This window comes from Clostridium sp. FP1 (genome assembly GCF_011065975.2).
In the GTDB taxonomy this organism is placed as follows: domain Bacteria; phylum Bacillota; class Clostridia; order Clostridiales; family Clostridiaceae; genus Clostridium_AD; species Clostridium_AD tagluense.
In genome coordinates, this window is record NZ_JAAMNJ020000001.1 from 4,752,572 (window position 1) to 4,867,914 (window position 115,343).

Genomic DNA, 115,343 nt, shown 5'->3' on the forward strand with positions numbered 1-115,343 from the left:
TCCTTAGCACATATTCTAAGTACGGAGCAAACTGTTACAACAAAAGAAAGTAAAGAAAAAAATTCTATATCTTTATTAGGTAACAACAATAAAGAGCCTTTAAATAAGGACAATGTAGAAAAGTTTGCAGATGGTCTTTTCAATGAACAGATTAAAAAATTTAATGTGCCTGGAGCAGTTTTTGCTGTTGTTAAAGACAATACTGTTCTTTTTGAAAAAGGATATGGATATTCAGATATAGATAAAAAAATACCTGTTGATCCTAAGACAACTGTTTTTAGAGTAGCTTCAATTTCAAAACTTTTTACTGCTACAGCTGTTATGCAGCTAAAAGAAAAAGGTAAGGTAAATTTAAAGGAAGATGTAAATAAATATTTAAAGGATTTTAAAATAGAAAACAAATACTCAAAACCTGTAACACTTGAAAATCTCTTGACTCACACCGCTGGTTTTGATGAAAGAATTATCGGAGAATCTGTAACAAAAAGTTATCTACAAGAAAAACCACTAAAAGATAACTTAATATCTCGCCTTCGTCCTATAATTCGTGAACCTGGTGAAGCTCCCCAGTACAGTAACTATGGTATGTCTGTAGCTGGTTATGTTGTTGAAAGTATGACTGGTACTCCTTTTAATAAGTATATGGAAGATAATATATTGAAGCCTCTGCATATGAATAACAGTAGTTTTTCTTTCAACAAAAAAATACGTGGCAACTTATCTAAGGGATATGATTACAAAAATGGCATCTATAAAAAAGTTCCTGTATATGGATCCACCTTTGCGCCAGTTGGTGGATTAAAAACCACAGCAGATGATATGACTAAATTTATGATGGCACATTTAAATCATGGTACCTATGATAATACAACCATCTTGAATAAAGATACTACAGAGGATATGCATAAAAAGCACTTTCCATTGGATATAAATATTCCCGGTTTATGCTATGGATTTGAAGAAAACAATATAAATGGGGTGAGAGTACTTGCCCATGGAGGTAACGATTATGGTTTTAATAGTCTCTTATATTTAATACCAGGCAGTAATTTGGGATTTTTTATTTCAACCAATGGTGATAACGGAGCCAATATATGTGGAAGTATGGCCAATGAATTCATGACTAAATATTATCCACAATCTAAAGCACAAACCAGTATGGATAATGAAGTTAAATTTACAAAAAGTAATTTAAAAGAACTTAAAGGTGTTTACCAAGCTAGTAGATATCCAAGAAATGAAATAGGGAAATTAGTGAAATTAGCACCGCTACTAGTTCCGACCTTAAATATAAAAAGCAAGTCAGATGCATTAATCGTAAAATACCCAGGTGGGCAAGATATCTATAAAGAAATAGAACCTTTACTTTTTAAGAATGTGGAAAGAGGTGATACTATTGCCTTTAAATCAAATAAACAAGGAAATATATCTTATATGTTTTATCCTGGTTCACCAATTGCCTATGAGAAAATTCATTGGTATGAAAACCCTATGTTGCATAAAATCATTTTTGTGCTTTTCTCAATATTATTTTTAGGTCTGTTCATTACAATGATATTGATCAATCTAAGAAAAAAAGCTACTGAAGAACCTTTACTTTTTAAATACCATAGATGGATTATACCCTCTATCTGCATTTTAAATTTAGTATTTTTACTAGGTATGACTAAAGAATGTATTGTTTTATCCTCATCCCCTACTTTTTTACCAGAATTACCTAAGATGATGATATATCTATTAGTTATTCCAATAATAACTACCATAATTACTTTTGCACTAATGATTTCAACATTGATATATTGGAATAAAGAAAAATCTAATTCCGGTATACTTGTGCGTAATATACTAATTTGTTGTGTATTTTTAATTTTTAGCCTTTTCCTAAATTATTGGAATCTCTTAGGATTCAAGTTTTAGTTAAAAATTAGACTTAAGTTTCCATTGCCATCAAATGCAGTCTTCTTTCCGCCTTTTTAAATTATGATATAATATAGTAAAGTTACTATATTATATCTTAACTTTAAAAAGGAGGAATCTGTTTTGTATAAGATACTTGTTGTTGAAGATGATACTCGGCTAAATAAACTTGTAACAGAGCATCTTCAAAAATATAGATATGATGTTACTTACATACAAGATTTTAAAAATGTAGATTTGGAACTAGAAAATTCAAAAGCTGACTTGATTCTTTTAGATATAAATCTTCCATATTCCGATGGGTTTCAATTGTGTAAAACTTTTAGAAGAACCTCAAAAATACCTGTAATCATTATTTCTTCAAGAAATAGTGGAGGGGAACAAATACGTGGACTTGAACTCGGAGCAGATGATTATATTACAAAACCTTTTAACTTTGACTTTCTGCTTGCTAAGATACAAGCAGCAATACGAAGAGTGTACGGTGAATATGCAAATGAATCAAGTATAATTGAAAGTATGGGAGGTATTAAGCTTAATAAAGATACTTTTAAAATACATTATAATGGAATTGAACTTGAGCTTAGTAAAAATGAGTTCAAGCTCTTAAGTATACTTATTAAGAATGAAAATAGAATAGTCGGTAGGGAATACCTTTTAGAAGAGCTTTGGGATGATACCACTTTTGTAGATGATAACACGTTAACAGTTAATATAGCAAGAATAAGAACTAAGCTTAAAGAGTTTGGTGTTAGTGAAGTTATCTCAACCAAATGGGGCATAGGATATATGTTTCAATGTGATTCTGAGCAAGAGGGCTAAATATGAACAAAAAGATATTAATAAATTTTGCAAAGGATAAACTATCACTTACTATTGTATATTTTCTTAGTACAATTTTGATTCTTCTTTACATTTACTCATTAGGTACCCAAATTGATGTGTTATATCCTTTGTTACTATCTATAGTACTATACGTACTTTTAATATTAAGTGAGTGGTCCAAATATTATAAATTTAATAGAAGTCTCAATGAAGGCATAGAAAATAGGTACTTTAATTTAAATCCAAAGACAAATCAACAGCTAGAAACAGCTAGGGCTATATTTAAAATTCATGAAAACTATACAAATAAAATAAGTAAAATTCATGCACAAAATACAGATAATAAGTATTTTTTATCTCAATGGATTCATAATATAAAGACTCCACCTTCAATAATTGATCTTATCATTCAAAAAGCTACTAAAGAAACAAGCTTTAGTAACGAGGATTTCACAATGAACCAAATGAATATATTAAGATTATTCTTTGATATAAGAGAAGAAAATAATAAAGTTAAGAATGGTTTAGATCAAATTCTAAACATTAGTAGATTAAATGATTTTTCAAAAGATTATGAGCCTCAAACAGCGGACCTCGTGCAATTATTGAAGGAGGTCATCAATAATAAAAAAAGTCAATTTATCTATAATAATGTATTTCCTAAAATAGAATTTAAATATGAAAAAATATTGATTGTTACAGATGAAAAGTGGAATAAATTTATGCTTGAACAACTTATAGCAAATGCTATTAAATATTCTAAAGATAACAAAGAAAATACATATATATTTTTTAATATATATAGAACTGATAAAGAAACAAAGTTAACAATTAGAGATGAAGGCATTGGAATTCCCAGCTATGATATAAAAAGAGTTTTTGAACCATTTTTCACAGGAGAAAACGGAAGAAAGGTGGGCGATGCTACTGGCATAGGCCTATATATATGCAAAGTAATATCAAAGAAGTTGAATCATAGCATAACCATAGAATCTGAGATTAATAAAGGAACTACTATTTCAGTTACTTATCCATCAAAAATTTAAAGACAATGGGGGGATTTCATTGGAAGTTTTATGTGCTGAGGATATTGTTAAGGTGTATGGAGGAAATTTAGAAGTTAACTCTAATAATGTATTAAACGGTATAAATCTAAGCATTGAAAGTGGAGAATTTACTGCTATTATGGGACAATCAGGAAGTGGTAAAACAACTCTGCTTAATATATTATCAGGTATTGACAGGCCTAATAGTGGAACAGTGAAAATAATGAATAAATATATAACTTCCTTAAGCAAAAAAGAAAAATCTATTTTTAGGCGTGAAAATTTAGGAATTATATTTCAAAGCTTTAATCTTCTTGATAATATTACGCTTGCAGAAAATGCTGCACTTCCATTGATATTTAAGGGAATCAGTGCCCCAATAATTGATGAAAAAATAAAAGAATATTTTATGTTTTTTGATATATACGATATTAGAAATAGATATCCCTATAATGTGTCTGTAGGAGAACAACAAAGAGCAGCCGCATGTAGAGCTCTAATAAATGATCCATATATTATTTTAGCTGATGAACCAACTGGAAGTCTTGATCCAAATACTTCTAAAAAATTTATGAAGTACTTACAAATGATAAATGATGCGAAAAAAGCAACAATTCTTATGGTTACGCATGACATATACGCTGCAAGCTACTGCAGACGAGTGATTTTCATAAAATCCGGAAAAATATTTGTAGATATATATAACAAAGGAGATCAAAATGCCTTTTTTAATAGAATATTGGATACTCTAGCAGTGATTAGTGGTGAATGATATGAATTATGGAAAGATGCTTAAACAAACTATAAAATTAAATTTAGATCAATATTTTTTGTATATGATTTCCCTAATAATCTCAGTTATATTCTTTTTTACTGAATCAACACTATATAATTCATATGTAGCAGTAATTAAACAAAAAAATATTTTTGTATTACCATCAATTGCTGTCTTTAATACCGCATTGTGGAGTATTTTTACGTACATTTCCTTTATAAAACACAGACAAAAGGAGTTTGCAACATTTTTGGCTTTGGGCATGACCTGTAATGAGCTAAAAATTCTACTTCTCCTAGAAAATATTTTAACTTTTCTCATATATGTGCCTATAGGATTAATTTTAGGTATTATATTTTCAAAAATCATTGTACTTTTCATATTTAAACTCGCAGGAATTTCTGCTTTTACTTTTGAATTTAAATCAATTATCTACATAATTACTATTGGACATTATATTTTACTTACTATTATATTCATTTTATGGACATCTAAATTTATTAATAGTCTGTCCCTTATAAAAATAGCAAATCATAAAAATTTATATATGGTACATTCTAAAAAAGAAAATTTTTTAAGAATAGCACCCTATGTTTTAATACTATGTTGCATTCATTTTAATGAAAGAATAGTCCTAAACTTACAATCTAGATATTATATTGACTATTCTTTAATATGTATAGTAGTAATTTTCACATTATTTTTAATTTTTATAAATATATTTATTGTTTTCGCAAAAAAAAGTAAAAATTTTTATTATAAGAGAATTTTTTTAATAAATGAATTAGAGGATTCTTTGAAGGATAATAAAATTATAATTTTCTTTATCGCTTTTTTAAACTTCACCTTTATTATTTCCGAAAGAATTTGTAATTTGACTAGTTTAAAAACACGTTTTAACATTTACAACATTTTTCAAATGTCTTCTTTTAATTCCATATATATTTTTATTGTATTACTAAGTTTTATCGCTTCTTCCACTATATTATATTTTAAAATCAAAATAGATCTAGATAACTGGCAATTTGAGAAAATCAAATTATATAATATTGGACTAATTGATAACGAAATAGATAGTATATTACTATGCAAATCTAGGTTAATATTTTTTTCACATATATTTATAACAACTATCGCAAGTTTTGTATATCTTTATATTTGCAAATTAGGTAAAGAATTTATGATAAATACAATTAAAATATTTATATGTTATTTTATTATACAATTATTGGGATATATTATTACTAGAGTCAGGACCACCCGTATAACGGGTGGCTTGTTCTAGCCCTATAAGGGCATGTTACTGGCTACGTCTAAAGACATACTGAAAGTTCTGCCAACCGCATACCTTTACATACAACCCCTAAAGGGGTATTATTTTTTGTATTTATTTACTGGCTCACCCGTAAACGGGTCCATATATTCTTTTAAACTTATCTGCTCACATACAATATCTTCTTGAAGTTGGTTTTTTATATATTCTTCTATTGCATTTTTGTTTCTTCCTACTGTATCTACATAATATCCTTTACACCAAAATTGTCTATTCCCATACTTATACTTCAAATTTGCATGTCTATCAAATATCATCAATGAACTTTTACCTTTTAAATATCCCATAAATTGTGACACACTTAATTTGGGTGGTATACTTACAAGCATATGTATATGATCCTTGCATGCGTTTGCTTCTAATATTTCTACACCCTTATATTCACATAGCTTTCTCAATATTTGTCCTATGTCTGATTTTATTTTCCCATATATTATTTGTCTTCTATATTTGGGTGCAAAGACAATATGGTATTTACAATTCCATTTACTATGTGCTAAACTTTGATTGTCCATTTGGATTTTCCCCCTTTGACTTGGTTGTGGTTGGCAAACCTACTTCCATTTTATCAAAGGGGGTTGTTTTTTTCTACGTATAGCTATAAGCTTTTTAGAACCACAGGCATAGCCCGTGGTATTCTTTCATTAATAAAAATAATTGAAACGAACGGATGAAAATAATATTTTCTTGATTTTAAGATACGCATCAACAATTAAAACAACTTCTGTTTTTTACCTTTACTAAAGCTTAAAGATTTACTATAAATATAATAATATATCCAATTATTAATCAATAAATTGCCAGTTAAACTATTTACATTTAATATATTATGCTCCCACTGCGCTGAAAACGATCCATCAGCTGTAAAAGCTGTCCATCCATTATCTTCATCTATAAATATTTCATGACTTCCGCCATTAATGATTGGTTCAATGGTAAATACCATTCTTGGTGCTAAAATCATGTCTGTTCCTCTAGTTCCAATATGAAAAACAAATGGATCCACATGAATATTTAGCCCAACTCCGTGTCCTCCAAAACCCCTAACTACTGAGTATCCATTACTTTCTACCTATTCTTGAATAGCTGCTCCTATGTCACCTAAAAAAAAACAAGGTTTTACTGCTTTTATTCCCTTATTTAGGCACTCCTTAGTTATTTCCACTATCTTCCTAGATTCATTACTTACTTCTCCAATCATAAACATTCTTGATGCATCTGAATATAGTACTCATATACCTTGGTATCATCAAAATAAATTTCCTCATATCCTTGAAACCATTTAAATTCTCCATTAACAATGCAATGATATTTATATTGTCCATTTTGATATATCATAGGCTCACGATATGGATTTTCTTTTGGTACTAAAATTAAGGCTTCTTTTAAAAAGTTTCCTGAAAATCCTTCCCCATTAATTCTACCTATATAATTCATTGACCAAAATGGAATATCATCCTTCCATAAGACTTCTTCTCCTACAAATCCCTCTCCCCCTAAATAGGTATCAATATATTTTAAATTTCCTTCTACATACTCTAAATCATGTGAATTAAGTCTTAAAGATTGAATCTCAGCACCCTTTCCTGCATATGTAGATCTTTTGGCTGTACGTAAAAATTCTATTATTTTTTCGTTTACTAATGACACAGTTCGCCATTTATTATCCTAAACTTTACTCAGTCTTTAGGTACCTTTCTCTAGTGACATCAACTGCACATTATAGAAATCATGTAAAGATAATCTATTACATGCTATAACACATTCTCTTTACATAATTCAACAAACATTCATAATTATCCTCTATATTTTACACTAAAAGTAACAATTCCCTATATATCACTAAAATAATTCTATTCTAATCTACGAAATACGTCAGTATTATTTATATGATCCAAAACATTAATTGTATCTTCTATAATTAACAAATAAACCTTCAAATAAAAGAAGACATTATTTCCATTCACTGTTCTAATGGAAAAATGCCTTCACTAATTTAATTTATTATATTTAAGTATGTTAATATCTATTTGCTCATTTACTTTTACTGAATAATTCGGTCTCAACCCAGCTTGATATGGGGTTACTTGTGTCGACATAAAAGAAGACTATGAAGCTATAAATTTATATAAATTTCACTTGCACCTTACGCAACGTAATCATTTATGATTAAATTAATAAGCATTTAAATGCTAACAATTAAGTGAATGGAGGATGGTTGACACATGAATCGGAGTATAAATAGAATGCTAAGATTAAGACCATATAAATCATGCGATGCGAAATATATTGTTAAATGGATAGACAACGAAGAAGATTTTGTGAAATGGTGTGCTAATAAAATAACATATCCTTTGACAGAAGAATCAATGAAAGAAACAAAAGAAAGTTTTGAAAATAATGAAAAAGGATGGCTATTTACTGCGTTGGATGAAAAGGGAGCTCCTGTTAGGTTCATAGCAATGATGAATGCCAATTATGAAAATGAGAGTATACATGTTGGCTTTGTTATTACTGATTCATCAAAAAGAAATAATGGATTCGGAAAGCAAATGGTGAATCAAGCTATAAGATATGCCTTTGAAATATTAAATATGTCGAGGGCAACTTTAAAAGTTTTTGATAATCCCGGATTATTCATGCAACACTAAAAAGCTATGACTTACATAGCTAAAACACTGTATTCTATAAACTTTTAATTTTTCATGAAAAAAGTGATAAAAAAGTATATGCAAAAAGCCTCAAATTTGTTATGTTTAAGTTGACAAAACAAAACACAAAAACAAAGGAGAGACTTCTTACAATGAATAGTGTAAATGAAAAATCATTAGAATTCAACAAAAAAATTAAAATAGATTTTGAAGGTGGAAATTTAACATCAGATGCAGGGCTTTTATTATATAAAGAATTTGATGAAAAAATCGGCTTTAGTAAAACAATCAAAGAAAATATTTGTATTATAGATAGCTCAGCTGACGCTAGAACACATAAAAATGAAGACATTGCGATTCAAAGAATATATCAACGAATCGCAGGTTATGATACTGATGATAATGCCGATGAACTTAGACACGATCCTACTTTTACCAATATACTTGGTAAAGAATCATTAGCCTCTCAACCAACAATTTCTAGGTTTAATAAAAGGGTTACTGTTGAAACATTAAAAAGCCATGAATATATTAATGAAACGCTACAAGATAAAATTTATTCAGTTAGAATGCCAGAGCATATTATTTTTGATATAGATTCTACGAATTTTCAAACCTATGGTGATCAATATGGTTCAGATTATAACTCTCACTATGGTTCAAATGGATATCATCCACTATTAATGTTTGATGGGCTGACAGGTGATTTAATTAAAGCGGAGCTTAGGTCAGGAAATGTCTATACTTCAAGGCAAGCAGTAAGATTTATAGGTCCTGTGCTTAAAAGATATGTGAATAAATATCCTAATACTACAAAGGTTATAAGAGGCGATAGTGGATTTGCTACTCCTGAGTTATATAAAATTTCCGAACAACTTGACACACTTTATGCAATAAGATTAAAGGTTAACTCTACATTATACAAATCAGCATGTGAATTTGCTAATGAAATGTCTAAATTGTGCAAAAGAGACTTTTGCTCATACCATGTTGTTTATGGAGAATTTAAATATAAAGCATCAAGTTGGGAAAAAGAGCGTAGGGTGGTTGTAAAAATAGAAAAGCCAGAAGATCAAATGTGCTATAACTATACGTTCATTGTTACAAATATGACATTACCTCCAGAATCCGTGGTTAAATTCTATTGCAACAGAGGTACTATGGAAAACTTTATAAAAGAAGGTAAACTCGGATTATCTTTTGATAAAATGAGCAGTACTACTTTTATAGCTAATGCTAATAAGCTTCAAGAAATGGTGCTTGCATATAATTTTAACAATTGGTTTCGAAATCTATGCTTAGATAAAACACCAATGAAAAATATGACAATTGAAACTATTCGCACAAAATTAATAAAGATTGCAGCAAAAATAGTGAAAGGTGGAAGATATCTAAAGTTTAAATTATGCAGCAGTTGCCCTTACAAAGAAGTATTTTTTAATATATTAAATAGAATTTTCTACATACCTATATAGGTTCATTTGATTTAATAATTCATTTGCAAAACTTAATAATTTAAATAATATGATTAAAACAAATTGGTGAAGTGTATACTTTTTAAAATGTAAATATATGTATAATCATATTTTATGTGATTTCTATCCAGGAAACGCGATTTTTGTAATGAAAATAAATAATAAAACTCAAATTCTATGTGTTTTTAAAATTAAACCCATAAAATTTAAGTTCATGAATAATCCGGGATAATAATCCAAGTGCTCATAGGTGTTATCAAAATGTGGGCTTTGTTGATGGAAAGTATTTGAAAAATGGGTTTCCATATAAAGATAAAATGTGGGGATGCTATGATATGGCTATAGCAAAATCATTATACAGTGTATGAATATAAATTTAAGTTACTTGATTTGCTTTCTTTATAAATTACGTCACAAACGAATGTACGATTTTGACTAAAACCTTACATTCGTAAAAATAGCACAAAGCGTTGATATATAAAGGCTTATAGTAGATTTAACTAAAGCCTTTTTTCTTATTGTCCATTTGAATGTATTGTTTTATATGATATATTATAAATATAGTACATTGAATTCGTGCCCTCTGGGACACTTTTTAGGAGTAGTGAATTTATGATAGTAGAACCCATAAAAAAACTCCATGACTTATATTTATTCTATATCAATCATGGAAGTTTACACAAACTTTGAAACAGACTAACTTGAAAGTCTATAATAATCTCCAACTCCGCATTTGGCTTTATACTTTTATATTTATATAAATAACTTTGATACACTCAATTTTCTACTATTGAATCGAGCTCATCAACTCAAAGAAATATTTTGCATCTTGAGTTTTATAAAGATTGTACCAAGAATCTAAGGTTTGTGGTGAAAACACCTCTAGAATTTTCAATATGTGCAAAGTAAATTCAAGAGGAGCTATTCCAGAGGCAGTAATCAAACTTCTATCAGTTACTGCGTATTCTTGCTTATAATATTTTTCTCCTGCATAGCTTGGACAGACCATTTTAAGATATCCCAGGTCATTGCTTGTATGAGCTCGCTTATTTAATACTCCTTCCATAGCAAGTCCTATTGTAGCACCACAAATTGCCCCTACAACAATACCTTTCTCTAAACATTCTTCAGCCATTCTTATAATGGGAGCATGAATTGCTTCTGTCCATGTATTCCCACCAGGTAGAATCAAAGCAACTGTCTCTTCAATACTACACTCCTTAAGTTCAATTTCTGGCAATATTTCTAGACCTCCCATTGTAGTAATAGGGTTCTTGTTAATTCCTACAGTTACTATTTTTAGAGGCATTAATCCCTTTTTGTAGTACCTTCCCGAATTGATTTCAGTACTTAAATAACCTATTTCCCAGTCTGCCATTGTATCAAATACATAAAGATATACTTTGTTTTTCATTTTCTATTCCTCCACTTTCATTTTATTAGTACTATTTATCACAGGATGGTTTCAAGCTCCATCTTAATCAATTATATATTATCTTTACTGACAAATTCAGTCAGTGGAGATAATAGTCCAGCAAATCTTTAAGAATTGATGCCATAGCAGCTTTAAAACTATTTGGTTCAAGCACCTTTATTGCTTTACCATATGGAAGTAGAATATGAGGAACATAGGTATGGATTGAGTATTCATCCATTAAAAAAATCGTTCTGCATTCAGTTCGTTTTATCAGATGATATCCTAAAAACCAATGTGCACTTAGGTCATTCAATGCTTCTGACTTGCCCTCAATTACTAAAGTGCAAAGTCCTACTTTACTTTCTATATTCGATAATAAGCTTTCTGTAAAAAACTCACGTGCCGAAAAAGCTTCAGGACGCTTAAACGTATTTTTAGTGCTTATAATATTTATTATTCTATCTACCCTAAAGTTACGAATTTCATTCCTAAGATGGCAAAATGCAATAGCGTACCATTTATTGTTCCAGTAAAGCATCCCATAGGGGTCAACAACCCTATGCTTGGGATGACCTTCATAACCTGTACAGTATTCAATTTCCATAGAGCATTCATTTGCAACAGCTTGCTCGAGTTCCATTAATATAGGTTTGACAGCTGGATCGCAAATACGGCTCACTACTTCAAATCCAACTAAATGACGATTGAGAACTTTTTCTTGTTCTTGATTCGAAAACATCTTTAACTTTGATGTTGCACTATTTAGTGATTCCATAAAAGGATATCCTGATTCCATTGCAAAAACAGCAGCATGCAAAAGTGATTTCTTCTCTTCAAGATCAAAAAACAGGGGTGCTCGGATAAAATTGTTAAGCAAACTATATCCGCCGTTATGACCAGGCTCCGATATTATTGGCACTCCACTAACACACAGTGCATCCATATAACGATAAACTGATCGTATGTTTATTTCTAACCTTTCGGATATTTGCTTTGCAGTTATTTTTGTACCTGAATTCAGCATCCATAAAATTGCTAGCATATTATCATTTTTTGGCATAATGCGCCCCCTAATCTGGTTAACAATTAAATTTTATTGTTTAGAAATATAATATCATTAAATATTGTTTTTAAAAACTTATATACTTTAGTAGCTATCAAGCTAAGCAATATTAGATAATATTGGATTAACACAAAATAGAATATTTTACCATCGGTTTTTCTTTCATGAATTTAAATGATGTATTGTAAGTGCATATTAGCATTTGAACGATTTTATGGCGCACCAAAAAAACCACGTATACAGTGGAAATCTTATGATTTTATTAATTTGATTTATGCTGCAAATTTAGCATTTGCTGACATTTGCTTATAACATACTCCGAGAATATCAAAAACAGTTTTTTTGTCCTTTTTATGAGATTTAAGGCCATTTTTAACTACATTTTCAAACACTAACTTTAAGTTATTGAAAGTTTTACTAGGAAACTTTATAAGATCAAAATACAGTCTATCAATATATCCATGAACTATCTCGGAAACCTTCATTTCACTGGCTTCAAGCTCTTTATTTTTTATTGCCAAAGTTCTCATTTTAAACATTACAGCAGAGCTTAAAAGTAGCAAAATAAGTTTCCCGTAAAGCTGACATTGAAACCGTTCTATCTTAACTTGTTTTACACCAGGTATATGAAATATGGATTTCCACGTTTTAAAAATTATTTCAATTTGCCGACGCAGTTCATAAAACTCATATACTTGCTTTGCACTTAAAACTTCTTGCTCAATATTTGTTATATATATAGATATTCCTAATAATTCAATCGTATTATCGCTTTTTTCTATACCTTTCTTTTTAGCATTCTTTTTACTTTTTTCTGACCTCTTTTTCAATTGCTCATTTGTTAATTTATATAAAATAAGCCTGGTTTTTAGCTTTTTACCTTGACCAATATAAACATCTTTAAGTTCGTAATGTTCTCCATCACTCATTTGTTTCATTATGTCAGAAATATAGATTCTTTTAAAAAGGCTTGATTTTTTTGGAGTACCATTCTTGTAATACTCTATATCATTACTTTCTATATACACTGCTATATTAGGTTTGAGTCTTGATATATAAAAGGCTTTTCTTTTTTCTATGTCCAAAAAATCTTCAAAGTTGAAATATCCAAGGTCTCTTAAAATAAGATCCCCCGCTTTGATAGTCTCTCTTATTTTGCTCCCAAAAGTATTGTCACTACCTGAGCCAGCTCCTACTTGCACATTAAGAAGATTTCCGGATTTTAATTCATATTCTAGTTGTATTTTTACACCTGAAGCTTGAGAGCAACCACCAGATCCAGGATAAATATCTTTATAGCTTTCCGGTACTTGAAAAGCAGTAGAATCAAGTATTCTTATTCGCTTGAAATATTCATCCCATTTACTTGGTATACAAGTATTATTTGTGATTGTTTGGCGTAATAATTTTTCGAAAATCTTCTTCAAAAACCTTACACATCTTTCATTTAAACGTTGGTCTAATGCCTGATTGGAAACAAGTAGGCCTGTTTTTTCACTAAGTTTTGTGCATAAGGTAACAAGTGTATTATTCGCAACCTCCACATCCATAAAGCAGCATAAGCAAACGAATTCCCATGCTTTAATTTTACTTTTTCTTTTCACAAAACCCGTCTCTCTCGCGACTTCTTCAATCTCGTCTTTTGAAAAACAGAGTTTAAGTTCATCTGCAAAAAGCTTTATATCTTCATCCAATTTTAATTTTTTTCCTTCTGTCATGTATAAATCCCCCCACGGTGTCTTTTTATTGTCTCTTTAATAATAACATTTTTACAAATGGGGGGATTTATTTTTATAGAGTTTTCTTAGCTTGATGGCTATGGGGTAGTAACCGCAAATCGTAAATTTACAACATTAATACATATATTCCCAAAAATCCAATATATTAAAACAGTTTTTTGTTTATCGGGTATTGAAACGATTCGTGAAAAAATAACCACAATACAGTATTTTTCCCGGATTATTCATTTGCAAAACTTAATAATTTAAATAATATGATTAAAACAAATTGGTGAAGTGTATACTTTTTAAAATGTAAATATATGTATAATCATATTTTATGTGATTTCTATCCAGGAAACGCGATTTTTGTAATGAAAATAAATAATAAAACTCAAATTCTATGTGTTTTTAAAATTAAACCCATAAAATTTAAGTTCATGAATAATCCGGGTATAAATAGTTTTATTTCTATTTTATGAAAAGTATGAATTATTAATAAATCAATAATCTTTACACAAACTATAATATGAGGAGTTGATTTTATGAAAAAAATATTTATTCCAGTATTCTTCATAATATTAATAAGTTTTAGCTCAAAAAATGCTTATTCATATAATGGTTCTATTTCTTATTCCAAGCAAGTAAATGCTCCTAATCAACAAGAACTATACAAAGGAAGTGTATTATCTCTTTTATATCCATATATAGCAAATCCAATAGATAAATATTATGGTCACCCTAAACAATTTTGGCAACAAAAAATATTAAGTATCAGCAAAACACCAGAATTATTTGAGTATAAAATAACAGTACAAGTGGAAACCTTTACTGGACCACATAATCCACCAAGTGGTATAGAAACTATAACTATACTAACAAGTCCAATGGGTACTAAAGTTATTAATTTTAAGCATGAGGAAGAATAGCCTTTTTAATAATGCTAATAGGATAATGTTAAGACATAATATGTGAATATTATGTCTTAAGCTTTTTATATCTTTTTCCAATCCATCTAGACTGGATTATTGATGAAATAGATGAAAAACTAAAAATCCATATAAGTAGACCATTTTTTGTATATACTCCAAAATTTAATGTACTAATACAAACTACGGATAGAATAAATGACAATATCAATAATATTAATTGTTTGTTTTTCATAATAAATGCCCCTTATTTATATGTTTTAGTATCGATTTATCTTACTGTGACGTATTAGATTTATCTTTAGAAAAATACTTTATTGCCGAACCAATTATTACCCCCAAATATAAAATCACACTTGTTGCTAATAAATCTTTTCTATGATTTGACCAATAACTTAGAACCCCAATCACTGGTATACATGAAACTATAGCCATAGGTTTTAACATATAATTTAGAAATTTTTTCATAAGTTCACCGCCTCTTAATTAATGCACAATATAATACGGTTACGAAACAACTCTTATAAATAAACTATACCATTATATACAATATTTAACTACTGTTTAACATGTGTTTTATGAAAGTATAGCTTCTTCAATCATCTCCTTAGCCTCTTCATCCTTAACCTCTTGAACTCCTGTAAACTGATGAACCTTATAAATACTTATTCCAATTACCTTCTCATTAATTTCATCTATAGCCATTTTATTTTCCTTTTCCCGTAACCCTTTAACAAATTATAAAATTTGTTCTCTACTTTGTACACAAATATTAAAGTCTGTCCCAAAATCACACCTTTTCCCCACTCCATTCTCCTAAATTACACTCAAATACGAATATTAAAGTCTGTCTTTTTTCTTGCATTTTATCAAGTTCTCCCTCATATTTTCAATCTCTCTGTTTAAGTTCAAAGAGCTTATTCCTTCCTTAAATCTATCCCTGTGACACACTCCAACTCTATCACCCTTAATTCTATTTCATATTAATCCTATCCTCTTATCACACCGTAAAGCTAACCATTCCAAGCCTTCGTCTCTTTTTATATCATGCTTGTTTCTATCATTTATTCGAGGAAATTATCTGCTTTTAATCCGATTTTGGGAGTTTGATCCGGGCAGGAATCTGCAATTGTGGGGAGGGCGTAAGGGTAACAAAATGAAGGAAGGCAGGTTGATGTTCCTGCGTTCCTTCATATATTGGGACAGGCTTTATTGTTTTAAGACAGACATATCAATAAGCTAATATTTTTTTGACAATTACATAAAAAACATTCACAAAAAACCATCAGAATTAAAATCTGATGGTTTTTCATCTTTAAAATATACTGCAATAATTTATTCATAATTGATCAAAACCATGCAAGTTCACTTAAAAACTTTCTTAGGTACTTAAAGAGTTTCTTAGGTACTTAAAGACATTCTTAGAACATACAACTACACTTACCACGTGGATGCCACCTATTCCACCGTTACTGATTTTGCTAAATTCCTTGGTTTATCAACATCGCAGCCCTTTTGAATTGCCATGTAATAAGACAATAATTGTAGTGGAATTACTGAAATTACTGGAGCTAATATATCCATTACTTTTGGTATATAAGTTACAGAGAAAACTGATTTTTCAATTTCAGTGTGACCAACAGGTGCGAAAGCAAATACTTTTGCTCCTCTAGTAGTTATTTCTTTTATATTGCTTACAGTCTTGTCAAATACCGCTTCTTGAGTAGCTAGTGCTATAACTATAGTCCCTTCTTCCATAAGTGCTATTGGACCATGTTTTAGCTCTCCTGCTGCATAGGCATCTGAATGAATATAAGATATTTCTTTAAGCTTTAATGAACCTTCCATTGCAACTGCATAGTCAAGTCCACGTCCTATGAAGAACATATCTTTATGCATATAAGTTTTTGCTGTGAACTTTTGCACAGTTTCTTTATTTTTCAAAACCTCTTCTGCCTTTTCTGGAAGTTCCATCATAGCTATTTTAATTTCTTCTATTTCTTCATTGCTTAATGTTTCTTTGTTCTGGGCAAAGAATAATGCTATTATATACATTGCTATAAGTTGAGTTACATAAGCTTTAGTAGATGCAACTGCTATCTCTGGTCCTGCCCAAGTATATAGTACATCGTCTGCTTCTCTTGAAGCTGCACTACCTACAACATTTGTTACGGCTATTACTCTTGCACCTTTTGACTTTGCAAGCCTTAAAGCTGACATGGTGTCTGCAGTTTCTCCTGATTGGCTAATAACTATCATTAATGTGTTTTTATCCATTATTGGATCTCTATATTTAAACTCAGAAGCTATATCTAGTTCTACTGGTATTCTTGCAAGTTTTTCTATAACATATTTACCTACAACTCCTGCATGATATGCAGTTCCGCAAGCTACTATATATATTTTATTTAAATTTTTAATTTGCTCTTTAGTTATATTTATATCATCTAATGTAATTGGTTCTCCTAGAACTATTCTTGAAGTCATAGTGTCTCTGATTGCCTTTGGCTGCTCATGGATTTCTTTTAGCATAAAGTGCTCATATCCACCTTTTTCAGCAGCTTCTGCATCCCAAGTTACATGAAAAATCTCTTTGTTTATAGTTTCGCCTTCTGCGTCAAGAAGTTTTATTCCATCACTGGAAATCACAACAAATTCTTTGTCTTCTAATAAATATACCTCTCTTGTATGATTTAATACTGCTGGTATATCTGAAGCTACATAAAATTCATCTTTGCCAAGTCCTACTATTAATGGACTATCTTTTCTTACTGCTACTAATTTATCTGGTTCATCGCTTGTTATTACTGCTATGGCATAACTACCTTCCATTTTAGTAATAGCCTTCATTACCGCCTCAACTATATCTCCATTATAATAAAAATCTATAAGGTGTGGTATTACTTCTGAATCAGTTTCAGATGTGAATTTATATCCTTTTGACATTAACCATTCTCTTAAATGGATATAATTCTCTATAATTCCATTATGAACTACACTAATAGTCTCTTTTTCATTAGTATGTGGGTGAGAATTTTCATCTGATGGTTTACCATGAGTAGCCCATCTAGTGTGCCCTATACCCACGTTGCCTATAAGCGGCTCTTCTAATAATTGAGCTTCTAAATTTGCAAGTCTTCCTTTGCATTTAGTTACTTTTAAGTGTCCCTCATTTATAATTGCAATTCCTGCTGAATCATATCCTCTATATTCTAATTTACTAAGACCTTCTACCAATATTGGTGAAGCCTGTTTACTTCCAAAATATCCAACTATTCCGCACATATTCATCTTCCTCTCAAATTTAAAATTTTGCACAACTAATTAAGCATACTTATCATCATTGTTTTTTGATAATTATTTTAAATATAGTATTCGCAGTTATGGTACATATGATTTTCTTATGCTTAATAACTGAAAATCTACACTCACAATAATCCAATGAAATATGCTAGTTCATACATATTTATAAAGGTTTTAACACCAGATTGATGTTGTCACGAAAATCACTTTTCGCTTTTATCAATCATTAACGGTAGTGCGCTACCGCGGGGCATCCGCCGAAGATTCGATACTCCCCATCCTCGTCAACTCATAGTGCATCATAATTACTGATACTCTTTATGAGTCCTGGCGCTTTAAAATCATAAAATTCTTCTATCCTCCTTTCGCTAACATTAAAAAAACTGAAATCTTATGGGCCTTATCCATAAGGTTTCAGTCTATTATATTCATTTTATACCCTAACCGTCAATGCTTTTAATAATAAATTCATTGAATTGTAACTTTATTCTTGCTAGGTTCTTTTTATTTATTAGCTTTTTCCTCTATTAATTTTGCAAGAGCATGTGCCATTTCATTTAATTCACTTTGCACTCTACCTTCCAGCATAACTCTCACTAGAGGTTCTGTACCTGAAGGTCTAATAAGGACTCTTCCACAACCATTTAATTTTTCTTCAATTTTTTTGATTTCTTCAATTATTTCACTATCAGTTTCATGAATGTTCTTTTTATCGTTAGGTACTGTTGCATTAACTAATACTTGTGGAAGCTCTGTCATCATTGCTGCAAGCTCTGATAATGGTTTCCCTGTTTCTTTAATTACAGTAGCTAATTGAATTCCTGATACAAGTCCATCCCCTGTAGTATTAAAATCAAGGAAAATTAAATGACCTGATTGCTCTCCCCCTAAGCTATAACCTTCTTCTTTCATTTTTTCAAGCACATATCTATCGCCTACTATAGTTTTCACTGTAGTTATATTTTCCTGATTCATTGCAATATCAAGTCCCAAATTACTCATAACTGTTACTACTACTGTATCTTTAGTTAATTTTCCTGTGTCTTTTAGGTGCTTGGCACAAATAGCAATCATAAAATCACCATTTATAAAGTTTCCTTTTTCATCCACTGCTAAACATCTATCTGCATCACCATCAAAAGCGAGTCCTAAATCACAATGATTTTCTTTAACAAAAGCCATTAAGTGCTCAATATGAGTAGATCCACAGTCTTTATTTATATTTATACCATCTGGATCATTGTTAATAACTAAAACCTCTGCTCCTAGTTCTCTTGCAGCTCTTACTGAAGTAATATAAGAAGCGCCATTAGCACAATCTAATGCTATTTTAAGTCCTTTTAAATCTCCTGAAATAGTGGATTTAGCAAATTCTATATAATCCTCTACACCACTGCACTTAACTGTCTTCTTGCCTAAATCACCTGCTATAGGCGATGGCACTCCTTTAAAATCATTTTCTATAACTGCTTGTATTGTGTCCTCTAATTCATCGGACAATTTGAATCCTTTGCTATCGAAAAATTTTATTCCATTGTATTCTACTGGGTTGTGAGAAGCTGAGATAACAACTCCTGCATCTGCTCCATATTTTCTAGTTAAATACGCTACTGCTGGTGTAGGAACCACTCCAAGGCATATAGCTTCAGCTCCTACAGATAAAATTCCTGCAACTAAAGCTGATTCTAACATATCTCCTGAAACTCTTGTATCCATTCCTACTATAATTTTAGGTTTATGTGCTCCATCTGTTAATACAAATGCTCCCGATCTTCCTAAATTATATGCAAGCTGACTTGTTAATTCTGTATTTGCTATACCTCGTACTCCATCTGTTCCAAATATTCTACTCATATTTTTCTACCTCTTTCTCAATATATTATAGGTTTATTACAAGGGCATACTAAACAAAATAGCTATTAAGTATGTTAGTACTTTGTTTCTGAATCCTATATTCGTCTTCTTTTTATCCACATTAATATAATTTCATAATTTACTGAATGTTACTGACTAAATAGATATACCATAATAATTATGCACACCTTGTATAGAAGGTTCTTTATTTTATTTTACTATTTATTTACACATATAGTAAAACTCTTATATATAAATACATACACTCTAATTATAATCTAGTTTGTATTATACTACAATAATAAATACTTGTAAAAAAAGTCCTAGTATTTGCAATATTTATAATAAAAAAAATAACCCAAAAGGATTATTTTTGCTGGGTTTAATTATTCATAAAATTTACAACTAAATAAAATTTAAACTTGTAAAATGCTAAACTATATTATGTCCTCTAAAGTTTGGAAGTCAGGATTAAAATTAATAAAGTGCTTAAATTTTGTAACAAATCCAAGTGGTACTATCACTACTCCTGATAGTAAAAAGCAAGTTAGAATAATATACTTTATTGCTATAAATTCTGCAAGTATACCTCCTACCGCCATAGCTATTGGAACTAATCCTCCACATACAGTGTTCATAATTGAAAGGACCTTTCCTCTCATTTCTTGTGGAACTGTTAGCTGAAGCGTTGCGCCTATAAGTGTATTTACAATTGCATTAAAAAACCCTGCTATAAATAAGAGTACTAACATGTATTTGAAATTAACCATAGGAAATACTGCAAACCCTATAGAAAATATTACACCTGAAATCATAAAAATACACAGTCTCTTTTCATAAGGTATTTTCACCATTGAAGTGAAAGCCATCCCGCAAAACATACCTCCAGTTAATAGTGCAATTGCAACTCCATATTTACCTGCTCCAAGTGCCTCTGTTCTTTGAAATAAAGGTACAATTAAAATAATTGCCATACTAGAAAAGAAGTTTAGAAAAGCTGCTACAATTATAAGATATCTAAGACCTTTAAAGTTCCATACAAATTTAAACCCTTGTTTTAAATCTTGTTTAAAACTATCCTTTGTGCTCTGCATAGCATCTTCTGCACTAACTTTTCTCTCTATTTTAGGCACCTTTATAAATATTTCTGTAAAAGCTGAAACAAGGTATGATATACCATTTGCTAAAAACATTATTGGTGCTCCTAATAGCTGATACACAATTCCTCCTAGAGGACTCGCTAAAATATTTATTCCTGTCCCCGCCATGCTTAGAGCTGAATTTGCCTGAATAAGCTTATCACTTGGAACAATATCCGGCACCGTAGAACCTACCGTAGGATTAAAAAAGGCTGCACATATACCTAAAATAATACCTGCTACAAAAACCATCCAAATTTGCACAAAACCGAATATTGCTGCCGTGCCTACTGCTGTAATTACAATCCCTCGTACCAAATCCATTAGCACTATCATATTCCTTCTATTGCACCTATCTACTATAACTCCTGCAAAGGGAGATATTAATATTCTGGGCAAGGCAGATGCAGCCATAAGTGTTCCCATGAGCCCTGTTGAGCCTGTCACTGCAAGTACCCAGAAGCCTAATGCTATCTCATAGAATACATCTCCTAGCGCTGAAACCATCTGTCCTTGCCATAGTAAAAAGAAATTCATGGTCCATAATTTCCCGGTAGATTTATTCTTTCCAGTAACTTCGGCTTCATTATTAATTATTCTTTCATTCTTTTCAATTTCTATTTCAACATTTTCTTCAATTATATTTTTTTCTGCTACTTCTATTTTCTACACCCCCATTTTAGAAATTAATTTTCATATAAAATCATTATATACAGTGATTTTGTATTAACTACTTCAAAAATTTCGTTAAGGAATCTGAAAAAAATAACTAGCTAATACGCTAGTTATTTTTGGGGATAGCCCGTGAAATTATAAAACGTCCCCACTTCAACAACTCTAAATTCGTATTTGTACTTCCGTGCCATCATTAGCTCTTATATCTACTAAGTTTAGTCCTTTATAATCACTTAATGAAATAATTAAATTCCTCATTTCATTCCAGTCTATTAGTTCTAAATACTTAGCATCCTTTTCCTTCATGTGTTTTCTTACAATTCTCTCTATGGGAAGTCTTGTAACCAGTCTTATTGCCCACATTGGAACTGGAATTCTTAGTTTCCTACCTTCCTCTGTTTTAATATAAATCCTCATATAACACCTCAAAAATTATAGATTTACTCTATGACAATCTCAACTGTATCTCCATCTCCAGTTTTTATGTCTACAATCTTTCCACCTATACCACCATCTATGGCTTCTAATATAGTTTGAGTCATTGCATCCATTTCTATGTCGTCCATGCCATTTACATTTATATTTGGAATTCTTCCAAAGGTTTTTATCATGCCACTTACAAATTTAAGTGGCAAGTTAATGTTCACAATATCGTTATCGTTAGATCTTACTTTTATTCTCAGCATTTTAACTTTAAATCTACTATTACTGTGGCTATTATCTGGTTGAGGCTTATCTAAAGTAATAAATTCTTTACTTTCTCCCTTTAGGGCTTCTATAAGTTGCATAGCTTTTTCAGAATCAATCTTACCTTCTTCAACCATTTTCAATATTCTTGACATTTCTTCATTCATTAAATATCCTCCTTTTTTATAGCTGAAATTTCCCAATTCAGAGCTTATTTACTTACCATTTAACATAATTAATGCTTCATCAGCAGTGATTTCACCTTTTTCTAACATATCTATTACATCTTTTTTATCAACAGAAGGCTTTTGTTTTGTAACAGTATATCCAAGTGAAGTAATAACCTCGTCTAGCTTTGCCCGAACTGTTGGGTATGATATGCCAAGTTCCTTTTCCACGTCCTTAATGTTTCCCCTGGATTTTAAAAATACTTCAATGAAATACAACTGCTCACTATTCAAATAATCGAATTTCGACAATTCAAAATAATTTTCAACTACAGTGCCGCATTCATCGCATTTAAGTCTAGTTACTTTTAATTTAGAACTACAAACTGGACATTTACACAATATTTTATAAGTCACTTTTACCACCCACTTTCTTTATATTCATTATATTACCATTAATTAAAATAATCAATATATAAATTGATTATTTTAATATTTTTTCAATATATATTTATTATATTAATTTATATATTGATAATATTAATATAAATATATGAGGTTTATTGAATTTTATGATTAAATCACCTTCTTTTAATCTAAAAAGTGGTTTATATATGCTTTTGTTCTCCAACTATTGAGTCACTTGAAATCATAATCTCCCCACTATATTCTACAAGCCCAATATTACAACCTTCACCTATGGTGATATGATTTCCTCTTACTATTTTTGCATTGGTATTTTGGAGGTATATCTCATCCCCTTCAATTAATGTAGTAGTTAACTCCCCTTTAGAATTAAACATTTTGTCAATTACTTTTTTAAAGAAGGAATTATCTATTGGACTAACTCTTACTTCAATATGCTCTCCACCAATTTCTTGTACATTACAGTTGCCACCAATCCTTATATTTATTTGTCCAGCATTTAGTAATCCTTGTATTTTAAAAGAACCACTGGCCTTAAAACATTCTGCTTCACAATTTTTTTCTATATTAGCTGACCCCGCTATAATAACTTCTTCTGCGTGCAAGTTTCCTTGTATATGAGTAGACCCATTAATTTTTATACTTTGACTTTTAACATTGCCTATGACATGTGATGAACCACTTATCTTCATTTCTTCTACTTCCACATTACCTTCAATTCTCGTAGATCCACTGATTTTTATAGTGCCTGCTTTCAAATCCCCTAAAACTTTTGATGAGCCACTAGTTTTAAAGTCTACACATTCCAAATTTCCGTTTATTTTTCCTGATCCACTTATACTTACTTCATTATATTTTCCACCACCAACTGTACCCGATCCTGATATCTTTATATCGTTAGTATTAGTCTTTTCCATATTTGTCCTCCTCATATTTCTTTAAAATATATGATAATTACTAAATCTTGATTTTCAATTCTTGAATGCACTGTGAAATATTAAGCCTTAATACAATTTTCGCACCCTTTTCTATATAAAGCTCATTAGGAAGAGTAATTAAAAAACATAGCGCCATGCCAAATTTCCTTAAAAAAACTATCTCGCAATTTTTTCCTTCTAATGATTTATAATTTTCTTCTAAAGTCACTATTATAAGCTTACCTTCCTCCAGTGATACATTTCCAGATAGCAAGCTCTTTTCTAATAATGAGATATATAATATCCTCTCAAAAGAAAAAATTTTTATTTCTCCATATGTTTTTTTATGCAATATTAGTGTATGCTCCGAAACAATGTTCTTTTCTAATAGTTCTTCCTCACTTAAAAATACTTCCCCAAATTTAGGAGAAAACATCTGTGCTAGGCTATCCAAGGATACGTCATCCTTCATATCTTTAATTTTTTCTATTCTATCTAATATTCTTTCTCTAGGAAAATAAGTTTCTTGACCAGTGTAGCTAGATTTCTTTATAAACCAATCTTCTGGTATAAGATTTTTTCTTTTCCACCTATACAGCTGACCATAGGAAACCTTAGTGATTTCTAGTAATTCTTTTTTTGATATTAAATCTTCCTCCATATTATCCTCCTTGTATATTTCTAAATTATATACCAATTATTAACATTAATCTACTTATATTTATAGTGTAACATAACATTGTTACGTTGTAAATAACAAAGATTTAAATATACTTATTTTTCTAACACCTAAAAAAAAGTATATATTACGTAACCTTCATTTGAGCAAGCCTTAGTAATCCTTAATTAATTTTAATTGAATATGCGTTAAGAAAATTACATGTTTGAGCGCTAGCGAGTTTGTAATTTTTAGCATATTCTAGTAAAATTAATTTAGAATTACTTAGCGATGCGAATGAAGGTGTAGTAATATATACTCTTTTACTTTTACTCTTATTTTATATATGAAGCTCCTATTTCTAGTGCTTTTTTGTTTATTTCGAAGAATTTCTCTTTACCATGAGCCTTTAAAGCTCCTATTATTGCTTCCATAGATACTATTCCTGTTCTCTTTACTAATGCTCCTAGAAGCACCATGTTAGCAATTTGCTTGCTTCCAATGTTTAAAGCTTCTGTTTGAGCTGGAACGCATATTACTTCTAAATCTTTTCTTATTGGCATTCTATCTACAAGGTCAGAATCCATTATTAATAGTCCACCTTTAACTAAAGTATCTTCAAACTTGTCAAGGGAAGGTCTATTCATAACTATAAGTGTGTTTGGATCGTTAATTATTGGTGAACCAACTAACTCATCAGAAAGTATAACAGAACAGTTAGCAGTACCTCCACGCATTTCTGGTCCATAAGATGGCAACCATGAAACGTTCATATCAGCATCCATTCCTGCATATGCTAAAAATTTTCCCATTGAAAGTGTACCTTGACCACCAAATCCTGCAAATATAATTTCTTGTGCTGCCATATTACTTAACCTCCTCAGTTATGTCTTTTTTAACTCCTAGAGTATAAAAAGGCATCATATTATCTCTAAGCCATTGCATTGACTCATCAGGTGATTTTCCCCAATTAGTTGGGCATGTTGATAATACTTCTACTAGTGAGAACCCTTTTCCATCAATTGCATTTTGGAAAGCTTTCTTTATAGCTTTTTTAGTTTTAGTAACATTAGGTACGCTATCTGCTGATACTCTTTCTACATAACAAGCGCCGCCTAAAGTTGATATAAGTTCTGCTACTCTAATTGGATGTCCTTGCAATTTTACATCTCTTCCGTATGGTGAAGTTTCTGTTACTTGACCTGGAAGAGTAGTTGGAGCCATTTGTCCACCTGTCATACCGTAAATACAGTTATTTACGAATATAGTAACCATGTTTTCACCTCTTGTAGCAGCATGTACTATTTCAGCCATACCTATTGCTGCAAGATCTCCATCTCCCTGATACGTAAATACTACTGCATCTGGGTTAGATCTTTTAATTCCTGTAGCAACTGCTGGTGCTCTTCCATGTGCTGCTTCAAACATATCACAGGCAAAGTAGTCATATGCTAAAACAGAACATCCAACTGGAGCTACTCCTATAGTTTTATCTATTACGTCTAATTCCTCAAGAACTTCTCCTACTAATCTATGAATTAGTCCATGAGTACATCCTGGACAGTAATGAGTAGGAACGTCTAATAATGCTTTAGTTGGTTCAAATACGATTGCCATTATTTTGCACCCCCTACTATTTCTCTAACTTTATCTAATATATCGTCTGGATGAGGAACCATTCCACCTGTTCTTCCGTAGAAGTGTACTGGTTTTCTTCCTTCAACTGAAAGTCTAACATCTTCAACCATTTGTCCACAACTCATTTCTACTGATATATATCCATGTTTTGTGCTATTTATACTTTTCTCAAATGCTTCTAGTGGGAAAGGCCAAAGTGTAATTGGTCTTATTAATCCTAATTTTATGCCTTCTTTTTCTGCCATTTTAATAACATTTTTGCATATTCTTGATGTTGTTCCGTATGCAACCATTATTAAATCACTTTCACCATCACAATTGTACATTTCATATCTTGTTTCATTTTTTGTTATTTCTTTAAATTTTTCTTGCAATTTTAAGTTATGTTGTTCTAGAATCTCTGATTTTAAATAAAGAGAATTTATTACATTATGTTTTTTTCTCCCCTTTAAACCACAGGCTGCCCAAGTTTTTTCTGGTAATACTTTCGCTTCTCTCTCTTTAAATTCTACGGGTTCCATCATTTGTCCTAGCATACCGTCTCCCATAACCATTACAGGTGTTCTATACATATCTGCAGTATCAAATGCATCTTGAACTAAGTCAACCATTTCTTGTATTGATGCTGGTGCATATACAGGCATATTGAAATCACCATGTGCTCCACCTTTAGTTGCTTGAAAATAATCTGATTGAGCTGGTTGAATACTACCAAGTCCTGGGCCACCTCTAACTATATTTACAATAACACATGGAAGCTCTGCTCCTGCTATGTAGGATATTCCTTCTGCTTTTAAACTTATTCCTGGTGAACTTGAAGATGTCATACATCTTATTCCTGTACCAGCTGCTCCATAAATCATGTTTATAGCTGCAATTTCACTCTCTGCTTGCAAGAAAACCCTATCAATTTTAGGCATCTTTCTTGATAAATATGCAGATATCTCTGTTTGAGGTGTTATTGGATATCCAAAGAAACATTTACAATTTGCTCTTATAGCTGCTTCTCCAATAGCCTCATTACCTTTCATTAACACTTTTTCTCCCATAAGTTCCATCCTCCTATTCTTTACTTTTCAACTGTTATTACGCAGTCAGGGCACATTTTTCCGCAAGATGCACATCCAATACATTCTTTCATCTTTTCTTCTGTAACTGTAGCTGGATGGTATCCTTTTATGTTCAGTCTATCTGAAAAACTTATAATTTTCTTAGGACATGCAGTTATACAAAGTCCACAACCTTTACACCTATCTTCTCTAAAACTTACTCTTGGCATGTTTAAACCTCCTCAAAATGCGAATTTATAAAATTTAAACGTTTACTATTTGATTTTACCCCTTGAAGTACAAACTGTCAATATTGTTAATTTTTTAATTAATCTCTTTCTATTTATCTCCAAGGTGGTAACATATGTATATCTATACCAAATATATCACCTTGCAATTTTCCTGTCATTTTTTGAGTTAAATCATTTCTACAAACAGTATAGGCATGAGGTATATTTAATTCTTTGGATAGCTTGGCTACTACTTTGTCTCCATCTATTATATGCTGCTCTACAGTTTCATAAGACAAATTAGTATTGGATATTAAATGAGTTATCATGAGTCTTGAAGATGTTTCTATTGCTTTAAAGTATTCCTTTATGTCTCTAACATCTGATGTAAATGGTCTATTTGTGTTTATAACAAAGAACATATCATAAGGCTCTTCCACAAAAAATCTATTGTATTGACCAAGGGCTATGGAGCCTGCGTCATCCCCACCTACATCTATTACCACTTCGTAGCTTTTGTCATTAAATATAGCTATTATCTCTGCTGGGACTACCATGAGTTCTGCATTAACTAGTTCTGGATTGGATGCTATGACTCTTACTCCATACCCCTCTAATTCTTTTCTCACATCTCGTACACAGAAATAAGGATTTACTATATCTAAGTCAGCTATTACAACCTTTTTTCCCTCTTTTGCAAGATTTATCGCATAATTTATTGCTATTTCTGTCTTCCCACTACCAAAATGGCCTGTAAATACTCTTATTCTACTCATTATATCACTGACTTCCTTCCGAATTTCAATAAAATACATTGTTTTGATATTAAATAAATTTTCAAAACAACTTACCACATTTTTAAAAACAGCTTATTTACTTGTTATTTATTCAATGTGTCTTATTGTTATAGTTTATTATTTATACTCTTTTGCCTTTTCTTCGCCATTTAATACTCTAAGACCGCCTTCAGCTAGTGCTAATAATTCATCTTCACCTGGATAAACTACAACGTTTGCTATAAATTCCACTCTTTCTTTTATATAATTCACCATAGGCTTGCCGTAAGCTATTCCACCTGTTAAAATTATAGCATCCACTTTTCCGGATAAAACTGCTGCGCATTTTCCAATTTCCTTGGCTACTTGATACCCCATAGCTTCAAAGATTAATTTATATTTTTCATCGCCTGCCTCTGCCCTATCTATTACTTCTTTAGCATCATTTGTATTAAGATAAGCAACAAAGCCACCTTTTCCATTTATCTTTTTCTTTATATCCTCTAATGTGTATTCTCCACTAAAGCACATTTTAGCTAAATCGCCTATTGGTAATCCTCCAGATCTTTCTGGTGAAAATGGACCTTCTCCATCTAGTGCATTATTCACATCAATTACTCTTCCATCCTTGTGGGCTCCTACTGAAACTCCGCCACCCATGTGTGCTACTATTAAATTAATTTCTTCGTATTTTTTCCCATTTTCTTTTGCATATCTTTTAGCTACTGCTTTTTGATTTAGTGCATGAAAAATACTTTTTCTTTCTATTTCTGGCATACCTGATATTCTAGCCACATCAATCATTTCATCAACCACTACTGGATCAACTATAAATGCTGGTATATCTAAAGATTTCCCGATTTCACTTGCAATTATTCCACCTAAATTTGAAGCATGCTGACCTTGCACTCCGATTTTTAAATCATTAAGCATAGCATCATTTACAGCATAAGTTCCACCTTCAATAGATTTTAGGAGTCCACCTCTGCCTATTATAGCGTCTAGCGTATTTATATCAAAGTTCTTTTCTTTAAGTACATTTAATATAACATCTTTTCTAAAATTAAACTGTTCATATATACCTTCAAATTTACCTATTTCTTCTGAGGAATGTCTTAAGGTTTCTACTAGAACCTCATTTTCGTCTTCATATACACCTATTTTAGTAGATGTTGAACCTGGATTAATCATTAACAATTTATATGTCATATTTTTCCTCCTCTGTATTATAAAAGATTAGTTCTTATACTTTTGCAGCTTTGCCTTGTTATTTTCTTTGAGATGCCTTATTAGATTCTGCAACTAGTGCTGCAAGTGCTATAGAATTTAATTTTGTTTCAGGAGTATCTGCTCTAGAAGTTAATATAACTGGGGCAGAAGTACCTACTAGTAATCCACCATTTTTAGCCTGGGTGGTGTAAGTTAAACATTTGTACATAGCATTTCCCGCTTCAATATTAGCCATTAAAAGAATATCCGCTTTACCTGCTACTGGGCCTCCTAGGTTTTTATGTTTTGCAGCTTCTTCTGATAATGCATTATCCAGGCCTAGTGGTCCATCAATAATACACCCTTTTATCTGGCCTCTCTCATTCATTTTTGAAAGCATTGCTGCATCCAGTGTTGCTGGCATACTAGCGTTTACTACTTCTACTGCACAAACGGCTGCAACTTTAGGAAGCTCAACACCACAAGCTTTTGCTACTTGCACTGAATTGTTTATTATATCTATTTTTTCTTTTAATTCTGGATACATATTGAAGGCAGCATCTGTTAAAAATATTAATCTATCATAGCCTGGTATCTCAAATACTGCTACATGTGACATTTGCCTTCCAGTTCTAAGACCTACTTCTTTATTTAATACAGCTCTTAAGAATGTTGCTGTATCTACTAGGCCTTTCATAAGCATATCAGCTCTTCCTGATGATACAAGTTGAACTGCAGCTAATGATGCTTTTTTATCGTTCTTCTCATCTATAATTTCAAACTCTTCTATATTCATACCTATTTTACTTGCAATAGAAATTATTTTTTCACTATCTCCTACTAGTATTGCATTTGCTATACCATTTTTCTTAGCGTCGCAAATTGCTTCAAGAACTGGCGCATCTTGAGCTACAGCTACTGCTACCGTTTTCATTCCTTGTGTTTTTGCGGTATTTAATACCTCATTAAAAGTTTTAATCATTAGATTACACTCCTTCTATTCTATTTTGTTTGTTCTTCGTATATTTTAGCTTCTTCTTCGACCTTTAATATCCTTAGAGTTCCCTGTGCCAGTGCTAACATTTCATCTTCCCCTGGTACTAGTTCAACCTTGGCTATAAAACTCACCATGTCACTTATCCAAGTAGTAAGTTTCTTGTTATAGGCTAATCCTCCTGTAAGGATTATGGCATCAATTTTCCCAGAAACTACTGTCGCCATGGCTCCTATTTCTTTAGCAATTTGATATGCCATAGCTTTAAAAATAAGTTCTGCACTTTTATCTCCATCATCAATCATTTTATCAACAATTCTTCCGTCGTTGGTATTTAAATAAGCTACGAGCCCCCCTTCACCGGTTAATTTTTTCTTTAACTGGGGTAGAGTATATTCTCCACTGAAAGCCAGTTTTGCTAAATCTCCTACTGGAAGTCCTCCAGTTCGTTCTGGTGAGAAAGGTCCTTCTTCATTGGCATTGTTTACATCTAAAATTCTTCCGTTTTTAACTGGAGACACAGAAATTCCTCCACCTATGTGTGCAACAACATAAGTACTATCTTCAAAATTTTTATGTAATTTAGTGCAAACTCTTCTTGTTACTGCTTTTATATTTAAGGCATGAACTAGTGAACGTCTTGGTATTTCTGGAAGTCCTGATATTCTTGCCACGTCCAATATCTCATCTACGGCTACAGGGTCTACTATAAATGCCGGTATATTAATTTTTCTTGCAATTTCAAAGGCTATTACTCCACCTAGGTTAGACGCGTGTTCTGCTTGATACCCTATTTTTAGGTCCTCTAACATTTTCGGTGTAATTTCATATGTGCCACCTGGCATTGGTCTTAATAATCCACCTCTACCAACTACTGCGATTAAGTCTTCAAGGGCTATGCTTTCTTGCTCTAGCCACTGTAGAATCAAAACAGTCCTCATGTCCTTTTGGTCATAAATTTTCTCAAATTTCTTAATTTCATCAAAGCTATGGGTCAAATTAGATGTAATTACACAATGTTCATCTTTGAATATTGATAATTTAGTTGATGTTGAACCAGGATTTATTACTAAAATATATCCTTTGCTTTTCATTAGGATAACTCCCCCCTATTTCCCTATGTAATAATAGCAACTAATTATTACTAGTTATGTCCACATATGTTTCTGTTGCTACTTTCATTTTAACAAATTACATAGATGAAATTCAAGGGTTAAAAAAAATTATTATAATTGCTTCCATTCTTTCATTATATTTTCTGCCACTTTTAATCCGTCCACCGCAGCAGAAATTATTCCACCTGCATATCCTGCGCCTTCTCCTGCTGGATATAGGCCTTCTAGGGATATGCTTTGGAGATTGTCATTTCTATCAATTCTTACGGGTGCTGAGGTTCTTGTTTCAATACCAGTCATAATTGCATCTTCCCTTGCAAACCCATTGATTTTATATTCAAATTTAGGCAAAGCCTCTTTTATAGAGTCTGTTACATAATTTGGCAAACACTTAGTAAGATCAGCAAATTTATATCCAGGTGTATAACTTGGTTTTACGCCACCTATTACACTGCTAACTTTATCTTTAAGGAAGTCTCCAACTAATTGTACTGGGGCATTAAAATTTGATCCTCCTAGCATATAAGCTAAAGCTTCATAATGCCTCTGGAACTCTATACCAGAAAGTGGATTGTCACCTTGGAAGTCCTTAGGCCCCACAGATACTACTATAGCTGAATTTGCATTGGCCTTATCTCTCTTATATTTACTCATTCCATTTATAACCAAGTGACCTTGTTCAGATGCCGCCGCTACTACTTCTCCACCTGGGCACATACAAAAACTATATACTGCTCTTCCAGATTTTTCACTGTTATAAGTAAGCTTGTAATCTGCAGCTTGTAATCTTTCGTGACTAGCATATTTCCCATATTGATTTTCATTAATCATACCTTGTGGATGCTCTATCCTAACCCCCACTGCAAAAGGCTTACTAGACATAAATACCCCTTTTTTATATAACATTTCATAGGTATCTCGAGAACTATGTCCTGGTGCTAAAATTAAGCTATCACAGGGTATCTCTTCTCCATTCACTATTATACTTTTAACTTTTTTATCTTTAATTATTATATCTTGAAGTTTATTATTAAATCTTACTTCTCCACCAAGATTTATAATGCTTTCTCTAATATTTTTAACAACTGATTTTAGTATATCTGTACCTATGTGAGGCTTACCCATATATAATATTTCCTCTGGCGCACCAGCTTTCACAAATTCTTCTAGTATATAATCACACCTAGTGTCCTTTATTCTTGTGGTTAACTTTCCATCTGAAAATGTCCCTGCTCCGCCTTCACCAAATTGCACATTAGATTCTGCATTAAGCACAGCTCTTGTCCAAAACTTAACTATACTATTTGTCCTGCGCTCTACACTTTCTCCTCTTTCTATAATTAGTGGTTTATATCCTTTTTGAGCCATAAGAAGACCAGCAAACATTCCCGCTGGTCCCATTCCCACAATTATTGGTCTATGGTTCATCTTTTTAGTTCCAAATTCAAACTCAGAATCATACTTAACTGGTTCAAGTATAACATCTTTATCATTTGCTCTGGCAACGGTTTTTATTTCATTATCCATTTCAATAATAGCAGCATAATTAAATTTAATATTATTTTTTTTCCTTGCATCTATAGATTCTTTAGCTATTTTAAAAACTTTTATTTCACTTTGGTCAATTCTCATTTTTTTTGCTGCTTTTATTTTTACATCCTCTATATTTTCATCTATGTCTAAAACTATGTTATTCACTTTAATTGCCATTAGTAGTAGTTCCCCCCGTTTGTTTTTTTGTAATAGTTACTAGTATTTTATCTGGAACCTGTGATATTGAATTTACACCTTCAGGTAATGTCACTAATACTTTTACAGTGTGCTCACCTTCTACTAAACTAACTAAGTCCACTGTAGCTGTGATTTTTTTTACATCTAGTGAATTTACAATTGCTTCAGTTCCTGAAATAACTATTGCAACTTTATCTTTTTCTAACTTTGCATCATACTTTTCATCTAAATTATTATATTTAATATCTAAACTTAAACTTTTTTCCACTACCTTATCTGGGATTTTTTCTACCACTTTATTTACACTAATTTCAACCTTAACTACACTTTCAGCACTGCCACTACCACTAACTAAACTTACTCCACCAGGAATTATTACCTTTGCATCTATTGTAGTACTTTCACTTATTTTACTTAAATCAATAACTTCCGTGCTTAAGTTTTCTAGTTGGTTAAGTCCCTCTATACTTCCTGTCACATCAAATCGTTCCGGTAGTACTTTTATACTTCCTAAAGTAAATTTAGGGTCTAAACTCCCTGTAGTTTTTACTTTCACTCCTACAGATTTAGTCCTTTTTAAAGGAACCTTAACATCCATATGAGATGGAGTTACCGTAACCTCTTTTATTTCTTTTCCCGCTGCATCTACCGGTTTAAGTTTATAGCTTTTTATAACATCGGATTCCTTACCTTGTATATCTATTTCTATTATTATCTCTTTTACTATATTTACAAGCTTTGACCCGCCTGTTACCATAGCATTGTTTTGTGATAATTTTGCTGCAGATGCATAATAGCCTTCTTTGGGCTTTCCAGTTATATTTACACTTATAGGCTTTTTAACCTCAGTAAGTTCATCTAAATTTATGGTTATAAAAAGCCCCTCACTATTGGTCACATTTATATTATTAGGACTTTTCCTTATTTCAATAGGAATTTTTTGTTCTCCTCTTTTAAGTGCATATGCACCTAAATCTGCCACTACCGTGAAATCTTCTGCTTTTGTATTTAAAAGCATACCAGTATTTGCTCCTTTAATATTTAAGGATGTGGTTAAATCTTGCCCTGGTACTAAAATCAGATTTGAATGGGTTAGTATATCCGTATTTAGAAGCTGCACAGGTATACTTTTAATTTTAATAGCATTCACTGGATTTTCTGTACTTGTTATAAAAAGCCATAGCGCAAAAGCAGCTATTACACAGCATATTTTAATTATATATTGTTGTTTTCCGACTTTATCCATGACCTTATTTTCTCCTTTAAAGTTATTTTTTTACTTTGCCTGTTCTTTATTATTTGAACAAGTATTTTCTTAAGCTTATCTCGGTCATAGTTCCTTACCAATCTCCCATTCACAGCCAGTGATATAGTTCCCGTTTCTTCTGATACTATTATTGTTAGAGCATCTGAAGTTTCAGTTATTCCTATAGCTGCTCTATGCCGTGTTCCTAATTTCTTGCTTATTTTATCATTATTTGTTAAAGGCAGAAAACAACCTGCCGCTATTATTCTACCATTTCTAATTATTGTAGCTCCATCATGAAGTGGAGTATTAACTACAAATATATTTTCTAGTAAAGCGCCAGATATTAAAGCGTCTATGGCTGTTCCTGTTTTAATTATTTCTCCAATACCGGTTTTTTGCTCTATTACTATTAGTGCTCCTGTTTTACTTTTTGATAAGTTTTCAACAGCATTAACAATTTCAGTTATAACTATTTCCATAGTCTCTTCATTTTCAAATATGTGTTTGTCCGTAAACGCTGTCCTTCCCAGGTGCTCTAAGGCTCTTCTTATTTCTGGTTGAAAGATTATAACAATAGTCAAAACACCGATTGTTATGGTCTTATTTAAAATCCAATTTAATACTGTAAGATTAAGCAACTGACTTATAGGAATAAGTAGAAAAATAAGCACTATCCCTTTTAATAACTGCTCAGCTCTTGTTTCCTTCATTAGCATATAAGTTTTATAGAATATATAGGCCACCACTAATATATCCAAAACTGAAAAGAAACTTATATTTTTAATTGTGCTTAACATTAACTTAAGTACATCCATAAAGCCACACCCCCTTAATAAAACTCTTATTTATAATTATACACCATGCTATGGCTTATTAATATAAATTATAAGTTAATTTTATTATAATAAATAGATTTATGTTCAGTGGTTATTCTATTAATTTATGTATTTTCAAATGATAAAGACTACAATTCTACAATTTATCCTAAAAGGATGTAATTGTATAATTTTTCTAGAATAATTTAACTCTATTATGATAATATAATAATATAATACAAAAATAAGGGAGTGAGTTTATTTGAGCGAAAAAAAAGATATTGCAGATGCTAATAAAAAAAGGAAAACATTTAAAATTATACTTTTTCTATCTATCATAATGACCTCCACAGGAATTTTCTTTGCCAGCTACTATTCATCTTTAAATAAAGTATATGCCTCCTATGAAACCACTATAACAAAAAATATTAAGGGTATTAACGAAGTTAATAAAAATATAGAACAACTTTTTAATACTAACGGAACAATAGATGTTGAATATGCAAAAAAGCAATTACCCAGTAGTATTAATGATTTAACTAAATTAAAGGATAACTTAACAAATTCTAAACCAACCTCAAAATATAAAAAAGATCATGAAAATCTAAAACTAGGTTTAGATAATAACTTATCAATTTATAAGCAAGCACTAGCAATTTTAAATGATCCCTCTGGTTCTTCTGCAGATGAATTTAGTACCACTCTTAAAACTTATAGAAATAACTGCATGAATTTTTACTCATTAATAGATATTTATAATGTTAAAATAACCCTTCCAAAAACTTCATTAACCTTCATTGATGATGTACTTAACGACAGTTATATGGCAATAAGAATGCAAGTGGAAGAAGATATTAAATCTAATCAAACTAAGGAGTTCATTAGTAAAATTGATACCATATCCAAAAGTTTTTTAGATATTAAAATCAATTATTACTCTTATGTGGTAAAGGTAAGAAAAAATAATATGTCCTATGATGATCTCTTGTTACTAATAGGTGATAATCTTGTAAAACTAAGCAATGTGCAAACTACTTTTAAAAGTTTATCTATACCGACCTCTACTGCTGCTACTTATGAATCCTTCAAACCCCTATTAGATATGTATGAAAATTATTTAAAGGATTTTAAACTTGCACTTACAAATGAAAAAATTCAAGCCCTAAGTGCTACTGTAAATTCATCAGCATCAGACTCTTTATATACCTCTTCCAATTTAAAATTTGCTGAGTTAGAAAATTACTATAGTGTATTTATTAAAACCTTTATTGAACTAAAGAATAAATAAAATTAATGTATTATATTCATTCTCCTGGGCACACTATTATTGCCTAAGTAAAAAAAACACGGAGGAACCAAGCATTTGGGGTGAATCACAATTTGTGTAGGTTAAACCTTTTCCGAACCCGTCAGCTAACTCCGTAGGCAAAAGGAGAGGATAGTATGAAAAAATTTACTTTTTTAGTTTGTATTTTAACATTATTCACATTATTACCTAATTTAAACGCAAAGGGAGAATATTTATATTCACAGGGTTCAGAAATCAAAGATTTATATAATGAGAAAATAGAAGCACTAGCTGTATTTAATGGATCCAATGACTCGGTTTATGTTACTGATAAAGATATTTATTTAATGTCTCAAGTTGTATATGCTGAGAGTTGTGGTGAACCTGCTAGTGGCAAACTTGCAGTAGCCTCCGTTATATTAAATCGTACTAGACATGCCGGTTTCCCAAAGTCTATTTCTGGTGTTATTAATCAAAAAAATGCCTTTTCTTGTGTTAAAAGTGGAAAGGTAGTTCACCAAGGCAAACCAGATGTTATTCCAGATTCCGCTAGTTACACAGCTGTATTAGATGCATTAAAAGGTAAAGATCCTACAGATAAGGCTGTTTTCTTTTATAATCCTGAAATATCAACTTCTCAATGGATGAAGGATATAAAAAAGGCCAATATAAAAACTATAGGAAATCATGTATTTTTTGTAGTTAAATAAAAAAAACTGTAGTTATACACTACAGTCCAGGCAGCTAACCCCAATTAGTTTTAACTAAAGTTAGTTTTAACTAAAGTTAGTTTTAACTAAAGTTAGTTTTAACTAAAGTTAGTTTTAACTAAAGTTAGCTGCCTAAATTTATTTCTTAGCTGAATCCAAATATGAAACTGCCGATAATGCAGCTACAAGTCCCTCACCAGCTGACTTCATATACTGATATGGCTTTCCGGTGCAGTCTCCTGCAGCATAACACCCTTCTATGTTTGTTTGCATATTTCTATCTACTTTTATATGCCCTTCTTCTATCTCAAGCCCCGGAACTAATTGGCTTGGAGATAAACTATCTCTTAGCATGAAAATTCCATCTGTAATTATTTCACCCTGCTCCAAAACAATTTTAGTTACCCTATCAACACCTACTATTTCTAAAGGTTTATGATTTATTATCTCTACATTAGGATTTAGTTTATATTCCCCTCTGTACATTGGAACATAATATGTTTTTCCACATAATTCACTGACAAAATTAGTTTCTTCTTCACTCCCTTTGTTATATCCTACTACAACAACTGTCTTACCTTTATACAATGGAGCATCACAGGTAGCACAGTAACCTACTCCTTTTCCTAATAACTTTTCTTCTCCTTTTAATGGTTTTCCATATTCTATACCTGTAGCTAAAATTATTGATTTAGCCTCATATATTTTATCATTTACCATTAATGCAAAGTAATCTCCCATAGCGTAAACATTATTTATTCTCTCATTTACAATACTTATGCCCATAGCTTCAATATGTGCTGCAAAGTGGTTTTTAAGCTCTTTTCCTGTAAGATTATAAAACCCTAAAAAATTATTTACCTTTGGTGCTTTTACTAGTTTTGCACTTAATTCTTTACTTCCAAAAAGTATTATGTTTTTATTTCTAATTTTAGCATTAATAGCTGCTTCAAGACCCGCTGGCCCTGTACCAATTATAGCTAAATCATATCTTTCTCCTGTTTCTCCCATTATTTTCCTCCTTGTAAAGTCTGTAATCCATAAAATGGAGATAGTTATTTCAAATTATAAAAATTTAAATAACTTACCTCCAAAATATTTCTATTAATTATCATCCTTAAAGCTGAAATGTAGTTGAATTTTATAAATTTCTTTGGATTATTTTCTTTATGTCAGCTTTAGGTCTAAATCCTACCATAGTCTCTTTAACTGTCTCTTTATTAAAAACCATAACCGTTGGAATGCTTGCAATTCTATACTTAGACGAAATCATTGGACTTTCATCTACATTAACTTTTGCAAATTTAACTTCTTTTCCCATTTCTTTTGCTAATTCTTCAATTACTGGACTTAACATTCTACAAGGTCCACACCAAGGTGCCCAAAAATCAACTACAACTATATTATCTGAATTCCCAATTTCTTCATCAAAATTTTTATCATTAACTTCTTTAATCATATTATTACCTCCAGTTATTATACCCCATCAGGGTATATTATATAGTATTATTGTATACCTTATTATGTGACTAGTCAATAATATTTTAAATTATTATTTGTTAAAATTAGGTTTTTAACTAGTCTGACAAAGTTGTAAAACAACTATTACATATTTCAGTGTTAGTATACCCAAATTCAAACACAAACATGTCTTTAGCTACTTTAACATATTTTTCACTATATCATTATTATATTGGGAATTTGGAAATTGTTTTATTAATTTTTCTGCGTATCCCTTAGCTTTCACTACATCTATGTCTTTATTTATAAAAATTAAATTGTATAAAATTTCCTCAGCATAACTTCCCTCGGGGAATTGTTTTAAGCTAAGTTCATAGTATATAACAGCATTTTCAAATTCAGAACTAGACTTATAACTCAATGCTAACATATAAATTATATGCTCTTTCAAATAATTTTCTTCAGAGTATGGTAATGCATATAAAAAATATTTTTCAGCTTGGATAAAGTTTTTATCTTCCATATACTTTAGGCCTTTTTCATAAAAATATACTATTCCATCACTCTTAATAATTTCTTCGGCTTTTACTATAAGTAATTTATCATTCATTTCTAACTCAGCATTCTTCCACTGATTTATATACTCAATAATTTGCTCCATATTGTTAGTATTTATAGCCTCTGAAAATTTTCCCTGTGGGAATTCTAGCTTTTCTTTGGGTTTATTTTCTTTAGTTTTACTTGCTTTAGCCTTATTTTCTATAGGTTTCAATTCATTTCCACTTGCAGTTTCCTTATCTGACTGAATTTTTTCTTCAATTTTTTTTATGCCCATTATTAGAGTATTTTTCAGTTTATACCCATATGTCTTACCAACAAATAAAACAAGTACAATTGAAAATATACTAGCAGTTACTATAAATATCTTTCTATAGCTTGTTTCTCTTTTTAAGTTGCCATATTCTATTAGGGTTTTTTTATTCATAATGGCTGCTGTATTTTTTTTATCTGTTTTTAAAACATCCAGTATATAAGGTAGTGCTTTATCATATTCTCCTTGCTTTATATAACAAAGGCTAACAAGGTTATTAACATTTATAAAATTAAAATGACTATTTTCACATTGATTAAGAGCCTCTAAAGCACCAGATATATCAAAACGCTTCATTAAATCCAAGGCATTAATATACAACTGTAAATTTTCCTTATCACGTATACTATCCTTTAAATATTTTTTTGATATTTTATCATTATTTCTTTTATAATTTATATTCCACATTTTTTTAGCATTTTCTAAATCACCTTTTAAATAATATAAAATACCCTTCAAATTTAAAGCTGCAGCATTTGTAATATTTAGAGCAATGCTTTTTTCACAAAGAGCTACTGCTTTGTCTATATATCCATCATTATATTTATTCATTGCTTTTACATATATTTTTCCCGATTTATCCATATTTTCACCTTTTGTTTCACATATTTAAGAGCAATCTAATTATATCACAAAATAGAAAAGTATATATTACTACAACTTCATTTCGCTTCGCTAAGTAATTCTAATAAAAGATGCTAAAATGTACAAACTCGCCGATGTTCAAAGATGCACAAAATTTTAAATCTTTCATATTATGATGTTGATAGCAATAATATAAGGATGTACTATGCATAAAAAAAATGTGATTTATCTTTTAATAATTTTACTAGTTATAACTTTCCCATTTTTATATTATAAGTATATATGGGAATCAGAAGATTTGTCTTGCAGCATAGACACTGCAAAAATAGATTTTATAGATTTTCCTAAAAAAGAGAATGAATATAAAATTTATGCGTTAACAAAAGAATTTACTAGTAGTATCTCTAAAAATAAAATATATGATATTAAAGAAAAAAATATAGAACAAAAAATAGTAGAGCAACCAATTGTAGTTTCTCCTGTTAATAACGTCCTTAAGCTTTATGACAGTGGCGATAATGTGAAGTATCTCCAAAATAGACTAGTAGAATATGGCTATAAAATAAAGGTGGATGGATTGTTTAAAGGCATTACACATGATGCAATATTAAATTTTCAATATCGCTGTAGACTAGATATTGACGGGGAAGTTGGTGCAAAAACTCTAGAAAAACTAAATATACCTGTTGCTGAAAATATAGAATTTAATACTATTAAGCCAGTATTTTCTGTTAATAAAAACAGCACTGCGAGTATTGCATTAAAGAATTATAAATCTATTAGCCAGTTAGAATCATCTATAAATTCAATAAAAGCTACTAGTGACACGAATTACTATATCCAAGTAGATTTACACCATCAGCGAGTAAATATTTTTACAAAATCCAATGAAAAATGGGTTTTAGATAAGTCCTTTTTATGTTCTTCTGGAAAATCCTCTACCCCTACTGTAAAAGGTAATTTTACAATTAAGGATAAAGGACCAATGTTTAGATCTGGGTCAAACACTATTTGTAATTACTATACACAATTTTATGGTAATTATTTATTCCATACTGTGCTACTTGATAATAATCAAAATATACAAGATGGAAGGCTTGGAACTCCGCTGTCCCATGGTTGCATAAGACTTGCCATTGATGATGCTAAATATATATATACTAGTATTCCTTACGGTACAAGTGTCTCAATCAAATAAGATGTACCGGAGACACTTTTATAAAATAATCGCATTATATCAATTGATATTTTCTAAAGTTACCCACAATTTAAATTCTAAAAATAGTTTATCCACAAAAATCCTGCACACTTGTTATAACGTAGTAAAATACTCCTCTATTGAATTAAAGAATACAGTTATGGCTAGTAGGTCTGCGGAGCCCCCTGGACTTATGTTTCGCTTTATAAATTCGCTATCTAGCGCATCTATTGATGCTTTTCCAATTTCTGTGGCCATTCCACCTATTGAGATTATATGTTTTGCTTTTTGTTTTACTTCATTTAGTGTGTCCATTGAATGTCTGTGAAGAACATTAGAATCCTCACAAAATTGCATAATGGATATGAGGGTGTGTATTAATCTATCATTTAATTTTAAAGCACTATTTTCTTTATATACTTTAAGTGAATAATCAAATACTATAGGAATTCCGCTCTCCACTTGGCCTCTTATTCCTTCAACCTTATATTTTAGAAATAACTTCTCACCATAGCTTTTTACTTTATCTTTATCCATATAGCATAGTTCGTCCACAACGAGGCCTTTAGTCATTTGTTTTATTATATCTTGAATTTCATGAAAATTTTTCTTATCATACATAGCTTTACTCACAGCTGCACAACTTATGCCTAAAAGAAAAATCATGCCTTTGTGAGTGTTGACACCCTTTGTGCCTTTAAACATTTCACTCTCAGCTTCTATTCCTATATTTCGAATAGCCACAAATATTTCTTTAGGAGTTTTCTTTGAGTAACCCTCCTGCGCAAATAGTACCATATACTTACTTAGAATAGAGGTACTTTTAATAAAAGAGTAATGATCCATATCTATATGGGCTCCCTTTGATATAGATGACACTAGCCCCGGTGATGGATATGAAGCCACCTCACATAGCATCGCCTCAATTGCAAAGGCTGATATAGCGAAAGCCTCCTTGGATATTAAATATTTATTTCCCATAAAATTTCTCCATATATTCTGCAAATTTACTTTTAATAAATCCTTCAACTTCTTTTTTGCTGTGTTTTTTGCTTCTTACACAATTATGAGCTATATCATCGCATATATAGCATTTCCTCATACCTAAGCCGAAATCTTTTCTACTAATACCCTTACCCTTTTCATCATATACATCTATGTCTACACATCTGCCTAAAAGGTGCTTATCTTCTATATCAAGTGTCATTGCTTTAATATCTCTTGCCCTCTTATTTATAGACATAATAACAAGAGGACCTTCTGCAGTTGTGGTCATTATTTTATACTGAATAGAATAAGAAAACATTTCACTAATAATTTGCTCTATAATCACAGTTATTTCCTTAGAAAAATGATTATCCTTGTTAATACCTGGATAGTTCACCCTTATAACTAGTATTGGCATCTTATATCTTTCAACGAGTCTTTCTTGAAACTCGATTCTTCTTTCTCTACCTATTAATATATCTTCTGCTGTATACATATCATGTTAATGGGGCGCATGGCTAAACTTAATCCGTCCCATTATCTCCTTTCCTACCTTAGTATTTAAAAATTCCCAGGTTGAACTAGGAACTATATGCTTAATGTCCCCTATTTTTCCCTCCACAATTAATTTTCTAACCTTTGAAGCACTTATAACCTCCCCCATCAGAGCCCTTCTTTTCACCTCTATAACTTCTACTCCATAGGTAGGCAGAATTTCCTTTAAAGCGTCATTATAAGCATTTGTAACTTCGCAATATGGTTCTTCTCCTATAAACCTTTTAGTTATATTTAGAGTTTTACAAAAATATCTTCCGAAAACCGATGCATCTAGGGTTGTATAAGCCTTTAGTATCTCATCTTTTCTCCTTAAAAAATAGGTTGGGAATGTAGCTTCTGAAATAATGTACTCGCCCCCTTTAATAACTCGTACATTATTTAAATGGGAAACCCCTTCTTTAACCATATTATATCTATGAATAAATGGAAATGAGGATTTGTCTTCTTCAACTATAAATACCAGTACCTCTGTCGATTGCCTTGCAGCCTCTTCTATCAAATACCGATGTCCTAAAGTGAAGGGATTACAATTCATAACTATTGCAGATTTGATAGTGGCTCCATCTATATTATATTCCAATTTCAGACGCTTTAAATATTGTGCTATATCATATATTCCACTCTCAAGTAGAGCTACATTTTCTATTTTGTGTATAAGTTTGTATCCAAGGGAGGTAAATATATCTATGTTTTCTACCTTTGTGAAGATAAAACTATGATAAGTACCTTCCTCAAAAAGTTTATCCGCTACTGCTCCCATAAGTATAGCTGATACTCCAGTTCCTCTTAAATCATCTGACACTGCAAAACATTTAAATACGTTTTTTGACTTAGAGCAAGTAGCTTTAATCTCTCCATTTTGCCTAATAACTATAGTATAATCCACGTTATCATCAAGTAGTAATTGAAAGCTTTGTAAAAAGTCCCTTACTTCCTTTACTCCATCTTCATCTTTTAGATTAATTCTCTCCACGTTAAATCCGTACATAGAAGTCCTCCTTGTAAATATTATAATTTACCTTAATATATATTATATATTTATTGCACTGCAAAGCCAATATATAGTTTTATCATTCAATTGTTCTTTACTTAATAATTCCCCTCAAATAAAATAAAGCTGGAAATTATTATTTCCAGCTTTATTTTGTACTTTATAGAGGTTTTCTAACCACATCTATTACGGAACCATCTCTATATTCTATAACTGCAACTATTTGATCTGTTAGCTTAATTTCCTTTGGTTTACCTGTCATTTTTTCAGCTATTATTTTAAGCTGTTCAATTGTCATTATAGGGAGATTAGTTTTCTTTAATTTTTCAATTATATCTAGTCTCTTTGGGTTAACGGCTATTCCTCTTTCTGTTACAATAACATCAATACACTCCCCAGGAGTTGTTATTGTAGTTACCTTATCTTTTATAATTGGAAGTCTTGCCTTCATTAATTGTGTAACAATTATTGTAAGCTTGGCTCCTGCCGCTGTATCACTATGACCTCCAGAGCCACCCATTATGGCACCATCTGAACCAGTTGTTACATTAACATTAAAGTTTGTATCTATCTCTGTAGCACCTAATATAACTATGTCTAGGTTATTTACAACAGCGCCCTTATTATCTGGATTTCCATACATGGAAGCTGACATTCTTTGATGTTTATGTGAACTTACATAGGACTTTACAGCTTGCAAATCAAAACACTGTACATCAAATAAAGATCTAAATAACCCTTCTTTAAACATATCTACAATATATCCAGTTATTCCGCCTGAGGCAAAACTTCCAACTATACTATGCTGCTTCATATATTTTCTTAGTTCGGCCGCTACAGCCAGCGAAATCCCACCTGCACCTGTTTGAAAGGACATTTCATCTTTAACAAGCCCTGTTGCCACCATAACGTCACTGGCCATTTTAGCTATTTTAAGTCCCACTGGATCATTAGTAATTTGTGTTGTTCCAGATACTATTCCAGCTGAATCACCAATAGAATCTACCTTTAGAACGTAATCTACATATATCTGACTAATTTCTATAGGACATGTTGGATAAGGCACCAAATTATCTGTTATAGCTACCACCCTATCTGCACACTGGGCATCAGATATTGCATAGCCTAGAGCTCCACAAGCTGATTTTCCATATAATCCATTAACATTTCCATAGGTGTCTGCTGTAGGGGCTGCAATGAAAGCTACATCTATATGTAAATCTCCACTTTCTATTGCTCTAGAACGTCCACCATGGGTATGCATTATCACTGGTGTTTTTAATATTCCTCTAGAAATTTCTTGTGCCACAGGACCTGACATATAGTTAGTAACTATTTTTGTAACTACACCATTTTTAATGTGCTCAATTAAAGGCGAATGGTTTGGGAAAATAGAACTCACTGCAACAGTAATATTCTTTATACCACGACTTGCAATTGCTTCCACAACTAAATTTAGTACGTAGTCCCCATTCCTTAAATGATGATGAAAAGAAATAGTCATGCCATCCTTTATTGCAACCCTGTCTAAAGCTTCCTCTATACTACTTAAAACTTTTTTATCATTTGGAATTACTGAGTTTACTTTTACTTCTTTTTTTATTTTAATGCCACCATTTTTAAATGCACCTTCAAAGGTCCTTACTTTTCCATAGCCTTCTATATATTCAGGTATTTCTCTCCCTAATATATTCTTCATTACTATCACCTCAATTAACTAATCCACTAAAATAGATTTTTGAAAAGCTTTTAACCATACTTTTATACAATACCTAAAAGCTTTGCTAGTTCTACTGTGTTTTTAGCTCTATTTATAACTGGAGCATCTACCATTTTTCCGTCTAAGGAAAATACTCCTTTTCCTTCACTTTCTGCTTCTTCCATAGCTGCGAGCACCCTTTTAGCGTGTTTTATTTCTTCCGCATTTGGAGCAAATACAGAATGAATAGTATCAATATGCTTTGGACTTATTGCAGCTTTTCCTGTAAGTCCTAAGCTCTTGGCTTTCCTTGTGTCCTTTTCTAATCCTTCAAAATCAGTGGTATCTGTAAATGGAGTATCTATAGAATCCACCTTCATTGTTCTACATGCAATTGCTACTTGGTTTCTTGCGTAGAAGATTTCTTCTCCTTCTTTGGTTCTTTTTATACCTAAATCTGAAGTTAAATCTTCTCCTCCAAGTAAAATAGCAACTATTCTATCACAAGATTTTATTATGTTATAAACATTTTGAAGACCATAAGCTGTTTCTACTATGGGAATTAATTTTATACTTCCCACATCGAAACCTTCTTCCTTTTCTATATTTATAAGCATTTCATCTATAGTTTTAAGTTCTTCTTCTGTAGCTTTTGGAATCATTAATGCATCTGGTTTAACTCTTGCGATTACATCAATATCCTTTTGTGCAAATTCAGTAGTAATTGGATTTACCCTTACTACCAGTTCTACATTACTATAATCTACATTTTTTATTGCTTCTCTTACTAAAATTCTAGCACTGTCTTTTTCTGTTAAACTTACAGCGTCCTCTAGATCTAATATTATTGAATCTGCACCTAGAATTCCTGCATTCTGAAGCATTCCTGGATTATTCCCAGGCATAAAAAGCATAGTTCTTCTCAACTTTTTCATACAAATCACCTCTTATTGCGCTCTTTTTGTAGCAGTTTCTATTCTCGCTTTTATTGTATAGTTTAATGCACCTTTATCTTGAGCACTTACTATTATATTTTTAACTTCTAATTCCACGAGAGTATCCAGTATTACTTTTTCTATTTCTTCTCCAAATTGTTTCATAACAATACTTTGAAGATTTATTTCAATACCGCCCTTAGGGTTTGGCATAATCATTACATATATATCGTTAGATTCCATTGTTCCCGCTTTGGCGGGTTTATTTATTTCCATGGTATCACCTCACACAAACTTTAAATTAATTTTATTTTACACTTTCTAAATAAGCATTTTGTCCTTGTTTATATAGATTGTTACCTTTACTATCTATTACTACAACTATAGGTAAATCCTCTACTTCAAGTCTTCTTATAGCTTCAGAACCTAAATCTTCATAGGTTACTATTTCTGCACTTTTCACACATTTGCCTATTAGAGCTCCTGCTCCACCAATGGCTGCAAAATATACAGCACCATTTTTAATCATAGAGTCTACAACCTCTTGTGATCTGAGCCCTTTACCTATCATTCCTTTTAATCCTTTTTCTAAAAGCTTTGGAGCGTACGCATCCATTCTATAGCTCGTAGTTGGTCCTGCTGATCCAAGTGCCATTCCTGGCTTTGCTGGAGTTGGTCCAACATAATATATAACTGCATCTTTAACATCTATTGGAAGCTTTTCTCCCTTATCTATAAGGTCCACTAGTCTTTTATGCGCCGCATCCCTAGCTGTATATATTACACCAGATAATAACACACTGTCTCCTGCTTTTAAATCTTTAACCACATCTTTTGTAAGTGGCGTAGTTATTCTTTTCTCCATAAAATTCTCCTCCCCTTATCATTATTAAAGCTCTGCACTGGCATGTCTAGCAGCATGACAGTTTATATTTACCGCCACTGGTAGCCCCGCTATATGAGTTGGATAAGTTTCGATATTAACAGCTAAGGCTGTAGTTCTTCCACCAAAACCTTGAGGTCCTATACCTAGCTTATTTATTTCCTGCGTAAGCTCTTTTTCAAGATCTGCATAAAAAGGATTTGAGTTTGCCTGATCAGTTGGTCTAACTGCTGCTCTTTTAGCAAGATTCGCTGCTTTATCAAAAGTTCCACCTATACCTACTCCTACAACTATTGGTGGGCATGGATTAGGGCCAGCTTCTTTTACTACTTTTAAAATAAATTCCTTAACCCCTTGGAGTCCATCTGAAGGTTTTAACATTTTAATCTGACTCATATTTTCTGAACCAAAGCCCTTTGGAGCTACAGTTATTTTTAATTTATCTCCGGGAACTATATCATAGTATATAACCGCTGGAGTGTTATCTTTTGTATTTACTCTGTTAATTGCATCTTTAACTACTGACTTTCTTAAAAAGCCCTCTTCATATCCTGCTGCTACGCCCTTATTAATAGCTTCTTCGAGACTTCCACCTACTATATGAACCTCTTGGCCAAGCTCTATAAATACACAAGTCATACCTGTATCTTGACACATTGGCATTTTTTCATTTTTAGCTATATCCGCATTTATTAAAATCTTATCTAAAATACCTTTAGCTATATCCCAAGTTTCCTTTTCTCTAGCCTTTTTCAACTGATTTCTTATATCATCAGAAAGATAGTAATTAGCATCTATACATAAATTTTTTATTGTTTTTGTTATTTCAGCTACATTTATTTCTTTCATTTTATCCTCCTTTTAATCATCTACTGCGAAGCTGTAATATTTAAATATGGGAAGAGGCAGTTTACGCAAACCGCCTCTATAAGTTATCTTCCCAAATTAATTGTTTAGCTTATTTTTTTCTATTAACTAGAGCTACAACTCTATTCATTTCGTTATTAACTATCATGTACCCTTCATCTACACCCATACCTGGTTTTGCTAAGCATTGATCTGCTCCACAACCCATAGCTATGTTTGTGCATACTTCTGCTGATCTATTAGTTTCATTACATGTTCCACCACAGTATGCTCCACGTCCCTGTTTTTTGCAGTATAGTATAGCTTCAATTATATTATTAACTCCACCTAGGTCTGGTGTTTTTATTTGAAGCATATGTCCTGATTTATTATCTGCAAATAATACTACGTCTTCATACGTATTGCACCATTCATCTGCAACAAGTTCTACATTAATTTTTCTATTGTCTAATTCTGTTGTTAAATCTCTTAATGCTTCCATTTGCCTTTCTCTATGTTCAACGTCCATTGGTCCTTCAATTCTCAAATGGAATGGCTTTGCAGCTTCTTCAAGAGTTGCTATATAATCTGCCATAGCTTTTGTATCGTTATTAAACGCAACTCCTATTGTTCCATATACATCAATGTGGAATATCGGATTATAGTTTTTATCAGTTCTTAATTTTAATACTCTAGCACTTAACCACTGTACATAAGCAAGTAATTTTTCACCCTTAAGTCCTAATTTTTCTTCTACATTGTTTATTAGTGCGTGAGGCATTACGTCTGCCCCTTTAATTATCATTTTATCTGAGCTATTATATCTATCATCACCTGATTGTGTGAAAATAGCGATTCTCTTAATATCTACGCCAGTTTTGTATTCATCGCGTACAATTTCAGCCATAGTTACTTTTTTAGCTTTTGCTACAGCATCTAGAATAGCTTGTGTTATTCCATATCTTATTGCTGTATGAAGTCTTTTACCATTAACCAACATGTGGTCAAACTCTTCTGCCAGTGTTTTAAAGTTTTCTAAACTTCTACCTATTAGTTTTGGTGCTATTTCTTTTTCTATAATTGGTATAAAATCTTTTGATAGGAATAATGGATCACGTCCGCCTGCTCCTGAATATTGTACTGCTGCACAATCTCCATAAGCCACTTGACCATCTTCTAGTATAATCATTACTGATATTGATTCTCCTGCTTGCCTTATAGATGTAAATCCTTCTGTTACTGGCTCCCCTACATATGTAAAACCGTCATGTGCTGCACCTTTTTTTATAGCTCTTTGGTCGTCAAAGTAAAATCCTGTTCTTCCTGTTGAACATAATACATCAATAATTTTCATAATATACACCTATCCTTCTATAATTTTTTAATGCGATTTGACAGTATTTATTTTTTCTCTGGTCTTCCTATAAGTACGCCTTTTCCTACTGCGAATATATCATCTATTGTCATTTGGAAGCTTACATCTCTATTTTCAAATTTCGCTCTATCTTCAAGTTTTTTCATATTGAAATTTATTAATTCCTGTGTAAATGGAATATTACCAAATTTTAGATATCTTATTGCTCCATTATTATCTCTTGCAGGCATCATTTTACCAGCATTAAATTTACTTGGTGCAAATGGAACATCAATGATTCCCATAGCAAATCCTTTAACTGATCCTATAGCCAGGTCTCCTTTTCCAATTTCATATATCTTATCTATCATGCACTTTGTTTCAGCTTTTATTACTTCTATTTCTGTTTTTAATTCCTGAGACATAGGCAACCTTTGTCCTCTTAATAAATTTAAAGTCATCTTTGTAGCTTTTATGCCCTGAGCATTAGCTTCTTTAGTAGGAATCCCTATAGCTTCATGAGTAGTTTTAACTATTACTTTTGTCGCTCCTGCAAGTGCAGCTGTTGCAGCTCCTGTAGATATAACTCCAAAAGCTTGTGCTTCATCTGCCGGGAAGCCTCCCATCCATTGATGTAAAACTGTTGTTAAGTATATATCTTTATAGCCACTAGCTTTTAAATATTCGTCGCATTGCTCTTCTAAAGCTCTTATAGCTGCTACGTCCTGTATTAAATTTCCGCACTGACCATATCCAACTGTAAGGTTTTTAACTCCTTGTTCTGCTGCAAGTAGTGATTCTATTATTGCAATTGCATTTGAGGTACTAGGTGGAACTAAGGTTCCTGTTAATGGTCCAAAAGGTTCTCTATTTATTGAAACTCCTTGCTGCTCATAAAAGCCAACAAGTCTATCACAATACTGCCAATCTAGAATTGTTTTTCCCAGCGTTGCGTTTTTAGCGTATGGAATATTATAGGAAATACCGCCACCTTCATTTGAAGTCCAACCTGAAGCATGTGTTATTTCAGCAAGAAGCCTTCCATCTGGAGTGCCATGTCTTGATTCTAATGGATTATTTATTGCTTCAAAAACTTGTCTACAGCCTTTGACTCCATGATTAACACCTGGAAATCCGTTTAGAAGAGATCTTCCTTCACTCATACTTTCCTTAATTCCTATTTCACATTCATCATATCTATTTTGTCTTGTATAACTATCTATTGTTGATGGTAGTAAATCTGCTCCACCTTCTCTCTCTAAAAAGTTTAGGAGTTCTATATGCTTATCAATTAATGCAACACCTGCTCTTGGCTGTGCAAGGGTTATACCTTCTTCTTTAGCTTTAATTAATTTTTTCGCAAAGTTTTTGTGAACAGGAATTTTTTTATTGTATTCTATAGCTTCCTCTAAATCTACATCTTTGCCTGTTGGCCATTGGCTTAACACTTCTTTTCTAACCTCAAAGAACTCTTCATTAGTCCATTTTTTATTTCTTAATTCCACTAAAATTCCCCCTAATAATTATACTTGCACTAAATATTTTTTCATAATTCTAACAGCTTTGTCTGGATAATCCTTCGCTAATAGTCCCATAGCTGATAATATATAAGTTTTATCAAGCAAATAAGCTGCATGACGTGGCTTTAAATATGTTGGATCTTCTTTATTAAAAGCCCCTGATTTTAAAATATCTTGTGGTTTTTCGCTATGTATTAATACCCCACCTGTACCTATGATATACTTTACTTCCATAAGGTCTTTTCCTATTTGAGTATACATAGCGCCCATAGGTGTGAGTGTGTGTTCAATAGTACCTACATGCCTCTCCATAGATAGCTCAGTAGCTACCTTCGCCATAGCCTCATCAAAATCTATTTCTTCCTTAGTTTCCGGAACCATCTTTATATGTTCTATTCTATATTTACAATTTGCATCAATATCAATTTTTCTTTCCGTGTCCCCTAGATATTTTCTCAGTTTTCTGCTACCAGCTGCTTCTCTTAGTGAAATTGCAGAGTATCTCATACCAAGGTCACCCTCAACAGTTCTTTTAGCAAATGGTTCCTCAAGACCACGCACTGTAACTCCCGCTTTTGTAGGTTCTCCATCTGCTATAGAATGTATGTCTGTAGTTGCTCCACCAATATCAATAACTATTAAATCTCCTAGTCCGCTTTCTTCATCACTGCCTTCGCTTAGTATCCTTGCAGCCTTTAGAACTGCTGCCGGTGTTGGCATTAAGATACCTTTTACTAACTCTTCTGCATTGCTAAGCCCTTTAGCATCAATTATTTTTTCCATAAAGACTTTTCTAATTTCTTCGCGAGCAGGCTCTACATTTAGTTTACTTAACTGTGGCATCACATTACTTGTAATTGTAAAATACATTTTAGCCTTTGTGAATATTTCTCTTATTTCATCACTTGCTACTTTATTTCCAGCTACTACTATTGGTAATTTAACTCCATTTTCAGCTAACATTTTTGCATTGTGAATTATGCAATCCTTGTTACCACCATCAGTCCCGCCTGCAAGAAGTATTATATCTAAGTCTGAATTCTTAATTTCTTCAATTTCACTAAGGGTTAATTCATAGCTATATACTTTAAGTACCCTAGCTCCAGCTCCGAGAGCCGCTCTTTTGGCAGCTTCTGCAGTTAAATCTGGCACTAGGCCAATAGCTATCATTTTAAGACCTCCTGCAGCTGATGAGCATGCTAACTTATTAATAAAATTAACATTTTTATCTTTTAGTATTTCTTCTATTTTCGAATAAGCTTTGTCATAGCCTATCATTATATTATCTTCAATTGTTGTTATGTCTTTCGCTGTAGCAATTATTTCTTCTTTTTCTATATCTACAACAGTTAGTTTAGTGTATGTACTCCCAAAATCTACAAGTAAATATGCATCCACTTATATCACTCCTATTGATTTTATAATATTCCTACCTATTCTAGAATAGGCGTATCTATTCTAGAATAGACCTAATGCTTCTTTTAAATCATGTATTGTTGTTTCTAGAGATGTTCCTGGTGGATATACCTTGTTAAATCCCATTGCCGTAAATCTACGGTGGACGTCATCCCAATTTTGTTTTCCTACAACTATGTTTCCACCTACAAATAGCAATATGTCATTTAACCCTGCTTCATCACATTTTTCTCTTATGCCTCTGCAATCGATTTCTCCATGGCCGTATAGAGAAGATACTATTATTACATCTGCATTAGTTTCAACAGCTGCATTGATAAAATCTTCTTGTGGAGAAAGAACTCCTATGTTTATAACATTAAAACCAGCTTCCGTTAGTGCATAATCTAAAATTTTATTGCCAACAGCATGACAATCTGACCCTATTACTCCTAGAATTAAAGTCTTTTTCTCCATTTTTAAAAGCCTCCTAAATAATTTTTTATAACATTATTTTTTGAACTTTATTTCAATAATCTTTGACCTAAGCGCTTTTACTGAGCCATCATCTAGACTATATAGAAATTCGATTATTTCCTTATCGCTTACATTTGCATTTTTAACATCTTTATATCTACCTGGAGATACTATCATAACATCTGATTTTCGAATTATATCCACAAGTTCATCATCATCATTAGTATTGGAGTATGTTATATCAACTTCAGATAACCCTGCCTTTTCCAAAGCTCCATTAATTTTAAATATAAATTCTTCAGAAATACATACAAATCCAAATTTTGTATTTAAAGGATATCTTGCAATTTTGACTATAGGTTCTAAATTTGGAGTTATAGCAACTCCTAAAATCTCTTTATTAAGGTCAGCAGTTAGATTAGTCACTTCATTAATATGATTAAAAGTGGTTATTATAAACTCAGCCATTTCAATCTTTTCTTTAGTATCCTTGTCCATCTTTAGTAAATCGTTTATAGTCAAAGATATTACATTCATATTACTGTTTTTACTAAGTTGACTACTAAACATTTTAGCTTGTTCTATATTGCACTCAACGTATATTGCTTCAATTTTATTCATTATCTGTTTTTTTTCATTTACTCTTCGATTTACTATGTCTAAAAATTCCTCTGGTTTCATTCCAATTTCCAGAGCTTCTTCTAGTCCTAAATCAACGAATTTCATTATCTTATTTTTGATACTTAGGCTTTCCCAAGATATAGATTCTTCAACTACAAAAGTTCCCTTCCCTTGATAGGATTTTAATGCCCCATCTTGTTCCAAGTCATTATATGCAGTGCTTACAGTATTTCTACTTACATTTATTCTCTGAGACAAGTCTCTTTCTGTTGGCAATTTTGTCCCGACCTTGAGAGATCCTTTTTTTATTTCATCCATGATTTGATTTTTAACTTGAATATAAAGGGGTACTCCATTTTTTTTGTTTATTTCGATGTTAATAAAAATCCCTCCCAAAGCATATTGGATTAATGGACTAATCCACTACCATGATTATGATACCATGTGGACTAGTCCATTTCAATGATTGTATTATTACCATTTAGTGATATTTTTAGTGTTATAGCTTATTTAAACCCTATTACCTACCTTAGCCTTACGTTTAATACTATTTTTAATAAACTTGATAGGGGTTTCATGTTTGTGGTTATATTTTCTAAATAAGATTATTAAAATAGTATATATGAATGCTAAGGGGGACCCTTATGGTAAAGAAACATTTTTCTATTGTTATATATCTTTTAGTTACAATTTTGATATTAATTCTTTCAATATTTATTTATAGGATTATTACACATATTTCTTATGTTCATGTAAATAATGAAATAGCCATCTCAAAATATACTGGTGAAAGAATAAATAATTCATATTCTAAAAAATCTTCAAAAATTGCTACTTATATTAATACTAGTAAGGGTGCGCCACTTATAGGCCTTAGTAGTGCAGATGTGGTTCTTGAGTTCCTCAGCAACTCCTCTGGCATAACTTATAAAGCTATCTTCAATCAAGATGTAGCTAAAAATATTAGTGGAACCGTTAGCCTAAAAGACTACTCTAATTCCTATCTACCAAAATTTAATTTTTCTAATAATATTGCAATAGCAGGCATCAATAGTAGGAACGCAACAAATATTTTCATAACTTTCAATGAAGGTTCATCCTCAAATTTTTTATATCAAAATGGAGAATACTATCATTATAGAGGTCTTAATATTGACAAAGACAATATTTCTCCTGTAAAGTTTTCTAATGTTATTGTACAATTTATTCATGGTACCATTATAAGCGATGAAACCTTAACTTCATCTGAAAATCAGGGCACTGGATTGTTATTTTGCGCCGGAGTGGCTCAAGATATTAAATGGGGCAGAAAAAAAAATTCTCCCATAAAAATTAATGATGAAGAGGGTAGGGAAGTTTCACTAATGCCTGGACCTACCTGGTGGGTTTTTATTGATAAAGACTGCTCTGTAGCCTACGATTAATAATTAAATCATCAACTACGATGCCGTTAAATTGGCACTATCATAAAAGTCCAATTCAATCAAAAAGACATATTAATAAAATAATATGTCTTTTTTCCTTAGATATTATTATAATTATTACTCTTTGTACGTACTATTATAAAACTCCCCTATAGATTTGCTTATGGACTCTGCAATTTTTTGTTGATATTCATCCGACTTTAATTTTTGTTCCTCTTCATAATTTGATAAAAATCCGCATTCTACTATAATACTTGGCATAATGTCATTCTCCCTTAATATCCTATAAGCATTTTTAGCAGGCTTCTGGACTCTCTTATTACTAGGATCTAAATCTATTCTAAGGTTTTTCTGAGTTACAGCGGCTAAAATAGAACTATCTTTATAATTCGAGTACCATACTTGTGCTCCATAGTATTTACTCTCCGTAAAATAATTTAGATGAATACTAATAAACATATCACAATTACTAGATTTCTTTAAATTACATCTTTTTTTCAAATCCTCAGTGTAACTTTCTCTTATAGTTCCACTTCTTGAATAAAGCCCTGTATCCTCTTCTCTTGTCATAACTACCTCATAGCCTAACTTTTGTAATTTTTCTTTAAGCTTTATTGCTATGCTTAAATTAATGCTTTTTTCTACAGTGCCATTTTTAGAACTTGTTCCACCATCCATTCCCCCATGACCTGCATCAATGAGTATTTTTTTACTCCCTACTTGTAATTTTTCATTATTCATAGTTTGTTTTACAAAGCTTAGATTTACTAGCATAAAGCTTACCATTGCTGCAACGATTACTATTACAATAGATATTAATTTATTATTTCTGTATTTCAATGCACCCACCCTCTTATTTATTCCTATCGTTAATTTTATTCACCTTGTAGCATATTTAGTATTATTTCTATAGCTCTTCGCGCAATGGCGCAAAAAAACACCCACCAAAAACTCTAGCGGCTGCTTTTCCTTTTCTATGTTTATTTATTTATTACTACTTCGGCAATATTGGTTGCATGATCTCCAATTCTCTCAAAATTACTAATCATATCTAAAAACATAGTTCCAACTGTAGCGCCGCAAATCCCATTATTTAATCTTCTTATATGGGATGACCTTAGTTCCTTTTCTAAGCTATCAATTCTATTTTCTATTACCATTATAGATTCCGCTTTTAGAATATCATTATTTTCAAAACTCTCAATACTAATCTCTAAAGCATATACTATGTATTTATACATTCCATCTAACTCCTGCATAGCATCCTTAGAAAAACCCAAATTCTTTTGGATCTTTTCACTAGTTATATCTACCAAGTTTTCAGCATGATCTCCAATGCGCTCTATATCATTTACTACATTGAACATAGAAGTTACTATTTTAGTTTGTTGTTCTGATAATTCTGTTGAGGAAAGCTTTACTAAATAGGATGTAATTTCGTGTTCAAGTAAATTTATTAATTTTTCATTTTCATAAACAGTTTTTATACTACTTTCATTATTGTTAATAAAACATTCCATGGCAAGTTGTACATTTGCTTTTGCAAGGTTTGCCATTCTAGAAACCTCTTTTGTAGCTTGTCCAACTGCAATGATCGGTGTCTCTAATAGTCTGTCATCTATATACTTAACATCCATTGTTAGAACTTCATCTTCTCCTGGTATTATTTTATTAACAAGTAAAACCAGATATTTTATAAATGGCACCATAATTATTGTATTTGATATATTAAATATAGTATGGGCATTTGCAATTTGTCTTTTTATATCTCCAGCTCCATCTGGCGATATACTTTGCACAATCATTATCAGTGGATTTATTAATGGAATAAAAATTAAGGTACCAAATATGTTAAAGAATAAATGTATTAGTGCTGCTTTTTTTGCTGTTTTAGAGGTTCCTATACTTGATAATAAAGCAGTTATACATGTACCTATATTATTACCAAATAAAATTGGAACTGCTACTGCCAGGGGTAGCGCTCCTGTAGATGCTAATGCCACTAAAATACCAGTGGACGCAGATGAACTTTGAATTACCGCAGTCATAAGTGCGCCGCTTAAAATTCCTAAGAGAGTATTTCCTTCTAATTTCATTATTAAAGTTGCAAAAGCTGGAGACTGCGCTAGTGGAGACATAGTATCCTTCATTAACTCCATTCCTAGAAAAAGAATACCGAAGCCTAATATAATATTCCCTATTTCTCTGCCTTTTTTACCTTTTGAAACTATTATTGTTAAAGAACCTATTCCTAAAAATATTGGTATTATATTATCAAGTTTAAATGCAATTAACTGTGCAGTTACAGTAGTTCCAATATTAGCTCCCATAATTACTGCTGCTGCCTGATATAAGTTCATAAGGCCCGCATTAACGAATCCTACTACCATTACTGTAGTAGCGCTACTGCTTTGAATAACCGCTGTTATTGCAGCTCCTGTTGCTACTCCTTTAATCGGATTGGATGTGATTTTTTCAAATATCTTTTTAAGTTTTTCACCAGAAGTATTTGCAAGCCCATCCCCCATCATCTTCATTCCATACAAGAATAGCCCTAGCCCTCCAAAAAGCCCTATAACCATATTTATAACATTCATAAAATCCCTCCATATTTAAACTTATCATAAGTGTTTTAATCATTCATTTAAATAATACTATAAGTTAAACTATATGTTATGTAATCTTCACTACATTTAACATAAACTTTAATATTATTAACATAAACATAACATAAAGAGCATTTACTTTTTCGCTATATTGATGTATTTAATTTTACACCAGTTTGCCCTCGCTAATAACTTTGCAAAGTCTCATATAGAATAAAATATCCCTAGGATCAAGTGTAAGTGTTATCCACAATCATTTGCCCAAGCTATTTCTTATATAATAAAAAAAAGGAATATACACTTATTAATAAGTGTATATTCCCTCTTGCAAACAAAAATATTATCTCTTTGAGAACTGAGATGCTTTTCTTGCTTTTTTAAGACCGTATTTCTTTCTTTCTTTCATTCTTGGATCTCTTGTTAAAAATCCTGCTTTTTTAAGTTCTGGTCTTAAAGTTTCGTCAGCTTTAAGTAGTGATCTTGAAATACCATGTCTTATTGCACCGGCTTGACCTGTATATCCGCCACCGTGTACATTAACCAATATATCGAATTTATCTTTAGTTCCAGTTAACACTAATGGTTGGTTAACTATAAGCATTAAAGTTTCTAATCCGAAATAATTTTCTATGGCTCTTTTATTTATAACAATTTTACCTTCTCCAGGTATAAGTCTAACTCTCGCAACTGATTTCTTTCTTCTTCCTGTTCCTATATATTGAACTTTTGCCATTATATTTACTCCCTCCTAACCTGATTAGTATTTAAGCACTAATGTTTCTGGATTCTGTGCTTGATTATTATGTTCTGGTCCTCTGTAAACAGTCATTTTCTTAGCTGTTTGACGACCTAATGGTCCCTTTGGAAGCATTCTTCTTACTGCTTCTTCAAAAATAAACTCAGGTTTTTTAGCTAATGCTATTCTATATGGAACTTCTTTTAATCCACCTGGATAAAAAGAGTGATGTCTTAACATTTTTTGGTCTAATTTCTTACCAGTTAAAACGATCTTATCAGCGTTTATTACAATTACAAAATCACCTGTATCAACGTGTGGTGTAAATGTTGGTTTATGTTTTCCTCTTAATATTGAAGCTATTTGACTCGCTGCTCTTCCTAAAACTTTTCCTTCTACGTCGACAACGAACCATTTTCTTTCTACTTCTGCTGGTTTTGCTAAGTATGATTTCATTATTTTCCCTCCCTGAACTTTTAACAATTGAATTTCTATGCTAAAGATCCGGGGCTAGTGGATCTTATACACGATAGTTTATACAAACATTAATAATTATAATACATTCTACCGGGTGTGTCAATGATTTTACAGAGGATATTGCAATCTTTAATGTTTTTTATTTAATAAAAAACTTCTTCCAAGCATAATCCACCGGGTGGAACGGATTTCCCAGCCTTTGCTCTTTCTTTTGACAGAATTATATCTTTTATTTCATTAGGTTTAATCTTACCTTCTCCAACACGAACTAGTGCTCCTACTATTATTCTAACCATATTATAAAGAAAGCCATCCGCAGCAATATATATTTTTATGATATCTTCATTCTTTATGATATCTAATCTTGTAATAGTTCTTACAGAAGTTTTTACGGAACTACCTAAATTTTTAAATGCAGAAAAGTCATGGGTACCCATAAAATACTCTGAAGCTTCTTTCATAGCTCCTACATCTAATATTCTTTTGTGATGATATATGTAATTGCGCCCTACAGCAACAGCCTCATACCTATTAAGTATAGTGTAACTATACATCTTCCCTGTACAATTATACCTTGAATGAAACTCACAGGGAACCTCAAAGCAATGTAAAATTACAATATCTAATGGGAGTTTACTATTAATAGCTCCTATAAACTTTTCCACAGATATTTTACTATTAGTATAAAAGTTACCTGTATACCCCTTTGCATGAACTCCAGCATCTGTTCTACTAGAACCTGTAATTTGAGTTTTTTCACCTGTAATCTTTTCAATAGCTGTCTCTATTTTTTCTTGAATAGTCATTACATTCTTTTGTCTCTGCCATCCTGCATAGTTCGTTCCATCATATTCTACTAAAAGCTTTATATTTCTCACTGCTTCACGTCCTTTTCGCTCTACACGAAGATTATGTTCTGCTAACAATAGTAATAACAAATAGCAGTGTAAAAGCAAAGCTTGCAATATAGTCTTTTTTTGTTATATGTAATTGTTTCATTCTAGTTCTTCCTTCTCCACCTTTATAGCATCTTGATTCCATAGCCATTGCCAGTTCATCAGCTCGCCTAAAAGAACTTATAAACAGTGGTACTAAAATAGGTATTAAACTTTTAGCTCTACTTATCAAATTCCCAGACTCAAAATCTGCACCTCTTGCCATTTGTGCTTTCATGATTTTATCAGTCTCATCCATAAGCGTAGGTATGAATCTTAATGCAATAGTCATCATCATTGCAAGTTCATGAGCTGGTACTCCTATCCTTTTAAAAGGCCTTAGAAGGCTTTCTATACCATCAGTTAGCTCTATTGGAGAAGTTGTTAGTGTTAGTATTGATGTTCCCATAATTAAAAACACTAACCTAATTATCATAAAGGCTGCAATTATTAAACCTTCTTTATATACACTTATAAAACCCCAGTGAAAAATCAATTCTTTGCCGGTAGTCATGAAAATGTTTAATATTGCTGTAATAAGTAATAATACTAAAATTGGCTTTAATCCACTGTAAATATACTTAAAAGACAAATTAGCTATTAGTATTGTGATTAAAATAAATATAACTACAAATAAATAGCCTTTAAAATTATTCACTAAAAATAGATCAACAATAAATAGTAGAGATATTAATATCTTTAATCTTGGATCTAATTTATGTACAAAAGACTCCCCTGGTATATATTGACCTATTGTAATATCTTTGATCATACAAATTCCTCCAATGTGTTGCAAGAATCACACATTACTGTTTTATATATAATATCTTATTAGACAAAAAAATCACTAATTCTTTTTTAATATTTTAAGCAATTCTTGTTTAGCTTTTTCCACCGTAAATATATCCTCAGATATATTAAGCCCCTTATTACGCAATTCCCGAATTAGGTATGTTACCTGTGGCGCAGCAAGTCCTACGCTTTCTAATATTTCTATTTCCTTAAATATTTTCTCTGGAGTTCCGTCTAGAATACACTTTCCACTATCCATTACTATAACTCTATTTGCGACCTTGGCCACATCTTCCATGCTATGAGATACTAATATTATGGTCATGTCATTCTGTTTGTATAGTTCGACAATTTTACTTAAGATATCATCTCTTCCTTTTGGATCTAGCCCAGCTGTTGGTTCATCTAGAATCAAGATTTTTGGCTCCATAGCCACTACCCCAGCTATTGCCACTCTTCTCTTTTGGCCACCACTTATTTCAAAAGGTGATTTATCCCTATATTCTTCATAGTCCAGTCCAACTATTTTCATGGCTCTCTGAACTCTCTTATTTATCTCATCATTATCTAAACCTAAATTTTTCGGTCCAAAAGCAATGTCTTTTTCAATAGTTTCTTCAAAAAGTTGATATTCAGGATATTGAAATACTAATCCAACTTTTTTTCTTATGTTTGTTAATTTCATTTTTTTCATAGTTATATCTATGTCGTCTATTAATAGACTCCCTGATGTTGGTTTTAATAGTCCATTTATATGTTGTATTAGTGTTGATTTTCCTGAGCCTGTATGCCCAATTAGTGCTACAAATTCTCCTTGCTTTATTTCTAAAGAAACATCATCTATAGCTTTTTTTTCAAAAGGAGTCTTTGGCATATATACATGTGTTAAATTTTCTATTTTAATTGACATAATGCATTCACCATCTCATTTATAGTTAATATATCTGATTCTATATTAATACCACTTTGTTTAAGTTCATATGCCAGTTCCGTTACTTGCGGAACATCTAGACCTATTTTTTTCATAAGAGACACTTCCCTAAATATTTCTCTCGGTTTTCCATTCATTACAATTTTACCATTATCCATAACTACTATTCTATCCGCTTCTACTGCTTCTTCCATATTATGAGTTATTAAGATTATTGTTATACCATACTTTTTGTTTATTTCTTTTATAGTTCGAATAACTTCTTTTCTACCAAACGGATCTAGCATTGCTGTTGGTTCATCAAAAACAATACACTTTGGCATCATAGCAAGAATACCTGCTATAGCTACTCTTTGTTTTTGACCACCAGAAAGTAAATGTGGAGCATGCTTTCTATAATCGTACATTCCAACATTTTTTAATGATTCATCCACTCTTTTTCTAATTTCTTTAGGCTCTAGTCCTAAATTTTCTGGACCAAATGCTACGTCTTCTTCTACAATAGTGGCAACAATTTGATTGTCCGGATTTTGAAATACCATACCAGCAACATTCCTAATGTTCCATAAATTGCTTTCCTCAGAAGTTACGAGTCCATCTACATAGATTTCACCTTCAGTAGGTATTAATAGAGCATTTATGTGCTTAGCAAAAGTAGATTTTCCTGAGCCATTATGGCCGAGTACTACTAAAAATTCACCCTTGTTAACCTCTAAATTTAATCCATCTATGGCTACTTTAGGCTGCTCATCTTCACTTTGAGGGTATTTGTAAACAAGCTTATTGCATATAACCATTTTTTCACCCATAAGTGTCACTCCCTACATCTATAAATATTTATAAGAAAATGGGGACTAAGTTTGATTTAACTTAATCCCCTTTGTTCAAACTATACTAATTCTATTATGCTCATCTCTGCTGCGTCGCCTCTTCTTGGACCCATTTTCATTATTCTAGTATATCCGCCGTTTCTCTCAGCATACTTGGGTGCAATATTGTCAAATAAGTCTTTAACTACACTTTCTTCTGTAATGAATGCAAGTGCTTGTCTTCTAGCATGAAGATCTCCTCTTTTTCCAAGAGTTATCATTCTTTCAGCAAATTTTCTAGTTTCTTTTGCTCTAGTGACAGTAGTTTCTACTTTTCCATATTTCAACAAATTAGTTGCAAGACTTCTAAACATTGCAATTCTTTGATCAGTTGAGCGTCCTAATTTACGATACATTGCCATGTGTCTACCTCCTTACTCTTCACTAAGCTTTAAGTTCAAGCTTAGTGCTTGAAGTTTTTGTTCAACTTCTTCAAGTGATTTTTTACCTAAATTCCTGACTTTCATCATATCATCCATTGATCTCTCTGTTAATTCTTGAACTGTATTAATTCCAGCTCTTTTTAAGCAATTATAACTTCTAACAGAAAGGTCTAATTCTTCAATAGTCATTTCAAGAACTTTTTCTTTCTTATCTTCTTCTTTTTCAACCATTATTTCAACATTATCAGCATGATCTGTTAATGTCATAAATAGCTTAAAGTGCTCGATAAGTATTTTAGCTGATAAACCAATAGCTTCATCTGGTCTAATGGTTCCATTAGTCCAAATTTCAATAGTTAATTTATCATAATCAGTAATCTGGCCTACTCTAGTGTTTTCTACAGCAAAATTTACTCTTTTAACTGGAGTATAGATTGAATCTACTGGTATAGTAGCTATTGGTAATTCATCTGTCTTATTTTTACTCTGAGACACATATCCTCTACCTTTGTTAACAGTTAGTTCCATATATAGTTTAGCACCATCATCTAATGTTGCTATATGTAAATCGTCGTTAACAACTTCTATATCTCCATCAGTTCTAATGTCTGCTCCAGTAACTACTCCAGGTCCTTTAACATCAATATAAACAGTTCTAGGTCCTTCTCCATTCATTTTTAATGCTAAGCTTTTGATGTTTAGAATTAATTCTGTAACATCTTCTTTAACACCTTTAACTGTGGAAAATTCATGAAGCACTGTATCAATTTTAACTGCACTTGTAGCAACTCCAGGCAATGAAGAAAGAAGAATCCTTCTTAATGCATTACCTAGTGTTATACCATAACCTCTTTCTAATGGTTCAATTATGAATTTACCATAAGAATCATCTTCAGCAGTCTCTACACATTCTATTTTTGGCTTTTCTATTTCTAACATACTAAACCCTCCTTTTTTTTAATTGGCAACTTATTATGAGGGCAACCGATTCTATATTAATGACTATTTGCTGTATAACTCGACGATTAGCGTCTCGTTAACAGGAACATCTATATCTTCCCTAGTTGGTATTGCAACAACTGTTCCTTCAAATTTCTCTAAGTTAGCTGTTAACCAATTCGGTAAAGTTTTAGGATTTTCAGCGAAAACCTTAAACTTCTCTGTAGCTCTGCTCTTTGGACATGCAGATACTACTTGATTTGCTGTTAAACTGTAAGAAGGAATATCTACCTTTTTACCGTCAACTAAGAAATGTCCGTGAGTTACTAATTGCCTAGCTTCTTGTCTTGAATTTCCGTAACCTAATCTATAAACTACGTTATCAAGTCTCACTTCTAGAAGTTTTAATAGGTTTTCACCTGTTATTCCTCTTAACTTGTCAGCTTTATCATAGTATCTTCTAAATTGACTTTCAAGTATTCCATAAATTCTCTTAGCCTTTTGTTTTTCTCTTAATTGTAATCCATAGTTAGACATTTTTTTCTTGCTTTGTCCGTGTTGTCCCGGTGCATAGCCTCTTCTTGAAAATGCACATTTATCTGTGAAGCATCTATCACCCTTAAGGTTTAGCTTCATACCTTCTCTTCTGCAAAGCCTACAAGTAGCTCCAGTATATCTTGCCATTCAAATTACACCTCCTGTTTACTATACGTATGTTTACTATAATTTTAATTACTAGACTCTTCTTCTTTTTGGTGGTCTACATCCGTTATGTGGAATTGGAGTAACGTCTTTGATCAGTGTAATCTCTAATCCAGCCGCTTGAAGTGATCTAATAGCCGCTTCTCTACCTGCTCCTGGTCCTTTAACGAATACGTCAACACTCTTTAAACCGTGCTCCATTGCTGCCTTTGTAGCAGCTTCTGCTGCCATTTGAGCTGCAAAAGGAGTACTCTTTCTTGATCCTCTAAAACCTAAACCACCTGCACTAGACCAAGATAAAGCATTTCCAGCTGCATCTGTAAGTGTAACGATGGAATTATTAAAAGTAGACTTTATGTGAGCACAACCGTGCTCGATATTTTTTTTCTCTTTTTTTCTTCTACTTCTTTTAACTTTTTGAGCCATTACATTCCCTCCTTACTATTTCTTTTTGCCCGCCATTGTTTTCTTAGGGCCTTTTCTTGTTCTTGCATTAGTTTTAGTTTTTTGTCCTCTTACTGGAAGACCTCTTCTATGTCTTATTCCTCTATAACATCCAACTTCCATTAATCTTTTTATATCTAATGCAACTTTTCTTCTTAAGTCACCTTCAATTATAAAATTCTTGGTGATGTATGTTCTTAGTTCATTGACTTCTTCTTCAGTTAAGTCCTTCACTCTTGTGTCAGGATTTATTCCTGTTGCTTTAATGATTCCTTGTGATTTTGATAATCCAATACCAAATATATATGTTAGGCCTATTTCAACCCTTTTTTCTCTTGGTAGGTCAATACCTGCTATTCTTGCCATTTACTGTTTACACCTCCTAGGTACTTGCTATTAACATTTTATCACATTGTAACTTATAAAACGACCTAATGTGATTTATTACTAATATATTAATTTTTATGTTTAATACTTAACTAAACCTATTTGTAAATAAAACCTATTAACCCTGTTTTTGTTTATGCTTAGGATTTTCACAGATAACCATTACTCTTCCTTTTCTTTTAATAACCTTACATTTTTCACACATAGGTTTAACTGATGGCCTTACTTTCATAGCTAACCCTCCTTATTACTTATCTCTCCAAGTTATTCTCCCACGAGTGAGATCATATGGAGAAAGTTCTACTGTAACTTTATCGCCTGGTAGTATTCTTATAAAATTCATTCTTAACTTACCTGAAATATGAGCTAATATTTTATGCCCACTCTCAAGTTCAACTTGAAATATCGCATTTGGCAAAGTTTCTAATACTACGCCTTGCATTTCAATTATATCATCTTTTGACATAAGGTAATCAAACCTCCTTACGAATATCTGCAGACTGCAAAAATATTTTAATTTTAGAATTAGTAACCTCTTTTTTAGATAAAATTGAATCTTTAATTTCCTCAGCTACCGTGTCAGTAAAATTTAGATGTTTAACCTTCTTTTTCTTAGGTTTCTCAATCTTTCTTAAATCTCCATCAGAAATATACACATATTCACTATTCAGTATACCTACTACAATAAATTTTTTGTGCATATCTCTTCCCGCTTTAGAATTTACAACCTTACCTAAAAGGGTATTTTCGTCCAAACCATTCACCTCTATTAGTTCAAAGTTAATATTTCAGGACCACTTTTTAGGATAGCAACAGTATTTTCATAATGTGCAGATAAACTGCCATCTCTTGTTACTACCGTCCATCTATTAGCCTTTACTTTGACATAATGCTTTCCTATATTTATCATAGGTTCAATTGCAAGTACCATACCATGAACTAATTTAGGACCTCTATCTGGAGCACCATAATTAGGAACCTCTGGATCTTCATGCATTGATGTTCCAATTCCATGACCTACAAAATCCCTAACCACAGAGTATCCATGTTCTTCAGCACAACACTGAATTGCAGCAGATATATCTGATAATCTATTGCCGATTATAGCTTTTTCAACGCCCTCGAAAAAACTATTTTTAGTGATTTCAATGAGCATTGTAGCTTCATTAGATACTTTTCCTACTGGAAAAGTCCTAGCAGCATCTCCATGATAGCCATTTAATATGGCCCCACAATCTATACTAATTATATCTCCTTCAAGTAAAATCCGATTAGTTGGAATCCCATGAACCACTTCATCATTAACAGATGTACATATGGAAGCTGGAAATCCACAATAACCTTTAAAAGATGGTTTAGCACCCTGTCTTATTATGAACTCTTCAGCTAATTTATCTATTTCTGCAGTGGTTATTCCCGGTTTTATTACTTCTTCAATTAATGCAAGAGCTTCTGCAACCACTTTACCTGCACTTCTCATATATTGAATTTCCATATCACTTTTTATGTTTATCACTTTTCTATCTCTCCTAAGATACTACAGATACTTTCAAATACGCCATTAATTGCTTGTGTTCCATCAACTACTGATAATAAGTTTTTGTCACCATAGTACTTTATCAACGGTTGTGTTTGAGCATCATATATGTCTAACCGTTCACTAACGGTTTCTTCACTGTCATCTGCTCTTTGCACAAGAGATGATCCACACAAATTGCATTTTCCATCCGCTTCTGGAGGATTAAATGTAATATGGTAGCTAGCTCCACAGTTAAGACAAACTCTTCGACCAGTCATTCTACTTAAAATAAATTCTCTAGGAACCTTTATTAATAATGAAGTATCAAGAACGATGCCTTTTTCTTCTAAAATAGTTTCTAAGGCTTCAGCTTGATTAACAGTTCTAGGATAGCCATCTAATAAAAACCCATTTATACAATCTTCATTATCTAACCTATCCACGATTATATCTATAGTCAATGCATCCGGGACTAAGTGTCCCTTATCAATATGTTTCTTAGCTTCGATTCCAAGAGGAGTTTTTTCTGAAATATTCTTTCTGAATATATCCCCTGTTGATATATGTGGTATGGAAAATTTATTGCTTATAGATTTTGCTTGCGTTCCTTTTCCGGCTCCCGGAGGACCTAACAAGATTATTCTCATAGTATCATCTCCTGGTAATAATTTATTTAAGGAATCCTTGGTAATGACGCATTACTAATTGTGATTCAAGTTGTCTTAATGTCTCAAGAGCAACATTTACCAAAATCAGTAACATTGTACCGCCAAAGTATATTCCCTTAAAGTTAGTAGCGCCCTCTATAATAATAGGGAATATTGCTATAACAGCCGCAAAAGTTCCTCCAATCATTGAAATCTTAGTCAATACCATATCGATATAAGTTGCGGTATTCGCACCCGGTCTAATCCCTGGTATAAAGCCTGATGATTTATGCATATTTTCAGCCATTTCATCTGGTTTAAATGTTACCTGAGTATAAAACCATGTAAAAAATACTACTAACACAAAATATACCGTGGCATATTTCCAACTGTTCTTTTCAAAAATGCTCCAAGGACTTCCCACAATAAATTTTGCAATTGAAGATGTCGGTTTAAGTTGTGCTATTGTTTCTGGGAATGTCATTACTGACATTGCAAAAATTATACCGATAACTCCAGATCCATTTACATTGATAGGAATATGTGTTGATTGTCCTTTGAAGGTTTTGTTTCCAACCGACTTCCCAGCATATTGGACAGGAATTCTTCTTTCACTTAAACTTGCTATTACTACTGCTACTAATAATGCTATAGCTACTACAATAAACATTATAACCTCTACAAAATTCACAGTTCCTGCCGTCTGGAGCCCAGCGATTTTATACACTAGAGTAGGTAACCCTGCTATAATATTAATAAAAATTATTAATGAAATACCATTTCCGATACCTTTACCAGTGATTTGTTCCCCTATCCACACCAAAAATGTTGATGCAGTTGTCATCGTTAGTATCACTAAAAATATAGTTAAACTAGAATTGCTTGAAAATGCTCCAGTACCTGAAATAATTGCATACATACCAAAAGCCTGTAGTGCTCCAAGTACTATTGAAGCATATCTAGTATAATCTTGTATCTTCTTTCGCCCTTCAAGACCCTCTTTAGAAAGTTGCTCTAAATAAGGAATTGCTATTACAAGTAATTGCATTATTATTGATGCATTTATGTATGGACCTACACCCATAGCAAAAATACTAAATTTACTTAATGCACCACCTGAAAGCATTTCGTAAAAACTAAATAATGTACCTCCATTACTAGTTAAGTCTAAAAGTTTACTAGCATCTACACCAGGAACAGGAATGAAAATACCCATCCTAACAATTGCAACCATAAGTAGTGTGAATATCATACGCTTTCTTAAATCCGGAACTTTCCAGGCATTACGTAGGGTTGATAACATTTATATCACCTCAACTTTTCCTCCAGCTGCCTCAATTTTCTCAGCTGCTGCTTTAGAGAATTTTGTTGCACTTACAGTTAAATTCTTTTCTAAGTTACCATTTCCAAGTATTTTAACTCCGTCATATACTTTTCTTATGACTCTTCTCTCTAATAGCAATTCTGGTGTGATTTCTGTACCATTTTCGAATATATTAAGTCTATCTACATTTATACATGCATATTCTTTTGCAAAAATATTAGTAAAACCTCTTTTAGGTAATCTTCTGTATAAAGGCATCTGACCTCCTTCAAATCCTGGTCTTGTTCCTCCACCTGATCTAGAGTTTTGTCCGTCTTGACCTCTTCCCGCAGTTTTACCCCAGCCTGTAGCAGTACCTCTACCAAGTCTTTTACGAGATTTTTTTGATCCTTCTGCAGGTTTTAAATCTTGAAGTTTCATGTAAACACCTCCTCGTTTTAAACTTCTTCTACTTTTAATAGATATATAACTTTGTTAATCATACCTCTGATTTGAGGAGTTTCCTCGTGCTCAACACTTTTTCTTATTTTTCTTAATCCTAGAGAATTACAAGTAGCAATATGTTCTTTTTTTCTACCTATTAAGCTCTTAACCAATGTTAGTTTTACTTTAGCCAAGGTTTTCCCCTCCTATCTTAATATTTCTTCTACAGTCTTGCCTCTTAGTTTAGCTACATCTTCTACTGTTCTTAATCTTGCTAAACCATCAATAGTGGCATTAACTACATTTCTTGCATTACTAGAGCCTAAAGATTTAGCTCTAACATCTTTTAATCCTGATAATTCTAGAACTGCTCTAACTGGTCCACCGGCTAAAACTCCTGTACCTTCAGCACCAGGCATTATGTGTATAACGGAAGTACCGAATTTACCATCAATAGTATGAGGTATAGTTGATCCAACCATAGCTACTGTTACTAAGTTCTTCTTAGCATCTTCTATTCCTTTTCTAATTGCTTCAGGAATTTCTACAGATTTACCCATTCCCACGCCAACGTGTCCGTTTTCGTCTCCAACAACAACTAATGCGCTGAATCTGAAGTTTCTTCCACCTTTAACAACCTTAGCAACTCTGTTTATATTAACTACTTTTTCTTTAAGATCTAATGTGCTAGGATCTATCTTCATGTGTTTCCCTCCTTTTCTTAGAATTTAAGCCCTGCTTCTCTTGCTCCTTCAGCTAGGTTTTGTACTCTACCGTGGTATACATATCCACCTCTGTCGAATACTACTTCTTCTATTCCTTTTTCAAGTGCTCTTTCAGCAACCATTTTTCCAACTAATTTTGCCGCTTCTTTATTGCTTCCTATTTTTAATTCGAAAGCTTTATCTACGCTTGAAGCAGAAACTAATGTGATTTGAGCAACATCATCTATTACTTGAGCATATATATTCTTTTCACTTCTATATACAGCTAATCTAGGTCTTTGCGCTGTACCAGAAATCTTTTTACGTACTCTAAGATGACGCTTAACTCTTGATTTTTGTCTATCTTCTTTCTTGAACACATCATTCACTCCTTCCTACTTATTTACCTGTTTTACCTTCCTTACGTCTAACAACTTCATCAGAATATCTGATTCCTTTGCCTTTGTAAGGTTCTGGTTTTCTCCAAGTTCTAATGTCTGCTGCAACAGCTCCAACTAATTGCTTATCAATACCTTTTACTATTATTTTATTAGCATCAGGTAGTTCAAATTGGATTCCTGCAACTGCATCTATTTCAACTGGATGTGAATATCCAAGATTTAATGTTATTTTAGATCCTTTTAATTGAGCTCTGTAACCAACACCAACTAACTCAAGTGTTTTTTGGTATCCTTCTGTAACTCCAATAATCATATTATTAATTAATGATCTTGTAAGTCCGTGAAGAGCTCTATGCTCTTTTACATCGCTTGGTCTTGAAACTACCAAAATATTGTCTTCTATAGCTATATTCATTTTAGTACTCATGTTCTGAGTTAACTCACCTTTTGGTCCTTTTACATTCACAACATTCGTTGGTGAAACTGTAACAGTTACTCCACTCGGTATAGCTACTGGAAGTCTTCCGATTCTTGACATACTTACACCTCCTGCATTGTTTTTTAGATACATAACAATTACTAATTGCTATGTTTTCTATATTACTTTTAAGTACTAACCAATTCTTAATTGTTTATTCTCTATATTACCATGAGAACATAACAATTTTGCTTTTCCCTAAATTATCTATTATAACTATGTACATAACAAACCAATTTCGTTATGCCTTAGAATTATTATACTACCAAATGTAACAAATAACTTCTCCGCCTAGTCCTAATTTTCTAGCATCTCTATCTGCTACTAAGCCTTTTGAAGTTGATATTATAGCAACTCCAAGTCCATTCAATACTTTTGGAATATCCTCATTTTTAGAATATACTCTTAAACCTGGTTTAGATATTCTCTTAAGACCAGTGATAACTCTTTCCTTGTTTTGACCATACTTCATTGCAAGTCTCATCATTGGAACAACGCCATCATTATACTCTTCAATGTTTTTAAGATATCCTTCTTGAAGCAATATATTTGCAATTTCCTTCTTTATAGTTGATGAAGGTACTTCTACTATTTCGTGTCTTACAACATTTGCATTTCTTATACGTGTTAGCAAATCTGCGATTGGGTCAGTCATAACCATTTTTTGTGCCTCCTTTCATTAGAATGTTCTAATTACCAACTTGCTTTTCTGCAACCAGGAATTTCTCCCTTGTGTGCAAGTTCTCTAAAACAGATACGGCATATACCAAATTTTTGTAATACAGAATGCGGTCTCCCACAAAGTCTGCATCTTGTATAAGCTCTAGTTGAAAATTTAGGTTCTTTTTTCCACTTTTCTATTAACGCCTTACGTGCCATATGTTTACCTCCTTATTATTGAGCAAATGGCATTCCAAGGAATCTTAGTAACTCTCTTGCTTCCTCGTCTGTCTTTGCAGTAGTAACGAATATTATATCCATTCCTCTTATCTTATCAATTTTATCATATTCTATTTCAGGGAATATAAGTTGTTCTTTAACACCTATAGCATAATTACCTCTTCCGTCAAATGCTTTAGAAGAAGCTCCTCTAAAATCTCTAACTCTAGGTAATGCAACGTTCATTAATTTGTCAGCAAATTCGAACATTTGAGCTTTTCTTAATGTAACTTTACAACCTATTGGCATGTTTTCTCTTAGTTTAAAATTAGCTATAGATTTCTTTGCTCTTGTTATAACTGGTTTTTGACCTGCTATAATTTGCATATCACTAACAGCTGCATCTAAAACTTTAGAATTATCTTTTGCTTCTCCGACTCCCATATTTAAAACTATCTTTTCAAGCTTTGGTACTTCCATTATGTTTTTATATCCGAATTTTTCCATTAAAGCTTGAACTACTTCATTTTCGTATTTTTCTTGTAGCCTTGAACTCATATGTTAAACCTCCTTTCAGAAATTAAAATGTTTCTCCACACTTCTTGCAAATCCTAACCTTAGTTCCATCATCTAGAATTTTGCTACTTATTCTTGTTACATTTTTACATTTTGTGCAATATAGCATAACTTTTGAAGCATTTATAGCTGCTTCTCTGTGAACTATTCCACCTTGCATGTTCTGTTTGCTTGGTTTTTGATGTTTTGTAACCACGCTAACATCTTTAACTAAAACTTTTCCAGTTTTAGGATATACCGCTAAGACTTCACTTATTTTGCCTTTGTCTTTACCTGAAATTACCATTACTGAATCTTTTTTTCTTACGTGCACTTTTTTAACTGCCATGTTAGACACCTCCTATCTTATAGAACTTCAGGCGCTAGTGATAAAATCTTACTGAAGTCTTTATCTCTTAACTCTCTTGCAACAGGTCCGAATATACGAGTACCTTTTGGGGTCTTGTCATCTTTAATAATAACAGCTGCATTATCATCAAATTTGACGTATGATCCATCGGCTCTTCTTACACCTTTTGCTGATCTAACTATAACTGCCTTAACTACTTCACCTTTTTTAACAACTCCACCTGGTGTTGCACTTTTTACGCTGGCAACTATTGTATCACTGATGTTTCCCCATTTTCTTTTGGAACCACCTAACACTCTAATACACATAATTTCTTTTGCACCAGAATTATCTGCAACCTTCAATCTAGTTTGCTGTTGTATCATATCAAATACCCTCCTTCCAGTTCTTAAATTGTAATATTATTTAGCTTTTTCAACTATTCCAGTAATTCTCCATCTTTTATCCTTGGATAATGGTCTAGTTTCCATAATTGACACTTTATCATTAATTTGAGCTTCATTATTTTCATCATGAGCCTTAAATTTTGTTGTTTTATTAATTATCTTTCCGTATAATGGATGACGAACTTTTGTTTCAATTGCTACAACTATTGTCTTATCCATTTTATCGGAAACTACTCTACCTATTCTTGTCTTTCTATTGTTTCTTTCCACAAGAGCAACCTCCTTTCAGTTTTACTGTTCTAAAGACCTTATTTCTTCTTGTCTAAGGATGGTCTTAATTTGGGCTATAGATTTTTTAACCTGCTTAATTCTCATAGGGTTCTCTAGTTGTCCTGTAGCTAACTGAAATCTAAGGTTAAACAATTCTGCCTTTAAATCAGACATTCTTACTTGTAAATCTTGAGGATTACTTTGTCTTAATTCATTTAATTCATTAGCCTTCATTGAGTTCACCACCCATTTCCTCAAAATCTTTTCTAGATACAAACTTAGTTTTAATTGGAAGTTTGTGTGAAGCAAGTCTCATTGCCTCTCTAGCTGCTTCTTCTGTTACTCCTGCAATTTCAAATAACACTCTGCCTGGCTTAACAACTGCTACCCAATATTCTACTGATCCTTTACCGGAACCCATACGAGTTTCAGCTGGTTTTTCAGTTACTGGCTTGTCAGGGAAGATTTTTATCCAAACCTGACCTCCTCTTTTTACATATCTATTGATAGCAACTCTGGCAGATTCTATTTGATTACTTTTAACCCAACCACATTCTGTAGCTTGCAATGCATAATCACCGTATGCAATAAAGTTTCCTCTTGTAGCCTTTCCTCGCATTTTACCGCGATGAACCTTACGATGTTTAGTCCTCTTAGGCATTAACATGTTTTATTCCTCCTTCCTTACACTTCTATGCGTTTACTTCTTCCTTAACGATTTTCTTTGTAGGAAGAACCTCACCTCTATATACCCAAACCTTTACGCCAATTTTTCCATATACAGTATTTGCTTCTGCAAATCCATAATCTATATCAGCTCTCAATGTTTGGCATGGAATTGTACCTTCATGATAGTGTTCTGTTCTAGCTATTTCTGCTCCGCCAAGTCTTCCTGCACATGCAGTTTTAACTCCCTTAACGCCAGTTCTCATAGCTCTTTGAATTGTTTGTTTCATTGCTCTTCTAAAAGAAATTCTCTTTTCTAATTGAGACGCAACACTTTCTGCCATTAATTGAGCATTGTTTTCTGCTTGCTTTACTTCCACGATATTAATTAAAACATTTTTATCTGTTATAATTTTTTTCATGTCTTGCTTTATAACTTCAATTCCAGAACCGCCTCTACCAATAACCATTCCTGGTTTAGCAGTGTTTATGTTGATTTTAACTCTTTTAGCAGCTCTTTCGATTTCGATTTTAGAAATTCCAGCTGTATAGAGTTTGCTTTTTAAGAATTCTCTAATCTTAAAATCTTCAACAAGATTATCTGAAAAATTCTTTTTATCTGCGTACCATTTAGAATTCCAATCTTTTATTACACCAACTCTAAAGCCGTGTGGATTTACTTTTTGTCCCAAGTTATATCCCTCCTTCTTATAATCTTTCTGTAACTGTTATAGTTACATGGCTAGATCTTTTTCTTATTCTATAAGCTCTTCCTTGTGCACGCGGTCTAAATCTCTTAAGTGTTGGACCTTGACATGCATAGGCATTATTAACATATAATCTACTAACATCTAAGTTTAAATTATTTTCTGCATTTGCTACAGCTGATTTTAGAACTTTAGTTACTACATCAGCTGCATTTTTGGAAGTATATTGTAATATAGCAAAAGCCTCATTTACATTTTTACCTCTTATTAAATCAAGAACAATCCCGATTTTCATTGAGGACGTTCGCACATATTTAGCTATAGCTTTAGCCTCCATTGATTGTTTCCTCCTTCCGACACTATCTTACTCTACTTGTTTTTTCCTTATCAATGTGTCCTTTGAATGTTCTAGTTAGAGCGAATTCTCCTAATTTATGTCCTACCATATCTTCTAAAACATAAACTGGTACGTGTTTTCTTCCATCATGTACAGCAATAGTATGACCTATCATTTGTGGAAAAATAGTAGAAGCTCTTGACCAAGTTTTTATAACTTTCTTCTCGCCAGTTTTGTTCATTTCATTTATTCTGCTTAACAGAATTTCTTGTATAAACGGTCCTTTTTTAACTGATCTACTCACCTTTGTGGCCTCCCTTCATAAAACTTAACCATAGATTCGAAGAGAAATAAAATCCTCCCCAAACTATTTCTTATTTTTTCCCTTAACAATAAACTTGTCAGAGTATTTTTTAGTTTTTCTAGTTTTATATCCCAGTGCCGGTTTACCCCAAGGAGTCATCGGACTAGCGTGACCTACTGGTGACTTACCTTCTCCACCACCATGTGGATGATCGTTAGGATTCATTACAGAACCTCTGACTGTAGGTCTGAAACCTAAATGCCTTTTTCTTCCTGCTTTACCTATGTTAACAATATCATGAGTTACATTAGAAACTGTTCCTATAGTAGCTCTACAGTTTAATCTTATATATCTCACTTCTCCACTTGGAAGTCTTACTTGAGCATACTCTCCTTCTTTAGCCATAAGTTGCGCTGAAGAACCTGCTGATCTTACAAGCTGAGCACCTTTTCCAACCTGAAGTTCTATATTATGAATTGTAGAACCTAATGGTATGTTGCTTATTGGAAGTGTATTTCCAACTTTTATGTCAGAATCAGCACCTGATACAATTACATCTCCAACTTTTAATCCTACTGGAGCGATTATGTATCTTTTTTCACCATCAGCATATACAACAAGAGCTATGTAAGCAGATCTATTTGGATCATACTCAATTGTGGAAACTTTTGCTGGAATACCATCTTTAGTTCTTTTGAAATCTATTAGTCTGTATGCTTGTTTTGCTCCACCACCACGGTGACGAACAGTTATTTTACCTTGGTTATTTCTACCACCTGATCTTTTTGTGCTTACAAGAAGTGATTTTAGTGGCTTATCTGTAGTTATTTCTGCAAAATCAGCCATAGTCATATTTCTTCTTGAAGGCGTGGTTGGTCTAAATTTCTTAATCGCCATTTGATTTCCCTCCTTTTTCTTCGCTTATCTGGCCTCTGCCAATACCTGCTTAATAGTTACATTCCATCAAAAAACTCAATTGTCTTGCTTTCTGTTGTTAAAGTAACAATAGCTTTTTTAAAGTCAGCTCTTTTTCCAACGTGAACTCCAACTCTCTTAGTTTTACCCATGTTTCTTAGAGTTCTTACATTTTCAACTTTGACTCCAAATACTTCTTCTACTGCTTTTTTAACTTGAGTTTTATTGGCATGAATGTCAACTATAAAGGTGTATTTTTTATCAGCCATTACAGCCATACTTTTTTCAGTAATTATCGGTTTTCTTATAATATCATGGCTAGTTAGCTTCATTATATATACACCTCCTCAATTTTAGATACAGCATCCTTTGTAACTATGAATTTCTCATACTTCAATATATCATAAACATTTAAGTTGTTTACTGGGGATACTTGCACTCCAGGTATGTTTCTTGCTGATTTATAGACATTTTCATTTGATTTTTCAACAACTATTAAAGTTTTTTTAGTTCCAAAAGCGGTTAAAATCTCTAACATTGCTTTAGTTTTTGGTGAATCAAATTCTAAACTATCTATAACTATCATTTCATTTTCAGCTACTTTAGCTGATAACGCTGATTTGAAAGCAACTCTTCTCATTGACTTTGGTACTGACATACGGTAATCTCTTGGCTTTGGAGCAAATACTATACCACCATGTATCCATTGTGGCGCTCTAATCGAACCTTGTCTTGCTCTACCAGTTCCCTTTTGTCTCCAAGGCTTTATTCCACCGCCTCGAACTTCAGCTCTTGTTTTAGCCGATTGAGTTCCTTGTCTTTTGTTTGCTAATTGTGCTACTACAACTTGGTGCATAGCATTCATGTTGATTTCAACTCCGAATATACTTTCATTAAGTTGAATATCTCCAATTTTTTGTGCTTGTTTATTAAATAAATCTAATGTAAGCATTCTGCATCCTCCTTCCTTTTAAAGTTACGCTTTAACAGCATTTCTTATTACAACTGTGCCTTTGTTTGGACCTGGTATACCACCTTTAATTAATATAATGTTCTTTTCAGGCATTACTTTAACTATTTCAAGGTTTATTACTGTTGTATTAACATTACCCATGTGTCCTGGCATATGTTTATTTTTAAATGTTTTTGATGGATCGGAAGATGCTCCCATTGATCCAACTGCTCTATGGAATTTAGAACCGTGACTCATTGGTCCTCTAGATGCATTCCATCTCTTAATTACACCTTGGAATCCTTTTCCTTTAGAAATTCCTGATACGTCAATTCTATCTCCAGCAGCAAATATATCTGCTTTAAATTCTTGACCTACTTCATAAGCACTTATATCTTCCATTCTAAATTCTTTCACGAATCTTTTTAAAGATGTTCCTGCTTTAGCAAATTGTCCTTGCATTGGTTTGTTAACTAATTTCTCTCTTATGTCTCCAAAACCAACTTTAATTGCATTGTAACCATCATTTTCGATAGTTTTCTTTTGAATAACAACACATGGACCTGCTTCAACAACTGTTACTGGAACAACTCTTCTATTTTCATCAAATATTTGAGTCATACCAAGTTTTTTACCCATTATTGCTTTTTTCATGAAAATACACCTCCTACTTATTAGCGGACCACAAGGTGATCATAATAGTTAGTAATAGTTATCTATTACTTACGCACAGTGAATTACACTTATACGCTTATAGTTTTATTTCGATATCAACACCAGCTGGTAAGTCGAGTCTCATTAGAGCGTCAACAGTTTTAGGTGATGGACTAATTATATCTATTAGTCTTTTATGAGTTCTTATTTCAAATTGTTCTCTTGAATCTTTGTATTTGTGTGGAGCTCTTAATACTGTAATTACGTCTTTTTCTGTAGGTAGTGGTACTGGACCAGCTACTTTAGCTCCTGTACTTTTAGCTGTCTGAACAATTTTCTCAGCTGATTGATCTAAGATATTGTGATCAAAAGCCTTTAATCTGATTCTAATTTTTTGTTTAATCATTAATATTCCCTCCTTTTCATCGCACGCTTTACTTCTTACGTGCAACAGCGGATGTTCTGTAAACTGTTCCGGGTGTTGCATGCAATAAATGCATAGAACAATCTCAGGAACCCCGTCGCCCGATTCAAGATCAGGACATGCTCGGTGAAGAATAACCCGGAAGTCCGGCAACCTCTTACCTCATCGCTGTTACCACAATACAACTACTAAAGTATACAACATATTTTTTGCTTTGACAAGTATTTTTTCACTATTATTTTATAATTTTTACATTGGTGATTTCTGATTATATTTCCACATATGTTTTATGGTATTTAAAAGGAGAAGAGCGTCCTCTTCTCCTTAATAATAAAAGCTTTTATTATTATAAATCTTCATCAATTGATAATTATATATACTTTAAAATTATTATTTAACTATTGAAGTAACAACTCCTGAACCTACTGTTCTTCCGCCTTCTCTAATAGCGAATCTTAATCCTTCATCCATTGCCACTTGAGTAATTAATTCAACATTCATATCTATGTGATCTCCTGGCATTACCATTTCCATCCCGTCTGGTAATTTGATTGATCCAGTTACATCAGTTGTTCTGAAGTAAAATTGTGGTCTATATCCGTCGAAGAATGGAGTATGTCTTCCGCCTTCTTCTTTTTTAAGTACATATACTTGACCTACAAATTTATCATGTGGATGTATTGAACCTGGTTTTGAAAGTACTTGACCTCTTTGAATATCAGTTCTTTGTACTCCTCTTAATAATGCTCCGATGTTGTCTCCTGCCATTGCTTGGTCTAGAAGCTTTCTAAACATCTCAACTCCAGTACATACAACTTTTCTTTTATCTTCGCTGAGTCCAACGATTTCTACTTCTTCTCCAACCTTAAGTATACCAGTTTCAACTCTTCCTGTAGCAACTGTTCCTCTACCTGTAATTGTGAATACATCTTCTACTGGCATTAAGAATGGTTTATCTGTTGCTCTTGTTGGTGTTGGAATGTAAGTATCTACAGCTTCCATTAATTCCAATATGCATTTTGATGCTTCTTCGTCTGTTGGATTTTCTAATGCTTTTAATGCTGATCCTGTTACTATTGGAATATCATCACCTGGGAAGTCATACTCACTTAATAGTTCTCTTACTTCCATTTCAACAAGCTCTAATAATTCTGGATCATCTACCATATCTGCTTTGTTTAAGAATACTACTATATATCCTACTCCAACTCTGCTTGCTAATAGTATATGTTCTCTTGTTTGAGGCATTGGGCCATCTGCTGCACTAACAACTAGAATTGCTCCATCCATTTGTGCTGCTCCTGTGATCATGTTCTTTACATAATCTGCATGTCCTGGGCAATCAACGTGTGCATAATGTCTATTTGCTGTTTCATACTCAACATGTGCGGTATTGATTGTAATTCCTCTTTCTCTTTCCTCTGGCGCTTTGTCAATTTGGTCAAACTTGGATGCTTGTGCTAAGCCCTTAGTTGCAAGTACTGCTGTTATTGCTGCTGTTAATGTTGTCTTGCCGTGATCTACGTGTCCTATTGTTCCAATGTTTACATGCGGTTTGGTTCTTTCAAATTTTGCTTTTGCCATTTTGTATTCCTCCTTATATTTACATATTATCTTATATTTAAATTATTGTTTATTTTCTATAACTTGTTCTTGAATACCCTTTGGAACTGGTTCATATGCAGCAAATTCCATACTGTATACCCCTCTACCTTGAGTTCTTGATCTAAGTGTTGTAGAATATCCAAACATTTCTGATAATGGAACCATCGCTCTAATAACTTGAGCACCTGATTGCGCTTCCATTCCTTCTATTCTACCCCTTCTTGAATTAAGGTCACCCATAACGTCTCCCATGTATTCTTCTGGTACAGTTACTTCAACCTTCATTATTGGCTCTAAGAGTACTGGATCTGCTTTAGCCATAGCATTCTTGAATGCCATAGATCCAGCAACTTTAAATGCCATTTCATTAGAGTCAACATCATGGTATGATCCATCGACAACTTTAACTTTGAAGTTAAGAACTGGGTATCCACCAAGAATACCATTCTTTGATGCTTCCTTAATTCCGTTCTCTATTGGAGATATAAATTCTTTTGGAATAGATCCACCAACAGTAGCATTTTCAAAGGAATAAGGTTCGCTAGTTGGTATTAACTCTATCCAACAATGTCCGTATTGTCCACGTCCACCTGATTGTTTAATGTATTTACCTTCTGCTTTAACTGCTTTACGTATTGTTTCTTTATAAGCTACTTGTGGTTTACCTACATTACATTCAACTTTAAATTCTCTTTGAAGTCTATCAACGATTATTTCAAGATGAAGTTCGCCCATACCACCAATTATTGTTTGGCCTGTTTCTTGATCAGTATGAGTTTTAAAAGTAGGATCTTCTTCAGAAAGCTTTGCAAGAGACATACCCATTCTTTCTTGCCCTGCTTTTGTTTTTGGCTCAATAGCTACATGAATAACTGGATCTGGAAAATCCATGGTTTCAAACAATATTGGATGATCTTCATCACATAATGTTTCTCCAGTGGTTGTATTTTTCAGTCCGATTATCGCACCTAATTCACCTGCACGTAATTCATCAACTTCTTCTCTGTGATTAGCATGCATTTTAACTAGTCTACCAACTCTTTCTTTTTTACCTTTGTTAGCATTTAATACATATGTACCAGTTTTCATTATGCCAGAATAAATTCTTGCAAAACAAAGTCTACCAACAAAAGGATCTGTAGCAATTTTGAATGCTAATGCTGCCATTGGCTCATCATCACTTGGGTGTCTTTCCATTTCTGCTCCATCATCAACATCCTGGCCTTTAATAGCTGGTATGTCAAGCGGTGACGGCATATAATCTATAACCGCATCTATCATCATTTGAACACCTTTATTTTTGTATGAAGATCCACAAATTACAGGTACTATTTCATTATTAATTACACCTTTTCTTAATGCTGCTTTTAATTCTTCTTCTGTTATTTCTTCACCATCAAGATATTTCATCATAAGCTCTTCATCTAGTTCAGCTATCGCTTCAACCATAGCTGCTCTATATTCTTGTGTTAATTCTTTCATATCCTCTGGAATTTCTATTTCTTCTATTTCTCTTCCTAGATCATCTTTATAAACTTCTGCAACATTTCTAATTAAATCTATAATACCTAGGAAAACATCTTCTTTTCCTATTGGAAGTTGTATTGGAACTGCATTAGCATTAAGTCTTTCTCTCATCATCCCAACAACTCTATAGAAATCTGCACCCATTATATCCATTTTGTTAACATATGCCATTCTTGGAACTTTATACTTAGTAGCTTGTCTCCACACTGTTTCAGATTGTGGTTCAACTCCACCTTTTGCACAGAATACAGAAACTGCGCCATCAAGAACTCTTAAAGATCTCTCAACCTCAACTGTAAAATCTACGTGCCCTGGTGTATCAATAATATTTATATTATGATCTTTCCAAAAACAAGTTGTAGCCGCAGAAGTTATTGTTATACCTCTTTCTTGTTCTTGAACCATCCAATCCATTGTAGCTCCGCCATCATGAACTTCGCCAATCTTATGCGTTTTTCCTGTATAGAATAATATACGCTCAGTAGTTGTTGTTTTACCAGCATCAATATGAGCCATAATACCTATATTACGGAATTTATCCAAAGTATATTCTCTACCCACTTATTTGTTCCTCCTCTCAATCAGTGATTTTAAATTTGACAAAACTGTCTTGGCAAAGCCAAAACAGTTTTGATATTAATATCTGTAATGAGCAAAAGCCTTGTTAGCTTCAGCCATTTTATGAGTATCTTCTCTTTTCTTCACTGCTGCTCCAGTATTGTTTGAAGCTTCCATTAATTCATTAGCAAGTTTTTCTCTTGCATACTTCTCGCCTCTTTTATCTGTAGCAATAAGTAACCATCTCAATCCCAATGTTTGTCTTCTCTCAGGTCTAACTTCGATAGGCACTTGATAATTAGCTCCACCTATTCTTCTAGCTTTTACTTCGAGTAATGGCATAATGTTAGTTAATGCCGTTTCAAACACCTCTAATGGATCTTTACCTGTTTTTTCTTTAATTATGTCAAAAGCCTCATAGCATATTTTTTGTGCTACTCCTCTTTTTCCATCTTCCATTACATTGTTTATTAACTTTGTAACGACTTTGCTATTGTACATAGGATCTGGTAATACATCTCTTTTCGCAATATATCCTTTTCTTGGCACTTTTCTTCCCTCCTTAACAATTTAAATTAGCTCATAGGTACTCAGTATCTCTACCGCAAAGCGCTCTGTACTTCGCAAATGTATGTAAATAAAATTATCATATATATAAATGCTGAAGACATTGCACCCCAACTCAAAGCATTATTTTTTTTGCTTTGGTTTTTTAGTCCCGTATTTAGATCTACTTTGTAGTCTGTTAGCAACTCCAGCTGAGTCTAATGTCCCTCTGATGATGTGATATCTAACTCCTGGTAAATCTTTAACTTTTCCACCTCTTATAAGTACAACACTGTGTTCTTGTAAGTTGTGGCCTACACCTGGTATATAAGCAGTAACTTCGTATCCATTTGTAAGTCTAACTCTTGCTACTTTTCTTAATGCAGAGTTCGGCTTTTTAGGTGTTGTTGTTTTAACTACTGTACAAACGCCTCTTTTTTGTGGACACTCTTTTAATGCTGGTGAAGCTGACTTTGTTACTAATGTCTTTCTGCCTTTTCTTACTAATTGGTTAATAGTTGGCATGTTTTCACCTCCTTATTTTTATAAGCTCATGTTCATTTATATCAATGCACTGTAACATAACTCAAGGCCATGTTACCGCATGGATATATCTATATTATTTAGTTGCTAGCATTAATTTAATCTTCTAGAAGCAATGCTGTTGCTGATGCAACATCTATGTCACAAAGATTCCCTAGTTCCTTCATTGTGTCTACAAATATTATTTGTAGGGAATTAACTTTGGCTAGTTTTAAAATAGGATCAGTAATATTAGTATCAGCATCTTTGGCTATATATAAAACTTTACCCTGGTTATTCTTTAACGCTTTTAGGGTTTGTTTAATTCCAACGACCCTCTGACCTACAAGTTTACCTACCATGTCTATCCCTCCTCATAATTAAAATCGCAAGATATATCTATTTGTGATATATCTACTCGATTAAAGTCACACACAAGGTGTATTTTATCATTTTAGCATCACCCTGTCAACTAGTTATAGCTTATACTTCTAAATCATTTTCAATTTCTACCTTCTCATCATCTTCAGTATTGATTTTTATTGTTCTATATCTTGTCATTCCAGTACCAGCAGGTATTAGCTTACCAATTATTACATTTTCTTTTAATCCCAGCAATGGATCGATTTTACCTTTAATTGCTGCATCAGTAAGTACTCTTGTAGTTTCTTGGAATGAAGCCGCTGATAAGAATGATTCTGTTGCAAGTGCTGCTTTAGTAATACCCAATAGAGATATTTTTCCCTCAGCAGGTACTCCGCCTTCAGATTCAATCTTAGCATTAGCATCTTCAAATGTAAAGATGTCTACTAGATTTCCTGGAAGTAGCTCAGTATCGCCAGACTCCTCAACTTTTACTTTTCTTGTCATCTGTCTTACAACAACTTCTAAATGCTTATCATTAATATCAACACCTTGAAGTCTATAAACTTTCTGAACTTCAGATGAAAGATAATTTTTAACTCCATTAACGCCTTTGATTCTTAAGATATCGTGTGGGTTAACTGATCCTTCAATTATCTCATCTCCAGCTTCAATTTTATCGCCATTTGCAACTTTTAACCTTGATCCAAATGGTATGTCATAACTAAACTCTTCTCCTGAATCAGAAATTACAATTACAACTCTCTTTTTCTTAGTATCTTCCATTTTAACTGAACCACATACATCACTTACTATTGCAAGACCCTTTGGTTTTCTAGCTTCAAATAATTCCTCAACTCTTGGAAGACCTTGAGTTATATCTGATCCCGCTACTCCACCTGTATGGAATGTTCTCATTGTAAGTTGTGTTCCCGGTTCTCCTATGGATTGAGCTGCAATTATACCTACGGCTTCTCCAATATTAATCTTTTGTGAAGTTGCCATATTCATTCCATAACAGTGTGCACAAACACCAATTTTAGCTTTGCATGTAAATACTGATCTAATCATAACTTTTTTTACACCAGACTTTTGAACGGCTTCTGCCAGTGTAATATTCATGTATTCATTTTTCGGTACTATTATCTCTCCCGTTTTTGGATGAATAATGTCTTCTGCAGTATATCTTCCAGTAAGTCTCTCAACTAACTGTTCAATTACTTCACTTCCATCACAAATCTCTGAAACTTCAAAACCTTCAGTTGTACCACAATCTTCATGTCTAACTATAACATCCTGGCATACATCAACAAGTCTTCTTGTTAAATACCCTGAATCGGCTGTCTTAAGTGCTGTATCTGCATTACCTTTTCTAGCTCCATGAGTTGAGATAAAGTATTCTAATACATCTAGCCCATCTCTAAAAGACGCTCTAATAGGTAACTCGATAATCTTACCAGATGGATTAGCCATAAGGCCTCTCATACCTGCTAATTGTTTGATCTGACTCTTAGATCCTCTGGCACCAGAATCTGCCATCATGAATATTGGATTAAATTTATCCAAACTATCCATTAGTGCATTTGCTACATCTTCTGTAGTCTTAGTCCATTTTTCAATTACTCTTTCATATCTTTCTTCCTCAGATATAAATCCTCTTCGATACATCTTCTCTATTTTTTCTACAGTTGCATCTGCATCTGCAAGTAATGCCTTTTTAGCCTCTGGAACCACCATATCTGATGTAGCAACCGTAATTGCTCCAATTGTTGAATAGTGATATCCTGTAGCCTTTATTTTATCTAGCATTTTAGAGGTTTCTGAAGGACCATATTTTAAGTAGCATTTATCTATAATACTACCAAGATTTTTTTTACTTACCAAGAAATCTATCTCAAACTTTAATTCATTTCCAGGTATGCTTCTATCAATAAATCCTAAATCCTGAGGTATCGTTTCATTAAAGATTAATTTTCCTGGTGTAGTTTCTATAACAGAAGTTATACTAATACCATCAACTACTCCAGTCATCTTAACTTTAATTCTAGCATGGATATCAATATCCTTTACTGAATAAGCCATTATTACTTCATCTGGTGATGAGAATGCTCTTCCCTCACCTTTAGCACCAGCTTTATCAATAGTTAAGTAATATGCACCTAAAACCATATCTTGAGTAGGTACGCAAACCGGTTTACCATCTGAAGGTTTCATGATATTATGTGCAGCAAGCATTAAGAACCTTGCTTCAGCTTGAGCTTCAACAGATAGAGGTACGTGTACCGCCATTTGATCTCCGTCAAAGTCAGCATTGTAAGCTGTGCATACAAGTGGATGTAGTTTAATAGCTCTACCTTCTACAAGTACAGGTTGGAAGGCTTGAATACCTAATCTATGAAGTGTAGGGGCACGATTTAGTAATACTGGATGGTCGGATATCACTTCTTCAAGTACATCCCATACTTGAGGCATAACCCTCTCTACCATTCGCTTAGCGCTCTTGATATTATGAGCTACTCCACTTCCAACTAGCTTTTTCATAACAAAAGGCTTAAATAATTCTAAAGCCATTTCTTTCGGAAGACCACATTGATACATTTGCAATTCTGGTCCAACAACTATAACTGAACGGCCTGAGTAATCAACACGTTTTCCAAGTAAGTTTTGTCTGAATCTTCCTTGTTTTCCTTTTAACATGTCAGATAGAGATTTTAAAGGTCTATTCCCTGGTCCTGTAACTGGCCTTCCTCTTCTTCCATTATCAATTAATGCATCTACAGCTTCTTGAAGCATTCTTTTTTCATTTCTAACAATTATATCTGGAGCTCCCAAATCTAGAAGCTTTTTCAATCTATTGTTTCTGTTTATTACTCTTCTATACAAATCATTTAGATCAGAAGTAGCAAATCTTCCTCCATCTAATTGTACCATTGGCCTTAAATCAGGAGGTATTACTGGGATTACATCAATTATTATCCACTCAGGTTTATTTTTAGATTTTCTGAAGGATTCTGTCACATCCAGTCTTCTTATACTTCTAATTCTCTTTTGTCCTGTGCTTGTTTTTAAATCTTCCTTCAATTCCTTAGATAATTCTTCCAGGTTTATATCTTGTAACAGTACTTTTACAGATTCTGCACCCATACCAGCTACAAAACTATCATTTCCAAACTTATCGATAGCTTCTCTATATTCTTTTTCACTAAGGATTTGTTTCTTTAGTAGTGATGTTTCTTTTGGATCCAATACTACATAAGAAGCAAAATAAAGAATCTTTTCTAGAGATCTAGGTGACATATCTAAAATAAGTCCCATACGAGATGGTATTCCTTTAAAATACCAAATGTGAGAAACTGGAGCAGCAAGTTCAATATGACCCATTCTTTCACGTCTTACTTTGGATTTTGTAACTTCAACGCCACACCTATCACAAACTATTCCCTTATATCTTACTCTCTTATATTTTCCACAGTGACATTCCCAATCCTTAATTGGTCCAAATATTCTTTCACAAAAAAGTCCATCTCTTTCAGGTTTTAAAGTTCTATAGTTTATAGTCTCAGGTTTTTTAACTTCACCTTTTGACCATTCTCTGATTTGCTCCGGTGATGCTAATCCTATTTGAATAGCATCGAAATTATTAAATTCAAACAAGGGTACATCCTCCCTTCATATTAATGTTCATCATTAAAATCATTTAATTCTAAGTCTTCACCAAATTCTTCTAAGGGTATTTCATCGTAATTTATATCAATGTCTACTTCTTCGTCATCATCGATAAGTTCAATGTACTCTTCCGTTGGTGCCTCAGGAATTATATCTTCTGATCCTTCTATGTTAACATTTAAATTTAATTCTTCAATTTCATCATCAACTGATTCTTTCAGTTTGATTTCTTCTAAATCGTCAGTAAGAACTTTAACGTTCAAACATAACGCTTGTAGTTCTTTTATAAGAACTTTAAAGGATTCAGGCACGCCAGGTTCTGGAATATTTTCGCCTTTAACTATCGCTTCATAAGTTTTAACTCTACCTACAACATCATCAGATTTAACTGTTAAAATTTCTTGCAGAGTATGAGCTGAACCATAGGCTTCTAGTGCCCAAACTTCCATTTCTCCAAATCTTTGGCCACCAAACTGAGCTTTACCACCTAATGGTTGCTGAGTTACTAGAGAATATGGACCTGTTGACCTAGCATGTATTTTATCATCAACCAAATGATGTAGTTTTAAGATGTACATATATCCAACAGTAACTCTGCTATCAAATGCTTCTCCTGTTCTTCCATCATATAAGTCAGTTTTTCCATCTGCATGGTATCCCGCTTTTTCCAGACATGCTTCAATTTCTTCCTCAAGAGCACCATCAAATACTGGTGTTGCAATATGCCAACCAAGTTCACTAGCTGCCCAACCTAAGTGAACTTCTAATACCTGGCCTATATTCATACGTGAAGGAACCCCAAGCGGATTTAGGCATATTTGAAGTGGCCTTCCATCAGGTAAAAACGGCATATCTTCTACAGGTAATACTCTAGAGATAACCCCTTTATTACCATGTCTTCCTGCCATCTTATCTCCTACAGATATCTTTCTTTTTTGAGCTATATAACATCTAACTAGTTCATTTACACCTGGTGGAAGTTCGTCACCATTTTCTCTAGTGAACACTTTAACGTCAACTATTATTCCAGCTTCGCCATGTGGCACTCTAAGTGATGTATCTCTTACTTCTCTTGCCTTTTCACCAAATATTGCTCTTAATAATCTTTCCTCTGCTGTAAGTTCTGTTTCTCCCTTAGGAGTTACTTTTCCAACTAGGATATCTCCAGATCTTACTTCAGCACCTATTCTTATTATTCCGCCCTCATCTATGTCTTTAAGTGCATCTTCGCCGACATTAGGAATGTCTCTAGTTATTTCTTCTGGTCCTAGTTTCGTGTCTCTTGCTTCTGATTCATATTCTTCAATATGAACTGAAGTAAATATATCATCACGAACAAGTTCTTCAGATATTAACATTGCATCCTCATAGTTATAGCCTTCCCAAGTTACAAACCCAATACGAATGTTCTTACCTAAAGCTATTTCTCCAAGGTCCGTTGAAGGTCCATCTGCGAGTACTGTATTTACTTCAACTTTTTCACCTTTATTAACTATAGGTCTTTGATTTATACATGTACCTTGATTGGATCTCTTAAACTTAAGAATTTTATAGGTATCTAGCTCATTATCTGAGTCTCTTCTTACCTTAATTTCATTTGCACTTACATACTCAACTACACCTGCATTTTTAGCCTTTGGAAGAACACCTGAATCTACTGCCGCTCTGTATTCTATCCCTGTACCAACAAATGGCGCTTGAGATTTTAATAGTGGTACTGCTTGACGTTGCATATTAGAACCCATTAGAGCACGACTGGCATCATCATTTTCAAGAAAAGGAATCATTGCTGTAGCAACAGAAACTATTTGCCTTGGTGATATATCCATAAGATCTACTTCTTCTTTTGGAACAACCATTACTTCCTGCTTAGCTCTTACAGTTACTTTTTTATCTACGAAAGTACCATCTTCACCAATTGGTTCGCTTGCCTGTGCTACTAAATATAAATCTTCTTCATCTGCAGTCATATAAATAATTTTTTTTGTAACTACTAATGTTTTCTTATCAACAACCCTATATGGTGTTTCAATAAAACCATATTCATTTACTTTAGCATAACTAGCAAGAGAGTTAATAAGTCCTATGTTGGGTCCTTCTGGAGTTTCTATAGGACACATTCTACCATAATGGGAGTAATGAACGTCTCTAACTTCAAACCCAGCTCTTTCTCTTGAAAGTCCACCTGGTCCTAGTGCAGATAATCTTCTTTTATTGGTAAGTTCTGATAACGGATTTGTTTGATCCATGAATTGAGAAAGTTGTGAACTTCCAAAAAATTCTTTTATAGCTGCAGCTACTGGCCTGATGTTTATAAGTGCTTGAGGCGTTATTCCTTCTTGGTCCTGAATTGTCATTCTTTCTTTTACAACTCGTTCCATTCTAGATAATCCTATTCTAAATTGGTTCTGTAAAAGTTCTCCTACAGATCTAATTCTTCTATTTCCTAAATGATCAATATCATCAATATAACCGATATCATAAGTTAGTCCTAACTCGTAGCTCACTGTAGCATACATATCATCTTTAATTATATGTTTTGGTATTAATCTACTTTTATTAATTTTAATTTGCTCTTTAATTGCTTCTTCGTCACTGAAATTATCTAATATTCCTTTTAAGGTTGGATAGTGAACCATTTCCCTAATATTAAGATCAGATATATCAAATTTAACTACTTTATTAATGTTGACAAAGTTATTTCCTATAACTCTTATTACTTTATCCTCTACTTGAAGATCTACTACATTGATTCCCAAGTTTTGAATGTCTAGAGCAGTTTCTCTGTCTATTTTTTCATCTTTTTCAACTATAACTTCACCAGTTATAGGGTTAACAATATTCTCAGCAGCAATTTGGTTTGCAATTCTGTGATTAATTGATAACTTCTTATTAAACTTGTATCTACCAACTCTTGATAAATCATATCTTTTTGCATCAAAGAATAATGAATCAATAAGAGATACCGCACTATCCACTGTAGGTGGTTCGCCTGGTCTTAGCCTCTTATATATTTCTATCAGCGCTTCTTCTCTTGTTTTTGTATTGTCTTTTTCTATGGTTGCTGTTAGTCTTTCTTCCTCACCTAATAATTCGTGTAAGTCTAAATCACTACCATTATCCATCATAGCTCTAGCCAAAATACTTATAGGCAGCTTTCTTGTCTTGTCAATCCTAATATAAACAATATCATTAGAATCTGTTTCATACTCAAGCCATGCTCCTCTATTTGGAATTACTGTTGAGGAGTAAAGTTTTTTTCCTGTTTTATCAACAGAATAATTGTAGTAAACCCCTGGAGATCTAACTAATTGACTTACTATAACTCTTTCCGCTCCATTAATAACAAATGTTCCTTGAGGTGTCATAAGTGGGAAATCTCCCATAAAGACTTCTTGCTCTTTGATTTCACCAGTTTCATTATTACGCAATCTAACTTTAACTTTTAGAGGAGCTGCGTATGTTGTATCTCTTTCTTTACATTGTTCTTCCGAATACTTGATATTATCTGTATCCAGTTTGTATCCTACAAACTCTAGAACAAGATTTCCTGTATAATCCTGAATAGGATTTATATCGTCAAAAACCTCTTGAAGTCCTTCTTTTAAAAACCAATTATAAGAGTCTAACTGTATTTCAATTAAATTCGGCATATTAGTTACTTCTCTTATTTTTGAAAAACTCATTCTTGTTCTTTTACCTAATTGGACAGGATGTACCATCAGCTTTCACCCCTTGTATAAACTAAAATAACCAAAAACACACCTTCCCCTAGGACTTTGTGTTTCTGGATTCACACATTTTCATCATGTTATTATAACCATTTTTGTTAATTTAATTCACTTTTATCAGTAATTACATTTTTTTTAATGATAAACTACTAATTTCCAGTGCATTATGCTATATTATCATAATTATATTTCTATGTCAACATAACATTTCAAAAAAAGGGCACTCTTAATAAAAAGTACCCTCATTTTATAATAAAATTATTTTATTTCTACTCCGCCGCCAACTTCTTCAAGTTTAGCTTTTATAGATTCAGCATCTTCTTTGTTTACAGCTTCTTTAATTGTTTTAGGAGCTCCATCAACTATATCTTTAGCTTCTTTTAATCCAAGTCCTGTTAATTCTCTAACAATTTTAATAACTTTAATTTTGTTAGGGCCAGCACTAGCTAAAATTACATCAAATTCAGTTTTTTCTTCAGTAGAAGCTGTAGCAGTTCCTGCAACTGCAACTGGTGCTGCAGCACTTACGCCAAATTCCTCTTCGCAAGCTTTTACCAATTCATTTAATTCTAAAACACTCATATCTTTTACAGCTTGAATAATTTCTTCTCTTGTCATTATAAATGCACCTCCGAATTTTTTTCATATATATATTTTATTTTTTTTAATAGTTTGAATCAATCAAAATTATTTGTTTCAGCTTAATAATTTTAAAATTACTCTGCTAATTCTTTTTGTTCTTTAATTGAGTTCAATACGTATGCAAGATTTGATATTGGAGCTTTGAAGCTTCCAAGTAATTTTGCAATAAGAACATTTCTTGGTGGTATTGATGCCAATTGATTAACTTGAGCAGCATCAAATATTTCTCCTTGGATTATAGCTGCTTTAAGCTCTAATTTCTTATGAGTTTTTGCAAATTCATTTAAAATTCTAGCTGCAACTGTTGGTTCTTCATATCCGAATGCTATTGAAATAGAACCTTTTAGGTGTGTTACTATACCTTCAATTCCTAATTCTCTAGCTGCTAGAATAACTAGTGTGTTTTTATAAACTTTATATTCCACTCCAGCTTCTCTAAGGTTTTTTCTTAGTAGTGTATCATCTTCTACATTTAGACCTTGATATTGGCTAAGTACTACACCTTGAGCTTTTTCTAATTTTTCTTTTATTTCTGCTACTTTAGCTTCTTTTAATTGTCTATTATTGCTTAACACTGTGTATGCACCTCCTCACAGTTTTTAACTGCTTTATAAAAAATAAGATCTCTCCGCAGACACGAAGAGACCTAATATCCGTACAAAAGTACATTTATTGGAATCCTCGGTAGGTATGTTGTCTTTTACGCTTTCGCACCTACTATCTACGGAATACTATCTATTTCACTTTGTGAATTATACCATACTTAAGTCAACTTGTCAATACTAATCTAATACTTTAGATTGATTGACTTTTATTCCAGGTCCCATTGTACTAGAAACTGATACTGACTTTAAGTATTGTCCTTTTGCTGCTGCTGGTTTAGCTTTAACTACTGCTTCCATTAAAGCATGGAAGTTTTGAACTAATTTTTCAGCGCCAAAAGATGCTTTTCCAAGCGGTACATGGATTATAGAAGTTTTATCAACTCTATACTCAACTTTACCAGCTTTTATTTCGTTTATTGCTCTAGTAACATCAAATGTTACTGTTCCTGACTTTGGATTCGGCATTAATCCTTTAGGTCCTAACACTCTACCTAATTTACCAACAACACCCATCATATCTGGTGTAGCAACAACTACATCAAACTCAAACCAATTTTCTTTTTGGATTTTATCAACTAACTCATCATTTCCAACAAAGTCAGCGCCTGCAAGTTCTGCTTCTTTAGCTTTTTCGCCTTTAGCAAAAACTAGAACTCTAACTGTTTTACCTGTTCCATGAGGAAGCACCACTGCTCCTCTAACTTGTTGATCTGCATGCCTTGGATCAACACCAAGACTTACAGCAAGCTCGATAGTTTCATCAAATTTAGCCTTAGCAGTTTTCACCGCAATTTCCATAGCTTCTATCGGTGTATATAGAGCTGTTTTATCTACAAGCTTTGAACTCTCTATGTAATTTTTTCCCATATTAGTATCCTCCTTCGTGGTTATAACGGTTTTTACCTCCCACGTAATTTATAGAATTTTATTCTTCTACAACTATTCCCATACTTCTTGCTGTTCCAGCTATCATACTCATAGCAGCTTCAATTGATGCTGCATTTAAATCTGGCATCTTAAGTTCTGCTATTTCTCTTACTTTAGCTTTAGAAACTGTTGCAATTTTAGTTTTGTTTGGAACTCCTGAACCACTTTCAAGTCCAACTGCTTTCTTTAATAGTATAGCTGCTGGTGGAGTTTTTAATATGAAACTAAAAGATCTATCTTGATATACTGTTATTACTACTGGTATTATCATTCCTGGTTGATCAGCAGTTTTTGCGTTGAATTCTTTACAGAATCCCATAATATTAACCCCGTGTTGTCCAAGTGCTGGACCAACCGGTGGTGCTGGTGTTGCTTTTCCTGCAGGAAGTTGAAGTTTTATCATTCCTGTTATTTTCTTAGCCATGAGTTTATACCTCCTATATTGTGGTAATGCGGATTAAAATCCTCCCACTTAGTACCTAGTCTAATTTTTGTATTTGATTAAATTCTAGTTCAACAGGTGTTTCTCTGCCAAACATATTAATAAGCGCTTTAACTTTCTGCTTATCCAAATGAATTTCTTGTATTAATGCAACAAATCCTTCTAAAGGTCCAAATATCACCTGAATGTTCTCACCAACTTCGTAGTCAACAACTATTACTTTTTCTGCTATTCCCATAGTTCTAACTTCATCTTCAGTAAGAGCCACCGGCTTAGAACCTGGTCCTACGAACCCTGTTACACCTCTAGTATTTCTAACTATATACCATGATTCATCTGTCATAAGCATTTTAACCATTACATAACCTGGAAACACTTTTTTAAAAGTTATTTTTTTCTTTCCATCCTTTACTTCAACTACTTCTTCCATAGGAACTTGAATGTCATGTACATATTCCTCAAGATTTCTATTTTCAATTGCTTTTTCTAGGTTGGCTTTAACTTTATTTTCATAACCAGAATATGTATGTACAACATACCATTTAGCTTTATCTGCCATAACTTAAAGGGTGGAGTACTCCGTCCCCTACCTCCTTTTTTTTACCTTATTTAAAGATTAGTTTATAGAGGTTATTAAAACCAGAATCCAACAAACCCACAAAGATTACAAAAATAAAAGAAAAACTTGCCACTGCAATAGTTGCCTTTTGAATGTCTTTTTTTGAAGGCCAAGTTATTCTTTTCACTTCTGCCTTAAGGTCCTTGAAAAACTTAACTATTCCTTTTTGGGTTGATTTTTCTTTTACTTTAATGTTACCATTAACAGCCATTTTATTCACATCCCCCAACGTTTTGTGTTTTATGCTGTATTATTTTGTCTCTTTATGAAGTGTATGTTTGTGGCAGAACTTACAGTATTTTTTCATTTCTATTCTGTCTGGGTTATTTTTTTTGTTTTTCATTGTATTGTAATTTCTCTGTTTGCAATCAGTACATGCTAAGGTTACTTTTACTCTCACAATCTACACCTCCCGGTTTTCCATCTATTGAAGAAAGCCAATGCAAAATAAGCATTATGCTATCTTTTGTATTTTTTATTTTACTTAAACAATTTATCACAACTTAATAGATATGTCAATGGATTAGTTCAAGGTGTTTTTTCATTAAACGTTCCTTTTACCTACAATTTAACATTCATTTTTATTTTCTAGGAACTAAGCCTAAAACTTAGCCCTAGTTTATATCTAATTATAATTGTGTCTTGTTTCTTTGTATTATTTAACTATTGAAGTAACAACGCCTGAACCTACTGTTCTTCCACCTTCTCTTATAGCAAATCTTAATCCTTCATCCATTGCTACTTGAGTAATTAATTCAACATTCATATCTATGTGATCTCCCGGCATTACCATTTCCATCCCGTCTGGTAATTTGATTGATCCAGTTACATCAGTTGTTCTGAAGTAAAATTGTGGTCTATATCCGTCGAAGAATGGAGTATGTCTTCCGCCTTCTTCTTTTTTAAGTACATATACTTGACCTACAAATTTATCATGTGGATGTATTGAACCTGGTTTTGAAAGTACTTGACCTCTTTGAATATCAGTTCTTTGTACTCCTCTTAATAATGCTCCGATGTTGTCTCCTGCCATTGCTTGGTCTAGAAGCTTTCTAAACATCTCAACTCCAGTACATACAACTTTTCTTTTATCTTCGCTGAGTCCAACGATTTCTACTTCTTCTCCAACCTTAAGTATACCAGTTTCAACTCTTCCTGTAGCAACTGTTCCTCTACCTGTAATTGTGAATACATCTTCTACTGGCATTAAGAATGGTTTATCTGTTGCTCTTGTTGGTGTTGGAATGTAAGTATCTACAGCTTCCATTAATTCCAATATGCATTTTGATGCTTCTTCGTCTGTTGGATTTTCTAATGCTTTTAATGCTGATCCTGTTACTATTGGAATATCATCACCTGGGAAGTCATACTCACTTAATAGTTCTCTTACTTCCATTTCAACAAGCTCTAATAATTCTGGATCATCTACCATATCTGCTTTGTTTAAGAATACTACTATATATCCTACTCCAACTCTGCTTGCAAGTAGTATATGTTCTCTTGTTTGAGGCATTGGGCCATCTGCTGCACTAACAACTAGGATTGCTCCGTCCATTTGTGCTGCTCCTGTGATCATGTTCTTTACATAATCTGCATGTCCTGGGCAATCAACGTGCGCATAATGTCTATTTGCTGTTTCATACTCAACATGTGCAGTATTGATTGTAATTCCTCTTTCTCTTTCCTCTGGTGCTTTGTCAATTTGGTCAAACTTAGATGCTTGTGCTAACCCCTTAGTTGCAAGTACCGCTGTTATTGCTGCCGTTAATGTTGTCTTGCCGTGATCTACGTGTCCTATTGTTCCAATGTTTACATGAGGTTTAGTTCTTTCAAATTTTGCTTTTGCCATTTTATATTCCTCCTTATTTAAATAATTACACTTTAGTGCAAGTAAACTTATCCTAGTGTGTTTTAGAACCTTAATAATTATGGAGCCCATAACCGGGATTGAACCGGTGACCTCCACCTTACCAAGGTGACGCTCTGCCGACTGAGCTATATGGGCACTTAATTTTGGAGCGGGAAACGGGTATTGAACCCGCGACACCCAGCTTGGGAAGCTGGTGCTCTACCACTGAGCTACTCCCGCTGACGTACAACTAAAAGCTATACACCAGTTATTAATTTTACTATTGTTTATCCAATTTGTCAATACATTTTTACCTTTTACTTAGACATTTCTCTAATTTTCTTTTTACTCTTTGAAGAGCATTATCAATAGATTTGGCATGCCTGTCTAAATCACAAGCAATCTCTTGATAGGATTTACCATCCAAGTATGACATTAACACTTCCATTTCTAATTCTGAAAGAACTTGCCCAATTTCATTTTGAATGCTTATTACTTCTTCACGGCTTATAACTAGTTCTTCAGGATCAGTAATTTTAGCACCTGATAGCACATCTAATAATGTTCTGTCTGATTCCTCATCATATATTGGTTTGTTTAAAGAGATATATGTATTAAGAGGAATATGTTTTTGTCGAGTGGCTGTCTTTATCGCTGTGATTATTTGTCTTGTAACACAAATTTCTGCAAAAGCTCTAAAAGAAGATAATCTATCCGCCTTAAAATCTCTAATAGCCTTATAGAGACCTATCATTCCTTCTTGGTAAATATCTTCTTTATCGGCCCCAATCAAAAAATATGACTTAGCTTTAGCTTTAACAAAATTTTTGTACTTATTAATTAAATATTCTTGCGCTCTAACATTTCTCTTTTGTGCTTCAATAACTACTTCTTCATCCAACCTATCCTCAAAGCATGAAATGTCCACACTTACTCTAACGATCTTCTCCAACAAATATCCCCTCCACACCAAACATGTGTCATATAGATGATTATACCTTAGAGGAATTTCTATAGTCAAGACAATTCAAAGGTTCCTTCGAATTTTCTCAAGTTTCTCCAATGTTTTTTCATCTATTCTCTCTTCTAAGCTATTTCTTTTTTCTAAATATTTTTTTTCTGTCTTGATTTGTATTTTTTTTTCAATACTTATTACTTCATAATAAAATTCAATAGAGGACATTCTAATTGCGCCTCTTTGAAACGTAACCTGTTGTACTAAAGAATCTGATGTAACAACGCATATTTCCGATTTTCGTCCTATGTTATTTACGGTTCTTTCAATATAATTATCTGCGGTTTCACCCTCTTTTGTAAAAACCACGAACAAATTTCCTTGTTTTTCTTTCTTTTCAATGCTACCTTTAACCATATGTGCATCAAAAACTATAAACATTTTATAACCTTTAAATTCCGAGTAGTTTTGAAGGGTATCAATAAGTTGAAGGCGGGAAGATTCATAGCTGAACTCTTTAATCTTTTTAAGATTTGGCCAGCTATTAATAACATTATACCCATCAACAAAAAATGTTTTCACGAATTACTTTATTTTTTGTTTCATAATTTCATACATTATTATACCACCCGCAACAGATGCGTTTAAAGAGGTTATTTTCCCAACCATAGGTATTTTTACCAAAACATCACATTTTTCTTTTGTTAGTTTAGAAATACCTCTACCTTCACTTCCAATAACAAGTGCTACTGCACCAGTTAAATCCGTATTAAAAATATAATTTTCAGCCTCCATATCAGCACCATAAACCCACACTCCACGTTCCTTAATTTCTTCTATGGTTGCATTTATATTAGTTACTTTTGCTATTTTTACATGTTCAATAGCACCGGCTGAGGTTTTATATACTATTGGCGTAGCTCCTACATTTCTCCTCTTGGGTATTATTATGCCGTGAGCTCCACATACCTCTGCAGTTCTTATTATAGATCCAAAGTTATGAGGATCTTCAATTTCATCTAGTATAATTATAAAGGGCTTTTCTCCTTTTTCCTCTGCATATTTAAATATGTCATTTAATCCAAAATATTTATAAGGCGTTACTACTGCCATAACTCCTTGATGTGATGAGGTTTGAGACATTTCGTCTAGCTTTCTTCTGTCAACTTCTTTGGTAACAATTCCCTTTTCTTTCGCTAATGCTAATACTACACTTATAGACCCTGCCAAATCACCTTTGGCAATAAGAATATATTCTATAGTCCTATCTGATTTTAATGCTTCTATAACTGCATTTCTTCCTTCAATTAAATCTTCTCTCAAGATTTGAGGTTCAGCTTGACCACTGGCATTATTATTATTTCTAGGATTTATTTCAGTTCTCTCTTTAGTAAACTTTTTATTTTCTACTACATTCCCATCACTTTGTTTATTTCTTTTATTATCTACTTTATTTTTATCTTCTCTGTTACCTACTCCGTCATGACTTTCTTTTGGACTTGCATCGTCACCTCTATATCTTCTTGAAGGTGCTGGTCTTTTTTCATATTTACTACTTGAAAAACTTTTGCTTTCTTTTGAACCTCCTTTACCACTTGAAAACCCTTTGTTTTCTTTTGTAGTTGCATCGCCAGTCCTATATCTTTTAGAAGCTGTTCCACTTCTATCTTCTCTACTACTTGAAACCCCTCTATTGCCTTTGTTTTCTTGATATTTTTTATTATCACTCATTTTAAATACCTCTTTCTTTATCTATTTAATTGCATATTCTTTTCTTATATCCATGACTTTTCCACAAGACATACCACCTTCAGGACATGGTCCATTAACACAACTCGGTCCCGCATATTTGAACAGTACAGGTGCTACTTTTCTTGCTTGTATAAGCATTATTTTTGCCATTTGGCGTATTTCCCACTGAGCTCTAGTGCAACATCTCTGATTAAAGAAATGAATCAATTCTCTAGCATTCATAGTAACTATTATTTTAGTTGCACAAGCATTGGGAAACACATACCTTGCGTCTTCAATAGCTTTTTTTTCTGCTTTTCCCTTAAGAATTATATATTGTTTTTTCTCAATTTCTTCAGGATTAATCAATTTTTTGTGACTTAAATACTCTTTTATAAGATTATCTAATTCATCCTTGCATAATATCTCCACTAACTGATTATACTCTATTTGATCACGATTCATAGCCTCTATAAAAATTTTTTTTGCTCTTTCATTTTTCTCAATATCTGGCGGAATTATGTATTCGAATTGTTCAAGCTTTACATACCTCTGACTTTGTTGAGAATAAGACGCTACTCTGTGTCTAACCAATTGGTGGGTCAAGCTTCTAGATATACCTTCAATTGCAAAAGTAAAGCTCACATGTTCTATTGGTGAATGATGTCCGTAAGTCATCAACATATTCAAAAGTTTCGCGGTTTTTTCCTCATCTAAATTTTCTAGTATTTCATCCACACCTACAGGGCTATAACAAAGTTTAGCTGCTGCCGCTACAATTTTCTCAGGATTGGGCGTGTGCTCTATTAATTTAACCACAAGCATACTTACTCATCCTCCAAATCAAAATTTATAATTTTCTCGAAAATATAGTTTAATCTTTCATTCTGTTCACTTAAATATAAGAAACCTACTAAAGCCTCAAATCCTGTAGCCCACTTATATTCATTCAAATCTGCATTTTTGGGAGTAGTCCCGCTTTTCGAATTTCTAGCCCTTTTAAATATACTAAGTTCTTCTTCACTTAAATCTTCTATAAGAAATTTCATATACTCACTTTGTGCATGTGCTTTTACATATGCAACTGCTTTAATATGAATTTTATGAGCATTCATATCTCTGTTTTTTTCTACGAGATATGCTCTAATAAACACCTCATAAATTGCATCTCCAACTATTGCAAGAACAAGTGGGTTTAATTGTTTAACTCCATCCCTTGTAAATTTTCCTTTAAGCATATTAAATTCCATGGTTATTCTCCTTCTTAAATCTACAATGTTATGTTATTATTTACAAATTCTTGTTTAATTCTATCCATAACTGAATCTATTTCTATTATTTCATTATCTCCAGCATATCGCAATTTAAACTCAACATTACCTTCAGAAATTTTTTTACCTATAGTAATTCTTATTGGAATTCCAATTAAATCCAAATCCTTAAATTTAACTCCAACTCTCTCATTTCTGTCATCCATAAGAACCTCTACGCCTATTCCTTTAAGTTTGTTATAAATTTCTTCCGCAATTTTCATCTGCTCTTCGTCTTTTGTAGATACTGGAACTACTACAACTTGATATGGCGCAACGGACATTGGCCATTTTATGCCATTTTCATCGTGATGTTGTTCAATAATAGCTGCCATTGTTCTATTTATGCCTATACCGTACCGTCCCATGACTAAAGGCTTATTTTTTCCATCTTGGCCTATAAAAGTTGCACCCATAGATTGTGAATAAACAGTTCCTAATTTAAAGATGTGTGCTAATTCTATACCCCTATCAATTGTAATTTGAGATCCACACTTACTGCATTTATCTCCCTCAACTACTTTTTTGTAATCTCCAACCAAGCCTTTAAAGTCTCTACCATAATTAACATTTTCATAATGATATCCTGTATCATTTGCACCAACTATATAATTATACATATTAGCTACCTCGGAGTCTACTAATAGTAAATCCGCTACAATACCAATTGGACCAGCAAACCCGACAATTGCAGATGTTGATGCCATTACAACCACTTCATCTGCCAATTCAAATTTCTTAGCTCCACCTATTGCATTTATTACTTTATTCTCGTTTAACTGTCTGTCTCCACGTACCATAACAGCAATTACTCTATCATCGGCCTTAAATATTAGAGTTTTAGCAAATTTTTTATTTGTTGTATTAAAAAATTTCGCTAAATCCTCTATAGTTTTTATACCTGGAGTTAATATTTTGTTAAGTTCCTTAAATTCCTCTTTTTTCATTGGCTCCGAAGTACTTGTTGCCTTCTCCATATTAACCGCATAGCCACATGAACTGCAGGTAACTACCTCCTCTTCACCAACTTCGGATTTAACCATAAATTCTGATGAAGATAAATCACCCATCGCTCCGCAGTCAGCCTCTACATCCTTACATTTAAGACTACATCTTTTAAAAATATTAGTATAAGCATTATACATTTTATTATAAGATATATCTAGTCCCTCATTGCTAGCATCAAAACTACAAGCTTCTCCCATTGTAAATTCTCTTGATGTCATTACCCCAAGTCTTGGTGTTTTCTCATCTCTGTATTTTGTTTGTATTTGATATAAATTCAAAGGTAGTTGTTTATAAGATTTGATTTCATTCCTAGCTATATCTGTAAATGTTTCTTCATGCGTCGGTGCTAAACAAAATTCTCTTTCATTTCTATCTTTTAATCTAAAGATCTCTGGACCAAAAATATTCCACCTGCCAGATTCTATTAATAGTTCTGAGGTCAGTAAGGCTGATGCTAAAAACTCTTGCGCATCTGCTACTTCCATTTCTGATCTAACAATTTTTTCAATTTTTTTTATAACTTTTATTCCAAATGGCATATAATTATAAACACCTGAGGAGACCTTCCTTATCATTCCAGCTCTTAACATTAATTGATGACTCACTATTTCTGCCTCAGCCGGTACTTCTCTTAATGTACTTATTAACATTTTTGATAATTTCATGAATATTCCTCCTTATATATCTTAGGCACACTGAAAAAATAATTGATCAGTAAACTATTATATTTTTTAAGATGCCTTATTTAAAACGATAGCAAAAAATAAAAAACTCGCCCCTGTTTTAGGGCGAGTAAATTCGCGGTACCACCTAAATTTGCACTTATTTTTTTAACGATATATACTACCGGTAGTTTTACTACAGCTCAAAAGTGGGTTCAAAACCTTTGAAAATCTCTCAACCTAGTATTTTCTCTCTGTAAATTGGCCTTTACTATTCTTCATCATTGCCTAATATTTAATTTTTAAAAATTTTCTTTATAGTTATAAGTAACTATACCTATTAAATCCTATAGTGTCAACTACTCGAACCTTCTAATATTTGTTTTCCCATTTCTAAATCCTCTGGAGTTGTAATCTTTATATTATTGTAGCTACCTTCATAAAGATACACTCTATTACCATACCTTTCAACTACCATAGTATCATCGGTTACCCGGATATCCTCTTCACTAATTTTCATATGACATTTTAATATGAGGTCATATTTAAATGCTTGAGGCGTTTGAACACAAAAAAGCATTTCTCTATCAGGAGTTTTTATAGAAAATCCTGCTGCGTCCACAATCTTAATAGTATCCTTAGGCTTTACCCCACAGGCAGTTGCTCCATATAAATTAGCATACAGAATCGCATTTTTAATAATAGATTCGTTTATAAATGGCCTTGCCCCATCATGAATAAGCACAATTTCACAATTTCGCAGAGCCTTTAGACCATTTAGCACTGAATCTTGCCTCTGAGCGCCTCCAACGATTACAGCTTTTACTTTTAAAAAATTATATTTATTAATTATTTCTTCCCTGCAATAGTCCATTTCACCTTCTGCCACAACCACTATAATTTCATCTATACAATCGCACTGCGTGAAAGCTCTTAAAGTATAATACAAAATTGGATGCTTATTAATTTTTAAATATTGCTTATTAATACTTTGGCCCATCCGTGTTCCCTTACCCGCTGCCAAAATTATTGCACAGTTTCTACTCATAAACAAACCTCACTTACGTAATATGATTAATTTTTCACTAAAGAATCCTTATTTTTAGCAAAAATCATCCTACCCGCAGCAGTCTGAAGTACTGATGTTACAATAACAACTATATTTTCACCAATATAACGCCTTCCGCCTTCAACGACAATCATTGTGCCATCATCCAAATAAGCTATTCCTTGCCCTGATTCCTTCCCATCTTTCATCACTTGAATTTTCATTTCTTCTCCTGGCAAAACCACTGGTTTTACTGCGTTTGCAAGTTCGTTAATGTTCAAAACTGGAACCCCCTGGAATTCAGCTACCTTGTTAAGATTAAAATCATTGGTAATTACTTTGCCATTCAAAACCTGAGCTAATTTTAGAAGTTTACTATCCACTTCTGCAATATCAGGAAAATCTTTCTCCCAAATTTCAACTTCAATATTTAATTCTTTTTGAATTTTATTTAATATATCCAGACCTCTTCTTCCTCTATTTCGCTTAAGCCCATCAGAAGAATCAGCAATATGCCTAAGTTCCTCTAATACAAAAGTAGGTATTATTAATGGTCCTTCAACAAAGCCAGTTTGACATATATCAAATATTCTACCATCAATTATTACGGATGTATCTAGAACTTTCGGATTTTCATTAGTAAACCCCTTGGCTTTTTTATCTTTGAATCCATCTTTCCTTTTAATGCTTGTAAAAAAAGATAAGATTTCATCCCTTTTTCTAGCGCAAATATCTGCTCCCAAAGCCGCCATTATAACTGTAAAAATAACAGCAATAATATTCCATATAAGAGATTGATATTTAAATAATCCTGCAAATAAAGATGCAATTAAAAGACCTATTATTGCCCCAGATGTACCAAAAATAATTTGAGATGTTGGCATCTTTTGTGTACTTTTCTCCACATAATCCATAAACTTCATTATAAAAGATACGATTATAGGAGATATTAGAAATAAAATAATCCCGAAAATCAAAGTAGAAAAAATGACGAAAATTATTCCTTGAATAGTATCACTTTTAAAATTATTAAGTCTCGCTAAATAATCTGTGCTTAGAAGCATTTCACCTACTACGTATCCTATAATTAACCCTATGATTGTAAAAAGTCCTCTTAAAATTTTTTTTAACAAAAAATTTCACCTCCTTCTAAATTATTAACACTTATTCCAATTTATATCCTGTTATTATCTAATATATACTATAAGTTTCTGTATTTCAATAAAATGTACCATACAATTAACAATTTGTTAAACTAAATTCCTTATTTTAGATAATGCCTGTTCCATATTAAGTTCAAGAACTAGCATTATTTCACTAGCTACCATACCTTCAACTCTTTCTAATATTTTTGTTTCTCCCGGTGGAAGCATATTTTCCCTCTTTAAATAATATAAGTCTCTAATTACTTGACACATCTTTAGAGTATTTCCACTTTGGATTTTTTTCTTGTTAGTTCTATATCTATTGTTCCAATTACTCTCTATATAATCTGGATAGCTTAATATTGTGAATAATGTTATTTCTAGTTCCACTTTGCTTAAAATATTTCTTATTTTATAATTTTCAATTTTATCTATAGGAATCATAAAATTCATATTATCTAATAAAAGATAAATGTTTACATATTTATCTTTTATAAAATATAATTCACTGCTAGCTATATCCTGTATATAACCAGCACCATAATCTGCTATAAATACTCTTTCACCAATATTTAACATAATATCCCCCCCTATTAATAAAACTGCTATTGGTTTATTATATATTCATAAGCTGAAATTTGTACTTAATTTATTGACAAAAACATAATACAAAACCTATAATTAAATTAGTATAGTTATTTAAATCTTTGTAAGGAGTTGAACACAATGAAAGATTGTATATTTGATAATTTTCAAAATTCTGTGGATGAATCGCTATTAAGGCATAGAAGTATTTTAGATATAATTACTAAACTTCAAGAGTCTGAGGCAAGAGTTAATAGAGCTGTTATAAAATCTATTACCAATTGTGGTTGTATTAAAGTTGAAGCAAAAAAGCAGTATACTCCTGATAATATAGATGATTTGGATTTGGATACCCTTAGTGCTTCACTTGATACTCATATGCAAGGTAAGCTTTGTGAAAGCTGTAGAGATGTCTTAGAGAGAGAACTGGGAAATAATCTTTTTTATACTACCTCACTCTGTAACCTTTTGGACCTCAATTTGTATGACATTCTTTTAAAAGAGTATGATAAGATTAACACCTTAGGTAAATATAATATGAGATAGGAATATAGCACAAAATAAGTTAAAACTTATTTTGTGCTATATTTGTTTATCTAACATAAATTGCTCTTTTAATCTTCTTAATCCATTTTTAATAGCTTTAGCTCTTGCTTCACCAATACCTTCTACGCTATCGAGTTGTTCATAAGAAGCTTCCATTGTACCTTTTAATTCTTTAAAGTGCTTAACTAAATTTTCTATTACATTTGCAGGTATTCTAGGTATCTTATTTAGCATCCTATATCCTCTTGGAGAAATTAGAGTGTCCACTAGTGGAACGCCTATATATCCAATTATTTTAGATATAAAATCTAAATCTAATAGTTCCTCAGAGCTCATATTTTCTATTTGTCTATACATTTGCGTATAATCCATACCACTTTGACAATAATCTCTTATTAATAGTATTCCGTCCTCTTCAACGCTTCTAATAAGTTCATTTAATTGCATTGAAATTAACCTACCTTCATTTCCTAGTTCACAAATGTATCTTTCAATTTCACCAACTATTCTCATAACCATTTCGGTCCTTTGTATTGATGATATAACATCAAATAGAGTAGCTAAATCTTGAAATTCTAAAAGGTTTAGATTGCTTACTACTCGCTCAAGAACTGAAACATATTTTTCTAAGGTCTGAATAGCTTGACTTGCCTTTGCTAATATAACACTACTATCTCTTAAAACATATTTTATATCCTCTTTGTAAACTGTTATAATAGTTCTTCTTTGTGATATTGCAACAACAACAGACCCCGTTTGCTTAGCTATTCTCTGAGCAGTTCTATGCCTTGTTCCAGTTTCAAAAGTGGGTATAGTAGGACTAGGCATAAGTTGAGTATTTGCATATACTATTTTTTTCAAGTCACTGCTTATTACAATAGCCCCATCCATTTTTGCTAGTTCATATATGTACGCTGGACTATATTCTGCATTTATTCCAAAACCACCATCTACGATATCTAATATTTCCTTGCTATCCCCTAAGACAATAAGTCCACCAGTTTTAGCCCTTAAAATATTTTCAAGCCCTTCTCTAAGAGAAGTCCCAGGTGCCATTAATTTTAATATATTCATAAGTTCCTTGCTTTTCTCTTCTCTCATATTTTTCTCCCTACTTAATAATTATTTCCATTAAATCATCACCTACGGTGCTGCAGTATTAATATTCTTATTAATACTTTTCTTTTGATTTCGCTCTGGTATAATAATATCTTTAAACCCTAATTTACTTGCTTCATTAACTATTTTTTCGCATTGGGCTATTGGTCTTACTTCGCCCGTAAGTCCAATTTCACCTACAATAATTGTTTTATCTAACTTTATCGCTTTACTTTTTACGCTAGACAGTAGTGCAATAGCCAGACCTAAATCTCCAGGGGTCGTATCTAAATTTAGTCCTCCTACTACATTAACATAAACATCACAATTATAAAAACGAACTTTCAATTTTTTTCGAGTACTGCTAAAATAAGGCTCAATCTTGAATTATCTACCCCTACTGCAGTTCGCCTAGGCCCCGCAAGCTCTCCCTGCTTAGTAACATGAGCCACAATAAATAGAGGCGTCCCACTGGTTTTGCCTATACACATTAATTCATTAGAACATTCCCTAACTTAGGAAACACTACCAGGTGTCAGTATTCTAGCTTAATTATTTATTTGCGCCTAATATGTTTATTTTAAACAGTTATGTCATATAAAAATCACTTATATAATTATTTGTTTCTAATAAACCACATGAAAATAAATATGGAGTGAATATTCTGCATTAAATCATCATCTTCCATGATTTAATGTCATTAAACTAACTCTTGTAATTTTATACAAATTAAAAAACCACTCAAGAGTGGTTTTTTTTAAACTATACTTTTTAAGTATATACTTTTTACTATATATAAACAACATCAAATAATCAAAGTCTTATAAAGTTTTAAAAATCAGCTCACTATTTTTAATAAAAACACTTACATTATCCCCTTTATTAATATTCCCCCTAAGTATTTCTTCAGAAATCATATCTTCCACCACCTTTGTAATTTCTCGTCTAAGTGGTCTAGCCCCGTAAATAGTATTAAGTCCAGCAAGAGCTAGCTGTTTTATAGTTTCCTCATCAAAACTAATATTAATTTGTAAATCTTTAAGACGCTCCTTCACTACCTCAAGCATTAATTCTACTATTTTATATAAATCATCCTTTTCTAGCGAATGAAATACGATAATATCATCTAATCTATTTAGAAATTCAGGTTTAAAGGAATGTTTTAACTCTTCCATTATATTTTCTTTCATTTTTTCGTATTCTGAATTTATATTATTTTCTTTTATATCGAAACCTAGAGACTTCTGTTTTTTTAGAGTGGACGCTCCTACATTTGATGTCATTATAATTATTGTATTTTTAAAATCCACTGTTTTTCCTTTCCCATCTGTTAACCTTCCATCTTCTAATATCTGTAATAAAATATTAGTTATATCCGCATGGGCTTTTTCAATTTCATCGAAAAGTATAACGCAGTAAGGGTTTCTTCTCACCTTTTCAGTTAATTGCCCACCATCTTCAAACCCTACGTATCCTGGAGGTGATCCAACAAGCCTTGAAACTGTATGCTTATCCATATATTCTGACATATCTATTCTTATCATGTTATTTTCATTACCAAACATAGACTCAGCTAGTGCTTTTGATAACTCTGTTTTGCCCACACCAGTGGGTCCTAAAAATATAAAAGAACCTATAGGTCTCTTAGGGTCCTTTAATCCTACCCTCGCCCGTCTAACAGCTTTTGAAATAGCTTTAACGGCCTCACATTGTCCTATTACTCTTCTTTGAAGTACCTCTTCTAACTTTAGTAGCCTCTCTGATTCCTTTTGTGTCAATTTTTCTATAGGGATATTAGTCCATTTTGATACTACATTTGCAATTTCAAATTCTGAAACTATTAATTGATCTCCTTGATTTTGAGTTTTCCAATTGTTTTTTGAACTATCTAATTTGTCCTTTAATTGTTTTTCTGTATCTCTTAGTTTAGCTGCTTTTTCATAGTCCTGTACTAATATAGCATCGGATTTCTCTTTAGAAATTTTGTCTATTTCATCTTTCAAATCTTTCAAATTCGGTGGGGCAGTTAAATTTTGAATCCTTACCTTTGCACCAGCTTCATCAATAAGATCTATTGCTTTATCCGGTAAATATCTATCAGATATATATCTGTCAGATAGGCTAACAGCTGCATTAATTGCGCTATCTGTAATCTTAACTCTATGATGGGCTTCATACTTATCTCGAAGCCCCTTTAATATATTAACAGCTTCTTCTTTACTTGGCTCTCCTACAGTTATAGGTTGGAACCTTCTCTCTAATGCTGAATCTTTTTCAATGTATCTTCTGTATTCATCTATAGTTGTTGCACCTATGCATTGAATTTCTCCACGAGCAAGGGCAGGTTTTAATATATTTGAAGCATCAATAGCCCCTTCTGCTCCTCCTGCTCCAATAATAGTATGAATCTCATCTATAAATATAATAATATTTCCTGATTGTAATATCTCTTGCATAACCTTTTTAAGCCTTTCTTCAAATTCTCCTCTATATTTAGAACCTGCAACCATTAAGGATATATCCAAAGTTATCACTCTTTTATCTTTCAATATTTCTGGAATACTGCCTGTTGCTATTCTTTGTGCAAGACCCTCTGCTATTGCTGTTTTACCTACACCAGCCTCTCCTATAAGGCAGGGATTGTTTTTCATTCTTCTACACAAAATTTCGAGTAACCTTTGAGTTTCATTATCTCTCCCTATAACAGGGTCAAGTTTACCTTCTCTCGCCATTTCAGTTAAGTCTTTACCAAAATGATCTAAGGTTTCTGTACCATGTTTTTGTTTTTCTTTTGATAAATTTGCCTTTGGAGTATCTTCAGAACACCAGTTTTTTAATATATCATCCCTTAGTTTGTTAAAATCTGCTCCTAAATTAGCTAAAATTGTATATGCAACACCTTCTGCTTCTCTAATCAGCGCGAGCAAAATATGTTCTGGGCTAATATAATTATGATTTAAATTTCTGGCTTCTATAAGACTTAGTTCTAATAATCGTTTGGTCCTTGGAGTTAGAGGTATCTCACTTCTACGCATTTCTACATCGCCTTCACCTTCATACTCCATTACTAATTTTTTTACCCCTTCTGAAAAAATCTTCATATCATTCAATGATTTTTTACATAGCCCATCTTGTTCCTTTAGTAGACCTAAAAGTATATGCTCTGTACCTACATATCCATGCTTTAATCCCTCAGCCTCTTCTTGAGCGTAGACCAAAACTTTTTGCGCTCTTTCTGTAAACTTATTAAACATCATATCTAAACACCTCACTTGCAATGAATTTACTTATACTTTTAATTATGCCCACTTTTATTTCCTTCTTGCATATTGTAATAGAATATTAATTCCCTATTAAATCATCACTTTTTAAGCTTCAATACTAAAGAATTCGCCTATTTATATATTTTCTATCTTTGTACAACATGGAAATTCCTTTTTTATAATCAAAAAAATTAATAATTATACATTTATCATCATAACTTCTAATGTTAATACTTTCACTCTCCTTTAAAACCACATCTATTTCTGCATTATCCTTAAAATATGTGAAAGTTTTAATATCATCTAATAGTTCGCTTATGTTATTCTTATTTTTAATCATTTTGCTCCCCCTTTTACAAATTTTGTTTCAAAAAATTTATTGTTTATCTATCTATAAATAAAATCAATTAATAGTTTACATATATTTACTATTCTCTAAAACAATTTTTTCCCCTTGTTCTACCACTAATTTTCGTAATGATTTTTTTTACATTATTATACAAATTATTGTTACTTATTTATATTTTTTACAAAATAAAAAACTTACCTCCTAAAAATAAGAAGATAAGCTTTTACTAAAATAAACCTCAATCACCATAAAATCTATATTTATATTACTTCGTCTGGAATGTATCCCTTAAATTGAGCATTATACAATTTAGAATATATTCCGGAAATAGCTATTAATTCATCATGGGTACCTTTTTCCTGTATGCCTTGATCTGTAATTACTACTATTTCATCTGCATTTTTTACAGTAGAAAGCCTATGAGCTACTACAAGTGTTGTCCTACCTTTAGATAACTTTTCTAATGATTTTTGAATTATTATCTCTGTAGCATTATCTAATGCTGATGTGGCCTCATCTAAGATTAATATAGGAGGATTTTTTAGGAACACTCTAGCTATTGACATCCTCTGTTTTTGACCACCAGATAGTTTAACTCCTCTTTCACCTACATTTGTGTCATACCCATCACATAGTGATATTATAAAGTCGTGTATATTTGCATTTTTAGCAGCCTCTATTATCTCCTCATCTGTTGCATCGGCTCTTCCATATAATATATTTTCCTTTATAGTTCCTGTAAACAAAAACACCTCTTGTTGAACAATTCCAATGTTTTGTCTTAAGGATTTCAGTGTAACATCTTTTATACTATTCCCATCAATTAAAATGTCACCTCCGTCTAATTCGTAAAATCTTGGAATTAAGTGACATAAGGTAGTTTTTCCTCCACCTGATGGCCCAACAATAGCTAAAGTTTTTCCTTGCTCTATATGCAAACTCATATTAGATAAAATAGAGGTTTTATCATTATAGCTAAAAATTATATCCTTTAATTCTATATCTCCCAATACATTTTCAAGAACTATGGCATTGTCCTTGTCCACTATTTCAGGTTCCATACTCATTAACTCTAAAAACCTTTCAAAACCGGCCATACCTGATTGGTATTGCTCTACAAAAGAGGTAAGTCTTCGAATTGGTTGCATAAAAAATTGTATATACAATAAATATGCTACTAAATCAGGTATGTTTATCCATTTTTTGTATACAAAGTACCCTCCGAATCCTATAATAATAACATTTAACATGTCCACAAAAAATTTTATACCAACAGAAAAATTAGCCATATATTTATATGCATATTGCCTAGACTGCTTAAACTTCTCATTGCCTTCATCAAACTTCTCCATTTCATATTCTTCATTAGTGAAGGATTTAGCAACTCTTATACCTGATATACTATTCTCTAGGCTTGAATTTACATTTGCGACCTCTTTTCTAACAGCTCTAAATGCATCTGCCATTTTAATTCTTCTGCTCATAGCAAACCATATCATTAGGGGCACCGTAGCAAACACTATTAATGTTAGCTCCACATTAATAGTACATAGGGCAATAAAAGATCCTATAAGCATAACTACAGAAATAAATAAATCCTCAGGACCATGGTGAGCAAGTTCTGATATTTCCATTAAATCATTAATTATTTTAGACATAATATGTCCAGTTTTATTATCATCAAAATATTTGAAAGGCAAGGTTTGAAGATGAGAAAATATATCTTTTCTCATCTCATACTGCATTCTCACACCCACAACATGACCCCAGTATTCTATTATATAGTTAAATACTAATTTAAATAAATATAAAATTGCGAGCACTGCAGTAAACATAAATACTCGATTTATATTGTTCTGCGGTAAGGCTTCATTTAAAATATTTCTAGTTACCATAGGAAATACAAGATCTAATGATGCTACTAAAAAAGCACAAACCATGTCCAATATGAATAATTTTTTATGAGGTCCGTAATAAGAAATAAATTTTTTAATCACGATATCTTCCTCCTTCTATCTTCTTTAAAATCCAGCATATAATAATTTCTTTCTATAAAAAATAAGCAGTAATTTAAACTTACTACTTATTCACAAATAGATAAATATTTATAAAAATCTACAATGCCATAAACTCTTCAATTTCTTCTACAGTTTTAATTATCTGTTTTGAAAGATTTTCACATCCATCTTCTGTAATCAATAAATCATCTTCTATTCTAATTCCAATATTCTCTTCTTCAATATAAAGTCCTGGCTCATTAGTAAACACCATTCCTGGTTTTAGTTCTATATCACGACTTCCTACATCATGAGTGTCCATCCCTAAATAATGGCTTACACCATGAAAATAATACTTAGGTAATTCGCTAGCTTCTTTAATAAGGCCAAGCTCTATACATCCAGTGGCAAGTACATTTTTAGCAGTTTCATTTAAAACTGAGAACAATATACCTGGCCTTGCAATAGCTGTTACTGCTTCATTGGCTCTTAGCACTACATTATAAACCTGCTTCTGTCTTGCAGTAAATTTCCCATTAACAGGGAATGTACGACTTATGTCTGCATTGTAATATTTGTATTGAGCACCTAAATCAAATAATACTAATTTACCTTCCTCAAGTTCACTATTATTCTTATCATAATGAAGTATAGTTGCATTCACACCACAAGCTGCAATCGTATGGAACGCGTAATCTGTTATACCCTTACTTTTTAATGTGAAATCAAAATAAGCCTCTAATTGATATTCTGTCATGCCTACTTTAGCATTTTGCATTAGTGCTTTTATACCTCTATCTGTAATATCTATAGCTTCCCTTATTAGGTCAATTTCCTCTTTTGATTTTATAAGTCTAAGATTTGCTATTTCATGGTATATGTTTTTTATTCTTAAATATGGATATCGTTCCAATGCAACCTTAGCAAAATTTTGTGAAGGCATCATTGATAAATGAAACTGTTGTCTTTCAAGGTCCAAATATAAATTATCTATTTTAGCTCTATCCATAATGCTTCCAAAAACCTCTTCAAATTCTTCTATGAACAAAATACTTTCTATTCCTGAAATTTCCTTTGCCTGAACTTCCGGCATTTTCTCTCCTACCCACCTAGCCATAACAGGATCATTTTTTTCTATAAACAGCGTTTCGTCAACTTTACCGTTTCTTTTCACTAACATTAAAATCATCTTTTCTCTATCTATACCTGTTAAATAGTAAAAATTCCTATTTGGAGTGAATGCATATTTTTCATCTCCTGATTTATATGGTGACTCACCTGCAAACATCAATGTTATAGAATTTTCTTCTAATTTATCCCATATATTTTTTCTGTTTTTAGTAAATACTACCTTTTTCATTCGGATCCCCCCTAAGTAATTTTGTTTATAAAACATAAATAAAGTGCATTTCGCTCTCATTTTTTCCTATTTATAACATAACACTCAGCTTAAAAAAATTCAATATTTTTTTTGTAGCGCTATGAAAAAACTATATTGGTTATTGAGAATCAGCCCTATAATTTTGCATAAAATAAATAACAAATTTAAGGAAGTTCCTTTCTTAAATTTGTTATTTCAAAGTATTTAAAACTAATTATGATGCCTTAAATAAATCATTATCTTAAATGCTATTATATTAACTAATTATTTAGATAAGTTTTCATTGTTATTAGTTCGTAACTGATATTCTAAATCTACAGATGGTACCATTGATTTTGAAATAATTGATGAATCTGCATAAGTATTAATTTCTAGAGTATGTATTGTTGCTTTATAGGTGGAATCGGACCCATATGCCTGCTCTATTAACCTAGTATCGATAATATCATTTTTCCTTTTGCGATGTAATATAATACTCCCCATTTTGAGTACCTCCTTGTGCTACAATAGTAAAATAATTGTTTTCTAACATTTTACATAATATTTTCATTTCTTCAGGACTTGTCATTTTTGAAGTAATTGTGAACTTATCATTTTGTTCAATTATTCCCATATAATCATGAATGCTGCTATAATCACTTAAGTTAATATCAGAAACAAGGTCTAATCTATATTCAGACATTCAATTCTCCCCTCTTTAACATATTTAATATTAGGGTTTGTAATTTTAGGTAAAATATACGTATTTAATATAATATTTTTTTATTTGTTTGATATCTTAAAAATTAGTATTTAAATCAAAAAAAATAAAACCGTATGTAACTACGGTTTTATAATATTGGTCGTAAAAACAGTATCCCTTGAGTATAGCTAACAATTAACTTCTATTCCAGGTTGTTATTAGCTTCAATTATTTTATCAATTCCTTCTGAAGGCACTTCTTCATATCTTTCAAATTTCACTCTGAAATTTGCCCTAGCACCAGTCATTGATCTTAAATCTGTTGCATAATTAAATAGCTCTGATTGTGGTACTTCTCCTATGACTTTCTGTCCTCTCTCAACTGATTCCATTCCTAGTATTCTACCCCTTTTTTTATTTATATCTGTAATAATATCACCCATATAATCCTCTGGACAAGTTACTTCCACGTGCATAATTGGCTCTAATAAAACAGGATGTGCTTCTTGAAGACCTTTCTTATAAGCTAAGGAAGCAGCCATTTTAAATGCCATTTCAGAAGAATCTACAGCATGATATGAACCATCATGCAGCGTTGTTTTAAGCCTTATAACTGGAAAACCAGCAAGTACTCCATGCTGAATGCATTCTTTTAAACCTTTCTCAACAGCAGGTATATATTGCCTTGGAACTGTTCCACCTACTACTGCATCAACAAATTCTAATTCATCTGCTCCGTCTATTCTAGGTTCAAATTTAATTTTTACATCACCATATTGACCATGTCCTCCAGATTGTTTTTTATGTTTACCTTGAACATCAGAAGATTTTCTAATTGTTTCCCTATAAGCAATCCTTGGAATTTCTAATGATACATCAACTCCAAATTTATTTTTCAATTTACTAACTATTACCTGTAGATGAGTTGAACCTAGCCCTGAGATTATAGTTTGTGAATTTTCTGCACTCCTGGCTATTGAGAATGTAGGATCTTCTTCTAATAACTTTGTTAATCCATTGGATATTTTATCTTCATCACCTTTAGATTTAGTTACAATAGCCCTTGAAAATACTGGTTGCGGAAAATCCATAGTGTCAAACATTAATAGTCTCCCACTATCACAAAGTGTATCTCCTGTAGTAGTATATTGAAGTTTTGAAACAGCCCCTATATCCCCTGCCTCAATTTCATGAGTTTGAAATTGCTGTTTACCTTTTAAGAAATACATATTACCCATTTTCTCTTCTTTTTCTTTATTGGTATTATATACCATTGTATCAC

127 protein-coding genes, 2 tRNA genes, 3 pseudogenes, 1 riboswitch and 1 other annotated feature (2 of these 134 running past the window's edge) are annotated in these 115,343 nt (G+C 32.3%); of the genes and pseudogenes, 13 read left to right on the forward strand and 119 right to left on the reverse strand.

Annotation, left to right across the window (positions count from 1 at the left end):
• From G9F70_RS22480 to G9F70_RS27545, 5 genes are all read left to right on the forward strand, one after another.
• Positions 1–1,917, forward strand: partial view of a serine hydrolase domain-containing protein gene (locus G9F70_RS22480; RefSeq protein ID WP_164946722.1) — the 3' portion only. 90 nt of this gene lie to the left of the window's left edge; 1,917 of the gene's 2,007 nt are visible here — the last part of the coding sequence; its start codon lies off the left edge, out of view; it ends in the stop codon at positions 1,915–1,917.
• Between the two features lie 123 nt (positions 1,918–2,040).
• Complete coding sequence (locus G9F70_RS22485) at positions 2,041–2,739, forward strand: response regulator transcription factor (protein ID WP_164946723.1); 699 nt, start codon at positions 2,041–2,043, stop codon at positions 2,737–2,739.
• 2 nt (positions 2,740–2,741) lie between these two features.
• The gene (locus G9F70_RS22490; RefSeq protein WP_164946724.1) at positions 2,742–3,788 is read left to right on the forward strand and encodes a sensor histidine kinase; all 1,047 of its coding nucleotides are present in this window, start codon (positions 2,742–2,744) and stop codon (positions 3,786–3,788) included.
• A 19-nt stretch (positions 3,789–3,807) separates the two neighbouring features.
• Positions 3,808–4,560, forward strand: coding sequence for an ABC transporter ATP-binding protein (locus G9F70_RS22495; RefSeq protein WP_125002566.1), 753 nt, complete (start codon positions 3,808–3,810; stop codon positions 4,558–4,560).
• Between the two features lie 64 nt (positions 4,561–4,624).
• Positions 4,625–5,848: an FtsX-like permease family protein gene (locus G9F70_RS27545; RefSeq protein WP_411956028.1), complete on the forward strand. Its 1,224-nt coding sequence runs from the start codon at positions 4,625–4,627 to the stop codon at positions 5,846–5,848.
• 89 nt (positions 5,849–5,937) lie between these two features.
• Here G9F70_RS27545 and tnpA read toward each other — a convergent pair whose 3' ends face one another.
• From tnpA to G9F70_RS27360, 3 genes and pseudogenes are all read right to left on the reverse strand, one after another.
• A complete protein-coding gene (tnpA, locus tag G9F70_RS22510; RefSeq protein ID WP_224617364.1) occupies positions 5,938–6,411 on the reverse strand; it encodes an IS200/IS605 family transposase in 474 nt (157 codons plus the stop codon).
• 305 nt (positions 6,412–6,716) lie between these two features.
• Positions 6,717–7,121: pseudogene (locus tag G9F70_RS22515) on the reverse strand (M24 family metallopeptidase); the annotation flags it as partial.
• Positions 7,094–7,534 (reverse strand): annotated as a pseudogene (locus tag G9F70_RS27360) (DUF5680 domain-containing protein); the annotation flags it as partial. The pseudogenes G9F70_RS27360 and G9F70_RS22515, both read right to left, overlap by 28 nt.
• Positions 7,535–8,121: 587 nt before the next feature.
• Between G9F70_RS27360 and G9F70_RS22525 the strand changes: the two are divergent.
• Together G9F70_RS22525 and G9F70_RS22530 are read left to right on the forward strand one after the other, a co-directional pair.
• Complete coding sequence (locus G9F70_RS22525; RefSeq protein ID WP_224617742.1) at positions 8,122–8,547, forward strand: GNAT family N-acetyltransferase; 426 nt, start codon at positions 8,122–8,124, stop codon at positions 8,545–8,547.
• A gap of 152 nt (positions 8,548–8,699) precedes the next feature.
• A complete protein-coding gene (locus G9F70_RS22530; RefSeq protein ID WP_224617782.1) occupies positions 8,700–10,022 on the forward strand; it encodes an IS1380 family transposase in 1,323 nt (440 codons plus the stop codon).
• Between the two features lie 787 nt (positions 10,023–10,809).
• Here the strand turns inward: G9F70_RS22530 and G9F70_RS22535 are convergent.
• From G9F70_RS22535 to G9F70_RS22545, 3 genes are all read right to left on the reverse strand, one after another.
• Complete coding sequence (locus tag G9F70_RS22535; RefSeq protein WP_164946729.1) at positions 10,810–11,436, reverse strand: type 1 glutamine amidotransferase family protein; 627 nt, start codon at positions 11,434–11,436, stop codon at positions 10,810–10,812.
• A gap of 100 nt (positions 11,437–11,536) precedes the next feature.
• The gene (locus G9F70_RS22540) at positions 11,537–12,499 is read right to left on the reverse strand and encodes a helix-turn-helix transcriptional regulator (RefSeq protein WP_164946730.1); all 963 of its coding nucleotides are present in this window, start codon (positions 12,497–12,499) and stop codon (positions 11,537–11,539) included.
• A 275-nt stretch (positions 12,500–12,774) separates the two neighbouring features.
• Positions 12,775–14,220: an IS4 family transposase gene (locus G9F70_RS22545; RefSeq protein ID WP_224617744.1), complete on the reverse strand. Its 1,446-nt coding sequence runs from the start codon at positions 14,218–14,220 to the stop codon at positions 12,775–12,777.
• A gap of 545 nt (positions 14,221–14,765) precedes the next feature.
• Here G9F70_RS22545 and G9F70_RS22550 point away from each other — a divergent pair.
• Positions 14,766–15,149: a DUF3888 domain-containing protein gene (locus G9F70_RS22550; RefSeq protein ID WP_164946731.1), complete on the forward strand. Its 384-nt coding sequence runs from the start codon at positions 14,766–14,768 to the stop codon at positions 15,147–15,149.
• A 49-nt stretch (positions 15,150–15,198) separates the two neighbouring features.
• Here the strand turns inward: G9F70_RS22550 and G9F70_RS22555 are convergent, their stop codons facing one another.
• The 22 genes from G9F70_RS22555 to cdaA all read right to left on the reverse strand — a co-directional run bounded on the left by G9F70_RS22555 (position 15,199) and on the right by cdaA (position 35,781).
• Positions 15,199–15,384 carry a hypothetical protein gene (locus G9F70_RS22555; RefSeq protein WP_164946732.1) on the reverse strand — a complete coding sequence of 62 codons (186 nt, stop codon included), beginning with the start codon at positions 15,382–15,384 and terminating at the stop codon, positions 15,199–15,201.
• A gap of 41 nt (positions 15,385–15,425) precedes the next feature.
• Positions 15,426–15,617 (reverse strand): hypothetical protein, encoded by a 192-nt coding sequence (locus G9F70_RS22560; RefSeq protein WP_164946733.1) that lies wholly within the window; start codon positions 15,615–15,617, stop codon positions 15,426–15,428.
• A 108-nt stretch (positions 15,618–15,725) separates the two neighbouring features.
• Entirely contained in the window at positions 15,726–15,854 is a 129-nt protein-coding gene (locus G9F70_RS27150; RefSeq protein WP_263484355.1) for a hypothetical protein, read from the reverse strand.
• Positions 15,855–16,607: 753 nt separating this feature from the next.
• Positions 16,608–18,434, reverse strand: coding sequence for a glutamine--fructose-6-phosphate transaminase (isomerizing) (gene glmS, locus G9F70_RS22565; protein ID WP_164946734.1), 1,827 nt, complete (start codon positions 18,432–18,434; stop codon positions 16,608–16,610).
• A gap of 522 nt (positions 18,435–18,956) precedes the next feature.
• Positions 18,957–20,306 (reverse strand): phosphoglucosamine mutase, encoded by a 1,350-nt coding sequence (gene glmM / locus G9F70_RS22570; protein WP_164946735.1) that lies wholly within the window; start codon positions 20,304–20,306, stop codon positions 18,957–18,959.
• A gap of 437 nt (positions 20,307–20,743) precedes the next feature.
• Complete coding sequence (locus G9F70_RS22575; RefSeq protein WP_164946736.1) at positions 20,744–21,982, reverse strand: MFS transporter; 1,239 nt, start codon at positions 21,980–21,982, stop codon at positions 20,744–20,746.
• A gap of 300 nt (positions 21,983–22,282) precedes the next feature.
• On the reverse strand, positions 22,283–22,537 hold the full coding sequence (locus tag G9F70_RS22580; RefSeq protein ID WP_164946737.1) for a hypothetical protein: 255 nt from the start codon (positions 22,535–22,537) through the stop codon (positions 22,283–22,285).
• A 23-nt stretch (positions 22,538–22,560) separates the two neighbouring features.
• The gene (locus G9F70_RS22585) at positions 22,561–22,974 is read right to left on the reverse strand and encodes an SHOCT-like domain-containing protein (protein WP_164946738.1); all 414 of its coding nucleotides are present in this window, start codon (positions 22,972–22,974) and stop codon (positions 22,561–22,563) included.
• Positions 22,975–23,022: 48 nt separating this feature from the next.
• Positions 23,023–23,391 carry a DUF2089 domain-containing protein gene (locus G9F70_RS22590; RefSeq protein ID WP_125002996.1) on the reverse strand — a complete coding sequence of 123 codons (369 nt, stop codon included), beginning with the start codon at positions 23,389–23,391 and terminating at the stop codon, positions 23,023–23,025.
• 191 nt (positions 23,392–23,582) lie between these two features.
• A complete protein-coding gene (locus G9F70_RS22595; protein ID WP_164946739.1) occupies positions 23,583–24,317 on the reverse strand; it encodes a polymer-forming cytoskeletal protein in 735 nt (244 codons plus the stop codon).
• Between the two features lie 40 nt (positions 24,318–24,357).
• Positions 24,358–24,978, reverse strand: a complete 621-nt coding sequence (locus tag G9F70_RS22600; RefSeq protein ID WP_125002992.1) for a YhbD family protein — start codon at positions 24,976–24,978, stop codon at positions 24,358–24,360.
• Between the two features lie 332 nt (positions 24,979–25,310).
• Positions 25,311–25,841 (reverse strand): 2-oxoacid:acceptor oxidoreductase family protein, encoded by a 531-nt coding sequence (locus G9F70_RS22605; protein ID WP_125002990.1) that lies wholly within the window; start codon positions 25,839–25,841, stop codon positions 25,311–25,313.
• A gap of 1 nt (position 25,842) precedes the next feature.
• Entirely contained in the window at positions 25,843–26,592 is a 750-nt protein-coding gene (locus G9F70_RS22610) for a thiamine pyrophosphate-dependent enzyme (protein ID WP_125002988.1), read from the reverse strand.
• Entirely contained in the window at positions 26,592–27,662 is a 1,071-nt protein-coding gene (locus G9F70_RS22615) for a 3-methyl-2-oxobutanoate dehydrogenase subunit VorB (RefSeq protein WP_125002986.1), read from the reverse strand. Before G9F70_RS22615 ends, G9F70_RS22610 begins: the two co-directional genes overlap by 1 nt.
• Positions 27,663–27,682: 20 nt before the next feature.
• Positions 27,683–27,892, reverse strand: a complete 210-nt coding sequence (locus G9F70_RS22620; RefSeq protein WP_125002984.1) for a 4Fe-4S dicluster domain-containing protein — start codon at positions 27,890–27,892, stop codon at positions 27,683–27,685.
• A gap of 113 nt (positions 27,893–28,005) precedes the next feature.
• Complete coding sequence (locus tag G9F70_RS22625) at positions 28,006–28,668, reverse strand: MinD/ParA family protein (protein ID WP_164946740.1); 663 nt, start codon at positions 28,666–28,668, stop codon at positions 28,006–28,008.
• A 138-nt stretch (positions 28,669–28,806) separates the two neighbouring features.
• Positions 28,807–29,877: a butyrate kinase gene (buk, locus tag G9F70_RS22630; RefSeq protein WP_164946741.1), complete on the reverse strand. Its 1,071-nt coding sequence runs from the start codon at positions 29,875–29,877 to the stop codon at positions 28,807–28,809.
• Positions 29,878–29,935: 58 nt separating this feature from the next.
• Positions 29,936–30,859, reverse strand: a complete 924-nt coding sequence (gene ptb, locus G9F70_RS22635; RefSeq protein ID WP_164946742.1) for a phosphate butyryltransferase — start codon at positions 30,857–30,859, stop codon at positions 29,936–29,938.
• Between the two features lie 20 nt (positions 30,860–30,879).
• Entirely contained in the window at positions 30,880–31,965 is a 1,086-nt protein-coding gene (buk, locus tag G9F70_RS22640) for a butyrate kinase (protein WP_164946743.1), read from the reverse strand.
• A gap of 132 nt (positions 31,966–32,097) precedes the next feature.
• The gene (locus G9F70_RS22645; RefSeq protein WP_164946744.1) at positions 32,098–33,696 is read right to left on the reverse strand and encodes an NAD(P)/FAD-dependent oxidoreductase; all 1,599 of its coding nucleotides are present in this window, start codon (positions 33,694–33,696) and stop codon (positions 32,098–32,100) included.
• Complete coding sequence (locus G9F70_RS22650; protein WP_164946745.1) at positions 33,686–34,963, reverse strand: YbbR-like domain-containing protein; 1,278 nt, start codon at positions 34,961–34,963, stop codon at positions 33,686–33,688. Before G9F70_RS22650 ends, G9F70_RS22645 begins: the two co-directional genes overlap by 11 nt.
• Positions 34,933–35,781, reverse strand: a complete 849-nt coding sequence (gene cdaA, locus G9F70_RS22655; RefSeq protein WP_164946746.1) for a diadenylate cyclase CdaA — start codon at positions 35,779–35,781, stop codon at positions 34,933–34,935. Before cdaA ends, G9F70_RS22650 begins: the two co-directional genes overlap by 31 nt.
• 262 nt (positions 35,782–36,043) lie before the next feature.
• Here cdaA and G9F70_RS22660 point away from each other — a divergent pair, with 262 nt between their 5' ends.
• Complete coding sequence (locus G9F70_RS22660; protein ID WP_164946747.1) at positions 36,044–37,069, forward strand: hypothetical protein; 1,026 nt, start codon at positions 36,044–36,046, stop codon at positions 37,067–37,069.
• A 30-nt stretch (positions 37,070–37,099) separates the two neighbouring features.
• Positions 37,100–37,223, forward strand: a riboswitch (cyclic di-AMP (ydaO/yuaA leader).
• Between the two features lies 1 nt (position 37,224).
• Entirely contained in the window at positions 37,225–37,779 is a 555-nt protein-coding gene (locus G9F70_RS22665; protein ID WP_164946748.1) for a cell wall hydrolase, read from the forward strand.
• 138 nt (positions 37,780–37,917) lie between these two features.
• On the opposite strand, the gene G9F70_RS22670 is transcribed toward G9F70_RS22665, so the two are convergent.
• The 3 genes from G9F70_RS22670 to G9F70_RS22680 all read right to left on the reverse strand — a co-directional run bounded on the left by G9F70_RS22670 (position 37,918) and on the right by G9F70_RS22680 (position 40,696).
• Positions 37,918–38,790: an NAD(P)/FAD-dependent oxidoreductase gene (locus G9F70_RS22670; RefSeq protein WP_164946749.1), complete on the reverse strand. Its 873-nt coding sequence runs from the start codon at positions 38,788–38,790 to the stop codon at positions 37,918–37,920.
• Between the two features lie 130 nt (positions 38,791–38,920).
• Positions 38,921–39,238, reverse strand: a complete 318-nt coding sequence (trxA, locus tag G9F70_RS22675) for a thioredoxin (protein ID WP_164946750.1) — start codon at positions 39,236–39,238, stop codon at positions 38,921–38,923.
• A gap of 198 nt (positions 39,239–39,436) precedes the next feature.
• Positions 39,437–40,696 carry a hypothetical protein gene (locus G9F70_RS22680; RefSeq protein WP_164946751.1) on the reverse strand — a complete coding sequence of 420 codons (1,260 nt, stop codon included), beginning with the start codon at positions 40,694–40,696 and terminating at the stop codon, positions 39,437–39,439.
• A 205-nt stretch (positions 40,697–40,901) separates the two neighbouring features.
• Between G9F70_RS22680 and G9F70_RS22685 the strand changes: the two genes are divergently transcribed.
• On the forward strand, positions 40,902–41,894 hold the full coding sequence (locus G9F70_RS22685) for a L,D-transpeptidase family protein (protein ID WP_164946752.1): 993 nt from the start codon (positions 40,902–40,904) through the stop codon (positions 41,892–41,894).
• 114 nt (positions 41,895–42,008) lie between these two features.
• Here the strand turns inward: G9F70_RS22685 and citG are convergent, their stop codons facing one another.
• The 13 genes from citG to G9F70_RS22750 all read right to left on the reverse strand — a co-directional run bounded on the left by citG (position 42,009) and on the right by G9F70_RS22750 (position 54,556).
• Positions 42,009–42,875, reverse strand: coding sequence for a triphosphoribosyl-dephospho-CoA synthase CitG (citG, locus tag G9F70_RS22690; RefSeq protein ID WP_164946753.1), 867 nt, complete (start codon positions 42,873–42,875; stop codon positions 42,009–42,011).
• Positions 42,865–43,377, reverse strand: coding sequence for a citrate lyase holo-[acyl-carrier protein] synthase (gene citX, locus G9F70_RS22695; protein ID WP_164946754.1), 513 nt, complete (start codon positions 43,375–43,377; stop codon positions 42,865–42,867). The genes citG and citX overlap by 11 nt, the downstream gene beginning before the upstream one ends.
• Before the next feature lie 6 nt (positions 43,378–43,383).
• On the reverse strand, positions 43,384–44,427 hold the full coding sequence (gene citC / locus G9F70_RS22700) for a [citrate (pro-3S)-lyase] ligase (protein ID WP_164946755.1): 1,044 nt from the start codon (positions 44,425–44,427) through the stop codon (positions 43,384–43,386).
• 163 nt (positions 44,428–44,590) lie between these two features.
• Positions 44,591–46,129 (reverse strand): citrate lyase subunit alpha, encoded by a 1,539-nt coding sequence (gene citF, locus G9F70_RS22705; RefSeq protein ID WP_164946756.1) that lies wholly within the window; start codon positions 46,127–46,129, stop codon positions 44,591–44,593.
• 62 nt (positions 46,130–46,191) lie between these two features.
• Positions 46,192–47,064, reverse strand: coding sequence for an HpcH/HpaI aldolase/citrate lyase family protein (locus tag G9F70_RS22710; RefSeq protein ID WP_164946757.1), 873 nt, complete (start codon positions 47,062–47,064; stop codon positions 46,192–46,194).
• A gap of 12 nt (positions 47,065–47,076) precedes the next feature.
• The gene (gene citD / locus G9F70_RS22715) at positions 47,077–47,340 is read right to left on the reverse strand and encodes a citrate lyase acyl carrier protein (RefSeq protein WP_164946758.1); all 264 of its coding nucleotides are present in this window, start codon (positions 47,338–47,340) and stop codon (positions 47,077–47,079) included.
• A 31-nt stretch (positions 47,341–47,371) separates the two neighbouring features.
• Positions 47,372–47,929 (reverse strand): Fe-S-containing hydro-lyase, encoded by a 558-nt coding sequence (locus tag G9F70_RS22720; protein WP_164946759.1) that lies wholly within the window; start codon positions 47,927–47,929, stop codon positions 47,372–47,374.
• A 24-nt stretch (positions 47,930–47,953) separates the two neighbouring features.
• The gene (locus G9F70_RS22725; RefSeq protein WP_164946760.1) at positions 47,954–48,796 is read right to left on the reverse strand and encodes a fumarate hydratase; all 843 of its coding nucleotides are present in this window, start codon (positions 48,794–48,796) and stop codon (positions 47,954–47,956) included.
• A gap of 109 nt (positions 48,797–48,905) precedes the next feature.
• On the reverse strand, positions 48,906–50,147 hold the full coding sequence (locus G9F70_RS22730; RefSeq protein WP_164946761.1) for a methylaspartate ammonia-lyase: 1,242 nt from the start codon (positions 50,145–50,147) through the stop codon (positions 48,906–48,908).
• A gap of 47 nt (positions 50,148–50,194) precedes the next feature.
• Positions 50,195–51,652, reverse strand: a complete 1,458-nt coding sequence (locus G9F70_RS22735; RefSeq protein ID WP_164946762.1) for a methylaspartate mutase subunit E — start codon at positions 51,650–51,652, stop codon at positions 50,195–50,197.
• Between the two features lie 18 nt (positions 51,653–51,670).
• A complete protein-coding gene (gene glmL / locus G9F70_RS22740) occupies positions 51,671–53,065 on the reverse strand; it encodes a methylaspartate mutase accessory protein GlmL (protein WP_164946763.1) in 1,395 nt (464 codons plus the stop codon).
• Between the two features lie 60 nt (positions 53,066–53,125).
• Complete coding sequence (glmS, locus tag G9F70_RS22745; RefSeq protein WP_125002932.1) at positions 53,126–53,539, reverse strand: methylaspartate mutase subunit S; 414 nt, start codon at positions 53,537–53,539, stop codon at positions 53,126–53,128.
• Between the two features lie 33 nt (positions 53,540–53,572).
• Positions 53,573–54,556, reverse strand: a complete 984-nt coding sequence (locus G9F70_RS22750) for a GntR family transcriptional regulator (RefSeq protein WP_263484356.1) — start codon at positions 54,554–54,556, stop codon at positions 53,573–53,575.
• Positions 54,557–54,804: 248 nt separating this feature from the next.
• On the opposite strand from G9F70_RS22750, the gene G9F70_RS22755 reads away from it, so the two are divergent.
• Complete coding sequence (locus G9F70_RS22755; protein WP_164946765.1) at positions 54,805–55,584, forward strand: DUF3048 C-terminal domain-containing protein; 780 nt, start codon at positions 54,805–54,807, stop codon at positions 55,582–55,584.
• 117 nt (positions 55,585–55,701) lie between these two features.
• Here the strand turns inward: G9F70_RS22755 and cwlD are convergent, their stop codons facing one another.
• The 66 genes from cwlD to G9F70_RS23085 all read right to left on the reverse strand — a co-directional run bounded on the left by cwlD (position 55,702) and on the right by G9F70_RS23085 (position 104,740).
• Entirely contained in the window at positions 55,702–56,424 is a 723-nt protein-coding gene (cwlD, locus tag G9F70_RS22760; RefSeq protein ID WP_224617747.1) for an N-acetylmuramoyl-L-alanine amidase CwlD, read from the reverse strand.
• A gap of 140 nt (positions 56,425–56,564) precedes the next feature.
• On the reverse strand, positions 56,565–58,181 hold the full coding sequence (locus tag G9F70_RS22765) for a Na/Pi cotransporter family protein (RefSeq protein WP_164946766.1): 1,617 nt from the start codon (positions 58,179–58,181) through the stop codon (positions 56,565–56,567).
• Positions 58,182–58,530: 349 nt separating this feature from the next.
• Entirely contained in the window at positions 58,531–58,923 is a 393-nt protein-coding gene (rpsI, locus tag G9F70_RS22770; RefSeq protein WP_125002924.1) for a 30S ribosomal protein S9, read from the reverse strand.
• Between the two features lie 24 nt (positions 58,924–58,947).
• Positions 58,948–59,382, reverse strand: a complete 435-nt coding sequence (gene rplM, locus G9F70_RS22775) for a 50S ribosomal protein L13 (RefSeq protein WP_164946767.1) — start codon at positions 59,380–59,382, stop codon at positions 58,948–58,950.
• Positions 59,383–59,546: 164 nt separating this feature from the next.
• Positions 59,547–60,281: a tRNA pseudouridine(38-40) synthase TruA gene (gene truA / locus G9F70_RS22780; protein ID WP_164946768.1), complete on the reverse strand. Its 735-nt coding sequence runs from the start codon at positions 60,279–60,281 to the stop codon at positions 59,547–59,549.
• Between the two features lie 31 nt (positions 60,282–60,312).
• On the reverse strand, positions 60,313–61,110 hold the full coding sequence (locus G9F70_RS22785; RefSeq protein ID WP_164946769.1) for an energy-coupling factor transporter transmembrane component T family protein: 798 nt from the start codon (positions 61,108–61,110) through the stop codon (positions 60,313–60,315).
• 75 nt (positions 61,111–61,185) lie between these two features.
• On the reverse strand, positions 61,186–62,040 hold the full coding sequence (locus G9F70_RS22790; protein WP_164946770.1) for an energy-coupling factor transporter ATPase: 855 nt from the start codon (positions 62,038–62,040) through the stop codon (positions 61,186–61,188).
• On the reverse strand, positions 62,025–62,870 hold the full coding sequence (locus G9F70_RS22795) for an energy-coupling factor transporter ATPase (protein WP_164946771.1): 846 nt from the start codon (positions 62,868–62,870) through the stop codon (positions 62,025–62,027). The genes G9F70_RS22790 and G9F70_RS22795 overlap by 16 nt, the downstream gene beginning before the upstream one ends.
• Before the next feature lie 80 nt (positions 62,871–62,950).
• Positions 62,951–63,292 carry a 50S ribosomal protein L17 gene (rplQ, locus tag G9F70_RS22800; protein WP_164946772.1) on the reverse strand — a complete coding sequence of 114 codons (342 nt, stop codon included), beginning with the start codon at positions 63,290–63,292 and terminating at the stop codon, positions 62,951–62,953.
• Positions 63,293–63,304: 12 nt separating this feature from the next.
• A complete protein-coding gene (locus tag G9F70_RS22805) occupies positions 63,305–64,252 on the reverse strand; it encodes a DNA-directed RNA polymerase subunit alpha (protein ID WP_164946773.1) in 948 nt (315 codons plus the stop codon).
• 63 nt (positions 64,253–64,315) lie between these two features.
• The gene (gene rpsD / locus G9F70_RS22810; protein ID WP_164946774.1) at positions 64,316–64,936 is read right to left on the reverse strand and encodes a 30S ribosomal protein S4; all 621 of its coding nucleotides are present in this window, start codon (positions 64,934–64,936) and stop codon (positions 64,316–64,318) included.
• Between the two features lie 51 nt (positions 64,937–64,987).
• On the reverse strand, positions 64,988–65,380 hold the full coding sequence (gene rpsK / locus G9F70_RS22815; RefSeq protein WP_125002908.1) for a 30S ribosomal protein S11: 393 nt from the start codon (positions 65,378–65,380) through the stop codon (positions 64,988–64,990).
• 15 nt (positions 65,381–65,395) lie between these two features.
• Positions 65,396–65,764 (reverse strand): 30S ribosomal protein S13, encoded by a 369-nt coding sequence (gene rpsM, locus G9F70_RS22820; RefSeq protein WP_164946775.1) that lies wholly within the window; start codon positions 65,762–65,764, stop codon positions 65,396–65,398.
• Positions 65,765–65,903: 139 nt separating this feature from the next.
• Entirely contained in the window at positions 65,904–66,017 is a 114-nt protein-coding gene (gene rpmJ, locus G9F70_RS22825; RefSeq protein ID WP_021122033.1) for a 50S ribosomal protein L36, read from the reverse strand.
• 15 nt (positions 66,018–66,032) lie between these two features.
• The gene (gene infA / locus G9F70_RS22830) at positions 66,033–66,251 is read right to left on the reverse strand and encodes a translation initiation factor IF-1 (RefSeq protein ID WP_125002904.1); all 219 of its coding nucleotides are present in this window, start codon (positions 66,249–66,251) and stop codon (positions 66,033–66,035) included.
• Positions 66,252–66,258: 7 nt separating this feature from the next.
• Positions 66,259–66,540 (reverse strand): KOW domain-containing RNA-binding protein, encoded by a 282-nt coding sequence (locus tag G9F70_RS22835; protein WP_125002902.1) that lies wholly within the window; start codon positions 66,538–66,540, stop codon positions 66,259–66,261.
• 14 nt (positions 66,541–66,554) lie between these two features.
• Complete coding sequence (map, locus tag G9F70_RS22840; RefSeq protein WP_164946776.1) at positions 66,555–67,301, reverse strand: type I methionyl aminopeptidase; 747 nt, start codon at positions 67,299–67,301, stop codon at positions 66,555–66,557.
• Positions 67,298–67,951 (reverse strand): adenylate kinase, encoded by a 654-nt coding sequence (locus G9F70_RS22845; RefSeq protein WP_164946777.1) that lies wholly within the window; start codon positions 67,949–67,951, stop codon positions 67,298–67,300. The genes map and G9F70_RS22845 overlap by 4 nt, the downstream gene beginning before the upstream one ends.
• A 22-nt stretch (positions 67,952–67,973) precedes the next feature.
• Positions 67,974–69,254, reverse strand: coding sequence for a preprotein translocase subunit SecY (secY, locus tag G9F70_RS22850; protein ID WP_164946778.1), 1,281 nt, complete (start codon positions 69,252–69,254; stop codon positions 67,974–67,976).
• Complete coding sequence (rplO, locus tag G9F70_RS22855) at positions 69,255–69,695, reverse strand: 50S ribosomal protein L15 (RefSeq protein ID WP_125002894.1); 441 nt, start codon at positions 69,693–69,695, stop codon at positions 69,255–69,257.
• Between the two features lie 17 nt (positions 69,696–69,712).
• Complete coding sequence (gene rpmD / locus G9F70_RS22860) at positions 69,713–69,892, reverse strand: 50S ribosomal protein L30 (protein WP_125002892.1); 180 nt, start codon at positions 69,890–69,892, stop codon at positions 69,713–69,715.
• A gap of 12 nt (positions 69,893–69,904) precedes the next feature.
• Positions 69,905–70,402 carry a 30S ribosomal protein S5 gene (gene rpsE / locus G9F70_RS22865; RefSeq protein WP_125002890.1) on the reverse strand — a complete coding sequence of 166 codons (498 nt, stop codon included), beginning with the start codon at positions 70,400–70,402 and terminating at the stop codon, positions 69,905–69,907.
• Between the two features lie 17 nt (positions 70,403–70,419).
• Positions 70,420–70,782, reverse strand: a complete 363-nt coding sequence (gene rplR, locus G9F70_RS22870; protein ID WP_125002888.1) for a 50S ribosomal protein L18 — start codon at positions 70,780–70,782, stop codon at positions 70,420–70,422.
• Between the two features lie 19 nt (positions 70,783–70,801).
• A complete protein-coding gene (rplF, locus tag G9F70_RS22875) occupies positions 70,802–71,341 on the reverse strand; it encodes a 50S ribosomal protein L6 (protein ID WP_125002886.1) in 540 nt (179 codons plus the stop codon).
• Positions 71,342–71,543: 202 nt separating this feature from the next.
• A complete protein-coding gene (gene rpsH, locus G9F70_RS22880) occupies positions 71,544–71,942 on the reverse strand; it encodes a 30S ribosomal protein S8 (protein ID WP_125002884.1) in 399 nt (132 codons plus the stop codon).
• Between the two features lie 32 nt (positions 71,943–71,974).
• On the reverse strand, positions 71,975–72,160 hold the full coding sequence (locus G9F70_RS22885; RefSeq protein WP_125002882.1) for a type Z 30S ribosomal protein S14: 186 nt from the start codon (positions 72,158–72,160) through the stop codon (positions 71,975–71,977).
• A 15-nt stretch (positions 72,161–72,175) separates the two neighbouring features.
• Positions 72,176–72,718, reverse strand: coding sequence for a 50S ribosomal protein L5 (gene rplE / locus G9F70_RS22890; RefSeq protein ID WP_164946779.1), 543 nt, complete (start codon positions 72,716–72,718; stop codon positions 72,176–72,178).
• Between the two features lie 22 nt (positions 72,719–72,740).
• A complete protein-coding gene (gene rplX, locus G9F70_RS22895; RefSeq protein WP_164946780.1) occupies positions 72,741–73,064 on the reverse strand; it encodes a 50S ribosomal protein L24 in 324 nt (107 codons plus the stop codon).
• Between the two features lie 17 nt (positions 73,065–73,081).
• Complete coding sequence (gene rplN, locus G9F70_RS22900) at positions 73,082–73,450, reverse strand: 50S ribosomal protein L14 (protein ID WP_125002876.1); 369 nt, start codon at positions 73,448–73,450, stop codon at positions 73,082–73,084.
• Between the two features lie 36 nt (positions 73,451–73,486).
• Complete coding sequence (gene rpsQ, locus G9F70_RS22905; RefSeq protein ID WP_125002874.1) at positions 73,487–73,741, reverse strand: 30S ribosomal protein S17; 255 nt, start codon at positions 73,739–73,741, stop codon at positions 73,487–73,489.
• A gap of 21 nt (positions 73,742–73,762) precedes the next feature.
• Entirely contained in the window at positions 73,763–73,975 is a 213-nt protein-coding gene (gene rpmC, locus G9F70_RS22910) for a 50S ribosomal protein L29 (protein WP_125002872.1), read from the reverse strand.
• Positions 73,965–74,408: a 50S ribosomal protein L16 gene (rplP, locus tag G9F70_RS22915; protein WP_164946781.1), complete on the reverse strand. Its 444-nt coding sequence runs from the start codon at positions 74,406–74,408 to the stop codon at positions 73,965–73,967. The genes rpmC and rplP overlap by 11 nt, the downstream gene beginning before the upstream one ends.
• 25 nt (positions 74,409–74,433) lie before the next feature.
• Positions 74,434–75,099 carry a 30S ribosomal protein S3 gene (gene rpsC / locus G9F70_RS22920; protein WP_164946782.1) on the reverse strand — a complete coding sequence of 222 codons (666 nt, stop codon included), beginning with the start codon at positions 75,097–75,099 and terminating at the stop codon, positions 74,434–74,436.
• 16 nt (positions 75,100–75,115) lie between these two features.
• Positions 75,116–75,451, reverse strand: a complete 336-nt coding sequence (rplV, locus tag G9F70_RS22925; protein ID WP_125002865.1) for a 50S ribosomal protein L22 — start codon at positions 75,449–75,451, stop codon at positions 75,116–75,118.
• A 22-nt stretch (positions 75,452–75,473) separates the two neighbouring features.
• Complete coding sequence (gene rpsS, locus G9F70_RS22930) at positions 75,474–75,755, reverse strand: 30S ribosomal protein S19 (protein ID WP_125002863.1); 282 nt, start codon at positions 75,753–75,755, stop codon at positions 75,474–75,476.
• A 63-nt stretch (positions 75,756–75,818) separates the two neighbouring features.
• Positions 75,819–76,652 carry a 50S ribosomal protein L2 gene (gene rplB, locus G9F70_RS22935; protein WP_164946783.1) on the reverse strand — a complete coding sequence of 278 codons (834 nt, stop codon included), beginning with the start codon at positions 76,650–76,652 and terminating at the stop codon, positions 75,819–75,821.
• Between the two features lie 56 nt (positions 76,653–76,708).
• Entirely contained in the window at positions 76,709–77,002 is a 294-nt protein-coding gene (gene rplW / locus G9F70_RS22940) for a 50S ribosomal protein L23 (RefSeq protein WP_125002859.1), read from the reverse strand.
• Complete coding sequence (gene rplD, locus G9F70_RS22945) at positions 77,002–77,622, reverse strand: 50S ribosomal protein L4 (RefSeq protein ID WP_125002858.1); 621 nt, start codon at positions 77,620–77,622, stop codon at positions 77,002–77,004. Before rplD ends, rplW begins: the two co-directional genes overlap by 1 nt.
• Before the next feature lie 24 nt (positions 77,623–77,646).
• Entirely contained in the window at positions 77,647–78,276 is a 630-nt protein-coding gene (rplC, locus tag G9F70_RS22950) for a 50S ribosomal protein L3 (protein ID WP_125002856.1), read from the reverse strand.
• A 97-nt stretch (positions 78,277–78,373) separates the two neighbouring features.
• Entirely contained in the window at positions 78,374–78,682 is a 309-nt protein-coding gene (rpsJ, locus tag G9F70_RS22955) for a 30S ribosomal protein S10 (protein ID WP_071614633.1), read from the reverse strand.
• A 408-nt stretch (positions 78,683–79,090) separates the two neighbouring features.
• Positions 79,091–80,284, reverse strand: coding sequence for an elongation factor Tu (gene tuf / locus G9F70_RS22960; RefSeq protein WP_224617749.1), 1,194 nt, complete (start codon positions 80,282–80,284; stop codon positions 79,091–79,093).
• 42 nt (positions 80,285–80,326) lie between these two features.
• Positions 80,327–82,393: an elongation factor G gene (gene fusA, locus G9F70_RS22965; protein WP_164947759.1), complete on the reverse strand. Its 2,067-nt coding sequence runs from the start codon at positions 82,391–82,393 to the stop codon at positions 80,327–80,329.
• A 75-nt stretch (positions 82,394–82,468) separates the two neighbouring features.
• The gene (gene rpsG / locus G9F70_RS22970; protein WP_125002850.1) at positions 82,469–82,939 is read right to left on the reverse strand and encodes a 30S ribosomal protein S7; all 471 of its coding nucleotides are present in this window, start codon (positions 82,937–82,939) and stop codon (positions 82,469–82,471) included.
• Between the two features lie 141 nt (positions 82,940–83,080).
• Positions 83,081–83,461 (reverse strand): 30S ribosomal protein S12, encoded by a 381-nt coding sequence (gene rpsL / locus G9F70_RS22975; RefSeq protein ID WP_164947758.1) that lies wholly within the window; start codon positions 83,459–83,461, stop codon positions 83,081–83,083.
• 116 nt (positions 83,462–83,577) lie between these two features.
• Positions 83,578–83,820 carry a ribosomal L7Ae/L30e/S12e/Gadd45 family protein gene (locus tag G9F70_RS22980; protein WP_164947757.1) on the reverse strand — a complete coding sequence of 81 codons (243 nt, stop codon included), beginning with the start codon at positions 83,818–83,820 and terminating at the stop codon, positions 83,578–83,580.
• Positions 83,821–83,941: 121 nt separating this feature from the next.
• Positions 83,942–87,475: a DNA-directed RNA polymerase subunit beta' gene (gene rpoC / locus G9F70_RS22985; RefSeq protein ID WP_164947756.1), complete on the reverse strand. Its 3,534-nt coding sequence runs from the start codon at positions 87,473–87,475 to the stop codon at positions 83,942–83,944.
• A gap of 20 nt (positions 87,476–87,495) precedes the next feature.
• Positions 87,496–91,209 (reverse strand): DNA-directed RNA polymerase subunit beta, encoded by a 3,714-nt coding sequence (gene rpoB / locus G9F70_RS22990; protein WP_164947755.1) that lies wholly within the window; start codon positions 91,207–91,209, stop codon positions 87,496–87,498.
• A 267-nt stretch (positions 91,210–91,476) separates the two neighbouring features.
• Positions 91,477–91,836: a 50S ribosomal protein L7/L12 gene (gene rplL / locus G9F70_RS22995; RefSeq protein WP_164947754.1), complete on the reverse strand. Its 360-nt coding sequence runs from the start codon at positions 91,834–91,836 to the stop codon at positions 91,477–91,479.
• 98 nt (positions 91,837–91,934) lie between these two features.
• Positions 91,935–92,435 carry a 50S ribosomal protein L10 gene (rplJ, locus tag G9F70_RS23000; RefSeq protein ID WP_125002838.1) on the reverse strand — a complete coding sequence of 167 codons (501 nt, stop codon included), beginning with the start codon at positions 92,433–92,435 and terminating at the stop codon, positions 91,935–91,937.
• 33 nt (positions 92,436–92,468) lie between these two features.
• Positions 92,469–92,605, reverse strand: a sequence feature (ribosomal protein L10 leader region).
• 37 nt (positions 92,606–92,642) lie between these two features.
• The gene (gene rplA / locus G9F70_RS23005; protein WP_164947753.1) at positions 92,643–93,332 is read right to left on the reverse strand and encodes a 50S ribosomal protein L1; all 690 of its coding nucleotides are present in this window, start codon (positions 93,330–93,332) and stop codon (positions 92,643–92,645) included.
• A gap of 58 nt (positions 93,333–93,390) precedes the next feature.
• Complete coding sequence (rplK, locus tag G9F70_RS23010) at positions 93,391–93,816, reverse strand: 50S ribosomal protein L11 (RefSeq protein ID WP_125002834.1); 426 nt, start codon at positions 93,814–93,816, stop codon at positions 93,391–93,393.
• Between the two features lie 55 nt (positions 93,817–93,871).
• Positions 93,872–94,393 carry a transcription termination/antitermination protein NusG gene (nusG, locus tag G9F70_RS23015; protein WP_125002832.1) on the reverse strand — a complete coding sequence of 174 codons (522 nt, stop codon included), beginning with the start codon at positions 94,391–94,393 and terminating at the stop codon, positions 93,872–93,874.
• A 46-nt stretch (positions 94,394–94,439) separates the two neighbouring features.
• On the reverse strand, positions 94,440–94,664 hold the full coding sequence (secE, locus tag G9F70_RS23020; protein WP_164947752.1) for a preprotein translocase subunit SecE: 225 nt from the start codon (positions 94,662–94,664) through the stop codon (positions 94,440–94,442).
• 39 nt (positions 94,665–94,703) lie between these two features.
• Complete coding sequence (rpmG, locus tag G9F70_RS23025) at positions 94,704–94,853, reverse strand: 50S ribosomal protein L33 (RefSeq protein ID WP_125002828.1); 150 nt, start codon at positions 94,851–94,853, stop codon at positions 94,704–94,706.
• Positions 94,854–95,108: 255 nt separating this feature from the next.
• Positions 95,109–96,302 carry an elongation factor Tu gene (gene tuf, locus G9F70_RS23030; RefSeq protein WP_224617749.1) on the reverse strand — a complete coding sequence of 398 codons (1,194 nt, stop codon included), beginning with the start codon at positions 96,300–96,302 and terminating at the stop codon, positions 95,109–95,111.
• An 80-nt stretch (positions 96,303–96,382) separates the two neighbouring features.
• A tRNA-Thr gene (locus G9F70_RS23035) sits at positions 96,383–96,458 on the reverse strand.
• 9 nt (positions 96,459–96,467) lie between these two features.
• Positions 96,468–96,542: transfer RNA gene (locus tag G9F70_RS23040), tRNA-Gly, on the reverse strand.
• Positions 96,543–96,612: 70 nt separating this feature from the next.
• The gene (gene sigH, locus G9F70_RS23045; RefSeq protein ID WP_125002826.1) at positions 96,613–97,254 is read right to left on the reverse strand and encodes an RNA polymerase sporulation sigma factor SigH; all 642 of its coding nucleotides are present in this window, start codon (positions 97,252–97,254) and stop codon (positions 96,613–96,615) included.
• Positions 97,255–97,329: 75 nt separating this feature from the next.
• Complete coding sequence (locus G9F70_RS23050; protein WP_164947587.1) at positions 97,330–97,839, reverse strand: NYN domain-containing protein; 510 nt, start codon at positions 97,837–97,839, stop codon at positions 97,330–97,332.
• Positions 97,840–97,842: 3 nt separating this feature from the next.
• Positions 97,843–98,631 (reverse strand): 23S rRNA (guanosine(2251)-2'-O)-methyltransferase RlmB, encoded by a 789-nt coding sequence (gene rlmB / locus G9F70_RS23055; protein ID WP_224617891.1) that lies wholly within the window; start codon positions 98,629–98,631, stop codon positions 97,843–97,845.
• Positions 98,632–99,009: 378 nt separating this feature from the next.
• The gene (thyX, locus tag G9F70_RS23060) at positions 99,010–99,813 is read right to left on the reverse strand and encodes an FAD-dependent thymidylate synthase (RefSeq protein ID WP_164947585.1); all 804 of its coding nucleotides are present in this window, start codon (positions 99,811–99,813) and stop codon (positions 99,010–99,012) included.
• Positions 99,814–99,815: 2 nt separating this feature from the next.
• Positions 99,816–100,238, reverse strand: coding sequence for a Mini-ribonuclease 3 (locus G9F70_RS23065; RefSeq protein WP_125002819.1), 423 nt, complete (start codon positions 100,236–100,238; stop codon positions 99,816–99,818).
• Positions 100,239–100,258: 20 nt separating this feature from the next.
• The gene (locus tag G9F70_RS23070; RefSeq protein WP_164947584.1) at positions 100,259–101,971 is read right to left on the reverse strand and encodes a proline--tRNA ligase; all 1,713 of its coding nucleotides are present in this window, start codon (positions 101,969–101,971) and stop codon (positions 100,259–100,261) included.
• A gap of 352 nt (positions 101,972–102,323) precedes the next feature.
• Positions 102,324–103,016 (reverse strand): 2-C-methyl-D-erythritol 4-phosphate cytidylyltransferase, encoded by a 693-nt coding sequence (gene ispD / locus G9F70_RS23075; protein ID WP_164947583.1) that lies wholly within the window; start codon positions 103,014–103,016, stop codon positions 102,324–102,326.
• 26 nt (positions 103,017–103,042) lie between these two features.
• A complete protein-coding gene (locus G9F70_RS23080; protein ID WP_164947582.1) occupies positions 103,043–104,149 on the reverse strand; it encodes a PIN/TRAM domain-containing protein in 1,107 nt (368 codons plus the stop codon).
• Between the two features lie 117 nt (positions 104,150–104,266).
• Positions 104,267–104,740: a CarD family transcriptional regulator gene (locus tag G9F70_RS23085; RefSeq protein WP_164947581.1), complete on the reverse strand. Its 474-nt coding sequence runs from the start codon at positions 104,738–104,740 to the stop codon at positions 104,267–104,269.
• Between the two features lie 147 nt (positions 104,741–104,887).
• Between G9F70_RS23085 and G9F70_RS23090 the strand changes: the two genes are divergently transcribed.
• Entirely contained in the window at positions 104,888–105,292 is a 405-nt protein-coding gene (locus tag G9F70_RS23090; RefSeq protein WP_164947580.1) for a DUF1573 domain-containing protein, read from the forward strand.
• A 36-nt stretch (positions 105,293–105,328) separates the two neighbouring features.
• Here G9F70_RS23090 and disA read toward each other — a convergent pair whose 3' ends face one another.
• The 9 genes and pseudogenes from disA to fusA (G9F70_RS23135) all read right to left on the reverse strand — a co-directional run.
• Positions 105,329–106,393, reverse strand: a complete 1,065-nt coding sequence (gene disA / locus G9F70_RS23095) for a DNA integrity scanning diadenylate cyclase DisA (protein ID WP_164947579.1) — start codon at positions 106,391–106,393, stop codon at positions 105,329–105,331.
• Positions 106,394–106,435: 42 nt separating this feature from the next.
• Positions 106,436–106,923: pseudogene (locus G9F70_RS23100) on the reverse strand (magnesium chelatase domain-containing protein); the annotation flags it as partial.
• A 288-nt stretch (positions 106,924–107,211) separates the two neighbouring features.
• Positions 107,212–109,647, reverse strand: coding sequence for an ATP-dependent Clp protease ATP-binding subunit (locus G9F70_RS23105; protein WP_164947578.1), 2,436 nt, complete (start codon positions 109,645–109,647; stop codon positions 107,212–107,214).
• Between the two features lie 124 nt (positions 109,648–109,771).
• Positions 109,772–109,993, reverse strand: coding sequence for a hypothetical protein (locus G9F70_RS23110; protein ID WP_164947577.1), 222 nt, complete (start codon positions 109,991–109,993; stop codon positions 109,772–109,774).
• Positions 109,994–110,262: 269 nt separating this feature from the next.
• Positions 110,263–111,999 carry an ABC transporter ATP-binding protein gene (locus G9F70_RS23115; RefSeq protein ID WP_164947576.1) on the reverse strand — a complete coding sequence of 579 codons (1,737 nt, stop codon included), beginning with the start codon at positions 111,997–111,999 and terminating at the stop codon, positions 110,263–110,265.
• Between the two features lie 118 nt (positions 112,000–112,117).
• Positions 112,118–113,359: an aminopeptidase P family protein gene (locus G9F70_RS23120; protein WP_164947575.1), complete on the reverse strand. Its 1,242-nt coding sequence runs from the start codon at positions 113,357–113,359 to the stop codon at positions 112,118–112,120.
• Positions 113,360–113,644: 285 nt separating this feature from the next.
• A complete protein-coding gene (locus G9F70_RS23125; protein ID WP_164947574.1) occupies positions 113,645–113,863 on the reverse strand; it encodes a hypothetical protein in 219 nt (72 codons plus the stop codon).
• Positions 113,826–114,062, reverse strand: a complete 237-nt coding sequence (locus G9F70_RS23130) for a hypothetical protein (RefSeq protein ID WP_125002796.1) — start codon at positions 114,060–114,062, stop codon at positions 113,826–113,828. Before G9F70_RS23130 ends, G9F70_RS23125 begins: the two co-directional genes overlap by 38 nt.
• Positions 114,063–114,264: 202 nt before the next feature.
• On the reverse strand, positions 114,265–115,343 hold the 3' portion of the coding sequence (gene fusA, locus G9F70_RS23135) for an elongation factor G (protein ID WP_164947573.1). The gene runs 1,000 nt beyond the window's last position; only the last 1,079 of its 2,079 coding nucleotides appear in the window; its start codon lies off the right edge, out of view; it ends in the stop codon at positions 114,265–114,267.

Coding starts and splice junctions, on each gene's coding strand:
- G9F70_RS22490 (WP_164946724.1), top strand. CDS start 2,742: ATGAACAAAAAGATATTAATAAATTTTGCAAAGGATAAACTATCACTT.
- G9F70_RS27545 (WP_411956028.1), top strand. CDS start 4,625: ATGATTTCCCTAATAATCTCAGTTATATTCTTTTTTACTGAATCAACA.
- tnpA (WP_224617364.1), bottom strand. CDS start 6,411: ATGGACAATCAAAGTTTAGCACATAGTAAATGGAATTGTAAATACCAT.
- G9F70_RS22525 (WP_224617742.1), top strand. CDS start 8,122: ATGAATCGGAGTATAAATAGAATGCTAAGATTAAGACCATATAAATCA.
- G9F70_RS22530 (WP_224617782.1), top strand. CDS start 8,700: ATGAATAGTGTAAATGAAAAATCATTAGAATTCAACAAAAAAATTAAA.
- G9F70_RS22535 (WP_164946729.1), bottom strand. CDS start 11,436: ATGAAAAACAAAGTATATCTTTATGTATTTGATACAATGGCAGACTGG.
- G9F70_RS22540 (WP_164946730.1), bottom strand. CDS start 12,499: ATGCCAAAAAATGATAATATGCTAGCAATTTTATGGATGCTGAATTCA.
- G9F70_RS22545 (WP_224617744.1), bottom strand. CDS start 14,220: ATGACAGAAGGAAAAAAATTAAAATTGGATGAAGATATAAAGCTTTTT.
- G9F70_RS22550 (WP_164946731.1), top strand. CDS start 14,766: ATGAAAAAAATATTTATTCCAGTATTCTTCATAATATTAATAAGTTTT.
- G9F70_RS22555 (WP_164946732.1), bottom strand. CDS start 15,384: ATGAAAAACAAACAATTAATATTATTGATATTGTCATTTATTCTATCC.
- G9F70_RS22560 (WP_164946733.1), bottom strand. CDS start 15,617: ATGAAAAAATTTCTAAATTATATGTTAAAACCTATGGCTATAGTTTCA.
- G9F70_RS27150 (WP_263484355.1), bottom strand. CDS start 15,854: ATGGCTATAGATGAAATTAATGAGAAGGTAATTGGAATAAGTATTTAT.
- glmS (WP_164946734.1), bottom strand. CDS start 18,434: ATGTGCGGAATAGTTGGATATTTTGGAAGTAAACAGGCTTCACCAATA.
- glmM (WP_164946735.1), bottom strand. CDS start 20,306: ATGAGTAGAATATTTGGAACAGATGGAGTACGAGGTATAGCAAATACA.
- G9F70_RS22575 (WP_164946736.1), bottom strand. CDS start 21,982: ATGAATTTCTTTTTACTATGGCAAGGACAGATGGTTTCAGCGCTAGGA.
- G9F70_RS22580 (WP_164946737.1), bottom strand. CDS start 22,537: ATGAGGATTTATATTAAAACAGAGGAAGGTAGGAAACTAAGAATTCCA.
- G9F70_RS22585 (WP_164946738.1), bottom strand. CDS start 22,974: ATGAATGAAGAAATGTCAAGAATATTGAAAATGGTTGAAGAAGGTAAG.
- G9F70_RS22595 (WP_164946739.1), bottom strand. CDS start 24,317: ATGGAAAAGACTAATACTAACGATATAAAGATATCAGGATCGGGTACA.
- G9F70_RS22600 (WP_125002992.1), bottom strand. CDS start 24,978: ATGGAGGAAGATTTAATATCAAAAAAAGAATTACTAGAAATCACTAAG.
- G9F70_RS22605 (WP_125002990.1), bottom strand. CDS start 25,841: ATGGCAGCACAAGAAATTATATTTGCAGGATTTGGTGGTCAAGGTACA.
- G9F70_RS22610 (WP_125002988.1), bottom strand. CDS start 26,592: ATGGCAATCGTATTTGAACCAACTAAAGCATTATTAGACGTTCCTACT.
- G9F70_RS22615 (WP_125002986.1), bottom strand. CDS start 27,662: ATGGGAGAAAAAGTGTTAATGAAAGGTAATGAGGCTATTGGAGAAGCA.
- G9F70_RS22620 (WP_125002984.1), bottom strand. CDS start 27,892: ATGCCAAGAGTAAGTTTTAGAGAAGATAGGTGTAAAGGTTGTGGACTT.
- G9F70_RS22625 (WP_164946740.1), bottom strand. CDS start 28,668: ATGAGTAGAATAAGAGTATTTACAGGCCATTTTGGTAGTGGGAAGACA.
- buk (WP_164946741.1), bottom strand. CDS start 29,877: ATGACATATAAATTGTTAATGATTAATCCAGGTTCAACATCTACTAAA.
- ptb (WP_164946742.1), bottom strand. CDS start 30,859: ATGATTAAAACTTTTAATGAGGTATTAAATACCGCAAAAACACAAGGA.
- buk (WP_164946743.1), bottom strand. CDS start 31,965: ATGAAAAGCAAAGGATATATTTTAGTAATAAATCCTGGTTCAACATCA.
- G9F70_RS22645 (WP_164946744.1), bottom strand. CDS start 33,696: ATGGCAATTAAAGTGAATAACATAGTTTTAGACATAGATGAAAATATA.
- G9F70_RS22650 (WP_164946745.1), bottom strand. CDS start 34,963: ATGGATAAAGTCGGAAAACAACAATATATAATTAAAATATGCTGTGTA.
- cdaA (WP_164946746.1), bottom strand. CDS start 35,781: ATGGATGTACTTAAGTTAATGTTAAGCACAATTAAAAATATAAGTTTC.
- G9F70_RS22665 (WP_164946748.1), top strand. CDS start 37,225: ATGAAAAAATTTACTTTTTTAGTTTGTATTTTAACATTATTCACATTA.
- G9F70_RS22670 (WP_164946749.1), bottom strand. CDS start 38,790: ATGGGAGAAACAGGAGAAAGATATGATTTAGCTATAATTGGTACAGGG.
- trxA (WP_164946750.1), bottom strand. CDS start 39,238: ATGATTAAAGAAGTTAATGATAAAAATTTTGATGAAGAAATTGGGAAT.
- G9F70_RS22680 (WP_164946751.1), bottom strand. CDS start 40,696: ATGGATAAATCGGGAAAAATATATGTAAAAGCAATGAATAAATATAAT.
- G9F70_RS22685 (WP_164946752.1), top strand. CDS start 40,902: ATGCATAAAAAAAATGTGATTTATCTTTTAATAATTTTACTAGTTATA.
- citG (WP_164946753.1), bottom strand. CDS start 42,875: ATGGGAAATAAATATTTAATATCCAAGGAGGCTTTCGCTATATCAGCC.
- citX (WP_164946754.1), bottom strand. CDS start 43,377: ATGTATACAGCAGAAGATATATTAATAGGTAGAGAAAGAAGAATCGAG.
- citC (WP_164946755.1), bottom strand. CDS start 44,427: ATGTACGGATTTAACGTGGAGAGAATTAATCTAAAAGATGAAGATGGA.
- citF (WP_164946756.1), bottom strand. CDS start 46,129: ATGAAGAATATATTAGGGAGAGAAATACCTGAATATATAGAAGGCTAT.
- G9F70_RS22710 (WP_164946757.1), bottom strand. CDS start 47,064: ATGAAAAAGTTGAGAAGAACTATGCTTTTTATGCCTGGGAATAATCCA.
- citD (WP_164946758.1), bottom strand. CDS start 47,340: ATGGAAATAAATAAACCCGCCAAAGCGGGAACAATGGAATCTAACGAT.
- G9F70_RS22720 (WP_164946759.1), bottom strand. CDS start 47,929: ATGGAGAAAAGAATAACTACGCCACTTACAAAAGATGTGGTTAAAGAT.
- G9F70_RS22725 (WP_164946760.1), bottom strand. CDS start 48,796: ATGAAAGAAATAAATGTAGCTGAAATAACAAAAACAATAAAAAATTTA.
- G9F70_RS22730 (WP_164946761.1), bottom strand. CDS start 50,147: ATGAAAATTATTGATGTATTATGTTCAACAGGAAGAACAGGATTTTAC.
- glmS (WP_125002932.1), bottom strand. CDS start 53,539: ATGGAGAAAAAGACTTTAATTCTAGGAGTAATAGGGTCAGATTGTCAT.
- G9F70_RS22755 (WP_164946765.1), top strand. CDS start 54,805: ATGGTAAAGAAACATTTTTCTATTGTTATATATCTTTTAGTTACAATT.
- G9F70_RS22765 (WP_164946766.1), bottom strand. CDS start 58,181: ATGAATGTTATAAATATGGTTATAGGGCTTTTTGGAGGGCTAGGGCTA.
- rpsI (WP_125002924.1), bottom strand. CDS start 58,923: ATGGCAAAAGTTCAATATATAGGAACAGGAAGAAGAAAGAAATCAGTT.
- rplM (WP_164946767.1), bottom strand. CDS start 59,382: ATGAAATCATACTTAGCAAAACCAGCAGAAGTAGAAAGAAAATGGTTC.
- G9F70_RS22785 (WP_164946769.1), bottom strand. CDS start 61,110: ATGATCAAAGATATTACAATAGGTCAATATATACCAGGGGAGTCTTTT.
- G9F70_RS22790 (WP_164946770.1), bottom strand. CDS start 62,040: ATGTCAATTAAAATAGAAAATTTAACACATGTATATATGCCAAAGACT.
- G9F70_RS22795 (WP_164946771.1), bottom strand. CDS start 62,870: ATGGGTGAAAAAATGGTTATATGCAATAAGCTTGTTTACAAATACCCT.
- rplQ (WP_164946772.1), bottom strand. CDS start 63,292: ATGGCAATGTATCGTAAATTAGGACGCTCAACTGATCAAAGAATTGCA.
- G9F70_RS22805 (WP_164946773.1), bottom strand. CDS start 64,252: ATGTTAGAAATAGAAAAGCCAAAAATAGAATGTGTAGAGACTGCTGAA.
- rpsD (WP_164946774.1), bottom strand. CDS start 64,936: ATGGCAAGATATACTGGAGCTACTTGTAGGCTTTGCAGAAGAGAAGGT.
- rpsK (WP_125002908.1), bottom strand. CDS start 65,380: ATGGCTCAAAAAGTTAAAAGAAGTAGAAGAAAAAAAGAGAAAAAAAAT.
- rpsM (WP_164946775.1), bottom strand. CDS start 65,764: ATGGCAAGAATAGCAGGTATTGACCTACCAAGAGAAAAAAGGGTTGAA.
- rpmJ (WP_021122033.1), bottom strand. CDS start 66,017: ATGAAAGTAAGGCCATCAGTTAAACCTATGTGTGAAAAATGTAAGGTT.
- infA (WP_125002904.1), bottom strand. CDS start 66,251: ATGTCAAAAGATGATATAATTGAAATGCAAGGCGTAGTATTAGAAACT.
- G9F70_RS22845 (WP_164946777.1), bottom strand. CDS start 67,951: ATGAGAATAATCTTGTTAGGTCCTCCGGGAGCCGGAAAAGGAACGCAA.
- secY (WP_164946778.1), bottom strand. CDS start 69,254: ATGTTATCAACCCTACGTAATGCCTGGAAAGTTCCGGATTTAAGAAAG.
- rplO (WP_125002894.1), bottom strand. CDS start 69,695: ATGAAACTTCAAGATTTAAAACCTGCAGAAGGATCAAAAAAATCTCGT.
- rpsE (WP_125002890.1), bottom strand. CDS start 70,402: ATGAAGATAGATCCTAGCACATTAGATCTTAAAGAAAAAGTAGTTAAT.
- rplF (WP_125002886.1), bottom strand. CDS start 71,341: ATGTCAAGAATCGGAAGACTTCCAGTAGCTATACCGAGTGGAGTAACT.
- rpsH (WP_125002884.1), bottom strand. CDS start 71,942: ATGGTTATGACTGACCCAATCGCAGATTTGCTAACACGTATAAGAAAT.
- G9F70_RS22885 (WP_125002882.1), bottom strand. CDS start 72,160: ATGGCACGTAAGGCGTTAATAGAAAAGTGGAAAAAAGAACCTAAATTT.
- rplE (WP_164946779.1), bottom strand. CDS start 72,718: ATGAGTTCAAGGCTACAAGAAAAATACGAAAATGAAGTAGTTCAAGCT.
- rplX (WP_164946780.1), bottom strand. CDS start 73,064: ATGGCAGTTAAAAAAGTGCACGTAAGAAAAAAAGATTCAGTAATGGTA.
- rplN (WP_125002876.1), bottom strand. CDS start 73,450: ATGATACAACAGCAAACTAGATTGAAGGTTGCAGATAATTCTGGTGCA.
- rpmC (WP_125002872.1), bottom strand. CDS start 73,975: ATGAAGGCTAATGAATTAAATGAATTAAGACAAAGTAATCCTCAAGAT.
- rplP (WP_164946781.1), bottom strand. CDS start 74,408: ATGTTAATGCCTAAGAGGACTAAACATCGTAAGGTTCATCGCGGTAAA.
- rplV (WP_125002865.1), bottom strand. CDS start 75,451: ATGGAGGCTAAAGCTATAGCTAAATATGTGCGAACGTCCTCAATGAAA.
- rplB (WP_164946783.1), bottom strand. CDS start 76,652: ATGGCGATTAAGAAATTTAGACCAACCACGCCTTCAAGAAGAAATATG.
- rplW (WP_125002859.1), bottom strand. CDS start 77,002: ATGAAGCTAACTAGCCATGATATTATAAGAAAACCGATAATTACTGAA.
- rplD (WP_125002858.1), bottom strand. CDS start 77,622: ATGCTTACATTAGATTTATTTAATAAACAAGCACAAAAAATTGGAGAT.
- rplC (WP_125002856.1), bottom strand. CDS start 78,276: ATGAAAAAAGCAATAATGGGTAAAAAACTTGGTATGACTCAAATATTT.
- rpsJ (WP_071614633.1), bottom strand. CDS start 78,682: ATGATTAAACAAAAAATTAGAATCAGATTAAAGGCTTTTGATCACAAT.
- tuf (WP_224617749.1), bottom strand. CDS start 80,284: ATGGCAAAAGCAAAATTTGAAAGAACCAAACCGCATGTAAACATTGGA.
- rpsL (WP_164947758.1), bottom strand. CDS start 83,461: ATGCCAACTATTAACCAATTAGTAAGAAAAGGCAGAAAGACATTAGTA.
- G9F70_RS22980 (WP_164947757.1), bottom strand. CDS start 83,820: ATGGTAGGTAAACTTGTAGGTCAGAGGGTCGTTGGAATTAAACAAACC.
- rpoB (WP_164947755.1), bottom strand. CDS start 91,209: ATGGTACATCCTGTCCAATTAGGTAAAAGAACAAGAATGAGTTTTTCA.
- rplL (WP_164947754.1), bottom strand. CDS start 91,836: ATGACAAGAGAAGAAATTATTCAAGCTGTAAAAGATATGAGTGTTTTA.
- rplA (WP_164947753.1), bottom strand. CDS start 93,332: ATGGGAAAAAATTACATAGAGAGTTCAAAGCTTGTAGATAAAACAGCT.
- rplK (WP_125002834.1), bottom strand. CDS start 93,816: ATGGCTAAGAAAATAACAGGAATGATAAAACTTCAACTTCCTGCAGGA.
- nusG (WP_125002832.1), bottom strand. CDS start 94,393: ATGGCAGATAAAGCTAAATGGTATGTTGTACATACATATTCTGGTTAT.
- secE (WP_164947752.1), bottom strand. CDS start 94,664: ATGGCTGTTAATGGTAACATTAAAGTAAAAGAAAAATCAACCCAAAAA.
- tuf (WP_224617749.1), bottom strand. CDS start 96,302: ATGGCAAAAGCAAAATTTGAAAGAACTAAACCTCATGTAAACATTGGA.
- thyX (WP_164947585.1), bottom strand. CDS start 99,813: ATGCTTGTGGTTAAATTAATAGAGCACACGCCCAATCCTGAGAAAATT.
- G9F70_RS23065 (WP_125002819.1), bottom strand. CDS start 100,238: ATGGAATTTAATATGCTTAAAGGAAAATTTACAAGGGATGGAGTTAAA.
- G9F70_RS23070 (WP_164947584.1), bottom strand. CDS start 101,971: ATGAAATTATCAAAAATGTTAATAAGTACATTAAGAGAAGTACCGGCT.
- ispD (WP_164947583.1), bottom strand. CDS start 103,016: ATGAGTAGAAACTGTGCAATAATTTTGGCAGCGGGTAAGGGAACACGG.
- G9F70_RS23085 (WP_164947581.1), bottom strand. CDS start 104,740: ATGTTAAATATTGGTGAAAGAGTATTTATAGCAGATTATGGTGCTGGT.
- G9F70_RS23090 (WP_164947580.1), top strand. CDS start 104,888: ATGAAAGATTGTATATTTGATAATTTTCAAAATTCTGTGGATGAATCG.
- disA (WP_164947579.1), bottom strand. CDS start 106,393: ATGAGAGAAGAGAAAAGCAAGGAACTTATGAATATATTAAAATTAATG.
- G9F70_RS23105 (WP_164947578.1), bottom strand. CDS start 109,647: ATGATGTTTAATAAGTTTACAGAAAGAGCGCAAAAAGTTTTGGTCTAC.
- G9F70_RS23110 (WP_164947577.1), bottom strand. CDS start 109,993: ATGATTAAAAATAAGAATAACATAAGCGAACTATTAGATGATATTAAA.
- G9F70_RS23120 (WP_164947575.1), bottom strand. CDS start 113,359: ATGAAAAAGGTAGTATTTACTAAAAACAGAAAAAATATATGGGATAAA.
- G9F70_RS23125 (WP_164947574.1), bottom strand. CDS start 113,863: ATGGGGAGTATTATATTACATCGCAAAAGGAAAAATGATATTATCGAT.
- G9F70_RS23130 (WP_125002796.1), bottom strand. CDS start 114,062: ATGTCTGAATATAGATTAGACCTTGTTTCTGATATTAACTTAAGTGAT.